The following is a 115,343-nucleotide window of genomic DNA, read 5'->3' on the forward strand; positions in this document are numbered from 1 at the left end:
CGGACCTTGAGTTGCAACGTCAAAAAGTGAGTGAGCAAACTGAAGAGCTTGCCCGTTCCAAACAGACATGGAGTGCCGTTGCGGGAAAACAACTTCTCGCTGTGCGGACCACTCCCCTGTCTGCCGAACAACTCGCCTGGAGCTTCTTGACTGCGACAGGCCATCGATTTCGGCAATCGGCCATTGAAGCCGCTCGCATCGATGAAGAACTTCGTAAAGCGAAGGAAGCAAAGTCGAAAGCCGGTGACGAAAAATCTGGAGACTCAGAAGAAGGAATGAAAGAAGTCCAGATCGATCCTCAGGTACGTCAAAAGAAAATCGAACAGGCGACTCAAGCGGCACTCACGAAAGATGTTGCCACAATCGCAAAATTCTTTGCCTCTGAGGCGGGCCAGTCTCAATACGATTTCTTCGCAACTCCCGATCAAGCTCTGTTCTTGTCGAACGGGAACGAATTGCGGCACTGGTTGACTCCCGGAAATGGAAACCTCACCGATCGGTTGAACCGTTCGAAGACTTCAGAGGAAATCGCGACCGAGCTTTATCTTTCCGTCTTCTGTCGTCCTCCGACCTCAGAGGAACAGCAAGCGGTGGTGGAATACATTCAAGACCGTGCTGAAGATCGTCCGTCTGCGGTTCAGGAACTTGCCTGGGCGTTTTTGACATCAGCCGAGTTCCGTTTTCGTTATTAGGTACCAGGTGGGAGGTCGTTCGCGATGGCGCCAGCGAACGAAGCCAAATCCTGAAAGTGAACCAGTCGATGCAGATCGACGTTGAACTTGCCGTGATGGTCACAACTTGATTGATCGTAATGACGTGGTTCGGCCAAGAGTGAGAGAGAAGGAAACGTTCTAATGAAGTGTCGATACTTCTGTGACAGCGAAGCACATTCACTTGGTCGCCGCAGTTTCATGCAGGCTTTTGGGGCAGGACTGGCAGTCGGCGGATGGGGACTTGCGTCTCAGGCACAAGCTCTGGCTCAGCTCAAGAGTGACCAGAAGCGAATGCTCGTTGTGTTTCTTGCCGGGGGCGTGAGCCAGCTGGAAACCTGGGATCCCAAACCGAAGACAGATACCGGGGGCCCCTTTCGAGCGATTCCGACATCCGTTCCCGGAATTCACATCTCTGAGCTTCTTCCTGAGACGGCGAAAGTTTTCAACAGGTTGTCACTGATCCGAAGCATCAACTCACACAATGACGATCATGGAAAGGGAAGCTATCAAATGGGCTACGGTCGGAACCGGATGCCCGGAGTCGCATATCCTCATCTCGGATCGGTCTGTGCCAAAGCATTGGAGCGTCCCAATTCACCGCTGCCGGGATTTCTGAAGATCCCTGGCGGGGGACGCGGTCGCGATGCTGCGTATCTTGGCCCTGCGTATAACAGCGTGGGAGTGAACGGCAATCCACTGGCGAATTCGGCCCGGCATGGTTCTCTTTCCGATGAGATCGATCAGAAGCGTCACGACTTTCGGCGCCAGTTAAACGATCGCTTTCTTCTCTCGCGTCGGTCGGCAGAGACTGAAGTCTATACGGAAAGTTTCGAACAGGCACTCGGACTGATGGAGAGGCGGGACGTCTTTGATGTCTCGAAAGAATCGGACGTCGATCAGGAACGTTATGGCAAACACGACTTCGGAAGACATTGTCTCATGGCTCGTCGTCTTCTGGAGCAGGATGTTTCGTTCGTTCAGGTTTCCCATTCCAATTACGATACTCACAACGAAAACTTCAATTTTCATCTCGAGCAAATGGCCGAGTTTGACACTCCGTTTTCGAACCTCATTCGTGACCTGGAAGATCGCGGGATGATGGAGTCCACACTCGTTGTCGTGATGTCAGAGTTCGGACGAACGCCACGAATTAACGCCCGCTATGGACGAGACCACTGGGGGAAAGCGTGGTCGATCTGTCTCGGTGGAGCAGACATTCAACCGGGAGCAGTCATCGGCAAGACGAACGACAACGGGACAGAAGTCATCGACAGAGAAGTCGCTCCGGGAGATCTTTTCCACACGTATCTCTCCGCTGTTGGAATCGATTCCTCAGGGACATTCGACATTGATGGCCGCGAACTTCCCGTGGCAGATCCCGCTCATGGCCCGATTAGCGAATTGATTTCTTAAGGGTTAATTCGAAGCTTTTAAGAAACCTGCCTCGGTAAATCGCTGACTACATCGCAGATGGAAACCAACTTCACCATGCTCCGAATTTCAAAATGCTTCTTATCGTTGTCGCCAACGATGCTGTGCGGTTTGCTCACGATGTTGACCTTGAGTCTATTCGCACAGGCGGCGAATGCAGCATTAAGAGTCGGCGCCGTTGCGACGGAGATCACGCCTGTTGAGCTTCCTGTTCTCGTCAATGGAAGCATGGTGTCACGAACCGTTAGCGAGGTCACTTCGAAACTTCATGCACGGACAGTCGTAGTTGATGACGGAGAAGAACGTCTGGCCATTTGCGTGGTCGATAGTTGTATGCTTCCGAAATCACTCATCGATGATGTCAAAGCACTCGCTGCGACGAAAACGAAATTGAAGCCGGATCATATTCTCATTTCGGCGACTCACACACACTCAGCTCCATCGTCAATGGGAGCTCTCGGGACGAGCCCGGATGAACAGTATGTCGCTTACCTTCGCGACCGGCTGGTGAATAGTCTGGTGAATGCCGAGAAGCAACTCGAACCTGCCGTGGTCGGCTGGGGGCAGGAATACGCAGAAGAATACACCGCACTGCGACGCTGGATTTATCGAACGGACAAGCCTCAACTCGATCCTTTCGGAAATCCGACCGTCAAAGCCAACATGCACGCTGCTCGTAGTCCCGACGATGTCACCGGAGAATCCGGCCCGGAAGATCCGGTGCTTTCACTGTTGTCGTTTCAATCTCCTGACGGACGTCCGATTGCGTTGATTGCCAACTTTTCCATGCACTACTTCGGAGACAAAGGGCTCAGCTCCGATTACTTCGGATTGTTTTCGAATGGCCTTCAGGAACAACTCTCTCAACAGGGAGAGGACTCGCCACCGTTCGTCGCGATGATGTCTCACGGTTGCAGTGGAGATATCTGGAGACGCGACTATCGACAAATCATCGAAACCGGCGAATCGTCTGAGCATCAGTCGATTTCGGAATTCGCCGATGGCCTCATCGCTGTGGCAAAGACTGCGTACGATGAAATCGAGTATCAGCCTGCAGCGACGATTGATATGGCGGAGGCTCGGTTTACTCTCGACTATCGAACTCCCGATCAGCAGAGGCTGAAATGGGCGGAAAAGATTGTTCAGGAAATGGATGGTCGATTGCCTAAAACGAGACCGGAAATCTATGCGAGAGAACAGGTCCTTCTCGACGAAATGCAATCGACTGAGGTGGTCGTTCAAGCTCTTCGAATCGGTGACTTCGCAATCGCCACGACACCGAATGAAACGTATGCGTTGTCCGGGCTTAAAATTAAGCGAAGCAGCCCTTTCGAGAAGACGATGGTCATTGAACTGGCCAATGGAGGAGACGGTTATATTCCTCCCCCGGAACAACATTACTTAGGGGGATATAACACGTGGGCTGCCCGATCTGCCGGATTGGAAGTTCAGGCAGAACCGAAGATCGTTGCCGCTGCGAAGTCATTATTAGAAACAGTGGCTGGCCGCCCGGGAAGAAGTCCCGAGTTGGCGGTGACGGATTCAGCGCAAAGCATGCTTGAGCGACAACCTGCCGCCTATTATCGATTGAGTGAGATGAGCGGGCCAATTGCGATGGATGCGACAAGCCACGGGCACCACGGTTTCTATGAACCGGGGATTGCTTACTTTCTTGAAGGTCCGACGATCGACGAAACGACCTGGGAAGAAACCAACCGCTGTTCACACTTCGCCGGAGGCAGACTCGCCACCGTCTTGAAAGATATCGGCGATGAATACACGATTTCGCTTTGGGTTTGGAATGGGCTTCCGGATCAAGCTCGCGATCCAGCTCCCTGTTTTTTCTCACGAGCAGAGAACGATACGCCACCGGATCGTGGAACGCATCTCGGATTGAAAGGCAATGGGGTTCTGTGTGTCAGTGCCGAAGGGAACACAGCCGAAGGCGTCAACGCTGTTTCGCGTTGGAAATGGGCACACGTCGTATTCGTCGTGAAAGACAAGACGCTGACAGCGTATCTCGATCAGAAGACAGAGCCGGAGTTTCAGCTCAAACTCGAAAGTGCCCCGCGGGCGAGTGCGAGCTTGTTTTTCGGAGGGAGAGCGGACGGAGAGTTTCCGTGGCAAGGGCGACTCGACGAAATTGTCGTCTTTGATCGCGCGCTTTCACGTCAGGAAATTCGATCCATTCAGGAAGAGAACTCCTTTTTCGATTCCAGTCGATCGGTCAGTCTTCGGAAGGAAGCAGACTGATGACGAAATCGCTGCTCGTCCGCTTTGTATTGTCGGATGATTGTTGTCGTGCACTGTCGGTTGTCACTGAAAGCTTCCCGTCCGAAGCAAGCGATTTGTGAATAAGGATTTCATCGTGGACATCACCAAGACTCACATTCAGTCAGACTGGGAAGTCAGTAAGCCACTTCTTTCCTGTGTCTATCATCCAGAAGGCGAGTTCGTTTTCACCGGTTGTGAAGACTATTGCGTCTGGCGAGTCAAGGTGTCCGACGGGACTAAAGAGCAACTCGATTGTGATGCCTGGGTCAGAGCGATCGGGATCGCAGACTCCGGAAACATGTTGATCACAGGGGGCTACGACGGCCGGCTTATCTTCTGGGAAGGAATTCTTTCGACTCCCAAAATTCGCAAGTCAATCGAGGCACACGATGGCTGGATTCGAGCCATCGCAGTCAGTCCGGATCAGTCGTTGGTGGCGAGCGTGGGAAACGATCTCGTCGTGCGAGTCTGGAACACTTCAGACGGAGCCTTGCAGCACGAATTTCGGGGCCATGAGTCGCATATCTACAACGTCTGTTTTCATCCAATTGAGCCGCATCTGGTGTCGGGTGATTTGATGGGGCAACTCATTGCGTGGAACATTGAGAAGGGAGCACAGGAGAGGTCCTGGAAGGCAGAGTCGCTGTCAAAATATGACAATGGGTTCAGAGCGCAAATCGGCGGGTTCCGAGGTTTGACGTTTCGTTCCGATGGGCAATCTCTCGCCGGTTCCGGGATTACAAAAGTCTCCAATGCTTTCGCCGGGATCGGAAATCCCTCCGTCGTAGTCTTCGACTATCCCGACGTAGAAAAGGTGGCGGAATACCTGACGAAAGAACCGCTGCGGGGAGTCGCCTGGAATGTGCGTCTTCACCCTGAGGGAACAATTATCAGCGGATGCGGTGGAAGCGGGGGACGCTTGCTGTTTTGGAAACCGGGGCAAACTGAACAGGTCCACCAGCTGAAGCTTCCTTCCGATATGCGGGACCTGGATCTCTCTGCAGACGGGAAGCGTGTCGCTGTTGCGCTGGCAAATGGTCATCTTGCGATTTGCCTGATGGATGAAAAATCGCCATCATAAGCTTGAACTCGTCCCGAATCTGTGTGTGCTCAACGGACGCCTTGAAGTCTCGGTTGAGTCACACAGTTTCGTCGCACTTACGAGATGATTCGAACTTCGTGCGACCGAGTCACTGAACGGTTGAGTCCTGTTCCTCGCCGTCGATAATTCCAAGCATCACCAACCAGTCAGATTCAATTGCGCACTCTTGAATTGGTCTTCGCGAATTCGTCAGAGCAGGCGGGGCGAAAACCATCTCAAGCAATCCAGGCGAAGGCACAGGCACGAGCAACTTGCTTTGGTTTGTCTTCGCTTTTACGAAATTGATCGAGAAGAAAGTTCCCTCCATGTTGCGTGGTTATGGCTTCGTCGTTGTGTCTTCATTGGCGTTCATGTTTGCTTGGTCCGGTGAGCAAGCTTCATTTGCCGACGAGAGCAAACGTCCGAATATCGTGTTCATTCTGGCGGATGATCTGGGAATCGGAGACTTAGGATTCTATGGACAAGAGCGAATTCAAACTCCGCATATCGATCAGATGTTTTCTGAGGGGATGGAGTTTACACAGCATTACTCCGGGTCGACGGTGTGTGCTCCTTCCAGAAGTTGTCTGATGACAGGTCTTCACACCGGTCATACTTACATGAGAGGAAACGGTGCCGAAGTTGTTCTGAGAGACGATCCAGAAGATCGGACAGTCGCTTCGGCGCTTCAGGAAGCTGGCTATGCGACCGCGATGATCGGTAAGTCCTGTGTGTCGGGAGGAATGTCGGAACTCGACTTGCCGAACCGAAAAGGATTTGATCACTTCTTTGGAGTGTTGAGTCACACCGAAGCTCATCATTACTTCCCGAAAGTCGTTTACCGAAACGGTCAGACGATCCCGCTGCCTGGAAATTCGGAGCACGAAGGAGATCAGTATTGCCACGACTTGTATCTCGAAGAAGCGAAGAACTGGATTCGTGAGCATTCCGATGAGTCATTCTTTCTTCTGTATTCGGCCCACATCCCGCATGTCAGCCTCTATGCTCCTGAGGAATGGAAAGAGAAGTATCGCGGAAAATTTGAAGAGACTCCTGTGACCAACCAGAAGCACTACCGAAACGAACCGGAACCGCTGACGACATGGGCGGCTATGGTCAGTCGTTTGGATTGGGAAGTCGGACAGATCTTAAAAACACTGAACGATTTGAACATCGCGGAGAATACCCTCGTCATCTTCACCAGCGACAATGGAGCAACCGAAGCGGGTGGGCATTCGGAGAAGTCGTTTGAGTCTTCCGGTCTGTTGCGAGGTGCCAAGCGAGATTTGTACGAAGGGGGAATTCGGACTCCCATGGTGGCATGGTGGCCGGGAACGATTCCTGCCGGTTCGGACAGCGATCACATCTCAGCATTCTGGGACTTTTTCCCCACAGCGTGTGAGCTGGCCGGTGCGGATGTTCCATCAGGTCTTGATGGAATTTCCTACGCTCCAACATTGCTTGGAAACAATCAAGACCAGCAGCAGCATCCCTGGCTCTATTGGGAGTTCTTCGAAAAGGGCGGAAAACGTGCCGTTCGCATGGGCAACTGGAAAGCTGTGCAACTCGATATGCTCAAGAAACGTCCGAGTCCGATCGAACTCTATCATCTTGGAATCGATCCGCGCGAATCGAACGATGTCGCTGAGGATTATCCGAACATCGTTGAAGTGGCCAAGCAGATCTTCGAAGAAGCGAGAACGGAGTCACCGATCAGCCGGTTCAACTGGTCGTCCGACGAGTAAACCGTTTCCGTGGTTGTTGAGTGCTTGTGATCATCGGTGAGTGCAGTGCCTGCTAATGCGAGGCACTGCCAACCCAAAAAGAAAGTGCTCTAATCGAGGAAGGCCAGCCATCCGGAAGTGCCATCGCGGGCATCGGTTCGATCTTGAAGTGATGCAATTAGAGAAGCACACGTGACTCGTGGCTTGGTGACGACTTGCTCACCTTCTTCGAGACCGCTGATGATTTCGATTTGAGAATCGTCGTTGATTCCGACTTCGACAATTCTCTCTTCGACATAGTCTCCGCTTTTGACGAAGGAGTAGTAATCCCCTCCGATTTCGACGACAGATTGATGGGGAACGCGGAGGGCATTTTCTCGCTGTTCGGAGATGATCGTGACATCCGCTGACAGCCCGGGAGCGATGGTCCGAGCGAGTTCCGGATCGATGTCGAGAGCGACGGTCACTTTGTATTCTCGAAGATGGTAGTTCGGGTAACGACCATTCGTCGGAATTTTGGAAACGTGACTCACTGTGCCGCGGAAAGGCGTCTCCTGAAGTGCGTCGATCGTGACGATTGCATCAGAGTCATGATTGATCAACCGGATATTGGACTCGTGCACTCGAAGTTCCACTTTGAGATTGTCTCGGTCGGGGATGTGTGCGATCTGCTGGAGGTACCGAACTCGGCTTCCTTCTTCGATCCCTTGGGCGGAACTCGAATTCTCTCGAGCATGAATGACTTCGCCGGCGTTCCTGGCGATGATCTTGCACGCCTCGATATTGGACTTCAGGCGTTCCTGATAAGCCTTATAGATGTTGTAGGATCGTTCTCTGGAACTGAGAGTGATCTGCCGGCTGAGTTCTGCTGATCGGGCGGCGATTTTGACTCGTTCCAGATTTCGCTCTGCTTCCTGGCTCTGAGCGACATACTGAGTCATGTTCCGGACGTAAGTGTGGTCGGTGTAGATGTTGAGTGCGTCTGTCGCTTGCGCGTACTTGTTCTCTTCGCGGATCACTTTCAGCCGTTCCGCTTCGCAATCATCGTGCGCTCGGTATCCACGTTTGAACATGGAAAGCGTGAACTCGTAAGACTTTTGAGCCCTCGCCATTGTTTCTTCAGCAAGGACTTTCGCACTCTCCAGCTGATGCAGTTTCTGCGGATGTTCCGCGTTCACATATGCATCCAGCTTGAGCTTGGCGAGTTCGAGTTTGAGTTCGGCGGCGGCAATTTTGCTCTCGTTGGTGAGAACCTGGATGTTGAGATTTTCTCGTGCCTGTTCGAGAGCGGCAATCGAGTTGATGTAGCGGACTTCGCGTTCCTGAAGCCGTTCGCGCAAGTCTGCGTCGTCGAGGACAGCGATCACGTCACCCGGCTGGACATACGTTCCCTCGGGGACGATTTCGACGATGGTCGTCGACCATTCGCAGTTGCTGGTGAGAGTGTTTCGTTCAGCGCTTTGGAGTTCACCCTGCTGAGTGACGACTTGATCGATGTGACCTCTCGTCACGACAGCAAATCCGTCCTCGGCAACAACAAGCGGTTTCTCCGCAACACCCCAACTGGCGATGGGGACGCTCATTACCATGAGCGTGAGGATGACGACCAGAGAAAGCAGAATTTTTCCGCTGCGCTGGGAACCAACGTGTGTGGTAGGTTTCATGGTGGCCAAACCTTCAGATGCGTGTTTTCATCGCGATGGTGGGATGACAGCCGGGAGCTGTCTGTGCGATGAAAGGTGGGTGTGGGGAGCATTTCAGATTGCCCCCGCTGAGGAATCAATTGTACGACAGAGCGGGTCGAATGTCCAATCGACTCTATCGCCACAGCTTCCCAATCGGAAGAGTTCCTCGACCGGGCAGTTCATAATCGGCCGAAACCGGATCTCCCGGTCTGTTTTCGGGGGACCGCGACGGTTTGCCCAAATGCAATTTTTATTCTGGAAATCTCTGTTGATTCCCAACTATGGATTTGAGCGGGGAGGACGACGTTTTCGCGAAGATGATTTGGAACAGTTTTGACACCGATGTTGCTTATCCAGAGGGTGACCGCATTGGTTGCACAGCGGGATCGGTCGTTCGGCTCGTTCGAGTTGCGTTGTCGACTTGAGCTTCGGTGGCGCCTTCTTTCGACTTGATCGTGACGTCTTTGGTGTCGATGTCTTGACGGCCGAGGCAGCGGCTTTCTTTTCGACAGCGCTTTTCATCGGGACCGAAGAATGGGCTAACTCGTCCGCACTGGAAGATCCTTGCATCGGTGCGGAGCGTTCCCGTTCAAGCGACGGTGCGGAAACGGGTGGTTGGGATTGTTCCGGCTCCTGATCCAGTTCGGTGTCGAGATCCATTTCGAAGTCATCATTCAACACCTGATCATCGACCGGAGCTTCGGGTGGGGCAGTTTCGGTTTCCCCGGGACGAACGATCGTGGCGCGTGCTTCTCGACCACTTGTCGTTTCAATGGCCGAGACGCGCAGCCGACCCTGTTCGTTGTAACCGATCGTGACCGAAATCGGTGATTTCATGGGAAGGTTCGGGGGAAGATCATCGATCAGGCAGTCGCCGAGTTCAACGAATTCTTCGCCCTGGCTGGCTCCGCTTTCGACGATATGAAGATGAACACGCTTCTGGTTTTCCCGAACTGTTCCAAAGTCTTGCTTGTAGATACAAGGCAGCTGTGTGTTCGATGGAATCAAATAGTGCGGGCGGAGAAGATCGGTTTCGGGGTCACGGATCAGAATCCCGAGGCCTCGCCCGGTCACGCTTCTCTGCTGAAAGTTTTGAAGTCGCGCGGATGCCGTATCGTCCAGCGACGACTGCTGAAGTCGTTGCCCACTGAGGAGCATTCCTGCGTAATACGCTGCACCGTTGGCAATGGACTGGTCGGGGGAAAGAGTCGTGTTGAGAGTTGTTCCGCTGATGTTTTGAAGCATCTCCCGGACCATGGGCATTCGGGAAGCTCCGCCGGTGACGAGTACTGAGTCGACATGTGCCCAACCAAGTTTGTGGTCTTTGAGCATCTGTCGCGTGATTTCTTCGGTTCGATCGACCAGGCCCTTGGAAAGCATTTCAAAGGTCTCTCGAGAAATGGCGAAGGTCTTTCTGCGACCATCATGTTGCACGAGAATCGATGCTCGCGGCCGAACACTTAAGCTTCGTTTCACTTGCTCGATTTCAGTGGCGAGCGCCTGCATACTCTCACGGTCGATCCTTGGATCACTAATAGAATCTTCGACGTATCGGTCACAGGCGAATTCTTCGAGAACCTTGTTCCAGTCGAGTCCCCCCAGACGCAAGTCTCCTCCGGAGGCGATGACGGTGACTTCGTTCTGGTTGTAGCGGACAAGGGAGAGGTCAAAGGTTCCGCCGCCGAGATCGAACACCATGACGGTCTGTTCGTTGGCCAATTCGGCGAACCACATTCCATCGCTCAGAACATGGCACATTGCCGTCGCGACCGGCTCGTTAATGATGTCTACTCGATCGAGACCAGCTTCGAGTCCGGCCTCAACGGTCAGTTGTCTCTGGACATCACTGAACTGGGCAGGCACCGTGATCACCGCGCAATGGATTCGGCCGAGTCGTTCTTCTGCAGACTCGAGAAGTTTCTTCAGGATGAAGGCGGAAATGTCCTTGGGACGGTAGACCTTGTGGTCCATGATCCATGTCTTGTTCGGATCGCCCATGAATCGTTTCGCGTGTCGAACGACGCGGTCAGGCATCATCACTGCGTTGCGAAGAGCTTCGGTTCCGACGACAACTTCATCACCGTCGAAAAGAACGACCGACGGAGTTGAGAGTTCCCCTTCAGAGTTGGGGATCGGGACCGGTTGACCGCTCGGCGTTAAATGGGAAATGCACGAGTATGTGGTCCCAAGGTCAATGCCGATCGGATGGACGCGCTTCTTTGTGCGATTCAATGACATGAGCAGCTTTTCGAATTTCGAGTCCAATACCGGAGTTTGAATAATTCAAATGATAACACCCGTGAATCAATTGAACCAAGTCACCGGTTGAGAACCTGTCTGGCGAATGCGATCAATGAAACGGGATTAATCACCCGGAAGTGCATTCGTCGAACCCTTGATCCGGGTTACGCGAATGCGCTCCAATGACCTGGCTGAGACAGCGAGTGTGCCCTATTCAAGAAACGGCGATCAGCGGACCGATTTAACACCCCTCATGTGGCCGATTCTCAGAAGTACAGAATAGCGAAGCGGACAACACGTTGCGAAGCGGTCTTCCCGGATTTGCAAGAACACGCGGAGGACACGAAGAATGTAAATTTCATCGCGTGCAGGGAAATCATCTCAGGATGGTCTAAAACTCGTCGATGTTTTGACCGTCAGCCCGGTCGAGAAGATTGCGATAGACAAGAGAGGTAATATTTTCGCTTAGAAATCGCACAGAGCCATCACAGAGAAGAAATTGAGCTCCGCCTGGATGGTGGCTTCCGAACCCGCCGGGATCGAACGCATACGAAGCTGGCAATTCAGGTTCCGGAGGACGAACAGGGGCTTCTGCTTCTTCTGCACCCATCGAGCCTTCGTCCTCAGCCTCGTCTGTGCCGTATCCACCATATCCGGAATAGCCAGCACCGTATCCTCCTCCATAACCGCCGTTGCCGAAGTCCTTCTGTGTGTTCCAATCAACCGAATCACGTGACTTCTGACCGGTCGCAATCGCGGTCAGGTCATTGTAGTAGCGGCTTCCTTCGGGAGTTTCATTGATCGCAGCTCCGCCATTGCGAAGACTCGATCTGGTCCCCGATGCCCATCCGAGATCTTGCGGATTCCGGATCGCTTCTCCGGCGAGAATCGTTGAAGCTGTTCCGTCATAAATGTCGTTGTACGCAGTCCGACTATTCAGAAAGAGAACTCCGTGATTATTGACGTCAATCGGAGCAGCCACAGGATGGTGATTTCCTGCATAGCTACTGAGGGCCACACCATGATTCTCTGGGACAGCGTTTCGTGCAGTTGATTGAGAAGGGCAAAGATACGTCGAAATGACAGTCTTACGAGCAGTCAGATTTTTCTCTGCGTAGATGCTGAGAGTCGGATCAATTGCTGAGAAGAGATTGGGTGCTTCAATGTACGGAAGAATCGAAATCAGCCAGCCGTGGTGATACCCCTCGGGAAACTGCTCAATCGGGCCAGTCAAGTTGACGACTCCGGGAGGAAAAACCTCATGGGAGGCTTGATAGCTGTGAACGGCGAAACCGATTTGTAGCAAGTTGTTCTTGCACTGCATTCTGTGGGCTGCTTCACGTGCCTGCTGAACAGCGGGCAGCAGCAGTGCAACGAGGATCGCCATAATGGCAATGACAACGAGCAATTCGATGAGTGTGAATCCGGTCCGTCTGGACACGTTCTCTCCAATCAAAATCCCCGGGACAGTTCAATGAACGACAGTTTAACGAACGTCAGCCTCGGCATTACGATCGAGACATGAAAGTCATGATCTTTGACGAGGTTAGACGAATCACTCCAGGAACTTCCGGATGTCTGGTCGTCGGCTGAGCTGGATCGTTCAGCTTATGACTACGGCGAAAGCTCCTTGTCTGTTGGTCTAATTTCGCGAGTTTGATGGAATTGTGCAATTCGCAAACGCAAGGTCAGACTGAGCTTTGAAGCCGGGACTCGTTTCGGAAGTGATATCGCTTCCGTAAGAGGGGAAGAGTTCGCACACCAGAATGCTCTTGCAAGGTCGCGGGACAGATTCACTCGCGACAAAAAAAGAACCCCGATGGCCGAAGCCACCGGGGCTGCTACTGCACCAACACAGTGCAGTCGCGCGGGCGAAGAATTTTCGAACCTGATTTCGAGCGAAGGATCAGGCAAAGAGCTCAGAGACGGCTTCTCCGCCATCGACAACTTTCATTGGACGACCGAGCGGGCTGATGTTTTCGTGGTTGGCATCCACGTTGAGACTCTGGCAGATCGACTGAAACAAATCGTGGACTCCAACAGGACGGTCGACAATTTCGTTGCCGTCTCGGGAAGTCGCTCCGATTGTTTGTCCTCCCCTGACTCCACATCCAGACAGCCAGACGTTGAACGCCCGGGGGAAGTGGTCGCGGCCGCCACGAGGATTCACGCGTGGTGTTCTTCCGAATTCTCCGGCAAATACCACGAGTGTGTTTTCGAGCATGCCTCGCTGTTTGAGGTCCTTGATCAGAGTTGCAGACGCAGGATCGACTTCCCGAGCTTTCTCAGAGATCGTCGAAAAGTTGTCCTGATGTGTGTCCCAGCCATTCGATCGGACTTCCACAAAACTAACTCCGGACTCGACCAGCCTGCGTGCCAGTAAGCAGCCGCGTCCGAAGTCCGAGTCCCCGTATTCTGACGTCAATTGCTCTGACTCTCCGGAGAGGTCGAAGACCTGTGATTGCGGGCTGAGGACCAGCTTTGAGGCTTTCGTGTAGAGTTGACGATGGTTCTGAACCGGCTGTTCTCCACCGCGAGCAGCGAATTCTTCTTCAAGTTCGCCAAGGAGTCCCAAACGACGCTGATAGCGCGACGCAGACTTTTGCAACGCCAGATTTTGAGGCAGGGATCCCGGACGAGTCACGTTAAAGGGTTCGTAATCGACACCCAGAAAGCCCGCGCCGATGGTCTGGCCAATCGAGACGAAACTCGGAAGATCGTTTTCGTGGTCCGCAAGTTGTTGAGCGATGCAACTTCCCAGACTTGGGTGCTTGACGCTTCCGGAAGGGACATATCCGGTGTGCATCTGATAGGTCGCCCGTTGATGGGCTCCTTCTTTATTCTGCATGCTGCGAATAATCGCGAGGTCATCCATGACGCTCGCCAGTTTTGGCCAGTCCTGAGCGATTCGAATTCCCGGAACAGATGTCGAGATGGCTTCCGTCCCTCCCCCGTTCTCGTGATTGGGTTTAGGGTCAAATGTCTCCAACTGGCTGGGACCTCCGGCGAGCCAAATGAGGATCATCGATTTCCCTTGCTGACGCAGTTCGTCAGCGTGTAACGACATGACATCCCGAAGCGGAAGAAACCCGGAAGCAAGGGCTCCTGCAGAGAGATTTCTCAGAAATCGACGTCGATTCAACCGCCCGGAATTCAGGCTGACGGATTCATGAACGAATGCGGACATGTTTGTTTCCTTCGGGTCTCTGCAGTGAATGACAGAGCGAATTCTTTCGAGCACTCCAGTAACGCGGCAGTATTGACGAGGCAACATTGCGAAACGGAACTGCCAAACAATGGAATCGAGTGTGCAGCACCAACTTCTCTAACGACGAGTAATAAACTCTGTCGAATTGAGAAGGCTCCAGTAGATGTCTTCGAACGCCTCGTTTCGATTGTCGATTTCGGAGAGAAACCGTTTGTTAATGGATACTTCTCGATCCGTGGGTTCGCGGCTGAGGACACGCAGATACAACTCTGACAGAGCATCCGAGTCGTCGGGATACTCGCGGAGTAGCCTTGAGAGCATCGTGTTGCCGGTTCCTCGAATGTTCTGCTCGATGATTGGTGAGTTCATCACGAACAGCGCTTGCGGAATGTTTCCGATGATGTCTTCGGGAGGTGTTGAGGGATCGACGCCAAAGAGTTGCACGAATTGACTTCGTTGGGGATCAATTCCATAGCGTTGTTGAATGGCATTGCCGCGATTACGGCCGGAAATACGACCCATCGATTCGATTTGCAGCACTTCCTGAAGCGACTGATAAATCTGGTCGGCACTCAGTCGAGCTGGAACAGCTGATGCGAACGGAGGTTGATATTCCCCGGAAGGGTTCGCCGTGAGCCGACGTTGATACGCTTGTGTGTTGGCGATCGTGCGATAGACCCATTTGATGTCGTAGTCGTGATCGACGAATCCTTGTGCGAGCATATCGAGAACAGATTCATACATCGCAAATCGTTCGGGGCCCATGTCGTCAACCGGCATGTAAAAGCCTTTTCCGAGCATCTCTGCCCAAACACGATTCACAAAAGCACGAGCAAACCACGCGTTCGTCGGAGAGGTGACGTAATCGGCGAGTGCGTGCCGACGTGTCTGGTCGGACGAACCGGGGTTAACCTCTGGTCCTCGAACTTCAGGAATAAAGAATACGGGTTCCGTGAGCGTTCCCTGAGAAGCGGGGTTGCTCAGATTGGGCATGTAATATTCCAGTTCTCCCCGTCCAGGCTGAGCCATGTTGGCCATCTCCCGGATGCTTTCGAACTCTTTCAGTGACAGCTTGCCATTCTTGTCGGAATCTGAAGCTGCGAGGATCTGATCGAATCGCGTGGCAAATGGGCCTCTTGCTTCAGCCTTCACCAGAAACCCGTCACGATTCCGATCCAGTGCACGGAAGATCTGATCGACGTTTTCAGTGTAACGGCCGCGGCGATTGGATTGTTCCAGCGAGCGGACTGCAAAACTGCGGGGATCGTCTCGATCTTCTCGGCGAACGGTGACTCGTGGGAGAAAGGCCGCCAGCCCATGAAATGAGTCCCGAGTCCAGGAGTCCGTCGGGTGATCATGGCAATTCGCACAACTCAGTTGAATCCCGAGAAAGATGCGGGAGATTTCAGCCGCGACTTCCTGCGGTTCACCAGTATGAGAGAAAATGAGACCTGTCGCTCCGGTATCCATGACAGATCCGGTTGCGGTGATCAGCTCGCGTGTAATTTGGTCCCATGATCGATCTTGTTCAATTTGATCGATGAACCAGGTTTCGAATGCTGGTTCCACAAGACGGATTCGTTGTTCGGTGGCGCGAGATGTTACAACTCGCTTGAAGTAACGTCCCCAGAAGTTCGCGAACTCGTCAGATTCAATCAGTCGGTCGATCACTTTCGCTCGCTTATCGACGTCAGGATCGAGACCGAAGACAGTGATTTCGCTGGATGAGGGAACGCGACCAATCAGGTCGAGATAGACTCGGCGAAGAAAATCCTCGTCCGACGTGGCCGGTGCCACAACGACATTTTCTTCCAGAAGGAGCCGCTGTAATTCCTGATCGATTTTCGCTGCAAAATCCTGCTCTGATCCATGACAGGCACCGTTCCAGATCGAAATCGATCCAGCCAACGCAATGATCATCAAGTGTTTCATATTCGAGCCTGAAGGTAAGTCGTCGATATTTCTGCTTCAGCGAACTCAAAAAGCAGTCAGGTCTTGGATTGAACACCGCTCTGTGCGAACAGTTTCGAATGAGTTCGGTCTTTTCTCGGGCGAACTCGAAGCCAGCATGATCACGAAGCCAACGTCATCACGGTTTGAGAAGCGCAACTTCAATGGGAAGCATGAATCATGAATGGGACGTTCGCTTAGAATGTTGGTTCAAGGCGAAGGTTCAGTTTCAGCGCGAGGTCCTGCAGCTTTTCGATCGCGTTCATCTGAAGTTGGCGAACGCGTTCTTTGCTCAGCCCGACTTTCTTGGCGACCGACTTGAGCGTCTCGGACGACTGCTCTTCATTCAATCCGAAGCGTTCGCGGATGATGACCATTTCGCGCTCATCAAGACATTGTTCAAAGTGATCAATGAGTGCGTCCGCGATCTTATGATCGAGTGGGGCATCGAGATCGCGAGACGGGACGACGTCTCCCAGGATCTCTGATGAAGTATTGACCTCACGGTTCTGACGCCGTTGTTGTCGCTGCATGACTCGATAGTAATGACGCTGGATGGCATGCGTCGCATAGGTGCTGAAGCGAAAGCCTCGAGAGTAATCGAATTTGTCCACAGCGTTGACGAGTATCATGTTTCCTTCGCTGACAAGGTCTTCGAAATCGTTTCGTGTTCGCGCAAACTTCTGAGCAATGGAAGCCACTAGGCGAAGGTTGGCTTCGACAATCGCCGAGCGGGCTTTTTTCGACTCTTCCAGAAAACGTTCATAACGTGCCTTTGCTGAAGGATTCGGTCCTCCGTCGTTTCGATCGAACTGAACGCGAGACGCTTTGAACTTCATGAAGTTCATCTTCTTGAACAGGAAGGCTTCACCTGTCGGAGTGAGAAGCTGGTGAATCATCCGGTTCGTTGTCGGGCTCTGTTCATTGAGCTGTGCCGGTGGTTGAGTCGCATCATACAGGCTCTCAGGGCATTCCCCTTGCAGTTTCGACTCAGTGAGCTTCTCAAAGTCCGGGTGGTCGATGAATGAAATCGGGTTCGTCGGTGTACTGGGTGATTTGCGAGAACGAGGGGCAACGGAAGTCGCTGACTGAGAAATGGCCATGAATCTGCTCCGGGGTTAAAACGTTCAATACGTTCACTGTACTCTCTTTTTGATTCGTGAAAATATCAAAAAACGTTCAAGGCGTTCATTTCGTTCAAGTTTGTGGAGCGGCGGTTGTTTCGAGTCGTCATATGTCCAGATCGGATTTTCCGGGACGAGTTGAAAATGAGACGTACGAACGGAATAATTGGTGCTTTCCGATGACAGACTCCTCACGAGAAGGAAGTTTTGATGCTGAACAAGAAAGACTTGGAGCTGTTCAAAGAGCTTTTGAGTGTTCAGGAGGCCAGAATTCGCGGAGATGTACAAACGCTGACGTCAGGTGCGTTGGGAAGTGGCAACGAGTCGCGAACACCCACACACATGGCAGAACTCGGAACCGAAACCTATGAGCAGGACTTTTCGCTTCGCGTCATGGAGAGCGATCAGGAAGTACTCAAAGAAATTCGTGCTGCTCAGAAGCGTATGGAAGAAGGAACCTACGGGATTTGCGAGGGATGCGAAGACGCCGGTCGACCCCCATCCAAGCGATGGATTCCCAAGACTCGGTTGAAAGTGATTCCTCACGCAAGATATTGCGTTTCCTGTGCGGAAAAACTTGAACGTCAATTCAGCTATTAGAGCCAGTCATTTTGACTGGCTATGTTTGGATTGAGTGATCATGAGAGCAGATTCTTCTGTTTCTTAGATTGATCGTTCGCGTTCTTTCCACGCAGGTACGCATTGATTCAACGGGAAGCACAGCTTCAGACTGCTGTTTGAGACGATTCCGGTCCATTCACCGGAGCAAACGGTGAACTCTGGGTTTCTTCCCGTATTGTTGGAGTGATTCACACGATCGCTTCAATTGATTTAAGAACACTTCGAAACGGTCGAGAACATCGTGTCTCGACCGTTTCTTTTTTGTATGGTTGACTGTTTCATCGCTGAACCGTTTTATTGAATATGCGCCAATTTATGCATCCTTGGTCGAGGATGCCTGAAGGCGTTGTGATCCTTTGACTTGATACGGTGAAGTTCATGTCGGAATTCGGCGACTTGTTCGAACAGTTTCAGCACGATGCGCAATTGCGTCATGATCGTGAAGAACAGCTTCGGCATTCAATGACGGCACCGAGCATTCGTCAGAAAGAACTCCAGGATCAACTGGTTGCTTTACGAGAAGAGTATCAGGCGAAACAGGGCGAACTGGAATCGACACGGGACTCTTCAGCCTCTGAGTTAACAGAGACCTTCCAACAGAAACTCGCTGAAATACAAAGTCTTCACGATTCGATTGTGAAGAACATTCAGACCGAGACAGATCGTGCTTCGAAATCGGTCGAACGGCAACGTGAAGACAGCGAATGGGTTGTCGAGTCCGTACTCGATGACGGCAGCGAAGGCAGTCCACAGCGAGAATTGGAGAAAGAGACCCAGTCGATCGACCGGACACTTGTCGAACAAGATGCGGTTCTTTCCTCGAAGAGACAACGCTTTGACGAAATTCTTCAGGCCATCCGAAAAGAAGCGCCTCCCGCAGACTTACCAGAACGCGACGTCAAGGATCGATCCGAGGCAACTGACCGGTTTCAGGAAGAAGTTCAGCGGACGGATCAGCTGATACGACGGTTCAAAAAACTGGTTCTTGCCAAAATCTTCACCGGCTTTCCCGCGCTGATCTCGCTGATTGGACTCATCGCCCTCTTTGCAGGTCTCGTGTTCCAGTTCGCTGATCCGATGATTGCCGATATCTCCGGCCCGCGCATGCAATCGAATTGGATCGGTGTCTCGACTGCTGTCGGTGCAATCGCCGGGCTCGTGGTCTTCGGTCTGTTTTTCCTCATCGCGACAACTCAACGATCGAACTTGATCGCCCTCATCAGTGAATCGATCGAACACGCGGGTTTCTATCGATCGAGGTTCGACATTTACTCGCAAAAGGACCTCGCAAAGCTCTCAAAAAGAACAGCAGCTCTTCAAAGAAAAATCGAAAGCGAGCGTCAGGCTGCGCTCGAACGCTATGAGGAGGCGCATCGCAAACGACTCCTTGAGATTGAGCAATCGAACCAGGAACGTCTTGCAGACGAAGAACGGAGATTCGAGGCCGAAGAGGCTGAGATCACCACCGAACACGAAGCAAAATTACAAGCGATTCAGGAAAACTTTGACCTTCAGCTTCGAGAACTCAATGAGAGTTCACTCTCGAAAATTGAACAGAAGGAAGCCGAACTCAAGGCACTTCAGAAAGAACAGGTACGTTCTCAGACGGAACAATGGGTGAAACTCAAAACGGATTGGAAGGAGTCGGCCAAACTCTTTCAAACCGCAATCGCAGCCGTTGCCTCTGAAGATCAAGCGACGAATCCCGAATGGACAGAAACGTTCCACTCCGAGCAATGGGCTCCCAGTCAGCAACTTCCTCGAGGCATTCGACTCGGCGGTCTTCAAGTGGATCTTCAAGAGTGGCCTGTCGCCGTTTCCGAGGACATTCGTCTCGCTCCGCGGACCACTCAGTTCGAAGTTCCGGCAATCGTGGAGTTTCCCGGAAACGCGTCGACCCTGTTTCTGTCGTCAACGCCGGAAGCGCGTTTGCAAGCTCTTGGTGCCCTGCAAACGATGATGCTGCGACTGTTGTTGCAGATCCCCCCGGGAAAGTTGCGGTTCACGTTGATCGATCCGATTCGCTTGGGGGAGACCTTCGGCGGGTTCATGCATCTCAGCGACTACGATGAGTTGATGGTGACCAATCGAATCTGGACCGAAAGTGGACAGATCGAACAGCGACTCGCCGATTTGACCGAGCATATGGAGAACGTTTTCCAGACATATTTGCGGAACGAGTTTCAAACGATTGAGGAATACAACCAGTCGGCCGGTGAAGTCGCCGAACCGTATCACTTTCTGGTGATCGCAGATTTTCCGGCGAAGTTCAGCGAGATTGCTGCGAGAAGGCTCGTAAGCATTGTAAACAGCGGGCCGAGATGCGGGGTCTATACGCTTCTCAATCTCGATCCCACGAAGCCGATGCCGAATCAGTTCGAAGTCGAAGACATTCTGCCGCACATGACCTCATTCGAGTGGAAGGACGAACACTTTCATCCAAATGAGCCAATCTTGTCTCGCTGGCCGATTCGCATTCAATCACCCCCTGCTCCCGACGAATTTACATCCATCGTCAAAATGGTGGGGGAAGCGTCAAAAGATGCCCGCAAGGTGGAAGTCTCCTTCAATCGAATCGCTCCTCAACCCAGCGACCTCTGGTCGAGGGATTCCCGCAGGGAACTGGAAATCCCGTTGGGGCGTGCCGGGGCAACGAAGCTCCAAACAATGAAACTCGGACGCGGAACTTCTCAGCACATGCTCGTCGCCGGAAAGACGGGTTCCGGAAAGTCGACCTTCCTTCACATTCTCATCACCAACCTCGCTCTGTATTACGGTCCGGACGAAGTCAACTTCTTCCTGATCGACTTCAAGAAGGGTGTCGAGTTCAAAGACTACGCATCATTTCAGCTTCCGCATGCACGTGTCATCGCCATCGAAAGTGATCGGGAGTTCGGAGTCAGCGCGCTGCAACGTCTCGATGAGATGCTTCAGGAACGCGGAGAATTGTTCCGCCGGGAAGGTGTTCAGGATATCGGAGGCTACCGGGACGCGAATCCGGATAAGCCGTTACCTCGCGTGCTGTTGGTCGTCGATGAGTTCCAGGAGTTCTTCATCGAAGACGACCGCATCAGCCAGTCAGCAGCACTACTTCTGGATCGACTCGTTCGTCAGGGGCGTGCATTCGGGATTCATGTCATCCTCGGATCGCAGACGCTGGGAGGTGCTTACTCGCTGGCAAGGACGACATTGGGGCAGGTGGCTGTCCGAGTGGCTCTGCAGTGTAGTGATGCCGACGCCCATTTGATTCTCAGTGAAGAAAACACAGCTGCCCGGCTCTTAACGCGTCCCGGCGAAGCAATCTACAACGACGCGAATGGAATGATGGAAGGCAACCATCCGTTTCAAATCGCATGGATCTCTGATGAACAACGTTCCGACTGGCTGGCCGATATCGAAAAGAGAGCTTCGCGTTTAGGGATCGAAACCGAGCGGGCAATTGTTTTCGAAGGAAACATTCCATCCGACTTGAAACGAAACAAACAATTGCGGCGATTGGCCGAAGAGTGGCGTGAACGCAGCGATCCATTGAGAGCCCCGAAAATCTGGCTCGGTGATGCTGTCGAAATTAAACCTCCCTCGCTGGTTGCGCTGGATCGACATAGCGGGCGAAATATTCTCGTCGTCGGTCAGGACTCCGAGGCAGCGATGGGAATCCTTCACGCCGCAGCTTTGAGCATCGTTGCATCGACGTCGCCAACCGAAACCGCGTCGAACACTGAGCAGTTTGAGACCGATCGTCCCGGCAGTTCGACTGATGAGAACGACACAGATCAACAAGAAACGCAACGGGACGACGAAGAAGGTTTGGACTCGTTGATCGTGTTGGACGGCAGTTCAGTCGGCAGCGACGATTCCGAGCTGTGGAAGTCATTCCAGTCGACGATCCCTTGTCCGGTGACGTTGGTTTCTCCGCGCGAGGTCAGTCAGCAGATCGGCAAGATCCATGCAACGTTGCAATCGAGAATGCAAGCGGACACCGATCACCATGATCCGGTTGTTGTCGTGATCAGCGATCTATCGAAATTCCGCGACTTGAAGAAAGCCGACGATGACTTTGGCTTGGGAAGCTTCGGGAGTTCTTCAGAACCGACGACATTGACCGCTGCCCAGATGTTCGCTGAACTCCTGGCGGAAGGACCGCTGCACGCGATTCACTTGATCATCTGGTGTGATTCTCGAAATAACGTTGACCGGTGGTTCAGTCGTCAGAATTTGAAGGAGCTTGAACAACGGATCGTCCTTCAGATGAATGCGGCGGACTCGAGCCACTTGATCGATAGTCCAGCTGCGTCCCGACTCGGAACTCACCGTGCCCTGCTCTATCGCGAAGAAACCGGCGAGGCAGAAAAGTTTCGTCCCTACGGAGTTCCAGGAATGGAGTTTCTCAACGAGTTCGGAAATCTCATGCGGTCCGGAGGAGAAGCTGGGTTTGCCACCGATCTGGAAGAATTCACCATTTCGTAAGAGTCTCTGACCGAAACGAGCTTCCTTCGTTATGGCAACTTCTAGTGATTCAGAATTCCCGGCGCTCCTTGGGGGAACTCCTGTCTGCGAAGGCGGGAATTCGGATTGGCCAATCTGTGATGAATCATTGCAGCTGCGCTTTCGCGAACTGATCGAAACCGGAGCCTGGGGTCGCTATCACGCGGAATATGTAACCGAACTCGAAGAGCGACTGAGGACGTTGTACCAGCTGACAAACGTGCAACTGGTTTCGAGTGGCACCGTGGCGATGGAGTTGGCACTGCGTGGACTGAAAATCGCGCCCGGCGATCGCGTGTTGATGTCTGCCTATGACTTCAAAGCCAACTTTGTCAACGTTGTCCAACTCGGAGCGATCCCGGTTCTAATTGATATTCGTGATGCTGACGGGCAGTTGGATGTCGAAAAAATCGCGGCTGCCGCAACGGACAACACGAAAGCGATCATCGTCTCTCATCTGCACGGCGGGCTTGTCGATTTGTCGCGAGTGACGAGCGTTGCAGAAGATCTCGGAATTGCAGTGATCGAAGATTGTTGTCAGTTGTCGAGTTGTGCTCGCGATGGCAATTCCGTCGTCGGTTCACAAGCGGATGTTTCGATCCTCAGTTTCGGAGGAAGCAAACTGCTCACTTCCGGACGGGGCGGTGCGGTTTTGACCCATCGCGACGATATTGCACAGCGAATCAAAACGTATTGCCAGCGAGGGAACCTCGCGTATCCGCTTTCCGAGATGCAAGCTGCTGTTCTCGTCCCGCAATACGAATCGCTTCCGCAGCGACATTGCCAGCGTCAGGAGTGTGTTGACGCAATTCGTCGCGAGTTAATGGATAGTCATTTATTGCGACCATTCTCCTGTCGAGAGAACTCAATCGCTGACTACTACAAACTCGGGTTCTGGTATGAGACGCAACAGTTTGAAGGCATGACGCGGGAGCGGTTCTGTGAAGCCATGAAAGCAGAAGGGATTCCGATCAACGTCGGCTTCCCTGCTTTGCACCGAATTCACTCGAAGCGGCGATTTGAATGTGTCGAGGAATTGACCGTCGCTGATCGCGCGCATGAGCAAATCGTCGTGTTGCACCATCCATTCCTGTTAGGCGGAGAGCCCGCAGCTCGGCAGTTCTTTCTCGCACTTGACAAGTTGACGCGACACGCGAGGATACTAACTCAACCCTGATCTAGAGCATTTTCTGATTTGGTGTGCACTCACTCGCACGAGCAAACTCAGCCTGTTACCTGATGAAAAAGTTCAAGCGAGTGCACAGGAAAGAGCAAATTGCTCTCGGGGCTCTTCATCTCAGGTTTGTCGCGATTCGCGCGAGCGAACGCAGCATTTATCGAACAAAAACGAGTGCAGAGGAATCATGAAAATGACCTCGATCCGTGTGCTCGTCGATCTATCTTTTGCACAACAGCAACTGACTTTAGAGAGTTTCTCGCGTCATGGATTACAATCAGTTCTTTGAAGAAGCACTTCCGTACTCACAATTTCTTGAGCGGTACGCAACTCCCGATCAGAACCATCGATGGAGTGAATTTCGCAAGTCGGTCAAACTCACAGCTGCACAAGTTGAGTTGCTCAAGTCATTCACTCGCGAGATGAAAGTCCTCGTGATGGCGGGTGCGTGGTGTGGAGACTGCGTTAACCAGTGTCCGATTTTCGATCGCTTCACAGAAGTGAATCCGAAGATTCGTGTTCACTTCGCTGACCGCGACGACACACCTGATCTCAGTGAGAATTTGAAAACTTGCGGCGGAGCACGAGTTCCAGCATTGGTCTTTCTCAGCGAGGATGGACACTTCTGCGGGCGAGCCGGTGATCGGACTCTGTCGAAATGTCGATCAGTGGTTGCTTCACAAGCGGGCGCAGCTTGTCCCACAGGAATCGTTTCAGGCGATGGACTGACAGCGGCGGTTGTTCAAGACTGGCTGGACGAATTCGAGCGGATTCAGTGGATGCTGCGAACGTCGACACGTCTGCGAAATCTTCACGGCGACTGATCACTCGACATGAGAGTTTCGTCGTTCGAGGCGTTTGTCGGTTACGGCTTTCTTCACTGTGGAAATATCTTCAACTCCCGAGCCCGCTTTACGTGGGCGAAGGATGACTTGTTGCTGTCGCGGCCTCTGATGATTTCGGCAGCGGCAGCACAATTTCCCGATAGCTCGTCTTCACGTGTCTGAACCCAATGGACCGGTAGAGTTCAACGGCCGGTTCATTCTCAGCCGAAACATCGAGATAAACTCGCTGCATTCCAAACGATCGAAAACAGTGAAGGTTCTTCAAAACAAGTGCGCGACCGAGACCTAAACCTCGGTGTTCCGGAATGATTCCGATGTTCTGAATTGCACCCAATTTGCTGCTTTGTGTGAGCCCCTGAATGGTTCCGCAAGGAAATTCCGGACGAAAGTCATTCTGAGCAGCACGAATCAGCCAGGTGGATTGCGGAAGAAACGCTTTGTGGTTGGCGATCGATCGCATTAAATCACGACAACCGGCAACGGTTCGAAGGGCCGGAAAGATCTGGCTATCCAGTTCATTGTGAAAGCTGAGAAATTTGGCCAGTGCATGCTCATGCAACAATGACGGATGCCATTCGGACCAAGTGTAACCGTCAGGCAGATCGGGCCGAGGCAAGCTGACTTCCAGAAAATCGATTTCCATACGAAATCGTTTCAGGAATTTTGGTTGTAACGATGTCACTGTGCTCATAATTCTCGAGAGCATTGGGCGAACTGGTTTTTGCAATCTCGCACGAATAACAATCTCAGAGAGCAAAGTCGATCGGGCGAGAGTGCTGGGACGAGCGACTCTCTCTCAGTGTAATCCGGGGCGCTCCTGAGTCAAAATGTGTTCGCCTTGGTCGCGACACTTCTTTCGGATCCAGTTCTGTCTTCCGGGCTGATTGACAGACCTGTGTCATGCTGCAATGACTGATCGTTTGGCAGAACCGATTCCTTTCAGACAGAATCAGCACATTGGTTTTGGTGGCCCGACACATCCTCATGATTGGATATGCACCGATTTTGAATTGAACGTTTCATGAAAACTTTCCGGTGTTTGGAATTGCCAAGGCCGGTGAATGACAAGAATGTGTGAACCATTGGGATTGAGTTTCAATAAGCGATCGACGTAAACTCAGCCACTCCTTAAAGATCGAAGTTGCCAACGAGATTGCCCATGAAATTCCCTGCCAGGCTGATCGCACGGACCATTCTGATTGTGCTGATCATTTGCCCCGTGTTGTATTCTCAAGAAGGGCCACAGATCGAGGCCGAAACTGAAACCCCTCCGTTGCCAACGGTCGCTCCGATTGTCGACGACCCACCACCTCCGACGGGGTTCGAACGAGTCGATTCGATTTTCAAGAGTGCTGTCACAGCAATTGAAACCGTGCTGTTTTACCGGCTCGGGAAGACGGAAAAGGAATACCTCGTTTTTGAGGATGACGCTGTTTACTGGCGAGTTCGGGGCACGGACACTCCCTTTCTTCCGCTCTCAGAAGACAACGGGTTCAATGCGAGTGAACTCGATGCGTCACAGGTTGAGATCCTCGCTGCTCAGGGGAAACTGGTTGTGGGGGACGTGATCGAGGGGAAGGAAAAATACTATCGAAACGGTCTCATGAATGGAGAACCGATCGAATACGTGACGGTCAAGCTCGATGGGCCCGAGGGGAATTTCAAGTACGGAAGCCGGTTTCGGTTTGACCCGACCATTGATGCTTATCGAATCGTTCAGAAGAAACGGAATCTTCCCGGCGAGCAAATCATCTCTCCCACCGAAGCGGAAGACTGGAATGCTCTTGGCTTTCTCAAACAGAATCCCGATCCGTTTTCGTCGGACAAACCCTACTTGTTCAATGAATCGGTCGGGGGGATTCCGATTGTCGTTGCCTGGCTGGCCGCAGGGGCGGTCTTCTTCACGCTCTATATGAGAGGCTTCAACATTTGGGGATTTCGGCATGCTGTCGACATTGTTCGAGGCAAGTACGACAACCCGGAAGAAGACGGAGAAGTGACTCACTTCCAGGCGCTGGCGTCTGCGCTCTCGGCAACCATCGGGCTGGGGAATATCGCCGGGGTCACAATTGCGATGACACTCGGAGGACCGGGAGCTTTCTTCTGGATGCTTCTCTGTGGAATCTTCGGAATGTGTACCAAGTTCACCGAATGTACCCTCGGGCAAAAGTATCGAAGCGTGAAGCCCGACGGGACTGTTCTCGGCGGACCGATGCGATACTTGAAGGTCGGGCTTCAGGAAAAGGGAATGGGGCCGCTCGGGACCGTTCTTGCCATTGTCTTCACAGTGATGTGTATTCTCGCCAGCTTTGGCGGGGGGAACATGCTTCAGGCGAATCAGTCAGGAAGTGCCATGCTGCAAATGTTTCAGCAGAACGATTTGCAGCAGCTCTCAACTCTCAACGACCAAATCAAGGTCGCCGCCGTTGCGGGAGAAGAGGGGGAAATGAAGTCGCTTCAAGCCCGCAAACAAGATCTTCAAAACCAGTTGGCTGCCTTCGAGCAGCAGTTCAAGGTGATTTTCGGACTTGTGCTGGCGTTCTTTGTCGGAGCGGTGATTCTCGGTGGGATCAAGAGAATCGCAGCAGCTGCGTCGAAGATCGTCCCGACAATGTGCATCGTTTATTCGGCCGCGTGCTTGTACATCATCATTATGCACATTGACCGCGTTCCCGGATTGATTGCTACCATCTTCACTGAAGCCTTCACCGGTGCAGCGATGGGAGGCGGAATCGTCGGAGTGCTGGTCGTTGGAGTTCAGCGAGCGGCATTTAGTAACGAAGCCGGTGCAGGAAGTGCAGCCATCGCTCACAGTGCTGCGAAAACGGAAGAACCGGTTCGAGAAGGCTGCGTCGCTCTTCTGGGACCATTCATCGATACCGTCATCGTTTGCTCAATGACCGCGCTCGTGATTCTGATTACCGGAGCATGGGACAATAACGAATGGATCGTCGAGCAAGGTCTGGAAGGTGCAGCGTTGACGTCACGAGCCTTCAAAGAAGAGATTTCGTGGTTTCCGATGGTGTTGAGTATTGCTGTGACGTTGTTCGCTTACTCAACGATCATTTCGTGGAGTTACTATGGCGAGAAGGCGTGGGAAACAATCTTTGGTGCAAGAAGCACGATTATCTACAAGTTCCTCGCTGTCATTTGTGTCTTCATTGGGACCATTGTGAATCTGGGAAGTGTGCTCGATTTTTCGGACATGATGATCCTCGGAATGGCGTTCCCGAACATTCTCGGGGTCGTTTTGCTGTCGCCATCTGTGCGAAGTGATCTGCTCAAATACTGGAAACGTTATCAAGCAGGTGACTTCAAAACCTACCGCTGACAGGTTCAAATGATTGAGAGCATGTTTTGTTTTGGTTTGCACTCACTCGCACGAGTAGACTCAGCCTTTTTCCCTGATGAAACAGTGCAAGCGAGTGCACAGGAAAGAGCAACTTGCTCTAGTACTGGTTTATCAGTCGCATCTACACGGACGATCGACTTATGTCTCAGCTCAACTACGATGTGATCGTTGTTCCTGTTGATTTCTCGGAAGAGTCACAGAACGCGCTTCAGACTTCCCTCGCTCTCGCCGGAGACGTTTCCAAACTCCGCGTGATTCATGTGCTCCCGCCACTGGAAGCCATTTCACCGGCCGTTGTCTGGGGAGACTTGTCAGACGAACATCGAATCGAAACGGTCACGAAGTTCGCCGAGAAGTTCCTGCAGACTCATGGAGCAACAGGTGCATCGCTCGATATTCGAGTTGGTGGTCCTGCCAATGAAATCACCGAGTTCGCCACTGAAGTCAACGCCGATTTGATCGTCGTCTCTTCTCACGGATATCACGGGATGAAGCGATTTCTGCTGGGATCCGTTGCGGAATCTGTCATTCGTCATGCCGAATGTGCGGTGCTCGTCCTGCGTCGCCAGGATGCCGAATAAGATCGGCTGCATTCCCTGATCCCGTCAAAAAGAGTCGGAATGCTGGTCAACGAGCACAAATTCCTGGAGGTCATTTGCGGTCGGCAATCAGGAGTCGCTCCCGCGCTGTTGCGCGGTCTGCTCTCTCTTCTGGAACCGTTTTATCTTGCTGGAGCCCAGTCGAAGAACTTTCTCTTCGACACTGGGTTGAAGAAACCTCAACGCGTCTCGAGTCGAGTCATCTCGATTGGAAACGTCACCACTGGAGGGACCGGAAAGACGCCTACCGTCGCTTGGATGTGCGACTTCTTCGAAAGACATCGTCTTCGTCCCGGAATCGTCAGTCGCGGTTATCGGAGTCTCGATGATGAAGGAAACGATGAACACCGTTTGCTTCAGAAGTTGTGCCCCAATGTCCCCCACTTTCAGAATCGTGATCGAGTGGCAGCGGCTCGACAATTGATCGATTCACATCACCCGAACGTCATCATCCTTGATGATGGATTTCAACATCGACGTTTGCACCGTGACCTCGATGTTGTGCTTATCGATTGTTTGAATCCATGGGGATACGGTCATGTTCTGCCTCGCGGGCTGTTGCGCGAGTCAGCGAGAGGGCTTTCACGGGCAAGCATTGTGCTTCTGACACGGGCGGATCAGGTGACCGAAGCGGAGAAAGAAATCATCCGCCAACAAGTGCGCAGCTACACAGACTGTCCGGTGGTGTCGAGTCGTTTTGTCCCCACCGGATTGCGGAACTCCGGCGGGGAGATTGCGAGCTTTTCTGAACTGCAGGATCAGAAGGTGTTCGCATTTTCGGCGATCGGTCATCCTGAAGCTTTCCGAAGAACGTTGAACAGCGTTGGATTCGAACTCGATGATGATCGCTTCCTTCAGTTTCCCGATCATCATCACTACTCGGCTGAGGACTTGTCGAAAATCCTGAAGACAGCGAGTGCCAAAGATTCGGTTTCACTGATGACGACAGCGAAAGACCTCGTGAAAATTGGTGACGATCGAATCGGAGATCTTCCGGTTTGGGCGATCGAAATTTCACTGGAGATACTGGATTCTCAGGCAGTCTGGGAAGAAACTCTGTTGAACGCGGCAAGTGACGAGCGGCTCCCCGAGTCTTAATTCATCAATTCGATCGCTTGCACTTGAGTGAATGAAACAACTGAACGGATTTGAACTGTTGATGGAAGGGATTCCCTCAATTGGTCAGAAACTCGACCGAAGATCAAATGTTGCAAGTCTGCAGTGAGGATCTTGAAGCATATTCAAATGTGAATCGGTCGCATTCAATTCGTCCCTTTGTCATTGCCTGAAAACCATGATTCTCTCAAACGTCGCTATTCAACAATGTCTCGATGAAGGGAGTCTGGTGATCGAACCGGAACCGTCTCCCCGTCGACCTGGATCCGGGCAGGCGTGTCCTTATCAAACTTCGTCCGTCGACCTTCAATTGGGGGAAGAGATCGCCTTTTTTCGTGACGAGCAACAGGCTGTGATTGACCTTCGCAATGGCGACTTTTTATCGCGAGTCGGTTTTCAGTTCGAAACAACTCTTCTCAAAGACGATGAACCGTTTATTCTGAAACCCGGACGACTCGTTCTGGGACGTACTTTCGAACGTGTCGAACTCCCAATTCGCGAAGAGAAAACGTGTCTCGCAGCCCGTGTCGAAGGGCGAAGTTCGCACGCACGATGCGGATTGCTGGTGCACTTCACTGCTCCGACGATCCATGCTGGGTTCGCAGGATCGATCGCCCTCGAACTGATCAATCTCGGCCCTTACAGCCTCGCCCTCTATCCGAAGACTCCAATCTGTCAGTTGATTGTGGAAACCGTTGAAGGAGTCCCGTTTCGGAACGACAGTCAGTTTCAAGCTCAAACTCGTCCGGGCGGACTCAGTTGATTCTGCGATTCGTCTTTCAGCACTTGCGGTCTCATTGAAGGAATTCTGCATTCCTTCAAGAGTCACGGAGTGGACCATTGTGAGATTGGAGTTTCGCTCAGCGGACAAAAAAACAGGCCGTTGACAAAAACTGCCAACGGCCTGTTGAAGGAATCAGTTTCGATCTCTCGATCGCATTTTCACTATGTGTTCTCTGTCTCTCGCACTAGAAAACGCAGCATTCAATGAATGAAGCAATTTCCGGTGCGGACAGAGAAACCGCGAAAACGTCTTAGCTGCCTGGAGCTGCAAAGACGTCGGTCACTCCTGGAACTGGAACGGGGTAGCGTCCTTCGGAATCTGGAACTGTTGGCGGTGCAACGTCCCATCCGAGATCGGCCAGTGCCGGAACGATTTGTGGACCTTCGTTCAATGCTTTCTCCATGGTGATTTCGTCACCGGAGTAGGTCGCCATTCGTCCGAGGATGGAAGACATTGTGCTCATCGCACCGTATTCCGCTTCGCTGTAGGACTCGCCGTTGCGGATCGCTGCGAAGAGATCATCGTGCTCCACCTGATACGGGTTCGGGTTTTCGCCTTTGAAGCGTTCCGAGTTTCCGTCAAACCAGTCGATGCTGCAGTTACGTGGTTTGCTTCCGTTCAGGTTGACGATTCCTTTGGTCCCGTGAATGTGCTCACTGACGCTGTTCCACACGTTGCGGATATGGCGACATTCACTGAACATGACCGAACCGTCATCGTAGGTGAACTGAACCGCGAAGTGGTCGAAGATTTCGCCGTACTTCGGATCTGTTCGCACTTCACGACCGCCCATTCCGATCGCGGAGACAGGGTACTTCTGCATGACCCAGTTTCCGATGTCGATGTTGTGAATGTGCTGTTCGTTGATGTGATCACCGCAGAGCCAGTTGTAGTAGTACCAGTTGCGCATCTGGTATTCCATTTCTGACTTCACTTGATCACGTGTACGTCGAGGATCCCAAACGCCTCCGCCGTTCCAGTAAACACGAAGAGCACGAACATCGCCGATGTCACCATCGTGAATTCGGTTGATGAAGTCGCGGTAGACGGTCTGGTGGTGTCTCTGGAGTCCGACACCAACTTTCAGGTCCTTCTCTTTCGCGATTTTGGCTGCCGCAAGAACCTGTCGGACGCCAGCTGCGTCGGTGGCCACAGGTTTTTCCATGAAGACATGGAGACCTTTGTTGACAGCATATTCGAACATCATCGGTCGGAAACCGGGAGGAGTCGCGAGGATGACGACATCGACTCCGCTGTCCATGACTTTCTGAAACGAATCGAAACCGACGAACTTGTTTTCTTCCGGAACGTCGATGATTGCCGTTTCGTCTTTGGCAACTGATCGTTCGATGTTATCGAGTGCTCCGTCCAACTGATCTCGAAACGCATCGCCCATCGCGACAAGTTTGACATTTCCCGGAGATTGAAGTGCTTGCGAGGCTGCTCCTTTTCCGCGTCCTCCACATCCAACCAGTCCGATTTTGACGACATCATCGCCACTTGCGAACGCTTTCGCCGAAACACTGCTCAGAACTCCCGTTCCCAGTGCGGCAGCAGCTGAGGTCGTTTTAAGAAAGTCTCTTCGAGTTGGTTCAGTCATGAATACTCCACATCTCGTTTAAGAATATCTGAATCGTTGCAAAGGAGCCGATTGAGTCGACTGCGCTCATTGAGCACATCGACCGATGCAGGACTCCTTGAAATCCGAGATTCTATGATTGCAGAATCGCTGCGAAAATACAGCCATCAGCGGATATTGACTCGTTGATGCTCGCCGGAATGCGTTTCGAATTGGGGATCGAAAACCGCTGAAGAACGGTGTTTCGCGGCCTGATTTGCAACCCTGACAAAAATCGGAACGAAAACCGGCACCGGCAGTTTACGTGGACACATCGCCCTGCCGAATTGAAACGAAGCGCACGAGCACTCGCTTGCGCTGTTTCATCAGGGAAAAAGCTGAGTATGCTCGTGCGAGTGAGTGCAAACCCAATCAAAAACCGCCCTAAGCCAAGATCGATTCAACTTCGGCGTTTGACAGAATGTTCATCACCAACGGCTGCGAGCCGTCATCCTGGCTCTGTTGCCATGTCGCGATCAGGCCGCGGCTTGTCGGGAAAACGTCGACATATCGGCTGCAACCCGTTCCGTACGGGCTGATGAAGCTCGGAAAGTGGCGTGAAATTCGATGGATCTGCGAAAGGTCTCCATCACTGAAAAATGCCAATCCGCCCAGCTCCTCACAGGAGTACCCTCGAGGGCGCGTCACAGCTTCTTTGTGTTGATCGAGGTCGCGAACACATTCGCCGCCATCGTAGAAAACGAGTGTTGCGTCGATCTCTTCGAATGCACCCACCATCGGGACGTCCAACAGGGCTGTTCCGCGAGTCATGGCAACGTCCCAGGACATGCCTCTCGGGAAGAAGTCGGAAACGAGAGTCCCTTCGGGATCGACGAAAGCTGTGTTCGAACTCGCCCAGTTAAACGGGTGAGTGCAACAGAACACAGTCGATCCGGATTGTGGGTTGGAATAGACGAAGGGATCTTTCACGTGCAACCAGTTCGGTTCCTGACTCGAAAGAAACGGCGTCACGGAAGCGTTCTTGAGCCTCTCGACGGAATCGGCCTTGATGGAATCGATCGTCCAAACTCCGGTTCCGGGCTTCAGGAATCCTTCGACTTCTTGCGGGTAGCCGATGTTGTCTTTCTCGGTAGAGACCAGAAGTTCCACTCCTTGATCAGTCCATCTCAGGGCACTGCCTTCAATCGACAGGACGGGTGTCTCTCCGACGTTGAGGTCAGCCTTGGACCACTTCAGAATCTTTTCGAACGAGTCTCCCTGATCGGACGATTGAAAGATCGACAGCTCGAGTCCGCGTTCTCCCGCTCCGATTCCGGTTCGCGAATCTCCGAAGTTGCGATACCGGCCGACGAGGTAAAGATCCCCTTCTGCGGACTCGATCATGTTCCCGCCGCCGAACCAGAAACCTGTCGACTGATCTTGAGCAGGAACGATCACTCGGGCCTTCTTTTGATCGATCAGTGCGTGGGCGAGGTTGTTGAGTTTCTCTTGGAGTTCGAGAGGCAGCGTCATGTCACATTTCCTTTGCGGGTTCTGTCGATTCATTTGTTGAGATTGAAGAAGCCGAATCGGTCGGCCGTTCAGTGGTGTTCAGCGAGTCTTCAGTCTCTGCGGTTCGATTGCGGAGAAACTGGGCGAGGAGTGTTCCGGTCGTCATGCATCCAAAGGCAAACAGCCCGCACGGAAGTGCAACTCGGGGATTATCAGGGAAGAGCCCTTTCGCCAGACTCGCTCCCACGCCGGCGTTTTGCATCCCGATTTCCAGCATCAAGGCGCGTCGCATTCCGGAATCGAGACGAAGCAGTCGTCCTCCCAGTTGCCCTGCGAGAAAGCCGCCGAGATTAATCAGCAACAGGCCCGCGATCAGCACGACAGGAAACTCTTGAATGGCCTGTCTGTTGGCCGCCACGACAATCGCAATCACCCAGAGGATACTGACGTTCGCGACGTTTCCGGAAATACGATCAGCGATCTGCTTGAGGAGTGAGAGTCGCTGACTGAAGAGTCCCAAAAGGACGGGGATCACAACTTGAATCACGAGAGAGACTGCTGATTTCGTCAGAAATTCTGCGTCCGCTTGCGCACCGAGTGTCAGTCGAAGTGCGACGGGAACAATCAGCGGAGAGAGAAGCGTGGCCGAAGTCGTCAGCCCGACGGAGTAGCTGACGTTTCCTCTGGCGACCATCGTCAATACGTTCGAAGCCATCGCACCCGGAACGCATCCGACCATGATCGTTCCCACGCAAAGATCGCCCGTCATTCCGAAAGCCGTGGCGACTGCCCAGGCAAGAAACGGCATCGAGATGTATTGAACGGCCGTTCCACCCACAATGAGTGGCCACCGGTTCAGGACGTTGCGAACTTCGTCTGTTGGCAACAGAGTTCCGACGCAAAACATCACAGCCGCGACGATCCAACCAATATGTGATGCACTGGCAAGAAACGGATCGAATGCGGAAGCTCCAAACAGGTTCGGCCAGAAGCCGGCCAGCATGGAACTGAGTGTGAGCCAGAGGAGAAGGTGTTTTTGCAGCATCGCTGAGTTTCGTGGTCGAATCGGAATTCGGCAGAGTAAGCGACGCAGACAAGCAGGTCCAGTATCTCCCCGGTCAAATCGCAGTCAGGTTCAACTGAACCAAAAACACCACCTCAGAGAAAACTCCGAGGTGGTGCGTATGACACTTCAATTGATGTCAGCCAAGCTTAGTTGCTCGACAGATTCATTTGGAATGGTTGAGTGTTGATGGAAGGTGTCGTGGAAGGAATCGCTTGATGATTCGCTTCCGAATGACCATCTCGGCAAGACGCAGCTTGTTGTGCCAGTTGGAATGGGATTCCCTGGCTGATTTGTGCCAAGGCGGCGTTGATGTCCGTGTCTTGACTCGTTCCAGCAACTCCGGTTGAGGTCGATTCGGGAACGTAAACGTCCGGGGTGACACCTGCTCCAGCCATTTCGCGTCCTTTTGGGGAGTAGAACTTGGCTGTTGTCAGTTTCAACTGAGCAGAAACCGTTTCCAGTGGGAAGTGAGTCTGAACAGTTCCTTTTCCGTACGATTGTCGTCCGACGATCAAACCACGGCCGTTTTCCTGAATAGCTGCAGCGAAGATCTCACTGGCACTTGCTGAGTTTTTGTCGACGAGAACCACCAAAGGTGTGTTCCAGGTTTGCTGGTAAGTTGCCTCTTCCTGGATGTTGTCTGAAACATTTCGGCCTTTCGTTGAAACGATGGTTCCACAAGGAACGAACAGGTTGGAAACGTCGATGGCTTGGTCCAACAATCCTCCGGGATTGCCTCGCAGGTCCATGACCAGCGATTTCATTCCCTGATTGTGAAGCGACCACAAGGCGGCTTCGAGATCTTTTCTGGAGGATGCTGAGAACTGTTTCAGGCGAACGTATCCGACTTGGTTTTGCGTATCGATCATCTTCGTGCCGGTCACACTGCTCACGTAGATGGAGCGACGAGTGACGTTTCCGCGGTACAGTTGTCCGTTGCGGTCAATGTCGAGGGTGATCACAGTTCCGATCGATCCGCCAAGTTTTCCAGCGACAGCATTCAGGTCGAGACCGTTCATCGACTCACGGTTCACGGCGACGATGATGTCTCCTTCCTGAAGTCCGAGTTCGCTGGCTGGGCTGTTGTCAATGACTCCCACAAGAATTGCTCCTCGTGGATGTGATTCGAGTTCAACACCAATTCCCACGATGTTCTCTTCGAGGCTCACGGTTCGAATCGGTTCAGCTGTGGCTCCCGGAGCGTAGGCACTGGCTAAAGGCATGAAGGCTGAGTACTGATCGAGTGAGTCGATGGTTCCGTTGATGAACTCCAAAGCAACTGCTTCACGACGAATTCCGAGTTGACGGTTCACGAGTTCGGCAGTCCACTGCATCACCCCGACTGCTTCAGTTGCGGATCGGGCAGGCTGGCTGCGGGTGATCTGCAACAGTTCCGATTGAGTCTGTTGAATAGTGTTCTGGTTTGCAGAGGCTCCAGTGGCTCGCAGGAATGTTGGATTGCTCAAAGCAGCGACGAGGTATTCCACCGATGAAGAGACTCGAACTTCGTAAGACACAGGATTCACGTGTCGTGCATCAATCATTCGAGAGACTTCGTGGTACAAGCTGGTCAGTTGCTGCATCGAAGCATTGGAAAGGAATCCAAGCATCTTGGGGTCAGAGAAACGTGCCGTGATTTCAGCTTGCTTCTTATCCGGTGTTGGAGCAGTCGAAGGATTCTGCGTTGGAGTGTACGGGTTCTGTGTTGGGATATTTTGATTTGGGAAATTGATCGGTGTCGAAGGGGCACCGGTTCCTGGAACAACGTATTGAGGTTGTGAAGGGAACTGCTGTTGGACAGGATTCGAGTATCCTGGAGCAGCTGGGGTGTAGGACGGGTAGGCAGGTGTTGACTGGCCCCGCCCTGGCACCACCGCCGTTCTGATCGGGGCGACGTCCTCACGGGCGAGCGGCATTCCGCGATCGTCATGAGAAATGTCGAAGCGACCTTCAGCGGCTGCGACGTTGTTCCGTTCATTATTGTTTGAAGAGAATGACGAGTGGCTTGTTGCAACGTTCTGAGTCGTCATTTCAGAGTGGGCGAACCCACCGCCGAGGAGAACGAGGAAAGCAAGCGTTGCGACGAAAGTGCTGGTCAGGTTGTTTTTGATTGAGTGGCTCATAGTGAACACGTTCCTTGGTTCAAGAGTTGGAAGGATTCGAAGACTTTGAAGGAGGGTCAAACTTTGATGGTCGGGTCAGTTGAGGTCACATTTGTGTTTCGAAGGGTCGTGTCGAGCTCCCCTCGCAAAACTCGGACATGGGCAGGAGCATCGATTCCGATCTTCACTTTGCCGCGTCCTGTTGATATCACTTTGATGACGATGTCGTCACCGATTTGAATCGTTTCATTCTTTTTGCGTGTGAGAACGAGCATTTTTTCATCCTTTTCCTTGGAAATAATGTCAAGTTTCGGCTCTTCATGACCTGCGATTGGTCTTGACTTCCATCGTGGCCAAGTGAAAGAAACCTAATGCACGGGGCGTGCCAAACTCTTTGGAGGAGTTTGTTCTTGTGTTGCAACATGTTTGTTTTCAAGGGGTTCAAAAGAATTGGAAAGCTCTTTGGGAATTGGGGTTGACTCAATCCAGAAGAATTGTTTGTAAGGAATGCATCGCCGAGTGAAGCAAACTGACGACCTTACAACCGGACGTGTGTCACTTTGTTGACAATTGGCAAGTCTTGCCGGTTGGATGCTCTGAGAGTTGTGTCGAATTATGGACACTTTCGCGAAGTGCGAATTTGGTGTCCGTCGCAAATCGGAGTTTCCGACTCTGCGAATGTTGACATCCAGCCCGGCCTTTCAGGAGAGTGTCGCGGCCCGACTTTCAGGGACAAAGCCCGGACAGGCGATGGGAAGTAATGCAAAGGAACAGAAGCGATGGGAGAGTCTGCGGAGTGGCGAGTTGGTCTGGGGCACGATACCCATCGACTGGAAGAAGGTCGGCGACTCGTCATCGGAGGTGTCGAGATCGATCATCATCTCGGGGCTGTTGCTCACAGTGACGGAGACGTTTTGCTTCACGCCCTGACTGACGCCATTCTCGGGGCGCTGGGATGGGGAGATATTGGAGAATGGTTTCCTGATACCGCTGCCGAGCATGAGGGAGCCGACTCAGCTGAGCTACTCTCAAAGGTTCTCAATCGTGCGTTTGCTGCCGGATGGCACATCAACAACGTCGACGGAATCGTTTTCGCGCAGAAGCCAAAGCTGTCGCCCTACAAGGAACAGATTGCCAATCGAGTTGCGGAGCTGCTTCAGGTTTCGGCGGAGCGCGTGAACGTTAAAGCGAAGACCGGCGAGAAAGTCGGCCCGGTCGGACGCGAGGAAGCCCTCTGCGCTGAAGTGGTCATTATGCTCGTGAAGAAACCCGAAGCTGAGTGACTCTCGCGATGTTCTTCGTGAGAGGAGCCGTGAAGAGTTTTCGATTTAGTTGGGAGGAGTCTTTCCCATCAGGTGTTCGACGAAGAAGTCGATACGCCTTCGCTTCATGTACGGAATTTCTCCGACACCGTGGCCATGCCCGGGGACGACGAGCATGTCGAACTTCTTGTTCGCTTTGATCAGGGCATTGACAACCTGCATCGTTGAAGCGGGATCGACGTTCGTGTCTTTCTCTCCGACGGTCAGAAAGAGCTTGCCCTGCAACTTGTCCGCATTCGTGACATTCGACTGTTCTTCGTAATGCGGACCGATGGGCCAGCCCATCCAAAGTTCATTCCACCAGATTTTGTCCATGCGGTTATCGTGGCAACCGCAGTCGGAAACAGCGACCGTGTAAAAGTCTCCGTGAGCAAGCAGCGCGCGGGTCGAACTTTGTCCTCCGGCGGAACCACCGTAAATTCCGACGCCCGGAGTCAGGTCGAATTCCGGATAGGTCTCGGCAGCTGTTTTGATCCATTTGATTCGGTCGGGAAATCCGGAGTCGCCAAGGTTTTGCCAGCAGACGTCGTGAAAGGCTTTCGAGCGATTTGAGGTTCCCATCCCATCGATCTGAACGACGATGAATCCGATCTCGGCGACTTCCTGAGAGGAGTGGAATTCCTGAAATTTTTTCGGGACGAAAGAACCATGCGGCCCAGCATAGATCTTCTCGATCATAGGATACTTCGTCCCAGGTTGAAATTTGGTCGGGCGAAAGATGACACCGTAGATCGGAGTTTGATCGTCTCGCCCGGTGGTGACGAATCGTTCCGGCGCGATCCAGCCAGCATCTCGCAATTCTGTATCGTCTGCCTGTTCAAGTTTGCAGATCAACTCACCGGTTTGTGCATCGCGCAGTTCTGTTTGAGGCGGCAAGTCGACTCGCGACCACTGGTCAATGAGGTAGCGTTCGTTCGGAGACGTCTGAACCGAGTGAGTCCCATCTCCTTCGGTTAACAACGTGAAGTCGCTTCCGTCAAAGTTCACGCGAGCGAAGTGGACGTAGTAAGGATCTTGCTCGGGATAAACGCCTGAGCACTCAAACCAGATGACTCTCGACTGAGGATCGACACGCACAACTTTCCTGACGACCCAGTCTCCAGACGTGATTTGATTTTTGACATCCCCAGTGTTGAGGTCGTAAAGATAGAGGTGATTCCATCCATCACGTTCCGACATCCAGATCAGCTCGCCAGACTCCGGAAGAATTTCGAGGAACTGCTTGTAGGCGTAGTCGACAAATGTGTCGCTTTGCTCGTCGACGATCGTGCGGGCTTTCCCTGTTTCCGCGTCGACAGAAATGACTCGCAGAACCTGGTGGCCGCGCTGGTTGTAGACGAACAGGAACTGGCTCGAATCCGGAAGCCAGTGAATTCGCGGAGTCGACATCCATGGATTCGGAAACAATTCACTGTCGATTTCAATGATCGACCGCTTGGCGATGTTGAACAGGACCGGTTCATGCTGCGGAATATCATCGCCCGGCTTGAGGTATTGATGGCTGTGAACTTTGGGTTGCAGTTGGTCTTTCGGAGAAGACTCGACGTAGTGGACGAGGTGAGATTGCCCATCGGTGCGGCGAAATCCGACGAGCTTCTTCGAGTCGGGTGACCACGACGCTCCAGACTCTGTGAACTTTGACTCTTCCGACGCAGCCCCGCGCAGGATTTCCTGAGCGTCGTCTTCATCGCCTTGCAGAATGATCAAGTCTCCATCATCAAGCTGAACACGGAACCTTCCATCGGGCGATTGTGTCCGCCTTCGGGATCGACGTCCTCGCTCTCTTTGACGATCGGAGGAGTCTTGATTTTCATCGGGGGCTGATTCTTGAGTTGGTTCTTCGTTCTCTTCGAGAATGTGAACCGTTCCGTCCATTAAGTTCGACCGGACTTGCAGTTCATCGATCGAAATTGTGAGTTCGGTGCTGTCGTTGTTCCATTCGATGGACTCAACATTCAAACGGTCGGCGTCAAAGCTCTTTCCGGTCTTTTCAGAAAGTTGTTTGGCGAGAGCTTCGTGATTGAAAGCGGGTTGTCGAGTTCCTGATGGTGCGTTAACGACGACATATTGATGCTGGTTCTTGCCCGTCCGAACGCGGTACCAGAAGTCGTTTCCTGACTCACTCCAGTGAGGCTCCACGCGGTCTCGATAGACTGTTCCGGTCCATTTCTTGCGAAGCGATTCGGAGCGAGCGTAGTCGTCGGCCGTTCCTTGAGCCCACACTGAGGACTCGCAGAAGAATTGACTACTGATTGCGGAGGCAAGAAGTAAGCAAGTGGCCATTCTGGAGAAAGTGAGTCTCATGCGAGCGTTTCCTTCCGTGATGATTCTGACCGGTAGTAAGTCGATCAACTGTTTTCGTCGCTTGGGAGACTCTCTGGTTGGATCGTCTCTTTTTTCGTTCCCAGCCGTTCCAGCATTAGAACCGCGATCGCTGACACGACGGCGACTGCGATTGTGAGCAGCAGTTGTCCATTGAGCGGGACGTCCGTTAGCGGAACGGGTTCAAAGTGTTTGTACTTGAACTCACGAATTTCAGGAGTCGTGTCGATCTGAAACGGCCAGATTTTGTAGAGCGAACCAATCATGAAGCCGCAAAGCACCGACATTGTCTGGGGGGTTTTGTGAGCAAGGAGCCATCGCAAGAGCTTTGAAAAGGAGATCAACCCAATCAGGCAGCCGGACGCGAAGACGATGACTGTCATGACCGACGATACGGACAGCTTCAGTTTGAGGACTTCTTTGATGATCCCGGTGATCTCGTGATACTTCCCGAGCACGAGCAGGATGAAGGCTCCACTGATTCCGGGAAGAATCATCGCACAGATGGCGACAGCTCCACAGAGAAAGACATACCAGAGAGCGTCCGGAGGCGTTTTGAGTCCGGGAAGTGTGACGATTCCGTACGCGATGACGACTCCCCCCGCCAGCAACGCGAGATTGCCTCCCGTCGGCTTTCCGATCAATCGAAACACGAGATAACAGCTCGCGCTGATCATTCCGAAGAAGGCTGCAAAAGTCAGTTGCCGATGATCTTCAAGAAGCGTGTGCATCACACTTCCCAGAGCGATCACTCCGGAAAGAATTCCGATTCCCAACGGGATCAACAGTCTGAGGTCGATGCGATCTGCCGCGTCTCGAATCTTCCGTTGAGCCACCAGCGAGACGAGCTTCGCATCGACGTGGCTGATCGCGGTGACGAGGCGTTCGTAAATCCCCAGAATGAGAGCCACCGTCCCCCCTGAAACTCCGGGGATGATGTCGGCACCGCCCATCAACAGCCCGCGACCAAGATTGGCGAAGTCCGCCTGAGAAGGAATGGGTTCACGTCGATTGTGGTCGGGCTGGTCAGTCATGGAATTCAGTGATTTGCGCTTATTGATGTGATCGTTCGCACCCAATCGGGGTGGTCAGCGTAGCCTACCGTCATTCTGACAAACAAGTGATGAACATTTCTTGAACTGACGTGAACTTCGCAAGGAAGAGAGGTGTCCAAATCACTGAACTGGTACAAATCCCCCTGTCCGCAGGCGACAACTGTGGTAATATGACAACTCTTCAAGGCGCCCTCCAAGCTGCCCCCTGCAGATAGAGACTTCTCCCCATGACAGATCCACACGCCCAGACACCGGAACACGGTGATCATTCTGCGCAAAGGATCTATACGCGACGTTTCTGGATCGCGTTTGCCGCCAACGTCATGATGGTGACCGCCAACACGATGACGTTTCGGTTTGCCGAGTTCGTGAAGTTTCTCGGAGGGACGGAAGAAACGACCGGCTTCATCGTCAGTGTCGGGTTGCTCGGCTCGCTCTTCTTTCGAGCCTTTCTCGGTCAGGCGCTTGATACGTTCGGAATTCGCCGCATCTGGCTGATATGTGCAACCATTAATATGACTGGCGGGTTGCTGATGATGACGTCATCAGCGATCGGACTTCAGCTCTACCTGGCACGAATCATTTTCGTGGTCGGGCTGTCAGGGATGTTTGCGTCGTCAGTGTCATACATTCAAAGCCTCGCTCCAGTAGATCGACGGACGGAGATCATCGGGACTTTCGGGGCAAGCGGCTTTGTCGGGATGATTCTCGGAGCACAACTAGGTGATCTCGTCTTTCTGAAATTTCCCAACAACAGCGAGTTATATTATGTGCTGTTCGGGCTCGTCTTCCTGTTCGGATTTCTTCACACAGCTCTCGCATTCTGGTTGACGTCGAAAGATGTTCACCGGCGCCCTGAGGTCAGTCCGCCAATTCATAAGCTTCTCGTTCGTTACTGGCCTTCCAGTGTTCTGATCGTGACGGTGATGATGGGGATCGGCTTTGCTGTGACGATGACATTCCTCACGCGATATTCGACGGAGCTCGGGCTGAGCGGGATTCGGACGTTTTTCACTGCGTATGCGATTACAGCATTCACGTTGAGGATCATTGCGCGTCAGTGGAGTCAGTCCGTCGGGCGACATCGACTGATCGCGATGGGATTACTTTCGCATTCGCTGGGACATTTCCTCATGACGTTTGTGACCCAGGACTTTCACTTCATTATGCCGGCGATGTGTCTCGGGTTCGGCCACGCACTTCTCTTCCCTTGTGTAGTATCAATGGGAGCTGGAGCGTTTCCCGAACAATATCGCGGGACGGGAACATCGGTCACGCTGGCGGCAATCGATCTCGGGACGATCCTCACAGCTCCGTTTTTGGGCTGGATCATCGACCATTACGGCTTCCATTCAATGTTCTTCGTCGTCAGTGGGACACTCGGAGTCGTCGGGGTTTCGTACGGTCTGCTGACTTCAAAGCTCGTTGATGCAGACGTCTTGATGCATCGGAAGCGAATGGAGAGAGAAGCAAAACTGCGTCACAGCCACAGCGTCTCTCCTGCGGACTCTCGTCCGTCTTTAGGGTCTGTCATTCAGAATGACCCGAAAACGAGTGAGGCTTGTCTACGGCAGTAGACAAAGCAACTCAGGCAAGCGCACGGGAATCGAGAACGTCGTTGTGTGGATTAAAGGGCCACTTCTGCGATTTCCGACTCCGGAGAGTAGAGCGGAGGCAGCGCAAGGAAATCGTCTGAATTGATCACCTGATTTTCCGGCAACAGCACGCAACTGAGGCTCCCTTCTCTTCCCCCAGTTGTGTCGAGCAAGATTCGTTTCTTCGCGAAGATGACTTGCGACACATGAGCATGGCCGGAAACAACGATCTGAAGGCATTCGCTCGGCGGGCTGTGAAACGGAAGTGTCTTTGAGCAGAGCCATTCCGGCCGACGAAGCTGAAAGTCCCGCGATCGAAGTGTCTGAAGTTGAGATTGCAGACCTTCCTCGGGATCAAGTCCGGAGTGCACGAAGAGGTAATCGGGGTGCTCAACGATCCAGTTCGCGTGCATCAGGACTTGAAGATGCGTTTCCGGTGCGACGAGTCGAAGTTCCGGAAGATTGCCCGGTGAGACTCCGTAGCTTGCGAAGGTCTGCTCGGATCCGTAGTGGTCAATCCAACGGTTCCCCCACTCATTCGCCTCTGCTTCCTCGAACAGACCTAACGAGCCAGCCATGGCGAGTTCGTGATTCCCGGAGACAATCGTCGTCTTCGGATGGTCGCGAATGAGATCGATGAACAATTCAATGGCACCGCATGGGTCGGGACCACGGTCGACAAGATCGCCAATGAAGACAATCCATCGATCCTGGTAGTCGGGCATCTCACGCAGTTGCTCGATGACCCGTATCAGTTTGTCAACCTGTCCGTGAATGTCGCCGATGACCGCAACGGGGCCGTCAATCTTTCTAGGAAAAACCACTGAGAACCTTCTTTGATGATCGCAGTTCCCTCAAGCGCAAGTCAGAATGACTCTTTGCTTTCGGTGATAAGAACTATCGAGAGATGTTTCCGCTCAATTTAATTTTGAGTTTGCCGATGCACTTGGCAAGTGGAGGAGTATTCACTTTGAGGAGTAGAGTTCCCGACTCTTCCGGGACAAACTCTTTTCGCTCTCCGATCAGAAACGGCTCGAGTTCGGGGCTCTTTTTCTTCCCACCTTTCGGAGATGGAATCGGAGCAATCACCGCCATTAAAGCCCCCGTGGGAACGCCGTGAACGAGATCACGAGCGGCACTGTTACTGTCGTAACCCTCGGGGCCAAGGTCTGCGTTAACGATAAATTTGTAACTACCAGTCGCTTCAATACGAATGGGTTTGCCTTTGGTAACGCGAATCCCGGACTGTGTCCATCCCAAAGAGGTGTCAAGGTCGAAAGTGCGAACCTGATCCTCGAAAACCGCGTTGTCATACTCTTCAAGCTTCTTCTTGACAGCTTCCGCGTCGGGCATCACGGTCAGAATGGCATTGAGCATTTGTTTCGATTTATCGATCGCACCGATGTCTTCATAGTTCTTCGAAAGTTCAAACAGCGAATTCAGATACTCTTGTTGAGCACGGTCCGCTTTCACGTCGAGATTCCGCGTCTCCGTTGGAAGAGCCCGGGAACCTTGAGCGCTCAGCGGAATAACGAAGATGAGATGAAGAAGTACAAGGATTCCGTTGTAACTCGTCGACCGGACCATATCCTGCCTCTCTGCTGAAATAGTGACGCATCTATCGAATTGGACGTCGCGAATGGACACCAGCAAACGTGGTCAGAACCGTGTCGGCTCGCCCTGGCGACAGTCCAAGTGAGTGCAATGGAAAGAAATTGCTCAAAGTGTCTCTTGTATCATACGCTCTGGATGCGATCTCAGAGCATGAGATTTATATTGTCTTTCGAAACCCCGATTGATGCGAGACGAGTTTTCGAGGTGTTTTCAGGCTGTCGTAAAGAGTTGAACGGTCGCTGAGGCTGTGGAGTAGTAAATAACGACTCCCAGCATGTCGCTCAGGGCAGCGATGAGCGGATTGGACATAAACGCGGGGTCCATTCCGAGTCTTTTGAGTCCGAGCGGAAGCATCGCTCCGGACAGTGTTCCAACCGTGACGACCAGAAAAACCGTTAGAGTCACAACCATCGACGCTTGAATGCCAATCATCAGGTATGCGACGATGAACGAGATCAGCGCCAGAATTGCCCCGAGCAAGGCACCGATGCGAATTTCTCTCCACGCAATCCAGGAAACGCGCCCGTCGGTTTCGTGAAGCGCGAGTGCACGAATCACGAGTGTTGCCGATTGAGAACCCGCGTTTCCTCCACTCGCGAGCACCATCGGCAAAAAGAGAACCATCCAGGTTCCCCCATCTCCGGGATCGAAGTATTGAAGAACCTTCGCTGTCATCGAAGCAGCGAAAAGGAGAATGACCAGCCAGACTCCGCGTTTCCATGCCAATTCGAAAAACGGTGTTGCGACGTACCCATCTTCAAGCGGCTGGACCGCCCCGAGCAGATGGGCGTCTTCCGTCGCTTCTTCCTGCATGACGTCGGCGGCATCATCGTGAGTCACAATCCCGACGAGCCGGTTTTGATTGTCGACAACGGGAATCGCGATAAAGTCGTATCGGGCAATTTCGTTCGCGACGTGTTCCTGATCATCGTCGACCCGCACGCAAATCACGTCGCGCTGCATGATCTCTTCGAGTCGCGTTGTCGGTTTGGCGAGAATCAGTTTTCGAAGCGACAAAAATCCCAGCAAATGCCGACCTTCGTCGGTGATGTAGATGTAGTAAATCGTTTCCCGACTCGGTGCCTGAACGCGCAGCCGCTCCAGAGCTTCCTTGACCGAGATATCAGCTGGCAATGACGCGTACTCGGTCGTCATGATCGAGCCAGCACTGTACTCCGGATAGGAGAGCAGCTTGCGAATGTCACTTCGCTCCGCTTGCGCCACCAGTCTCAGAACAGTTTCGACATGATCGGGATCCATCCGCTCAAGCAGATCGACCCGGTCGTCCCCAGACATTTCTTCGATGATCCGGGAAAGGGGCTTGTCTCCGACAAGTTCGACAAGTTTGACCTGAAAGCTGATGTCGAAGAACGGAAAGATTTCCCCTTGTGTCGAGGCCGGAGCGTGCTTCAGAACCTTCCATGCTTCTTCCGGTTCCATGTCTTCAAGGATCTCTGCAACGACACCCGGATAGAGCGCCGTGCAAAACTCGCGCAGGCCGAGTTCATCGTTTCCTTGAATCATCTGAACGATGTCTGGCTCAAGAAGCGAATGGAAAATTGAAGAGGTCATGGAGAAAGGTCCGCGAGAAAATCACGCAATCGAGAGAGGAGCATCATAGCACGCGTTGAGCCGATCGGCGACAACCCCAGTCGTGCGAATTCCTGTCATCAGTAAGTGTTGAAGCTTGCCAGTTCAAATGCCTCTTCGTACAAAGTTGAGATACCATCCGTACTCAGGAGAGAATGAATGTCGATTGCAGAAGGCCCCGCGACCAACGGCTCGAAAACCGTCAGACATCATGATCGCGAGTATCAGGTGATCGGAACGCGTCCCGTCCGCCACGATGGAGCGGACAAAGTGACAGGACGCGCCAAATACGGGGCAGATGTCCGACTCTCCGGGATGCTGCATGGATACGTGCTTCGCAGCCCCGTCGCTCATGCAAAAATCATCGCAATTGATACTTCGCGTGCAGAAGCATTGCCCGGAGTGCGAGCGATCGTGACCGGCGCTGATCTCCCCGAAGTAGGCGATCGAGTCGCTGAACTCGGAGAAGGCGCGGTTAACCTGCGACACCTGAGTGCGAATATCCTCGCCAAAGACAAAGTTCTCTATCAGGGACACCCAATTGCTGCCGTCGCTGCGGATAATATTCACATCGCTGAAGAAGCAGCCCGGTTGATCGAAGTCCAATACGAAGAGCTGCCCGTTGTCATTGATGTGATCGGAGCGATGAAGCCTGATGCGGCCGTCTTAAACGACGACGTGCGAACGGTCGAATTCGGGGAAGTCGTTTCCGATGAACCTACGAATGTCGCAGAGAAGTTTCTCTACGAGCAAGGAGATCCCGACGCCGCGTTTTCTTCCGCAGATGTTGTCGTTGAGCGGGAATTCCGAACCGCGACCGTACATCAAGGGTACATCGAGCCACACACATCCACTGCACTCTGGCATGGAGACGGGCGATGCACGATCTGGACGAGTACACAGGGAGCATTCACCGTCCGTCAGCAGGTTGCTGAGCTTTTGGAAATTCCGCTCACCTGGATCAAAGTCGTTCCGCAGGAAATTGGCGGAGGCTTCGGCGGGAAAATCTCCGTCTACGAGCAACCTGTCGCCGTTCTGTTGTCCCAAAAATCGGGGCGACCGGTCAAAGTGACGATGTCCCGGACAGACGTCTTTCAATCGACCGGGCCGACACCAGGTTCGTATATTCGCGTCAAGATCGGAGCGAACCGTGACGGGAAGATCGTTGCGGGCGAAGCCTATCTGGCCTACGAAGCGGGGGCGTATCCCGGATCACCAATCAACCCGGGCTGCATGTGTATCCTCGCTTGTTATGACATTCCCAACGCACGTGTCGAAGGTTACGACGTCTGCGTCAACAAGCCTCGAACCAACGCCTATCGTGCCCCCGGATCGACGAATGCGGCATTCGCGATTGAAGCTGTGATCGACGAAGTTGCCGATCAACTCAACGTCGACAAATTAACGTTCCGCATCGACAATGCCGCTCGGGAAGGAACCCGCCGGCCGGATGGAGTGGTCTTTCCGCGAGTCGGTCTCGTCGAGTGCCTGAATGTGATTCGCGAAAGCGAGCACTACAATTCTCCGCTCGAAGGTCCAAATCGCGGACGTGGAATCGCATCGGGATTCTGGTTCAATGCCGGACTCAAATCGAGCGTCACAGTCAACGTCAATACCGATGGAAAAGTGACTCTCGTCGAAGGCTCGACAGACATCGGCGGAACGAGAACGTCACTGGCGATGCAACTCGCCGAGACACTCGGAATCACAGCAGAAGACGTTCAACCAATCGTTGCCGACACCGATTCCGTGGGTTACACAGACGTCACGGGCGGAAGCCGAGTGACGCTGGCAACCGGAATGGCTGTCTATGAAGCGGGGATTAAGATTCGAGAACTGATGTGTGCCCGGGCTGCGAAAATCTGGGAGTGCGACACGACCGACGTGCGGTACGAGGACGACGGAACAATCTCAGGACCGGGGAATCAGTCCATCAGCTTCAAAGATCTCGCTGGGAAGATCATCGCGACCGGCGAGTCAATCACAGCCTCGGCGAGTATCAGTGCACCAGCTTCCAGCAACGCTTTCGGAGTCCACTGTGTTGATCTCGAAGTCGATCCGGACACGGGGAAAGTTCGAATCTTGCGATACACAGCCGCTCAGGACGCAGGCACCGCCATTCATCCGGCATACGTCGAAGGACAAATGCAGGGAGGCGCTGTTCAAGGAATCGGGTGGGCCTTGAACGAAGAGTATATCTACAACCAGGACGGACTGCTGACCAACGCAAACTTCCTCGACTATCGAATGCCGACCTGCTTCGATATCCCGAGCATCGAAACAATCATCGTTGAAGTTCCGAATCCTGATCATCCCTACGGAGTGCGTGGCGTTGGGGAAGTCCCAATCTGTCCGCCACCCGCTGCATTGAATTCCGCATTGCATGACGCCATCGGGGTCCGCATGCAAGAACTACCCATGTCGCCACCACGAGTTCTTCACGAGATTCTCAAGAAGTAACCTGTAAGGCGGTTTCTTCGCACCCGTCCGAACTCGCTCCTCTTCACGAAGGGGAGCGTTGGTTCGGACAATTCAAAGAGAGCCCGATAAATCAAGCTTCAGGGTTGCTCGTGCGATCAGCAGACACACCCCTTCAGCATCGCAGTTCGAAGTTCTCACCTTGAATGACGCCCTATTAGGTGATGTGGGACGCAGATCTCTCAAGTGAGTCAACCCGGATTTTGAGATAGCACAGCTTCAAGTGATGACGAAAGCTCATGGTCACGAAGACACGAGGACTGGTTAACGTCCGCCGAGATTCTTCATCGCGCGAGCACGATTGACTGCTTCGTCCTTGGCGGCGAATCCCGCTTCGTCAGTTGGGACAAGTGCCAACGCTGCCTGCAGTTCTTCGTCAGCTTTTGCGGGATCAACTTTCCCTGCTGGCAAGGCACGATTCGTCAGGAGAGTGACGACTGATCCTTTGATCTGAGCGAAGCCGCCTTCGATGTAGAACGTTTCAGAGCCCGAAGTCGTTTCGACTCGCAGTGCACCAGACCCCAATCGACCAACGAGAGGGGCGCGTCCTGGGAGCACACCGATCTGTCCGTCAAAAAGCGGAAATCGTAGTGTTTTGACTGGCTGATCAAGCAGCGTCTTTTCTGGAGTCACCAGCACAAGTCGAAGTTCGGTGCCTGCAATCATTTTCGATGGGCCAGAATATGTTTTTAACGGAACTTCGCCACGAGCGAATGACTCGTGGCGAAGTGTGTTTGTTGACGAAAACCTCTGTCGCAGGAGCGACCTTATCCTTCTTGAGCCATCCGTTCGGCTTGTTCAGCAGCTTCTTGAACGCCACCGACGTACATGAAGGCCGATTCCGGCAGGTGGTCCCACTTACCGGCACAGATTTCTTCGAAGGACTGGATGGTATCTTCGAGTGAGGTGAAGTTCCCCGATTTTCCGGTGAAGACCTCGGCGACGTAGAACGGCTGCGACAGGAAACGCTCAATTCGTCGAGCACGTGCCACGACCTGCTTGTCGTCTTCTGAAAGCTCTTCCACACCGAGAATCGCGATGATGTCCTGAAGTTCGCGATAACGCTGCAGGATTTGTTGAACCTGACGAGCGACGGCGTAGTGGCGTTCCCCGACCACTTGTGGATCGAGAATTCGAGATGACGAAGCCAATGGGTCGATCGCGGGGTAAATCCCCTTTTCTGCAATCTTTCGTTCCAGGTAGATGAACGCATCCAGGTGGCTGAAAGCCGTCGCTGGTGCTGGATCTGTTGGATCGTCGGCAGGAACGTAAACAGCCTGCACGGATGTGATCGCACCCTTCTTGGTCGACGTAATTCGTTCTTGCAGCTGACCGAGTTCGGTTCCCAGAGTTGGCTGGTATCCCACGGCAGATGGCATACGACCGAGAAGAGCCGACACTTCTGAACCCGCTTGCGAGAAACGGAAGATGTTGTCGACGAACAACAGAGTGTCTGCACCTGTTTGGTCACGGAACCATTCCGCCATTGTCAAACCGGTCAAAGCGACACGGAGACGGGCTCCAGGCGGTTCGTTCATCTGTCCGAAGACCATACACGTTTGCGAAAGAACCGATCGGCCGGTGTCTCCGATTTGTGCTTCCGCCATTTCGAGCAGAAGGTCGTTTCCTTCTCGAGTTCGCTCACCCACACCTGCGAACACCGAGTATCCCCCGTGTTCACGTGCGATACGAGCGATCAACTCAGTCAGAATCACGGTCTTGCCAAGTCCCGCACCACCGAACAGTCCCGCTTTACCACCACGGACGAACGGAGTCAGGAGGTCGACCACTTTGATCCCGGTTTCAAAGACTTCTGTCTTTGAGGAGAGTTCGTCGAGCTTTGGAGCTTCCCGGTGGATCGGCCAACGTTCGGTGGCGCCACATTCGCCTTCACCGTCGATGGTTTCGCCGATCACGTTGAAAACGCGGCCCAGCGTCTCTTTGCCCACGGGAACAGTCACAGGAGCTTGAGTGTCGAGAACGTCCATTCCTCGAACCAGACCGTCCGTCGAACCGAGTGCCACGCAGCGAACACGACCACTTCCGAGGTGCTGTTGGACTTCCCCGGTCAAGTTGATCTTGATCCCTTTGACCTCTTGTTCGATTTTGACAGCATTGTAGATCTCCGGCATGCTGTCTGCCGCAAACTCAGCATCAAAAGTTGAGCCGATGATCTGCGTAATTTTTCCGGTATGTTGGGCAGTATCTGTAGACATGTTCGGTTCTCAATCTGGCTGTTACTCAAGTGCAGCGGCACCGCCGATAATTTCGGACAGCTCGCTGGTAATCTGTGTTTGACGGGCGCGGTTGTACTCTTGCGAAATACTGCGAATCATATCATCGGCGTTCTCGGTCGCCGCTTTCATCGCCACCATTCGAGCGATCTGCTCACCCACTGCAGCGTCGAGGAAGCACTTGAAAAAGCGTGCTCGAAATGCTGCTGGAACGATCTCTTCGAGAATTTGTTCCGGGCTGGGGAGGAATTCGTAATCAACGCCCGTCGACTCTTCAGTTTCAGTCGCGAGATCTCCAAACGGCAGGAGTGTCTCGACGACAGGGGACTGGCGGGCAGCACTCTGAAAACTTTGATAAGCGACATCGAGTCGATGCAACTTCCCGCTGATGAAGTCTGCCAGGTAACGGTTGGCGATTTCGTTAACATCGTCGAAAGAGGGTTTGTCTTCAAACTGTTGATAGGAAGCAGCAATCTCGACTCCTTCGAACTTCATCGCTGAGATTCCGCGTTTTCCGGAGACCTCTACGGTGACGTTCTTGCCTTCGCCTTTCAACTCACGAATGCGGCTGTTGGCCTTACGCAAGATTCCGCCGTTGTAGCCGCCGCAAAGCCCTCGATTCGAAGTGAGAATCAGCAACGTCACGTTCTTCGTTTCTGCAGGCTGTTTGAGCAGGGGATGACTGAAAGTCAAATCCGCCTGAGACAGGTCAGAAACGATTTCGTTGATTTTGCGGGTGTAAGCAGCCGCTTCCGCCGCCCGGTCCATCGCTTTCTTGAATCGCGAGGTGGCGATGAGTTCCATCGTCCTCGTGATTTTGCGAATGTTCCGGATCGACTTCCGGCGCTTCACTAAAACTCGTGCGTTACCCATTGCTATGCAATACTCTTCAATCTAAGGGCGATCGATTCAGGCAGTGGCCCCAGCTGGGGATTCTGCGACTTCGGCTTTGAAACGGCTCTGGAATTCTGTGAGAGCCGCTTTCAACTTCTCTTCAAGATCGCTGCTGAGTTCTTTGGTCTTGATGAGTTCATCACGCACTTCGCTCTTCTCTTCACTGATGAATTGAAGCAGCTCTTTTTCGGCTCGGGCAACCTGCTCAACAGGCACTTTGTCGAAGTACCCTTTGGTTCCCGCGTAGATCGAAATGACCTGATCTGCGAAGTGAAGCGGTTGGTACTGCGGCTGCTTGAGCAATTCGACCATTCGGTATCCGCGGTCGAGTTGTTTCTGCGTGGCAGCGTCGAGCTCGGTTCCCATCTGGGCAAACGCTTCCAGTTCACGGAAGGCTGCGAGGTCGAGTCGAAGTGATCCGGAGATCTTCTTCATCGCTTTCGTCTGAGCGTTACCACCCACACGAGACACAGAAATACCCACGTTAATCGCCGGTCGAACCCCAGCGAAGAAGAGATCTGGTTCGAGGTAAATCTGACCGTCGGTGATCGAAATCACGTTCGTCGGAATATACGCCGAAACTTCCCCTTCGAGAGTTTCAATGATCGGCAGTGCGGTCATCGAACCGCCACCGAGTTCGTTGTTCAGCTTCGCAGCACGTTCCAGAAGACGACTGTGACAGTAGAAAACGTCACCGGGATAAGCTTCACGGCCCGGAGGACGTCGCATCAACAGGGACAATTGTCGGTAAGCCTGAGCCTGTTTGGTCAAGTCATCATAGACGCAGAGCGTGTGCTTGCCCTGGTACATGAAGTGTTCGGCAATCGCGGCTCCGGAGTACGGTGCGATGTACTGCAGCGGAGCAGGATCTGCTGCGGATGCTGCAATGACGATGGAGTAGTCCATTGCCCCGTTGGCTTCGAGTGCTTCAACCACCTGAGCAACGTTCGAGGAACGCTGACCACAAGCGACATAGATGCAGATCACATCCCCGCCTTTCTGGGCGAGAATAGTATCGATGGCGACAGCAGTCTTACCTGTTTTTCGGTCGCCGATGATCAATTCACGCTGTCCACGTCCAATAGGAGTCATGGAGTCGACAGCTTTGATCCCTGTCTGGAGTGGCTGCTTCACCGGTTGCCGCTCAGCAACACCTGGAGCCGGGTATTCGACCGGGCGTGACTCAGTGGTCACGATGGGGCCTTTTCCGTCCAGAGGATTTCCGAGTGGATCGATGACGCGACCAATCATCGCATCTCCGACCGGAACGGAAAGAAGCTCTCCGGTCGTTTTGACTTCGTCGCCTTCCTGAATTTTCAGGTAGTCACCGAGAATAATAATCCCGACGGAATTTTCTTCGAGGTTGAAGCAGAGACCACGAGTGCCTCCCTCAAATTCAACCATCTCTCCCGCCATTGCAGACGAGAGTCCGACGACACGGGCGATCCCGTCGCCAACCTCGATCACTTTTCCGACTTCGGCAGTTTGAACCTGCCCTTGAAAGTCTTCAATTTCCTTCTGGAGAACTGAAGCGATCTCGTCCGCTTTGAATTTCATTGAGGTACCTCTCGCGAAGTCGCTGTCGAAGTTCACGCAACCGCGTGCGCAGCGAACCATCATAAACTGTGTCGCCGACCTGAATCACCAGCCCACCCAAGAGCTCCTGATCCAATGACGGAATGAGAATCGGCTCGAATGACAAAGCGTCATGCAGCCGTTGTTTAATACGCTCCAGCTGATCGCTGGTAAGTTCAACTGCCGATCGAAGCTTGACTCGGATCTGTCCCTGTTGTTCTTCGTGAGATTGCCAGGCTTCGTTCAAGATTAAGGGGAGAAGTTCAAGTCGATCGTGTTTCGCAAGTGTCAGAAGAAAGTTTGTGAATTTCTCAGACGCATACGGTTTGACGGTTCGTTCGATGACACCGCGTTTCTGCTCGGAGCCAGTTGCTTCCGTTGTCAGCAATCGTTCGAAGTCAGGGTTCGCTTGCAGGACGTCATCATGAAATGAAGTGAACTCTTCGAGGAGTTCAGCCTGTTTGTCTTGACCGGCGGCGTTTAGGAATGCCGTGGCGTAGACCCGTGCAACAGCTTTTGCACTGGGATCTTCCAAGACATGTGATGGCCGAGTTGTTTGTGAGTCGGACATGAAACCTGGGAGTCCTTGAACGTCTTCTAGTTACCAGCCATTTGGTTCAGGGTTTCGTCGATGAGACGGTCCTGGTCCGAATCGTTAAAACTGCTTCGCACACGCTGTTCGGAAACCTCAGCAACTCGAGCGGCGAGATGTTCGAACAGTTGATGCAGAGATTGATCACGTGCTCGGTCGATATCGACCTCGGCTCGTTTGACCATTAAACCTGCTTCATGATTGGCGAATTCAACAATCTCGTCGCGAGTGTGATCGGCGTCTCGTTTCGCTTCCGCGAGCGTTTCTGCAACCGTTTCGTCCATGGCTTCGAGTTGCCCGCGATACTTGTTGAGAGTTTCACGTGCCGTCGAAAGGTGACGTTCCGCAACGGAAATGGTTTCCTGCTCCTGAGCTTCCCGGTCTGACATGCTGGTGAGCATCCAGTCCCAGATTCCCAGTTTTCCGATGGCGACGCAGAATCCTGCAAACGCAATAATCGACCAGAACGACAGGTCTTCCCAGATGGACGGAGCAGCATGTTCATCGCCATGCCCGGTTCCGTGTCCGGCACCGTGATCATCGTGTCCGTGGCCTGCTTCATCATGGCCAAGGTCACCGTCGGCATGATCGCCTTCGGAGTGTGCATCGTGGCTGTCATGGGCGGCTTCTGAATGAGCCTCCTCAGACGCAGCGTCCTGGCAGTAGGCCGAATTCACAGGGCCAGCAGTCAAAGCACAGGTCAGTGCCAAAATCCACGCCAAACGAAGTGACTGGACGAACAAATTGTGATTCTCACGGACGTTCAAAAGACGACCTCACACCTGATTCCAGTCTTCCGAAGAAGAACCGGTTTCCACTCGATGATTGAATGATTGATGGGCTGCAATCGATTAGAGTCGACGACCGACAACATGTTCTGTTGCTAGTCCGACCTGTTCGTCAACCCGTTCGTCCAGAGTCTGCAGTGCAGAGTCCTGGGCTTCACGGATCGCCTGCAGCGCTTCCTCTCGAATTCGCTTCGATTCCTGTTCTGCTTGTGCGAGAATCTCTTGTTTCTGCGTTTCTGCTTCAGACCTCGCGGATGCGATGACTGATTTGACTTGCTCCTGAACTTGTGCGAGTCGGGCTTCCGACTCAGCTCGCAACCGCTCAACTTCAAGCAAAGCGGCTTTGGCTTCGCGTTCAGCGTTGACGACTCGACCTTCTCTCGCGTTCAGGCCCTGAATCAACGGATTCCAGGCAACTGCTCGCATGATGAAGATGAACCCGCCAAACACGACAAGTGTCCACAGGAAGATGTCGAGCTTCGGCTGCACAGGGGGAAGGTTGTAATTCGGCTCTTTCGGGAAGAGCAGCGACGTAATCGGATCTTCTTCTGCTCCGGAACTCGCATGCTCTGTGGAAGTTCCACTCGAAGCATGATCTCCATGATCGGGAGAGTCCGCAGCAAATCCAATCGGCGCCCCAACTCCCAGAACGAGAGTCAGGCACATTACAAACTTCAGGCAGTCACACACGTCGACACCCAGAAACAGGAAACGGTTTCGAAAACACTCGCTGAGCGTGCAGGACTAGGCAAGGACGATTCCGAGAATACAAACGATCAGGGCGAAGAATGTCGCACCTTCGATCAGAGCAGCTGCGAGAAGCATCCCGCCACTGATGTCTTTGGCAGCTTCTGGCTGGCGAGCCATGCTCTCAACAGCAGCAGCACCGATCTTTGCGATTCCGAATCCCGCACCGATCATGACCAGACCGGCACCGAATGCTGGAGTCAGATCGATGAGTGGCTGAGCGACAGCTTCTTGAGCCATTGCAGGAACCGCGAAGAACAAGACAGCAACAGCTGCACACCAAACGACTTGAAAAACGCGAGACACTTGACATCTCCTCATAGGGGTGAATTCGAAACTGAATTCAGTTGAACAGAAACTAACTCATAATGCCGACAAGCGATTAGTGCTCGTGCAGCGACAGTGCGATGAAAATCGTCGACAGGAATGTGAAGACGTAGGCCTGAATAAACGCGACCAGTAACTCCAGCAGTCCCACACCAATCTGTCCGAGAAGACTTCCCGGTGTGACGATAAACCAGGCCCCACTCGTCGCCGCATCGGCGATGAAGGCCAAAATTACGGCAATCACTGTGTGACCGCCCATGATGTTTGCAAAGAGTCGCACGGCAAGAACGCCATGTTTAATAAAGAGCCCACCAGCTTCGATGGCAAAAATCATCGGAACAAGCAGGACTTTGACAGCACCCGGTGCGTCAACATGCGGGACCATGTGAGTCCAGAATCCGACGGGCCCGTGCATTTGGGCTCCGTAGATGAATGTCGCGATGAACGCAGTCAGTGCCAGTGCACCGGTCACGTTAATGCTTGCAGTCGCTGATCCGAACCAAGGGAAAGCCCCGAGGAGGTTGCAGAACAGGATGAAGAAGAAGCAGGACCACAAGAATGGAAGATACTTGTCGGCGGGATGTGTCACTCCGTCAGGCTCGGCGTGATCGCCGTGCGAATCAGTCGGATAAGTCCCGACATGAGAGTGATCGTCGCCTTCATGGTGATGGGGATCACCGATCACCGGGCGAACGACGTTGTCCCGGATGTATAAAGCCAACATTTCCCAGAAGTTCCAGAACCATCCAGTGACGGGATGTCCGTCTTTGGCTCGGTTCGCGACTCCTCGAAAGATAATAATGGCCAGTCCTGCAGCGACTAACTGCAAGACCATATACTTCGTCAACTGGACTCCCATGATCTCCGGCAACGGAATATGGATTCCGAACGGGAGATGGAACTCCGTGAAGTCGTATACGTGATGGAATGTCCCGTGACTGGCTAGCATGTCCGCGAGTCTTCAAGGTTTGATCAGGAGTCCGATTCTGTGGGAACAGATTCCTGAAGAGTTTTCCAAGCGAGCCACGTTTCTACAAAGAGGCCTGCCAGATAAACAACCGTCACTGTCAAAAAAAAACTGAGAGTTTTCAAACTGGGAATCTTCCAGGCGACTAACCCCGCCAGTGTCATTGTCATCCCAACCCTGATCAGTGTGAGGGTGAGGATGGCTCCTGCACCGGAGCCGTGTCGAAACAAGATCCACAACGCAAACAGTCCCGCGGGCATTGCCACGAGTGTTGCGACAATTGTGTCGCTGAAGTTCGATCCCTCGTGTACGCCGAGCAATACCAGTCCCTGAGTGATGAGCCCACAAACTGTGCCGGCGAGGATCATGACTCCGAGGAGCAGCAATTCATTTCGCAGAAAGTCTTTGAATGATTGCTGTGGTGCCTCCAAGGTTTCACAACCTTCGTTCGTTTCTTTTGTTCACCTCGTCGTTTTGCGAGTCAGTTTTTCGACTCGGAACGTGAGGTTGATTCTGTTTTGGGAGTTCGCTGAGACTTACCTGCAAGAACCCCTTGCATCCCGGAGCGGACCAGTCGGAAGAGTTGCCAGCCAACGGCCAGTAACCCAAGTCCGCATCCACCGAGAAGGAAGCCGGGGCTTGTTCCGTACTTCAGGTCCAGCCAGTAACCGACACCGATCAGAAGCCCCATTTCGAGGGACATGGTTGTGATCTGTGACGACCAGTAGAGGAACTTGACGGGAACAATAGATTTGGTTGGCCTCACGATGGAAACACCTTTCCCGAAATGGGTTAATGGGGTTGCCACCTCGCGAAATCATCGCGCGGAGTCTACTTCCGCTGACAACTCAAGTCAAAGCGTTCACGTCGACCGGTGGCAGAATCCCCATTTCTGGTGATATCATAAACGGTGAATGAATATTTCGAGCATTGCCGTTTGACTGTTTTTTCGCCGGATTCGGGGTGTTGTTCATGCCGCAACACGTCGCGTGATCGCTTTTGCTGACGGAATTCGAATTCCTGCTGCTGAGAATCCATGCGGAGAGCTTCTGGGAGGACCCTTCATGCCACACCGTGTATCATCAGGTTCCGGGCCGTATCAGGCTGCGGAATTGCAGAAGATGACGATGGCCGAGTTGCGAGATCTCGCCCGGGGGTTGGAACTCAGTGGGCACTCTCGTCTGAAAAAGTCGGAGCTGGTCGAGCAGGTCAAGAATGCATCGCAGGAGTTGGGCGCACAGGCGGAGAGTTGCGAGGACGAGGATTCTCTCGAAGTAGTTCAGGTCGCGCCTTTCTGGTTGTCCGCAACGTGGTCGGTTTCCGTCAAAACATTGAAACGTGCTGCGGCAGCAATGAAGGAGGACTGGCATCGTTCCGTGTTAGTGTTGCGTCTCTTTCGAGTGCAGCACGAAGATTCCGGCCCTCGGTCTCGCGAACTCGTGAAAGATATTCCTCTCCCGGACGGAACGCGAAAGTGGTTCGTCGAGTTGGATGACCAGACCTTCGCTTGGAAGCTTGAGCTGGGATATCGAGCAGGGGATCGGAAATTCTTCTCGCTCCTGCAGTCGTCGGAAGTCGATGTTCCCGAAAATCAGAAGGATCTGACCCCGCTGGGGGGAGGAGTGTCGGCCGGAACTCAGGTTGAACTGGTCGCTGCCGAACGAAATGGCGACGTGCGGCTGAGGATCTTGGGGGAGTTGTCTCTGAAAGGGGATGTCGGAACGCCCTGCTCGGCCGTTGTGGATGGGGAATATGTTCAGGTTCACGCTGATGAGGGAGTCTTTTACTGGAGTCGACCGCTCGAAAACGGCCGGATGGTGATTCCCGTCGTCGTCGAGTGCGGAAATCAGCGGCAGCGAGCAGTCGTCGCTGTCGATTCCAACGTTCATTATCTGGAAGTGGAACACATTTCCCCGGGTTCGCGAAAATCGACAAAAGACTGAGCGGTGCCGCAACATTCGACATTTGTCTGTCTACAATGTTGCACCACGAATCCACGAATCTTGCAGGTGTCTATCCGTGTCGAAGTCTGAAGCCGAATCAAGCTCTGAAGAAACTCCGTCGTTTTCTGTTGATCATGCCCGTATTGAATCCGCTGTTCGCGAAATTCTGGCAGCTGTCGGGGAAAATCCCGATCGCGAAGGGCTTCTCGAGACCCCTTCCCGCGTCGCAAAGATGTACGCGGAGTTGTTCAGCGGGCTGCATGTCGATCCGGGCCGCCATCTGAAGAAGGTGTTTCAGGAGACGTATGACGAACTGGTGCTTGTGCGCGACATCAGTTTCAATAGCATGTGCGAACATCACCTGCTGCCGTTTCTCGGAGTCGCCCACGTTGGCTACATTCCGCGAGGAAGTGTGGTTGGCTTAAGCAAGCTCGCACGGATTGTCGAGGAAGTGTCGCGGCGCCCGCAGGTTCAGGAGCGCATGACAGAGACGATTGCGAATCTCCTCGAAGAACAGCTTGCACCCAAAGGGGTGATTGTTGTGCTTGAGGCGGAGCATTCGTGCATGTCCATTCGTGGGATTCGTAAACCCGGTTCGTTGACGATCACAAGTGCAGTTCGCGGGTTGTTTCGCAAGAATGAATCGAGTCGTGCAGAAGCCATGGCGTTGATCAACGGCAAGAAATGATTCCCGAATTCTCTCTGAAACTTATTTGTGGGCTCTCGCTGGTCTGGTGTCTGGCGCCTCAGTCTCTCATCACTTCTGGATTCTTTCGTATTCAGATGTTGATCGCATTGGGACTCAGTGTGCTGGCGTTCTTGACCGCTGGCCAGATGCCTGCTGCAGATGTCGGTGAAAATGCAGCTGCGAGAAACATGGCCATCTTCGGGGTTGTGTCCGGAATCCTGTCGTTCTTCGGATCGTTCTACTGGACGCTGGAGCGAAGACGCGTCGGGGCGATCTTCGGCGGGTTGATTGCGGTCTGTTCGTGGCTGTTCCTGATTTCCGTCGTTGTCGGCAGGAGTGCATCTTCAAGTCCGGTCGAGTGGGTTGCCCCGGTGCTCGATGCGGCAAGTTCGGCGATGCTTTTTGGATCGACGACTGCGGCCATGCTTCTCGGGCACTGGTACCTGACAGCGACCGGAATGTCGTTGGCTCCGTTGATACGATTCAATCAGTTCTTTCTCGCGAGCGTCCTGTTTCGGATCGTTGTGGTGGCTACGGTCTCAACTTCGTCTTCCGGAAGCTTTTCCATGAGCGATTCGGGATTGCTCGTCCTTCGGTGGGTTGGGTTGGTGGGACCATTGATCCTTGGGGTTCTCACGCAAAAGATTCTGAAGTACCGCAACACCCAGTCTGCGACAGGAGTTTTGTATGCCGCGACAATCCTTGTGTTCATGGGGGAAATGGCAGCGAGGTTGCTTTCCTCTTCCGTGGAGCATGTCGCTCTCTCCGGTCCTGTTTCTGGCGTGATGTGAAGCAGGCCGCCGGTCCTGTTTTCCTTTTGAATCTCTTCCGCGTGCCTCAGTGTCTCGTCTGATTGTTTTCCCAATTGGACGAATGTCTCGTGAAGTCGACGCTGCGCTGCTTTTCATTAGCATTTCATCCACGTAACATGTTCGGTCTCATGTATTTGACCTACCACTGCCCCAACTGTGATTCACTCAATCAGTCGCCGGAATTGTCCGAAGCGGCCACGCTTGAGTGTGGCCATTGCGACTGGGTTCGCAAAGTGCCGGTTTCTGTCCCTCAGAACAATTCTCCGCCGGACCAATGTCTCCGCTGCGGCAACGAGGACCTGTGGAGGCAGAAAAATTTCTCTCAGGCTCTTGGCCTCGGGTTTGTGGCATTGGCAGCAGTGATCAGCAGCATCGCATGGATGTACTATCGGCCGATTCTCGCGATTTCGATTCTGATGGCATTCGCAGTACTGGATATGATTCTGTATGTCGTCATGCCCGACGTTCTCGTGTGCTATCGGTGTCAAACAAAGCATCACGGAATTGACGTCTCCGGTCACAAGACTTTTGATCATGAACTCGCTGAAAAGTATCGACAGGAAGAAATTCGCTTGAAAGCCTCCCAGTAATTCCGGCGTGAACACTTCGACCCCGGCGTGAACACCTCTCTCTTGGTGATGGACTCCGCGAACAACACAACTTTTGCCAACTGGGGACTCATCTTGAACACTTCTGAGCCAAGCAGACCGGAAACCGGGCAGACCGTCGGAAGAGAGTGACGACTGAATTTTCTGGCGACCCTTCACGAAGTCCTGTTTCCGTTCGAATGCTTCGAATTGACCCACTTTGGACGAACAACAACAACGAATCCTGGATGACTTGAAGAGCGAGTTCAGTGGGGAACTTCGCTTCAACGCAGCTGCGCGCGAAATCTATTCCAGCGATGCCAGCATCTATCAGATCCTTCCGTTGGGGGTGGCTCTCCCTCATTCGACCGAAGATGTCGTTCTGCTCTGTCAGTATGCTTCGGAAAACGATGTCCCGCTGATTCCAAGAGGCGCCGGAAGCGGACTCGCCGGCGGGTGTTTAGGTCGGGGGCTGATCGTTGATTTTTCACGGCATATGAATCGGATTCTTGCTGTTGATGAAGCGACGGTTCGTGTTCAGACCGGAGTCGTCCGCGATCAATTGAATGAGGCTCTTCGCGACCGGGGCATGTATTTCCCTCCGGATCCATCCAACACCGCGGTCACTACGATCGGGGGCATGCTGGCTGTTGATGCGGCCGGTTCGCATGCTGTGCGAGTTGGCTCAATGCGGGACCACGTTCAGAGCATTCAAACGGTTCTAGCCAACGGAACGGTTTTCGAAGCTCGCCGATATCAGGATGTCCTCGCGATTCCGGAACCGGGAGTCGAGGACGAACTCGTCCATCAACTGGGGCTGCTGCTTCAAACCCATGAAGGTCTGATTCGCGAACGGCAACCGCAGCTGATTCGCAACTGTTCCGGTTTTCAGTTGCGCGGAGTTCTGGAAGAGAACGAACTCGATCTTCCCCGACTCCTCGTCGGATCGGAAGGAGCATTGGGGATTTTCACCGAAGCGACGCTTCACATTTCTCCCCGTCCGGAACAGCGTGGAGTTGCACTCTTACTGTTCGAAGACATTGAGTCCTCTGTTCGTGCGATTCAGAAGATTATTCCTCTGCAGCCCAGCGCGTGCGACTTAATGGATCGGCGATTACTGTCGCTGGCCAGAGAATTCGACGAAGACCTCTCTCGATTGATCCCCGAACAGGCGGAAGCAGCGGTTCTCGTCGAGCAGACAGGTTATAGCGAACGGCAGGTCCGTGACCGTCTGCGTGACGTAATGAGTGCCGCGCGGGCGATTGATTCACAGGTCTACGTTGCCAAGGAGTGCTATGACGATCGGGAAGTCGATGCACTCTGGTCGCTTCCGTATCGAGTTGTTCCGTTGTTGACTCGACTTCGTGGGTTAACACGTCCCCTTCCCCTGATCGAAGATATTGCGGTTCCCCCGGATTGTCTGCATGAGTTTCTGACGAAGGCTCAACGGATCTTTCAGAAGTATCGGGTCACGGCAAGCTTGTACGCGCACGCTGCCTCCGGACAGATTCACTTCCGTCCCTTTCTTCCGATTCCGAATAACGAAAACAGTCAGGTTCTCGAATCACTCTCGCGCGATCTTTACGAAACGGTGTTTCAGTTCGGCGGGACAGTCAGCGGTGAGCATGGTAATGGACTGGCACGGACGGCATTCGTTCGCAGCCAGTACGGTCCGCTCTATCGAGTTTTTCAGGAAGTGAAAGATCTTTTCGATCCACATAACCTGATGAATCCGGGGAAGATTCTGAACGACGATCCGCATCTGACAATCCGGGATCTCCGCATCAATCCCGATCCCAAGCAGCAACCGTCTTCACTGGTCAACCTGCAGCTGAACTGGCGGAATGAAGAAATCGTCGATGAACTGTTGCGATGCAACGGATGCGGAAGCTGCAAGGTTGTCAACGACTCAACACGAATGTGTCCATTCTTCGCCGTTGATCCGATGGAAGCGAATTCCCCGCGTGCGAAGGCCAATCTTGTTCGTTCGCTGGTGACGAATTCGCTCGATCCCAAGGCGTTCTCCACTGACGAGGCGAAAGAACTCGCGGACAGCTGTTTCAATTGCAAGCAGTGCCATTTGGAGTGCCCTTCCAATGTCAACATTCCCGCACTTGCCATCGAAGCCAAGGCGCAGTGCGTCAATGCGAATGGACTCTCGCGGGCTGACTGGTATCTGTCGCGTGCTCATTCGTTCGGTCGTTTAGGAGTGGCGATTTCTCCGATCGCGAACTGGTCGCTCGGAAATTCCATGATGAGATGGCTCATCGAAAAACTGCTTGGGATCTCGCGAGCACGCCGATTGCCGCGATTTGCCCGACGTCAGTTTCTGAAGACGTCTTCGTCGTCAAAGCGACAGAATCAGGACCAACTCAACAAGAAAGCGAACATCGTTTACTTCGTCGACTACTTCGCGAACTTTCATGATACGGAACTTGCTGAAGCATTTGTCCGGATTCTGGATCACAATTGCATCCCGGTCCTTGTTCCCAAGGAACAGGTCGCCAGTGGCATGGCGATGATCTGTGCAGGTGATCTCGATGCTGCCCGAGAACTGGCGGAAATCAATGTGAAGGTTTTGTCAGAGGCAGCCCGTGAAGGAAAACAAATCGTCTGCACGGAACCGACGGCGGCTGTCTGCCTGAAAGAGGAGTACCCGCGACTGCTCGATCATCCCGATGCGCTGGTCGTCGCCGAACAAACAATTGATGCCGGGACTTTTCTTCAACAGCTTCATCATCGTGGGGAACTCAAGCAGGATTTTTCGCCGTTTCCTCATCGTGTTGTTCATCACACACCGTGTCATCAACGATACCTGAATCCGACGAATCCGCTCGTCGAGCTTTTAAGGCTGATCCCTGAACTGACCGTTGAAGAGATCGAAAAAGGGTGTTCGGGAATGGCGGGAACTTTCGGGATGACCGCGACGAACTTCGAGAAGTCCCTCGAGTTCGGAAGCGAATTGATTCTGGAGATGCAGCGAAGCGATCTCGAATTTGGCGCGACCGAATGCAGCAGCTGTCAGTTTCAAATGTTGCAGGAGTCTTCGGTTCCCACTCTTCACCCATTAAAATTGATGGCACTTGCGTACGGATTGATGCCTTCGCTTAAGAACAAACTGACTCCCTCTCGCAACAAACGGTTGTTGACAACATGAGTGTTTCCGTCCTTCTATTTGCTCGCGCATCGGACCTTGCCGGGACGTCGTCAACCGAGTTGGAATTTGATGAGAACCCGACAGTGGCCGAGTTCAAGCTTGCGCTGACGCAGCAATTTCCTCAATTGGAAGTGTTGTCGAAACAACTTCTTGTGGCGGTGAACAACAATTATGTGCAGGACGGAGATGCCATTCCCGACAATGCGGAGGTTGCTTGCTTTCCTCCAGTGAGCGGAGGTTAGAGCAAGTTGCTCTAACCTGTGCACTCGCTTGAGCTTTTTCATCAGGTAAAAGGCCGAGTTTGCTCGTGCGAGTGAGTGCACACCAAAACTGAAAATGCTCTAGTGGCTGTGAGTCTTCAATTCATCGACAGGGTTTGGTGAGATGTCATTCAATGAAAGCGATTGCTGGATCGAACTGGTCGATCAACCGATTGACGTGAGTGTCGTTCAAGAGTTCGTCACGACACGTTCTGCGGGGGCCGTCGTGTTGTTTCTGGGAACGGTTCGTGAAATGACCGGAGAACGGCAGACCGTCGCTCTCGACTATCAGGCGTACCCGGAGATGGCAGTCGCGAAGATGCAAGAGATCGCGTCAGAAGCCAAAGAGAAATGGCCCATTCAAAAGGTTGCGCTGATTCATCGAACTGGACGGCTTGAGCTTGCGGAAGCAAGTGTCGTGGTCGGAGTCAGTACGCCTCACCGAGGTGACTCTTTCGCTGCGGGGCAGTTTTTGATTGACGAGCTGAAGGTGCGGGTTCCCGTTTGGAAACGCGAAAACTGGGTTGACGGAACGACCGAATGGGTGCATCCCGGCGCTGACTCCGGTCTTCCCGCCAGCGAATCTCCCGAATCGTAGGAGCGATGATACTGGTCTTCGCGAATTCGCAACAGCGATTCACACGAAGACCATGCTGAGCAATCAATTCAATCGCACGGGGAAATTCGAACTGCCCTATTCGGCAGCTTCTCGACCCAGGTATTTGCCGGTTTCGGCATCGATTCGTACTCGCTCACCTTCGCTGATGAAGGCCGGAACCTGAATCTCGGCACCGGTTTCGACTTTCGCCGGCTTCGTGACGTTGGTCGCTGTGTTCCCTTTGGCGGCGGGTTCAGTGTAGGTCACTTCCAGAATGACGTGCTTCGGAGGAGTGACGCTGATGAGTTGTTCATTCCAATACAACAGGCCGCACGGTTCCCCTTCTTTGACGAACCGGAGTTGTTCTTCACCGACCTCTTTGGCCAGGCTGACCTGCTCGAAGCTTTCGTTGTCCATGAAGATGTAGCTGGAACCGTCGAAGTAGGAGTACAAGCCGTCTGCGTTTTTGATATCGGCTGCTTCGAGGCTGTCGCCACTGCGATAGGTGATGTCGAGCAAGCTGCCGGTCAGAAGATTTCGGAGCTTTGTTTTGTAAAGCGCCTGGCCCTTACCTGGCTTGACGAACTTGTAGTCGATCATTTCGTAAGGAGACCCTTCGACAATGACTTTTACTCCCTTCTTGAAATCACCGGCATTAATCTGTGGCATTGGAGTTTTTCCATTCAATCGCTAACTTGACTTCGGCAGGCCAGTTGGAACCATTTCTCAGGGAAGAATCTCACTTCCTGAATGCAACGTCACCGAGCCTAATTTTGCGGAGGAGAATAGCACATGCCAGTCACTGGGGAAACGTTGACACCCCTCAATCCCAAAGTGCATGTTTCCTCAATCGGCCAATCTCAATCGAAAGCTGAAGTTTCGACCTGGCAACAAGAACTGGCCAGCGCCGTCCGCACTCCCGAAGATCTCTGTTCCCGGCTCGGTTTGTCCATCGAAAGTGTTTCCTCCAAAGCTTCCGAGACGTTCCCGGTCGTCGTGACGGAGAGTTTTCTGAAGCGAATGGAGGTCGGCAACCCCCGCGATCCGCTCTTGCTGCAAGTCTTGCCCGTTGCAGAGGAAGAACAATCGGCCACGGGATTTGTCAGTGATCCAACGGGTGATCTGCAAGCTCAGTCAACCGAAGGCCTCCTGAGGAAATACACAGGGCGAGCGCTCCTCGTCTTGACCGGAACTTGCGCGATTCACTGTCGATATTGCTTCCGTCGGGAGTTTCCCTATGACCTTGCTCCCAAGAGTCTCGCTGCCTGGGAACTCGCCTTCGAAGAAATCGCAGCGGATGAAACATTGAGTGAGGTCATTTTAAGCGGAGGAGACCCTCTCGTTTGGAATGACCACAAATTGCAACAACTGGTCGATCGCATCGAACAGATCCCGCACGTGCAGCGGCTAAGAATTCATTCGCGAATTCCGATCGTTCTTCCCAACCGAATCACAGAGGAATTGATTCAAACTCTTCACAACACCCGATTGCAGGTGGTGATGGTCATCCATTCGAATCATCGGAATGAGCTTCAGGGAGACTGTCTGGATCAGATCACGCGTCTTCAGCAACAGGGAATTCCGCTGCTGAATCAAGCGGTTTTGCTCAGAGGAATCAATGATTCGGTCGAAGCACTGGTTGATTTATGCGAGCACTGTGCCAACTTCGGCGTCATGCCGTACTATCTGCATCAACTCGATCGGGTTTCCGGGGCCAGCCATTTCGAAGTCCCGATGGAAGAAGGTAAGCAGCTTGTTGACGAATTGAGAAAACGACTCCCGGGATATGCTGTTCCCAGATATGTGCAGGAAGTTCCCGGTGCCCTTTCGAAACAACCCATCGAATAAAGCAGCGATCCATTGTCCACTTTGGAAACCCTTCTTCGCGAATTCGCACGAGCGTGCAGGACGAAAACTCTGTTCAATCGCTGAGACGCATTCAACGGCAAACGCAGCCTGTTTTCAGATCGCAGCCATGTGACAACAATGTGTTGATGGCAATTTGATGGATCAAGAGTAAAGTTCCCTCCTCCTTGCCTTCCTGATTTTCGGATTCGATTCCCCCATGACAACTTCTGAGACCGCCGAGGACTCTTCAGTCAGAAGTCCGAGCGATTTGCGGGCGGACCATCAACCGATGGGGCCGGTTTCAGTCTTTCTCGCACTGATGACGATCACTCTTTGGGGCGGAACAGCTGTTGCGAACCAAGTCGCAATCGATGTCTTTCCTCCACTGTTCGTGGGCGTTTTGCGGTTTGGCCTCGCTGCAATTTTCATGGTGTTCTGGTGTCGAATCGACGGAACACCAGTTTTTCTGACAGGTCGACAGTTGTGGCTCTCATCACTCGTCGGAGTGTTGATGTTCGTTCAAATCGCCACGTTCAATTATGGGACGGCGATTTCGAATGCGTCGCACGCGACGGTTCTCGTCAACAGCTACATCTTCTGGGTGGCAATCTACGAAGGCTGGGTCCGTCGATCCGTTCGATTTCGATGGTGGCAAGTCTTCGGATTGTTTCTGGCTGGCTCCGGGGTGTTGCTGCTTGTCGGAAATGCGAACAACGAGTCTCTTTCCGAAATGGATCAGCCGACGCTTTGGGGAGATCTGATTCTCGCCTCAAGCGGTTTTGTGCTGGCGATCAAAATTCTGCTCGTGAAGAAGGCTGTTCAGGAAGTCCCGCCGACGTCGATGATTCTCTGGCACGACATCGTTGGGACAGCACTCCTCTTCGTGCTGAGTGTGTTTACTGAAACTCCGACTGGGAAACCAATTACGACCGATGCGGTGATCGCGATTCTCTATGGGGGCATTGCAGTTTCCGGGGCCTGTTTTGCAATCAATGCGATGTTGCTGCAAAAACATGGTGCCTCGCAAGTCTCTGTGTTTAGTTTTGGAACACCACTTGTTGGAATCTTGCTGGCGTACTTTATACGAGGTGATCATTTGTCCCGGTGGTTGGTCACTTCAGGTCTCTTCGTTGCAGCGGGAATCTATCTCGTGAATCGAAATCGTCCCTTCAAAAAGTGATCGATGTTGCATTTTGCCAACGTCAAATCGCTGCAATTGATGCATCAGGTCAACACAATTCGCGAGCTGCGGACTCGGTCAAAGAGTTCAAATTCTCTGTAACACGCATCACTGAATAGCTTTGTGTTCAATTCCCTTGACGAATTCTGGCCTCGGTTTTCGATGTGGCCCCTTCCTTGCGTTATTCGGCAAACACCACCTGATTGCCAACGACACAAGTTTAGACCAGGCAGCATCGAGACCTATGGCGGAACGCAAGTACACACACGGCCTGACGATCACCGAGAATGATGATGTGACCATCATCGGAATCGGGAAAATGGAAATCTGGGATGGTGCCGACCTTTCCCTGCTGCGTGATTCCATCGTGCAACTGGTCAACGAAGACCACATCGGCCAGATCGGGGTCGATATGAAATTCGTACAGCATGTGCCCAGCGGCTTCTTTGGAATGCTGTTCGACTGGCACGAACGCGGAATACGGGTCACTCTTCATCGCCCTCGCGCCCGTGTCTGCCAAATGTTGTGGTTTCGGAAGTTCTTCCTCCCGGATGGAGACGGCAAGTTCGTACTTCATGACGGCGAAGGTGTGAATGAGGTCGTCGACGAAGATCTCTGGTCGCAAAACGACACTTTTCATCGTGAAAGTTTTTCACTTTTAGAATCCAGCCGCTGATTTCCCCTGAGTTTCGCCGATAAAGTCGAATGGCATTATTAGGAAGAAGTCTCTAACCTATCCCAGTGAGACACTTCTAAATTCAAGTCACGACGACAAGTAGACGATGTCGACGAATACTCCATACCCCCCATTTCGCCCACACCCACTCGTGGTTGGTGGTCATCTCCAAACGATCTTCGGCGCGTGGATTAGCGGGACGCAAAAGTCTCGTGAAATCTCCATTCGACGCCATATCGAATTGGACGACGGTGACCAATTGGTCTTGATGGATGACTTCCCTGCCAGTCGCTGGAAGGACGGGGATCCCGTTGCAGTGCTGCTGCACGGTTTGGGAGGGTCTGCTGAATCCCCTCATATTCGAAGAATCGCACAGAAGCTTCGCGAACAGGGCGTCAGAACATTCCGACTCAATTTGCGAGGATGCGGAGCTGGCGAAGGGCTTTCAAAGAATCTCTACCACGCTGGTCGGTCGGAAGACCTGCAATCGGCAATGGAGGTCATCTCTCAACTCTGTCCAGGTTCTCAAGTCTTTCTCGCTGGGTTCTCGCTCGGTGGAAATATCGTCCTGAAATGGTTGGGAGAACATTCCGAGACAGCTGATTCGCTCGTGGACCGGGCCATTGCGGTCAACCCACCAGTCGACCTCGGAGCCTGCACAGCTGCAGTTCAACGTCGGGCTTTCGGATTTTACGATCGCTATTTCGCAAAGATGATGTTTCGACAGCTTTGCAATTCGTTCGATAAATCCCTCATCGCCAACGCGATCGACGCGCCTCGACGGATCATCTGCTTCGACGAAGCCTTCACGGCTCCGCGATCAGGATTCCGGAGTGCCGCACATTACTATGATGCCTGTAGTGCCGCTCCGTATATTTCACGCATCAATGTTCCGACAATGATCCTTTCGGCTGAGGATGATCCGCTCATCCCGGTCAAGATTCTTCACGACCTGACTCGCCCTTCAGCAGTTGAACTGCACATCGCCGAGTCCGGTGGCCATCTCGGATACTTCGGTTGCACGGGTGATGATCCTGACCGATGGTGGGCCGACTGGCGCGTTATCGATTGGTTCACGAGAGAATCAAGCGAAACGCGGCTGAAGTTCGCTGCCTGAAGAGTCTGAATTGCCGATTGGCTCAGCTCCGGGTTCCATTCCTTCGCCAGCTACCAGCGTTCAACCGGTCCGTTGGGAACCTTCAAGAGTGCGGTCGGAACGGTTGCAACTCGTTCTCCATGACGCTCGGCGACCTGTTCGACAATCTCATTGAATTCTTCAATTGATTCGAAGCGGCGCAGTCGATCTTCAAGATCTTCCGGGATGCCGAGCCGCTGTCCGTACCAGCCGACGAACTTGCGAAACAGGATGCAGCTATAGTCTTCGTGCTGTTCACACATCAGTGTGAAATGTCGCTTCAAAAACTCGATCTGATCATTCCGCGACGGTTCAAACGGCTCAAGACCGCGTGCCTGATCGGCCAGTTTCCGGAAAATCCACGGGTCGAGAATGGCGCCGCGTCCGATCGCAACCGCAGCACAACCGGTTTGTTGTCGCATTGCAATCGCATCTTCCGGGGTACGAACGTCACCGTTTCCAACGATCGGGATCGACTGAACCGCTTCGACCGTCTTTCGAATTCCGTCGAGGTCGACGCTTCCGTGAAACCCCTGTTGCCGTGTTCGACCATGAATGGTGATGGCCTTGAGCCCACACTGCTCGAACTCGCGTGCGAGTGCCGGTGCGGTCAGGTGATCGCGGTCCCAGCCCAGCCGCATTTTGACAGTGACAGGAACGGACACCGCTTCGACGACCTGAGAGACTGCTGTGCATGCTCCGTCGACATCACACATCAATCGGGCTCCCCCGCCGGAGCTGTTGATCTTCGCCATCGGACAGCCCATGTTGATATCAATTCCCTGATATCCACGATCTTCCAGCCACTTCGCAGCCTTCACCAGTTCGGCAGTGATCCCGGAGAAGATCTGTACCGAAAGCGGCTGATCGCTCTCACACGTGGCCACCAGTTGTTGTGACTTTCGACTCTTCGCCACAAGCTGTGATGCGAGGACAAGGTCCGTTGTCGCAAGGCCCAACCCGCCCAATTCACGGATAACTCGACGAAATGCCAGGTGTGTATAGCCAGCGAGCGGCGCCAGAAAATAGCGGGAAGGAATACGCCGATTTCCGATATCAATCGGCGATTCGTCAGTTTCTGAGGAGGCGGCAAGTGACACGAGCGAGACTAATTTCTGCAACGAAATGTGGGAACCAGCCCGCACACTATGTCACAGAACCGGGTGAGATCAACTCGTCGGCCAATCGCTGGCGAATTTCATCCCGGACGCGGCGAAACTCTTGCATCTTTCCTTCGTCGCTTCCTGTCGCATAAGCAGGGTCATCGAAGGGCCAGTGCCAGCGTTCAACGTCGCCCGGAAAGAGTGGGCATTCCTTCTCCGCAGCGGAACAAACACTGATGATCAAATCGGGAGGCGTTCCTTCGGGAGGAAGGAATTCGTTGATGTGCTTGCTTGACTGTTGCGAGATGTCGACGCCTAGCTCATTCATCGCTTCGACCGCCATGGGATGAACGTATCCCGCTGGCTTCGCACCCGCTGAAAGAGAATCAAACCGGTCGGAAGCGAGTTCGCGGAGGATTCCCTCTGCCATTTGGCTGCGACAGGAATTTCCGGTGCACAAAAAAAGAACCCGTTGGCGTTTCATTTCGATCCTTCAATCGAAGTTCGGTCCAATCTGATGTCGCACCGAAGTCTAAACTGCTATTTCTCGCTCGGCGATCTGCCTGGAACACCACAATGATGCGGTTCGGTGATTTTTCTGTCAAAAGCAGATGAGAGAATGGGGAAGATCCGGAAGTGGGGACATCACGGGGCGGTCTTTGGGGACTGTTTGACGAGTTCGACCATCTCGACCCCGAGTGCCTGACCGATGCGGGTAAGAATCTTTGCACTCCCGAGATAGTGGTAACCGCGATCTGATCCAACGTTGTAGTACTCAGTCCATTGCGGAGTCTTCCAGACTTCACGTTCTGCCAGCTCGGCCGTTTCCGAGTCCCAGAATTCGACGGTGGGGACAAAGGCGACATTGTCGAGTGACTCTGCGGCCGCTCTTTGAGCAGCTTGAAAATCGCCTCGTTTTCCATTCGCTCCAAGTTCTCCAATGACGACCGGCAGGTCCGGAGCTGACAGGTCTCTTCGAAGATCCTCGATCATCGTCGCGAGTCGGACTGTGTACTGCTGGTACTTTTCCTCGCGCTGTTCACGATCGACCATGTCGTTCCAGCCTTGAAACCACACGAATCCGGACAACTCGTAAGTTCTCGATTTCCCAGCGTCCGGAAACAATTGGTCCGCGGAATCAAGGACCTCGGAGACGTGCTCAAGCATGAGACGATAATCTTTCCCGTAGGACTGCTGGACCTCTTCCAGTGTCGCCATTGGATTTCGACGCTGCGCTCGTTCGAGATCCGCTTGAAGTTGTTCAGCGTCGGGTTGTTTGGAACTCGGTGAGAGAAAATCTCTTCGAACGCTTCGTCCTCCCCAGCAAGTCTTAATGAGAAGAACCTGCTCATCGAACGCTTCGCCGACGACCCATCCGAAGCCAAGCTCCGGTCCGATTTTGAACTCGCGTGCTCCGAATCCCGGTTTCAGGCTTCCGGATCGGGGGCCGTCAGTCGTCCAGACCCAGACATCATTGCGTTGCGTCCAGAGACCGTCTTTGTCTTTCCAGTGTTGATATTCTTTGGCTGTCTCCGAATTGTAGATGAGGTACTCGAGAGTGCGCAGCGATGCGTGTCCCTGCATGTTTGACTGTCCGGCCAGAATGAAGACTTTGACGGGACCTTCTTTCGAAGCTGGCCACGGATCTTTGTTAAACGCTGACTCAGGGGTTTGAGCCAATATCAATGGAGACCACAGACAGCCCAAAATGAAGACGATCAAACCGATGTGCAATCGGGATCTGGAGAAGCTCAGAGCATCGAGTTGGAACATTGATGCATTCCCTGGTTGATCAGAGGAGAGGATGCGGTCCTGAGATGAAACATTCGCGAACTCAGCATAACATCGAAGAGATCCGATGACGATCAATGCCTTCGAAATGCAGACACAGATGACTTCCAATCGATTCTATCTTCTGATGCGCATTTCTCTGTTCCTGATTGGTCTCTTCGCAATCGCTGTCATCTCGGTTGTCATGTTCACGCGAACTTATTCACTCGATCGCGCTCAGCAAGCCTTTCGAAACAAGGACTTCCCCAAGGCCCAGCGACTGACCGAACAGCTTCTCAAAGCGTCTCCTGAAAATCAAATTGCTCAGGCACTGTTGGCTGCTTCGCTCTTCGAACAGGGACGCAGCCAAGCAGCGCTGACGCAGCTTTCTCCTGGAAGCGAATCGCAGACCTTGCCGTATCTTGATGTTGTCAGAAGCGAGGTGTTGGTCAAGCTTGGCCGACTCGACGAAGCTCAAGAGATTCTGGAATCGCTCCTCGAACGACAACAGCTGAATCAATCGGGTGGGTTTCTCCTTCTTCAAATCTATCAACGGCAAAGTCGGTCCTTCGAAGCGTTTCAGCTCGCTCGACGACTCCATCAGGGAAGATTCATCAATTCCAAGACGTTGGTCTCGGCAGTTGGGCTTGGCGAGATGACCGAGGATACGAGGCTCGTTTCGATGTCAATCGAGAGCCAACCGGACGGGCAATTGGTCAACCGGTTGAGTCTCGCGCACGATGCACTTCAACGAAGTCTTCCCGAGAGCGCATTGGACCTGTTTCGAAACGTTGCTGCAGATCATCCAGAACTGGGAGATGCACAAGGAAGAATTGGCCAACTGGTGCTGGAACTGCGTCCTCATGAGTTCCCCACGTGGCATGCGGCACTTCCTGTCGCATGTGCAGACCATCCGGAAGTTTGGATGGCCAGAGGGCTTGGATGCGAGGCAGTCGGTGAGATCGAACAATCGAGGTATTGCTACACGCGGGTCTTGAGTCGTCAGCCTCGCCACCTGCGAGCGACGGAACGACTCGCTGAACTGCTCGGCAATTACCCGAATCCAGGCCTCGTTTCAGAAGCGGAAGAACGAGCTCGAATTCTCCGCCAACTATCCGGGCTGTTGAGCGAGTTCCAATCTCGTTTCGATCAACAAACAGTGAAAGCCATTCAGCAGTCATTGCGGCAACTCGGCGATCCGCTATTGGCGATTCTCTGGGAACGAGCAAAGCCCTGGTCAGACGAAGCGGTCGATTGGATTTCACTTAATCCCTCTGTACTGCTTCTGAAAATCTCCAGTGATCCTAAAGGGCCATTCGTGGAGAGTCTTCGCAATTCGTTCGTATTACAGAACGAAATCGACTGGTTGAAGACTTTTGCTCCATTGGCGGATCTCCAAGGGGATCAGCCGCAGAGACCGGTTGAGATTCGGTTCGAAAACGTCGCTGAGGAAGCTGGCATCAATCTCACATACGACAACGGTTCCCGATCGCCCAATCCCTTAAGTCATCTCGTGGAGACGACGGGCGGCGGAGTCGCGGTGATTGATCTCGATGCTGACGGGTGGCCGGACTTGGCGTTAGCTCAAGGAAACGATTGGCGGAATTCCGATCTTGAAACTCAGCGCGTGGATCGGCTCTTTCGTAATCTCGGAAACGGAAGATTTGCCGACGTGACGTCTCAGACCGGTCTCGCTTCGGCGGGTTACACTCAAGGGATCACAGCTGCCGATTTCAACTGTGATGGATTGATGGATTTGTACATCTGCACGTTGCGAGGAAATCATCTGTTCGAAAACCTTGGCGATGGCACATTTGCCGACGTTACCGAACTGTCTCAAACAGCGGGGGATGACTGGTCGATCAGCGCTGGGTTCGGAGATCTCAGCGGAGACGGTCTCCCGGATCTTTATGTCGTGAATTATCTGGACCGTGATTCTGTGCTTAGGGGCTCATGTGTTTCTCAAGGGAGCCCGCGTGCCTGTCCTCCGACTGCTTTTGCGGCGGCTGGGGATGTCTTCTATTTGAATCTCGGCGACGGCCGATTCAGAGATGTGACCAATCTGGCTGGGTTCGACGGTCAGGATGGAAAGGGGATGGGGCTAATCATTGCGGACATTGACGAGAGTCAATCGCTCGACTTGTTTGTCGCCAACGACACGACCCCCAACTTCTTCTATGAACGTGCTGAAATCACCGATTCTGGGATTCCGAAGTATCAGGAAAACGGAGTTCTGGCAGGTGTGGCGACGGACGGAGCGGGACGGACGCAATCTTCGATGGGCATTGCGACAGGTGACGTGAACGGCGACGAGCAGCTTGATTTGTTCGTGACGAACTTTTACGGAGAGTCAAACACGCTCTATTCGCAGTCGAGCGAGTCGGGGTTTGCCGATGAGACCTCAGCATTCGGATTACGAGAGCAAAGCCTGCCGGTACTTGGGTTCGGAACGCAATTCCTCGACGCCGATCTTGATGGCGACCTCGATCTCTTCATCGCCAACGGGCATATCGACTGGTCATTCGCAACCGGCGAACCCGACCGAATGACAGCTCAGTTCTTTGAGAATACCGGTGGAGGTGTTTTTCATCGGCTTTCTTCCGAAACTCTTGGGGCGTATTTTCAGAAGCCGGGTTTCGCGAGAGCGGTTGCAACTGTTGACTTCAACCGTGATGGGCTTCGCGACGTCGCGGTCACGCATATCGACGACCCATTCGCGCTCCTGGAGAATCGTTCGACGAAGCTGGGAAACTGGTTTCGCATTCGATTGATTGGAACTCGAAGTGATCGGAACGCTGTTGGAACGACGATCAAGGCGCACTTCGATGAGCAGACACTGACAGCGTGTGTGACTTCGGGAGATGGATATGCCTGCTCGAACGAAAAGACGATTCAGTTGGGATTGAGTGATGCGGAGCGGATCGAACGGCTCGTCGTTCGCTGGCCCGGCGGACTCGTTCAGGAGTTCGCAGATGTCTCCGGGAATCAGGAATGGATCTGTGTCGAGGGGCAACCGGTCCTGCTGTCGAGTGATTCGGGAACGACGGAACGCCCAGTTGAATAGACGGCAACGGCCAATCGCTCTTTCTGCTCAGCATTAGTTTCGTGTAATTGTCTCGTTCAAATTCAAGATTGCCCGAGCGACTGTCGTCCAGGCGGCGAGTTCCGCCTTGTTTGAGACCTCTTCGACCGGTGCGAGGCCCACTTCAAGAAGTTGATCGGCAGCAGAAACGTCTTGCTGGTAGACCTTGCGGCTTCGCTCCAGAAGATCAATCAGGATTTCCTGTTCAACGGGATCCGGGTTTCGTGAGAGACATTCGTTAAAGGCAAATTGAATGCGATCAGATTCTTCCGGTTCAGCTTCGGTGAGAATGCGCTCAGCGAATGCCCGGCCTGCTTCGACGAACGTCGGATCATTCATCAAGACAAGTGCGGCCAATGGTGTGTTGGAACGAGGGCGTTGAGCAGTGCACTCTTCACGGCTCGGTGCGTCGAAGGCTTTCAACATGGGGTGGAGAAACTGGCGTTGCCAGTGCATGTAAACTCCCCGCCGATACTGATTGCGGTCCTTGTCGAACTCGTACTCGCGTGTAGGAAAGTTGAGATGACGATAGTATCCACTGGGCTGATAGGGCTTGGCGCTGCTGCCGCCGAATTCGTCATTCAGAAGTCCGCTCACGACGAGGGCATTGTCCCGAACCATTTCGGCAGGCAGACGAAAAGAACCTTGCCGGGCGAACAGTTGATTTTCGGGATCTTTGGATCGAAGCGTTTCCGAAGCGACGGAGGATTGTCGATACGTTTGACTCATAACGATCTGTTTCATGAGTTTCTTGATGCTCCAGTCGGAGTCGATGAACTGGAGCGCGAGGTAATCCAGAAGTTCCGGATGGCTGGGTGGTTCGCCCTGCCCCCCAAAATCGTCGAGAGACCTTGAAAGACCCGTCCCGAATAACAGGTACCAGATCCGGTTGGCTTGAACCCGGGCTGTCAGGCCGCCAACTCCCTCAGTCGGATCCGTCAGCCAGTTTGCCAGATCGAGACGCGTGGCCCGTTCCCCTTCGTGATCGACTTGACCGAGAAAACGTGGAATGGCAGGTTGCACCACAGGGCCGGAATCATCGAGCCAGTTTCCACGGGGCAGCACACGCATGGTGCGGGGCTCGATGGACTTCGTGATCATTGTCCATCGGGCACTCTTCTCAATGGATTTCTTTTCACTTTCAAGTTGTGATCGCTCTTCGGAATCTTCTTCCGTCAACTTGCTGAGGGAGTCGTCGATTTCCTGCAAACGTTCTTTCTGCTCGGGAGAAAAGATTGGAATTTCTGGGGGGCGCCGCGTTGGAAGAGCGTTGCTTCCGAGTTTGAAGTGTTGGGCTTCGTCGACGTCGGCAAAGAAAGCAGCAAGCGAGTAAAAGTCTTCGATCGTATAGGGATCGTATTTGTGATTGTGACATTGAGCGCAACCCACCGTGGCTCCCATCCAGACGGCCGACAGGTTGCGAACCCGATCAGCTGCGTAAATTGCGAGATACTCTTTAGGCTGCAAACCTCCTTCATGAGATGTCTGAAGCAATCGGTTGTACCCTGATGCGATTAACTGGTTGAGGTCCTCGTCGTTGATCAAATCGCCAGCCAACTGTGACTTTGTAAATTCATCGAACGGCATATCCGAGTTGAAGGCGGAAATGACCCAGTCGCGATACGGGGAGATGTTGTGATCCTGATCCCCGTGATAGCCGACGGTGTCTGCAAAGCGAACCAGATCGAGCCAGTACGCTGCCATTCGTTCCCCGAAATGTCGGGAAGCGAGGAGTTCGTCCACCAGCTTCTCGTAAGATTCTTCACTGGGAGACTCGGCGAATTGTTCGATGGTTTCGGAAGTCGGAGGAAGTCCGATCAAATCGAAGTAGAGGCGACGGACGAGCGTCACAGAATCCGCAGGGGGAGACGGCGACAAGGATTCTTTTGCGAGACGGGCTGAGATAAACCGATCGATTTCCGTGGTCGCCCAATCCGTGTGTGACTCGGAATCGGGAGCGGGGACATCACGAGGAGCAACATAGGCCCAGTAAGGTTCGTATTCGGCGCCAGACTGAATCCATTCCGAAAGCAATTGGATTTCACTCTCCGAGAGTTCCTTCCCGGAATCGGGTGGCGGCATCTTCTCGAATTCATCGTCACTCAAAATTCGTTGAATGAGCAGACTCTCTTCGAGACTCCCGGGCGTGATGGCGATTTGCTTCGCCGCAGCTTCGTCGTCCAGCCTCAAATCGGCCTGTCGATCCTCTTCATCCGGACCGTGGCAGTAAAAACATTTGTCGGACAGAATCGGCCTGATGTCGCGATTGTAACTCGGAGAGTCCGCCAGGAGGGCGTTCGTCAAAACGCTTCCACAGAAGCAGACGCTGAGACAAACCAGAATTTTCGCGAAGGAAGATTTTGAGGATTGCATGTGAACCGAAAGGACTCCGTAGCAAGATCCAATGATGGATCGATTCTCGAATAAAATTTTCCTTTTATGGTACGCTTCTGATCGTTGTTTTGACTACCGTTTAAGGCGTTCTATGTCTTGGACGTGGACCGACGTGCACACTTTTCAGGTGCAAAGAGCTGTGTCGGCCCCAATCTCTGAATCGTTCTGAAGCTTTTCTGTTCCGTCTTGAGGATCAATCGATGAAGAAAGTGCTATCTGTTGAAGAGATCTTGAGGGTCGGTCGATGACACAAAGTTCGTCGTCGCGGGTGGTTGCGATTGGAGACATCCACGGATGTGTTCATGCTCTCGACACACTGGTCAAAATCGCGGATCTCCAACCGGACGACACGCTTGTCTGTCTCGGAGATCTGATCGATCAGGGCTGGGAGTCAAAAGAAGTTCTGGACCTGCTGATCGAACTCTCGGAGCGATGCAATCTCGTAGCCATCCGAGGAAACCATGAAGAAATGTTTCTCGCAGCTTTGGAAAGCGAACGAGCGAAAGAGTCATGGATGCTCTTCGGAGGGACGACGACGGTCAACTCTTATCACTTTGGAGGCGACATCGACGCGGTGCCTGCTGAGCATATCGAGTTCATCCGCAGCACGGTCGACTTCTACGAGACCGACACGCACATTTTCACGCACGCTCTGTATCTCCCGGACGTTCCTCCTGAGGAATGGCCGCCGCACATCTTGCGTTGGACACTGATTGAGAAGCCCTATCCCGAACCGCATGTGTCCGGAAAGACTGTTGTCGTGGGACACACGGAGCAACGGTCCGGGGAAATTCTCGACCTCGGCCACCTCATCTGCCTCGACACGGCCTGCTACAACTACGGGTGGCTCACTGCACTCGATTTGACGAGCGGGGAAGTTTGGCAGGCAAGCAAATGGGGACAACTCAAAGAGCGTCCGAGCGAGCCGATGCCAATTCCCGTGCCCAAGCCGCCTGTCAGTGATTGACAAGGCGCTGTTTGATCATGCGCCGTTTGATACGACGAAGACAAGTACGGCGCCGTTTGTGACGGCGCAGCGCGTCGTTCGAAAGTGGTCAGTTGCGAAAGTGAAGGAAGTCAGCGGGGGAGCTTACTTCAATCGCCAATACCAAGCTTGCGTTCCACAGCCTGGCTGAGCGTCTCGCGAACGAGTTCGACTGGAATGCGGTCGTAGACTTCAGCAAAGAATCCTTCGACGATGACGTGCATCGCTTCGTATCGAGAGAGTCCGCGACACATGGCGTAGAAGACCTGCTCTTCGTCAACCTGACCGGCCGTCGCACCGTGTGTGCAGCGCACATCATCAGCTTCGATTTCAAGTCCAGGAATGGCGTCAGCTCGAGCATTAGGACTGAGCATCAAAGCGTCGTTTCGCTGGTAGCCGTCTGTTTTCTGTGCGATGTCATCAACTTTGATCATCCCTCTCCAGACACAACGAGATTGATCCCGACAGACCTGCTTGTAGAGCAGATCGGATGATGTGTCCGGTTGATGATGAGTCTGCTGGGTGTAGTAAGAGAGCAACTGTTTGTCGGTTGCGAAAGTGACGCCGTTGACCTGAGCATGGGCTCCGCGGCCATCGAGGTGAACGTCCTGATGGATGTGCATCAGCTTGCCACCGAGTCCGCCAACAGTCCACTGCAACATGGCATCACGAGCCACGCGGCCTGACTGGTGGGCGAAGTGACGGACTTTTTCGTTCCAGTTTTGAAGCTGCACATACCGCAATCGAGAGCCTTGACCAACGATCAGTTCGACGGCTCCCACATGAAGTCCGTCGGCGTTTTCGTCGGTACAGGAAGTCTCTTCAAGAAGTGTGGCAGAGGCTCCATCTTCAAGAATGATCAATGTGTGGCTGAGATCGGCAGCCTTGTCTCCTTGCAGTCCAATCAAGCTGTAAAGCGGAACGTCGATCTCGACATTTCGCGGAACGTATAAAACGGCTCCGCCTGTCCAGAAAGAGGCATGCCATGCGGAGAATCGATCCTGTCCTGCCTTCACAGCCTTCTTGAGAAAGTACGGTTCGAGAAGTTCTCGATGTTCGATGAGCAATTCGGACAGATTCCCGAACAGAACTCCCTGACTTTTCAGTTCGTCACTCAGAGACGAACTGACGCATTCTCCGTCGACCTGAACAATCGCTCCGCCGAACTCTCCACGATCCTGCATGAGAGTTTCAAACGAAGTCTCTCCGGAGGACGAAGTGTTCAGCGAGTACCGCTCAGGGCGGAAGGTTCGCAAATCCAGTCGCTTGAACTCTTCGGGATCGAGAGGTTCTGAACTCAGTTGCTGATACTGCTCGAAAGCGTCGCGACGCGATTTCTGAAGCCACTCGGGTTCATTACGTGTGCTCAGGAACGACTCGAAACCTGCGGAATCGAATGCAATTCGGTTTTCGGCTGTTGTGGCTGCCATGGTGTTACGTTCTCAATCAGTTGAAAGCTGTTGTGTCAGATGACGACGAACGGGCAAAGGAGGTCTGTAGAAGGACCCCGGCACAGCTTCATTATAGAGCTGCGCGCTCCAATCATAGTCCTGAATGTTCGATTCCCCGGATCAAGAGGACAACAGGCCGTATTTCTCAAGCGTCGTACGAAGACTCTCAACGCCCGATTCACTCAGCTGAGTGAGTGGCAAGCGAACGTCTCCCGTATCTTGTCCGAGGAGACTCATCGCTGCTTTGAGTGGGATCGGATTTGTTGCCAATCCGAGCATGTCTCGACACAACGGGAAGAGTTTGTGGTGAAGGCGTTGGGCTTCCGCGACGTCCCCGGATTTCCACGCTGTGATCATTGCCTTCACATCCGTCGGCACAATGTTTCCCGCGACGGAGACAACACCGGAAGCGCCCAGTGCCAGAAGTGGCAGGGTCAGGCTGTCGTCTCCGGAGAGGACGGTCAAGTTGCTGCCGTTGAGGATCTGGGAAGCCTGATCCATCGACCCTGTCGATTCTTTGACAGCGACGATGTTTTCCAACTCACCCAACCGGCAAATGGTTTCCGGTTCGATGTTCTTCGCGGACCGACCGGGGATGTTGTAAACGACCTGCGGGATGTCGACGGATTCGGCGATGGCCCGGTAGTGTTCGTAGAAGCCTTCCTGCATCGGCTTGTTGTAATAAGGAGCGACAAGCAAGGCTCCATCGGCTCCGAACTCTTTGGCGCGTGAAGTGAGGCGAATCGCTTCCGCTGTGCTGTTGGACCCTGTTCCCGCCATCACCTTGATGCGGCCGGAAGCCTGTTCGCACACAATTGCGATCACACGCTCGTGCTCGTCATGGCTGAGCGTCGGGCTTTCTCCGGTTGTTCCACACGGGCTGACAGCATCTGTTCCCGCCTCGACGTGGCGATCTACAAGACCTCGCAGCGCTTTCTCATCGACGGCACCATCTCGAAATGGTGTCACGAGCGCAACCGTCAGTCCTGCAAACATCTCCCCCTTGCGGGCCATTTTGAACTCCCGATCTCTCTGTCTTAAACGACCGCCGAATTTCACTCATTCTTCGAAACCTGCGAATCGACTGGAATTTCAACCCAGCATCGATTTAACAACGGCTTCAAGAATCACTCGGAATCGGCGGCTCTGTTGAATTTGCCTGCAGTGTCTCGATTGAGGTCTCAGTCACGGATCTCCAGAACTTGCCACTTCACACACGAAACGGAGTGATACAAGTATCTGAGCGGTCTTTCTGAGAACCAGCTCTTTCGTAGAATGTCGCTGCAGAAGCTGGATCAATCTCACACTTGATCCAAGTCTCTTAGTGACGCATCTTAGAGAGATCGCCCTTCAATCGAAAGCGTCACAGTCTCCGTCCGAGAGAGTGTTTGAGAAGAGAATTCTCTCGCCCGTACGGATTTCCCACCTCAACCCAGCTAACGGAGGTTGAGCCTGACTTTGTGCCGACGTGATTGGATCAAGCAGCCCTAGCGATAAGCGGGAATCGTCTCGTCTCGGAAATTGTCCGAGGTTTGAACGCCTTGCGGGAACGGAGCTGGGGAATCGCCATCGTCGCTGATCGTTGCAAATCCCGCTTTGGTAACAGGTTGCTCTGAATCAGGAAACGGATCAAGGACGTCGATCGCTGTGGGCGGTTGCTGAGGATCGGTCGTATCCGTCGGCGGCTGCTTCGGATCACTGACCCCATTGGGGGAAAGTGGGGGATTCGCCGGCTTTTGTGGTGTTGAAATCAGATCCGGAGACTGGCGGACCGTGGCCAGAAACTTGGGGGGATCGACCTTGATCGTGTGCGACGTCCGAAATTCACGTCCGTCCGGAGCTTTCAACTTCACGTGCAGCAGAACTTCATCTCCGGCAGGAGGAGATTGCCAGGGGAATTCAAACTTGAATCCGGAAGAGAGAAATCCATTGTGCCAGTACTCGAGAGCTTCCTGACTGTTCATCTCCCATCGACCGACGGTCCTCTCGTTTTCAGGGAGCGAGAGATCGATGGCTTCGAAAGTGATCTGACCAACGAGTTTGACCAGATCGCCATCGCCGTCGTGAGGGTACACCATCGCGTGAAGTCGCTCATCACCCGGTTCTGAATCGAGATCCTGAGCACCGGTCAGGAGCGTGTTGAATCGAATTCCTTCAATCGCCGCAATTTGCTCAGTGACCTCCGCAGACACCAGTTGCGAGCCTGTTCCGGCGAGTTGTTCTTCCAGCATCGCTGTCCGTCGCTGGGCGGTGATCAATTGTTCGCGAACAGCTTCGACTTCGCGTTCGTAGCGGTCAACCACGACTTCCTGTTCGCGGAGTCTGGCTTCGAGCAGATCGATATGACTCGTCGATGCGCAGCCCAACACGCTCAGGAACAAACCTCCGGCCCAACCGAAACAAATTGTCCGGCCCCACATCCATGTGTTGGTCTGGTGCATCATGCTGACTCAGGTTTATGGAATTTTCTACTCGAACTTCATGAATGAGGGTGAAATCATTCATTCAACGCAATCGGTTGCGGGGTCCGACGTGTTGATTGTTGTCCTCGCTCATGAAGTCCGATTCGAAAAACGATTATCCTTCCAGTCCGTGTGGAAGTCGGTCGAGGACGCTATCAATCAGTCCGTATTCTTGTGCAGTTTCCGGGTCCATGAAATTATCTCGGTCAGTGTCTTGTTCGATTTGCTCGAGAGATTGACCGGTATGTTTGATGAGGATCTCGTTGAGCTTCCTCTTCATCTTGATCACTTCTTTGGCATGAATATCCAGGTCAGTCGCTGTCCCTTCCATTCCTGCCAGTGGCTGGTGAATCATGATTCGAGAGTTGGGAAGCGAATACCGTTTGCCGGCAGAACCAGCTGTTAACAGGAGTGCTCCCATACTCGCAGCCTGTCCCATGCAATACGTGGCGACATCACACGTGATGTACTGCATCGTGTCATAAATCGCCATTCCTGCAGTGACGGAGCCACCCGGGGAGTTGATGTAGAGATGGATGTCTGACTTGGGATCTTCAAACTGCAAGTAAAGCAATTGAGCGACAAGCAGGTTTGCGACCTGATCGTTGACTTGAGAGCCGAGAAAGACAATTCGGTCTTTCAGCAGTCGGCTGTAAATGTCCATGGCCCGTTCTTCACGACCGGACTTTTCGACAACAAATGGGACAAGATTTGACATGTGAATGCTTTCGTGATTCCGTTGGTTTCGAAGTTGATCACCCGAGTGGATATTGCGAAATGAGTCTCTGAATCCTTCAGTCAATTTGACGCTGGTCAGGATGCTGAGGAATCAGATTTCGCCTTCGACTTCTTCATCACGACTTCGTCGATCAGGCCATATTCTTTGGCTGCCGCTGGTGAGAGGTAGCGATCTCGTTCTGTGTCTTTCGCCACGACTTCTTCTGGCTGTCCGGTATGCTCGGAAAGGATTTTGTTCAGGGTCGTGCGAGTTTCGAGAATCTCTTGAGCCTGGATCTCGATGTCGGAAACCTGTCCGCCGACCTGACCGTATGGCTGATGAATCATCATCTTTGCGTGCGGAAGGATGTAGCGTTTCCCTTTTTCCCCACCCGCGACGAGAATCGCTGCTCCACTGGCAGCCAGACCCACACAGTATGTGGCGACTTTACATTCGAGGAACTGCATGGTGTCGTAAATGGCGAGCGTAGCTGTGACCGATCCGCCCGGCGAATTGATGTACATGTGCACGTCCTGATGCCGATTCTCGGATTGCAGGTACAACAACTTCATCACGATCATATTGGCATTGCCGTCGTGAATCGGACCGTCCAGAAAGATGATCCGATTCTCCAGCAGGAGGTCACCGACAGTCATCTGCCGGGTACGTTGGTAGTCTGAGTTGTATGGTTGAACTGGCGAAGGCCGTTCAAGGTTCAAATCGAACATCTGTCTTCCTGTCAGTCGAGGCTTTGTTAATGGGAGATTGTTCGCGTTTCGTGTAACCGCGTCAATGTCGATCCCGCCCCTGGAACCGGTTGAATGTCAGAAGTTGCAATACTGGATCAGCAATCTCACGGTCAAGCGGTCAGGCAGGCAATTTTCAAATCGGCGGTCGCTGATTCAATCAACGGAAGCGACGAAAGCACCAATGGTAAAGGTCTCGTCACAGGACGAAAGAGCGTGCGCTGGCTGTCTGAAAGAGATGGGAAATCCGACCGTTCAATCACAAAAACAGCTGGCCAGCGAAGAAAATCTTCACTGGCCAGCTGCAGTAATGGGCGATTTGAGAGATTCGGGCGAATTGTGGTCCCTTCAGCGACTTCAACGGTTTCGGTGTCAAGTCCCTGACTTTAGTGCCGGACTCGGATCACGACGGTCTGCGATGACTGGCAGGGTGTCTTGTAGACGGCGGCCTGCTTCTTGCTCTCATCATTCTTTGGAGGCATCAGGACTGCGTCGACCACATGGATGACGCCATTAGCTGCGTCGATGTCTGTGGCGACAAGGTTGGCGTCGTTCACTTTCGCGTGTCCACCTTCAACTCCGATTTCAACCGAAGCACCTTGCAGTGTTTTCGCTTTCCCCGCCTCAAGAGCACCTTCTGAGAAGATTCGGCCAGGAATGACGTGGTATTTCAGGATCGAAGCGAGTTTCGATTTGTTTTCAGGCTTCAGAAGAGATTCGACTGTGCCAGCTGGAAGTTTCGCGAATGCTTCGTCTGTCGGAGCAAACACTGTGAAGGGACCTTGTTGATCGAGAACTCCTGCCAAGCCCGCTGCCTGTGCCGCGGCGATCAGAGTTTCGAATGTTTTGGCTTCTTTCGCGACTCCAACGATCGATCGGCTTTCTGGAAGAAGGACAGCATCGATGACATGAATGATTCCGTTCGAGCACTGAATGTCCGTTGTGACGACTTTCGCCTGATCAACAGTCACTCCATCCTTCGTGGCAATGTCGACCCGTTGGCCGTTGACAGTCGTGGCTCCTGAGAGCGTGACAACTGTTGAAGCTGGAACTTCGCTAGCGACAACATGATAGGTGAGAATTCCGGTCAGAGTCTCTTTGCTTTCCGGTTTCAGAAGCTCTTCGATCGTTCCTGCAGGCAGCTTGGCGAATGCAGCATCGGTAGGAGCGAAGACCGTGAACGGTCCATCTCCTTGAAGTGTCTCAACAAGATTAGCTGCTCCGAGGGCAGCTGCGAGAGTTTTGAAAGAGCCCGCTTCGACGGCGGTCTCAACGATGTTTTTGTCGGCAGCGAAACCAACGGAAGACAACGCAGCAATCAACGCAAGGGGAAGGACATTCTTCAACATGGTCGTTCTCACACTCATTCAGTTCAGGGAAAACTGAACGATTCAAAACGTTCAAATCGTTCACGCCTGCTTTGTAGAATGAGAGCCGGATCTGACCACGAAGTTTCTCAGTATTTTCCGACGTATTCCAAGCGACCGTCTTGGAGACCGATCTTCTCAATTTGTCCGAGATTACGCAGAGTCCCCGGACGCCCTTCACGGAGTCTCTCTTTCTCAGGAGCTGTCTCAATGAAAAACGTCTCGCTCAGACGAGTACTGAGAGAACACAAGAACCGACGGCGAAAGAATCCCAAATTCAGTGATCAGGATCGGCGAAGTTTATTCCGAGGAAACATCCGCCGGTCGAATGATGAAGCTGAGAAAGAATGTCGCGAAGACTGCGACGAGGCAACTCGCTGCAAACCAGTCACCGAAGCGGACATAGAAGCTCTCGCGTGGATCGAGCGGAACGTCAGCGATCAAAGCCAGATTCCGTTGCCGATGGTATCGACCCGTTTCCGGATCTTTCATCGATTCGGTCGGGGGACGTTCTTCCCGCTTTGCATCGAGATCGACAAAGTCATTCGGCTCTCGAACAACACCATCTCCGTCAATGACTGCTGAAATGCCCGTGTTCACTGCTCGAACCATTGGAGTCCGCGTTTCGACAGTTCGAAATTTTGCGGTGATGAGGTGCTGGTCCAATTCACTCGACCCGTGAAACCATCCGTCATTCGTCAGATTGACGAGAACGTCAATTGGCAGGCTGTCTCGATGTTGTGCCTGAGACACCAGCTGTCGGACAAGTTGGGGAACGGTGTCCTCGAAGCAAATGATCGGAAGCAATCGCCAGTCTTTGTACGTGAAGACTTCGAGGTTCGTTCCCGCCTGAATCCCGAAGTCACCGCGAAACGGAGTCAACGACTGGATCAGCGGAAGTTGTTCGCGAAGAGGAATGTACTCTCCGAACGGGACTCGGTGAATTTTGTGATAGCGGCCCTGAACACCGGATTGAGGGGCAGCAAAGACGGCGGAGTTATAGATGTCGACCCCGTCGTCTCCCGCTTCGAAAGCACTTGCTCCGACAATCAGTCCGGCATCGGTCATGTCTGCCATCGATGAAAGACGCTGCTGGCTGTCTCCGGAATTCCAATAGTCCGAAGTCAGCCCGATTTCCGGAAATTCCTCTGCGAGAATTTCGTCAAGTTGCTCGTCGCTCAATCCCTTCTGAGTCTCGTAGACCGGATATCGAAACATCCCTTCCGGCCAGATAATCAAGTCCGGTTGGAACCGCACAGAAAGGCCGGTCAGGTGATAATGCACCTGAAAGATCTCGCCCCATTGATCTCGATCCGACTTCAGCGAAGCGACAAAATTTCCTTGCACAAGCGAGACTCGAGGGCCAACCGGAAACGCTTCTGATCCACGACGAAGCTGGCCGTAAATCATCGCTCCGATGACCAGACCAACAGAGAGTGCAACCATCCCCAGTCGCTGAAGAAGCGGACGATCTTCCGCCCGGAGATGGGTCGACGATTTCGCGTCCGACGCTTGGGATTCGTCTGTCGGGGTGTGACTTTTGATTCCAAGTCCGCGCCAAATCCATCTCAATGGAAGACATTCCGTGATCACCGCGTTCGACATCACGATGAGAAACGAAATGCCGTATGCGCCGACGAGATCACTGATCTGAATCAGATCGACCCAATTGTGTTGGGTGTGTCCGAGGTAATACCACGAAAAACCTGTGAACAAAAACGACCGCAGGTATTCGAGCCCGGTCCAGAGGATCGGTGCGGAAACAAACAAGGGGATTCGAAATCGATGGAAACTGGTCCGAGTCAACCAGACGAAAATCGGCCAGTAGAAAGCCAGATAGAATGCCATCGCTGCGAGAGCGATATACATCGACGGATCACCGTAACGCATCCATTGAAGCGTAATCAGCCAGTAGAGGAATCCGCTCAAGTACAACAGTCGATAGGTCCATCCGAGCCGATCGGGAATGCGCGCGATCGACAAAAGGGGAACGAGGCTGATCCATGCCAGCCATCCCCAGTCGAGCGGAGTGAACGCAGCCCAAAGCATGGCTGCTGTCGCGAATGCAGCACGCAGGACAACCCTTCGTCCCGAGACTTGTTTCTTCTGAGGGCGTTCGACGATCTTCTGAATTCTGGCTGCATCGGCAGCGTTCAGTGATGGCTCAGATCCAGTCGCAGGCATGTCATCCATGGCATGTCCAGTTTCATCGTTTTGATCGAACGTCGATCGTCTGTGTTGGAAGAAGGGAGCCAAACTCAGGCTATCAAATCGGTTTCACCCGACTTCTCGAGCAAGTTGCTCTTTCCTGGGCACTCGCATGAACTTTTTCATCCGGGAAATGGCTGAGTATGCTCGTGCGAGTGAGTGCAAACCAAAACAGAAAATGCTCTAGGTTGCAAATAACGGTCTGGACCACACGAGGACGTTGACGAGTTCTCCTGCCTGGTACAGATTGTCTCCAGCATCGAAAACGGCACTGCAATTGGCCAGAAGAGTGGAACGCAAATCGGATGATCCTTTCCAGTCGACGGGATTGACGACGGCTTTCCCCCCTTCAAACTCTAATGTCGATGGAAACCACACCTGACGATCTCCCCTCTGCTGAAAATCTCGCTTCAGGTGAGCGTTTTGCAGAGGGACGTCAGTTTGAGTATCCCCGCAAAACTTCCGCAGAGCTGTTCTGACGAACAGTTCAAAACAGACCATACTGCTCACCGGATTTCCCGGCAAGCCGAACACATAACACGGTCCGTTGGCCGCGTCATTTCGCGATCCAAACCAGATCGGTTTTCCCGGTTTCATGGCCAATTTGTGAAAAACGGGTTCCACGCCAGCTTCAGCCAGAACAGATGGAACGAGATCCAGAGTGCCGGCAGAAACCCCACCTGAGAGGCATAACATGGCGCATTCGAGCCCCGCTTGAACTTTGTCTCGAAGGTCATCGCGGTTGTCCCGGGCAATTCCAAGAACCACTGGAATCGCACCGCACGACTCAACTTGCGCAGCGAGCATCAATGCATTCGAGTTTCGGATTTGTCCCGGTCCGGGATCTTCGCCGACGTCGACGAGTTCGTTTCCCGTGGCAAGTACCGCAACGCGTGGTCGATGATGAACGCGAAGGTTGGCTTTCCCGATTTCTCCCAGCAAAGCGATTTCCTGCGGTCGAATTGACGACCCGGTGCTCAGGACTTCGATTCCCTGCTGCATGTTTGATCCGCGAGGAATGATGTTCCATCCGGAGCGAAGTTGCGCAGGATCAACATTCAGGTGGACGACTCCGTTTTCCACCGATGACAGTTCGACAGGAACGACAGCGTCCACGTTTGGCGGGATGGGTGCTCCCGTCATGATTTGAACGGTTTCCCCGGACTGCAAAGGAGAATCCGACGACTCGCCGGCGGTGATTTGTCCGACGAGCGAAAGGGGAATCGCTCCCTGAGCGAAGTCTTCCGTGCGGATGGCGAATCCGTCCATCATCGATTTGTCGAATGGAGGAGAGTCGATTGGGCTGAGAATCGACTCGGCGACAGTGTGGCCTAACGTCTCACTCAAGGGTTTGACTGAAGTTTCCCCGGGAAGGACTCGATCACGGATCAGATCGAGCGCTTCGATCACGCTCAGCATGGTCGGACACTCTTTCATTTCAGCTTACAGCCCGAGACGCTTATGAGCAGGGTCGATCAACCACAGCCAGTCGTCGAAGAGGAATTCGAAACGAATCGCGAGCAAGGCGATTCGGCCCATCACCGTATAACCGAATGCAGCTCCGAATGTGACCATCAACACCCACACACCGATCCGAGAGACCTGACCGACAACGCCGGTGTGTTCCACGGAGAAGAAGAAGTAAACGATGGCCGACAGGACGGAGATGACGAGCAGAATGTTTTGGACGCTCTCCCAGAATTGAAATTCGGAATCCGTCACGACCACAACGGGCACGATTGTGTTGTGAATCTGGCTGATGAAATCCGCTTGCAGAAAGCCAACGAGCCGAATTCCGGCTGTCGACCCGATAATAAACGCCAACGGCCATCGGGCAATCCACGCCCCTCTGGGAGAGAGTCTCCAAAGGAGCATTCCCCCCAACACTAGCGGGATCAGGAACATCCACCACGAGTCATCGCGAATGGGAGACAAGCCAGGCATGGCCCAGGATTGGATCCAGGCAGGCCAGATCTTGCCCACAAGATTAGGGATCACCACGGTCCAGAAAGCGATCACCATCCAGTAGGCAGCAGAGACACCAACGAAGACGGCTTCGGCGAATTTGTAGAACGGGTTGTCCCGATACAAGAATGAGAAAATGCAGAGCGTTAGGAATGCCGCAATCCAGATTCCCACTGTGCGGGCCGGGCTGTAGACGGCTGTTCCCACAAGAAAGTCATTGTACGTGGCTGATTGATACTGTCCGTTGACCTCTGCGACGTAGGCGGAACCTGCACCAATAATGACAGCCCGGTAAATGAGCCACCCGGCGAAGAGAAGGCCGAGGATCGCCCAAACCTGGCGTTCTGATCGGGTCGACTTGGGATCTGCAATCTCTGCAGTCAATGGTCACTCCGTGGCAACAACGGCAGTCGATTGAACGTAACAAACTGACGGCGCGAGCAATCGCTTTTGTCAACGACGAAAATCGACTTCAAAAATTGGAGAATAACGCAAAGTACCGGCAGCCTGTCAACTCTTGCAAGTCGATCAACCTATGTTGAGGTGGAATGACTGAATCAGAACGTCAGAATTGAGATGGCCAAACTGAAAGACCGACCCCGTTTCGACATTGTGGAACACCACTTCACCGGGGCTGAATAAGTGAGGATCGATCTGATAAAAGTCTCGACCCGCCGCTTCGAATATTTCGACAAACGGGCGTCCATACATTTCCGAAGCAGACGCCGGAACTTTCGGACCGAGTTCACAAATCATCTCGTCATCACCGTGAACCCAAAGCGTCACGCTTCCCCCGTAAAGAATCGCATCGTTCGTGCGACCGATCCCGGTGAGATCGTCTGCCGCGACGGGAGAAATCGGCGCGCTGCCGCATGCTGACTCAACCCGGCTTACATCGAAACCCAACTCGAACAGCTTGTGCATCGCCGTTTCGACTGAACGACCAACGACCTGAAAATTCCCGGCGATACTGGATGTTGGTGCGACGAGAACTGCGACTCCATCGACCGGGACATTGCACTCTTCCGCGATCTTTTGAATGACTTCGTCGGTCGGAAGTTCGGCGGCTTCGAGGACTCCGACCACACAGTCAGAAACTTCCTGATACCGCAGTGTTTCAAAGAGCGGTTCCGAACCGCGAGCTGTTCGCATCGGACCACTCGCCATTGCAAAGTAGTCGTCAGCCTGAAGTTGCCAACCTGCATATTGACTCAGCAAACACGATTCGACCGGATCATCCGTCTGAACGAATATGTGTGGCCAGCGAATTCCTGCCAGCTCACCGGAGATCATCGAGAAATCCGAGAGACCTGAACAGCTAATCTCCGCGAGTGTCAGTCCTGCAGAAAGGCTTCCCGGAACGTTCACACCAAAGTCGAGCACAATCCCGCTTTCAGAGGAAAGGGCCGGCTCAACGCGAAGTTCGTCGAGATTGTACAGGACCTGCTGAATGAGATCCCAAGCTTGATGATTCAACGACGGTTCATCCTCAAAGAGGTCGCCATCCCAGTCGTCTTCATCGTGATTCATCGAAAAACCTCTCCGCAGATGTGTTGTGAACACGAGTTGTAACAAGTGCTGCCGGTTCCGAGTACCAAGCTGAAACAGGCTTTGAACAGAGAGAGCCGATTTCGAGAGGATTTCGAACACTCCGTGCTCGCTCGGAGATTTCTCTCATTCGCCTTCGTCGATTTGAGTGCGTTCGAGTGGCGGAAGCATCCGAATCACGGGAATCGCGACAAGAGAAATGAGGCACATCGCCAGCATGGCAGCGGGATAGCCGTGTGAAGCTGTGATTCTCCCGCTGACATAGCTGGACCAGGACTCGCATCCGTTGGTTGCTCCCATCATCGCGCTGAATTGTGTCGCGGCGATTTCCGGGCGCGTCAGGTTCATGAACAAGGTGTACGAGGAAGCTGTGAAAGCTCCGATTCCAACTGCAGTCGCAGCCAGAAGCACGAGGAGCCATGCGTTTCGACCGGACTGGCCCCAGTACGCAACTCCTGCGAGCAATGTCACGGTGACTGCAATGGAGATGAGAAACCATTGTACGCATACTTTCGACCCGTGGCGGGCTGTCAGCCAACCTCCAAGAAGCGCACCGGCGACCATGAACCCGATCATCGGCCCGAAGGAGAACCAGCCGATTGTCAATTCTGAGTAGCCGCGGTCCACGAGAAATGGACCGTAAATAACTTCCAGCGACTTGAAGGCAGCCCCTCCGGTGAACGCGAAGATCAATCCGAGCCACGTTCGAAAATCAGTGACCGCCAGTTTCAGAGAGCGCATCATCTCGCGAGTTGCGGAATTTCGATCCGACCGTGAGCGACTGTTGGGAACTGCCGAGATGAGAAACATCGAGAATGTCGTCGATAAGATAAGCAGAGCGATCACCCATTCCCGGCTGAGGTACTGTCCGATGATCAGTGCTCCGCCACCCATCGACGCACGGCCCAGCAACATTCCAACCTGCATCCAGGCGTTGTACGCTGCCCGCTCTTCCGGCTCGGTCATGGAGATGCACATGGCATCGATCGCGACATCTTGCGTCGCAGCAGCACAGGCATGCACGAGTAAAAGCGCCGCTAAGATGCCAAACTGATCAACGGGATTGATCCAGAACAGCGGGATGAGAGTCGATCCCATCACACTCTGGGCTGCGATGATCCACTGTCGATGCGTCCAGGAAGAAGTTTGAACGGCATCAATGACAGGAGCCCAGGCAAACTTGAAGGTCCACGGGAGAACCAGAATCGCTGCCAGCCACGTAATCTGCTCAACCGGCACACCTGCTGATCGCAGCTGTGTGGGAAGTGCGAGCCAAATGAATCCGATCGGGGCACCTTCGCTGAAGTAAAGTGATCCGAAGAGCACCTTTCGTCCGGTGACTGTCTCGAACAATTTCATGTCACTCACAGTCGGTTGTCAAAATTGGATTCCTCCAAAGAGTCCGCGGCGTTCAGCAAATCCATGCTAGCGAGAACTGTTTTCTAGCCGTTGCAAATCTTGAGGATTTCATCCCGCAGAGCTGGAGTCGTTGAGATTCCGTTTCCTCCAGTTGCAGTCGATTCTCCCGCCCAGGTCATAAAGACTCCGCCCGCTTCCTCGACAATCGGGATCAGGGCAGCAGCGTCCCATTCGGCGAGAAGTGGATCGACCATGAAGTCGGCTCGACCGGTTGCGACGAGCATGTGTCCGTAACAGTCACCCCAGCTGCGCGAGAGCCCACTGGCGGATGAGAATTTTTCAAGAGCGTCCATTCGGTCGATTTCCTGAAAACCTTCGACAGCAGTGAAGAGAAACAGGGAGTTCTCCATTGAGTCTTGTGAACGGACTTGGGCACGCACAGGCGAATCGTCTCCTCGCTGCCACCACGCTCCGCCACCTCGCCGCGCATAGACGACTTCGTTCAATGCCGGGATTCGACAAATCCCCGCCACGCAAGTCTCTTCGAATTGCAATCCGATCAACATTCCAAAGAGCGGAACGCCATGAATGAAAGACTTGGTGCCGTCGATCGGATCGAGAATCCATCGGTAGCCGCTTGTTCCCGGTTGTTCGCCGAACTCTTCTCCGAGAATGGCGTCGTCCGGAAATTCCTGAGCGATTTTCCCTCGCAGAAACTCTTCTGCCCCGCGATCTGCGACCGTGACTGGAGAACGATCCCCTTTCAGCTGGACCTGAAGTTTCGCGTCGAGGAAGTACTTCATCACGATGGCTTCCGCTCGTTCGGAGGCATCAAGAGTAAACTCAAGTCTGTGCTGAATGTCGTTCGAATCCATTGCCTTCTCGTCCCCAAAAACTTTCATCAATCTTGATGGTGCGCTGCATTCTCTCGCCTTCGATTCTTCCGATGAAGGCGGCGGGTTGTGCGAATCGCTGCAAACCAGCGATGAAGTTGCTCTAATCCCCAAAGTCACTGGTGTGACGCATTGTTGATAAATACGAGTACGAACTCAATTCGTGGCCCGGTCGCGCTTATGGATTCCAATCTTCTTCATCGCATTCGTCTGAAAGGTCCGTGGGAAATTCTCCCTCCGGAAGAAAATCTCGATGACGTTCCGAGTTCAAAGCAAGATCAGACCTGGCAACGACACGCGATGCCGATGGACTGGCGAGCGTTGTTTGGGGAGAGCGCCGGGAAAGCCTGGTTTCGACGTCGGTTTCATCGTCCGTCCGGTTTGACTTCTGACGAGTGCGTTCAGATTTATCTTCCCGAAGGTGTGGGAGACGTCTCAGACTTTCATATCAATCAGAAGCCGTTACAGCCCGCGAGTGAAGAGCCGATTCGGTTCGATGTCACGGCGGAGCTGGAAGACTTCAACGAATTGCTGTTCGCGATTACCTTCGATCCGACTGCAAATCGCTCGCTTCCCGGAGGATTGTGGGAAACGGTCTTTGTCGAAATTCATTCGAAATCAAGCTGACGCGAACATCACTTCGAAGGTGATTCGTCCGAGCGTTTGATCTTGTAGAGGTGTCCGAACGTTCTCAGGAAAATTGCTCCATTGGCAATCGCGGGTGAGGCTCGCATCCCCTCATCGAGCGTGTTCCTCGAGAGAATTTCAAATTCCCGGCCCGCTTTGATGACGATTGTTTCCCCTTCTTCATTGCAGAAGTAGATGTTTCCGTTTGCAATGATCGGAGACGCGACAAACGTTCCTCCGACACGATCGGTCCAGACTTCTTCTCCCGTTTCCGCATCGATGCAAATCGCGACTCCGTTGTCTGTCACCATATAAATGAGTCCATCGTGGAGAAGCGGAGTCGCCAGTCGTGAGTTTCCACGAGGTCGATCCCACAGAACATGCGAGTCATCGACATTTCCCTGTGTTGTACCATCGAGTCGAACACACAGCAGGTTCGCGTTTCGGGAACCCGTATTGATAATGGCGTTGCCTTGGAAGAACGACGGACGCGCAGCTGCGTTGTAGTCGTCGTGGGTGATGGTCCAGATTTCCTCACCTGTTTCGGCGTCGTATCCGAATGCAGCTCTTGACCCAGCGGACACGAGATGAACTCGGTCTCCAACTTCGATTAACCCCGGTGTGCTGTAGGCTTTTCTCAGATCACCTTCCCGTTTCGGAAGTCCGTTTTCGTCGAGGTCGTCGTAGTCGGTCGTTCTTTCGGTGAGCCAGAGAGTTTCTCCGGTCTCTTTATCGAGTGAAACGAGGAACTGTCGATCGATGCAGTCGAACGTCAGAATGAGTGAATTCTTGAAGAGAACAGGAGACGACCCCGGCCCACGGAAATGGCGGCCTTCGATGTCTCGTCTTGTCCAAATGACGTCTCCAGAGGTCGAGTTCAACTTTGCCGTGCCGTAGCTTCCGAAATGAACGTAGGCAGCTCCCTCCTCGAGCACGCAACTGGGAGAGGCATAGGTGTTAATGTTGTTGCCAAGCGGCTCGGGGTCTGCATTCTCAAACAACAGCTTGTGAATCAGGATTTCTCCCGATTCTTCATCGATGGCATAGACGAACTGCTTCGTTCCGTCCGGAGTTGCAGCTGTCAACCAGATACGTCCCTCTCCGATCACTGGAGTCGAATGTCCCTGGTCTTCCAGGGGAATCTTCCAGGCAACGTTCTCGGTTTCGCTCCATTTGATCGGCAGGTTCGCTGCGTCTTTCGCGGAGGCGGACCCATTAAACTGAGGCCCATTCCGATCCGGCCACGGCAGGGACTCTTCTCCGTGAACCTCTTTTCCGTGAAGAATGGCCAGAGAGAGGACGCCGACGAAGAAAAGACAGGCGAAGTGTCGACAACGATCTGTAAGCATGATTCGCCTCGATATAGACAACAATTCAGGAGGAATCAGGGGCAGACGCGGATCAATGGTTCAGCGGATCAATCGTTGAGCTGAACGCACTCGGAAATTGCGTGCATTCCATTGAGTCTGTTGTGCTTGGGGATCAATTGGCAGGAACGTAGTTCGGCAAGTCCGAAATAAAGCTGTCACTGGTCTAATTCGGGACGGGGATGGTGTCAATCATCTGTTGGATAATGATGCGGGCTCGGTTTCGCTGGCTTTCACGAATGACACCGCTGCAAATGACGCGGTGTGCGAATACCGGGCTTGCGAGGCGTTTCACATCATCAGGGATGGCAAAATCCCGGCCTTCGACAAGTGCGAGGCTTTGGACAGCCCGGTACATCGTTAAGGCACCGCGAGTACTGACACCCAGTGAAAGTTCACGACTCTTTCGCGTCGCTTCGATGAGATCCAGAATGTAGTCGGAGATCGATTCATCGACTTTCACCTCACGGACTTGTTGCTGCAAGCCCGAAAGCTGCTCCGTCGACAGGACAGAATTGAGTTTCTCCACAGGTTCGCCAGATCGATGGCTCGTGAAGACTCTGCGTTCAGCCTCCCGTGACGGATATCCAATTTCCGTACACAAGAGAAATCTGTCCAATTGGTTTTCCGGGAGTGGGTATGTTCCTTCAAACTCGAACGGGTTCTGGGTCGCGAGCACAAAAAATGGTTTGCTGAGCGGATAAGTTTTGCCATCAACGGAGACCTGATGCTCCATCATCGCTTCCAGCAACGCACTTTGGGTTCTCGGAGTGGTTCGATTGATTTCGTCTGCGAGAAGAACATTGGTGAAGATGGGGCCAGCGCGAAACTCAAACTCGCCTTTGTTGGGCAGGAAGATACTGGATCCCAGAATGTCGCTGGGAAGCATGTCCGGCGTACATTGCAAACGCGAGAACTGACAGTTGAAGCTATGGGCAATGGCCTTTGCGAGCGACGTTTTACCGACGCCCGGTGCATCCTCAATGAGGACATGGCCTTCGGCGAGCAAGGCCACGACCGCAAGTCGAATGACTTCTTCTTTTCCCAATAAAACCCGTCCGATATTCTCCTCAAGAGACTGGATCAATGCGGCAGAATCGCTTGTCACTAAATACTCCACATCAAATTTTGGAGAGGATGGGATAAGAGAACAGTCAATTTTCGATCGGCATTATAGGAGAAGAATGAAATGGTTCACCTGAGAGGCGTCGATTGGACCAGAATTCATCAATAATTACGAATCTTTCGGAATCAATTCCGGCGAATTCTCTTGAATCTACAGGCTGATCGGAACCCACTTTTCTGATTTGATCACTACAATTCCCGGTATGAATGTGCCCGAAATCCCCTTTCCTCGAATCGCGATCGTCGGTGTCGGACTGATTGGTGGGTCGATCGCTCTGGCATCTCGAGCGAGAAATCTGTGTCGATCCATCATCGGCGTCGGCAGAAATCCGGATCGTTTGAACGAAGCGGTCGCTCGACAAGTGATCGACTCCGCAGTCTTATCGATCGATTCTTTGGAAGATGTCGATCTCGTGATCGTATGCACTCCAGTCGATCGAATCGTTGAGAATGTGGCGGCAATTCTGAAAGCGACTCCGCGCGAGACGTTGATCACCGATGCGGGGAGTGTCAAATCCGGAATTTGTGAGCAAGTGCTGGAACTCGATGGCGGAAAAGAGCGTTTCATCGGATCGCACCCGCTCGCTGGTTCACATCAGTCTGGATTCGAACACGCCACCGCAGATTTGTTCGTCAACCGAAAGTGTGTTGTGACGCCGGTGGGGGAGACTTCGCCGGAACTGACGGAAACATTGACGCAGTTTTGGAAGAGTCTCGGAATGCTCGTTCACACCGCCACTCCTAGAGATCATGACCGAATCCTCGCGATGGTCAGTCACCTCCCTCATCTGGTTGCGTCTGCACTTGCAGGCATTGTCCCGGAGTCGGCACTCGTCTTTGGCGCGACGGGGTTTCGAGACACAACTCGAGTGGCGGCCGGCGATGCTGATCTTTGGACCGCAATCTTCAACGACAACTCCGATCAGATTTGTGCTGCCACCTCTGATATGATTCAGAGACTGTCGGAATTTCGTGCTGCATTGGAAAACGACGACCGGCATGCGATTCAAAGTTTGTTGCAGGCAGGGCGGGAAAACCGCAACGAATTCGAACGGCTGCAACAGAATTCTCTCAAAGATACAAAGCAAAAGTCGTCGCCAAAGAAGGGACCATCATGAGTGTTCTTCGAAAGATCGGGACCACCGATATTGAAGTGACTCCGGTTGCAATGGGATGTTGGCCGATTACCGGGATCACAAGCGTTGATGTGACTCGCGAAGCCAGCTTGCAGACTTTGCAGGCTGCGTTCGATTCCGGAATCAACTTCTTCGACACTGCTTACAGCTACGGATACGAAGGCGAAAGCGAACGGATGATCGCCGAGGTTCTCGGTTCTCATCGAGATGAAATCGTCATCGCGAGTAAATGCGGACTGTCCTGGAATTCGGCCCGAGAGAAAATTCGCGATGCTCGTCCCGAAGTGATTCGCAAGCACTGCGAAGAGAGTCTGAAGCGGCTCAATACTGACCGCATTGATCTCTACTATCTGCACGCCCCCGATCCTCAAACACCCGTTGAGGACTCAGCTGCCGTTCTCCGCGAACTGCTCGATTCCGGAAAAATTCGTGCGGTCGGGGTTTCCAACTTTCACACTGTTGAGTCGTATGAGACTTTCCAGCAGGTGTGTCCGATCGCCGCGGCGCAGCCTCACTACAATATGCTGCAGCGCGAAATTGAAGACGCGATTCTCCCGTGGTGTTTGACCAATCAGGTTTCCGTCATTCCTTATTGGCCGCTCATGAAAGGCTTCCTCGCAGGAAAACTTTCACGAGACCATGAATGGGACCCGAAAGATGGTCGGCAGAAATACGGTGTCTTTCAAGGACGCGAATGGGATAAGACGCACGACTTTCTCGACGAACTTCGTCCTCTCGCCGAGAGCGCAGGCATCACAATGGCGCAACTGGCGATTGCGTGGACGATTCAACGTCCGGGAATCACCGCTGCTTTGTGTGGGGCGAAACGTCCTGAACAGATTCGGGACACTGCGCAGGCGATGAAGATTCAGCTGTCCGAATCCACCATTCAGGCGATTGACGAGGCAATCGTCCGTCGCGGACCGGTTATCTCCCATCCGGCGGTGACATGAGATGAGGCCGACGAGGCAGTTTCTCCCCGACCGCACGAATTCCCTGTGTGGTCTTTTTCAGGTCAGCTAACCGCTTCAGGACACTTCGTTCTGTGTAGTCCGCTGATTCTTCGGGGCTGCTCGCATCGAGACGGGTGGTTTCCTCGTACCACTCCACAAACGAATTCAATTCGTCCTGAAGTCGATTGAGCGCGTCGTCGTGTCGGAATTGCACGGGTTGAACCGGTTCTCCCAATCGTAGCTTTTTCAAGGTCTCTTCGACCCGCCGGATCGGGGCGGAAATCGTGTCCGCTGACCGTGAAATCGCTCGCAGAAGAAGCGGGGTCGTCGCAACGGCCGTCAATGCGAGAGGATAGGCTTGAGTCGCGAAGTGCAGGTAGAATTCCCAGACCCCGAGAGTGGGGGCTGATTGCTGCAAGTAATTGACAATAAATAAGATGTGCCACAGAGCTATGTGATATGCTGCCCAGGCAAATGCACAGTTCGCCAGAAAGTTGGCGGGAAGAACCAGGCGAGACTCCGTGCTCTGTTTGGCCTGCTGTTGGGTTTCCAAAACCATCACAACCTCTATATCTGTAAATCTCCGAATCAACCCGCAACCCTATCTCGGCGACGCTTGCAATCGCCCCCGAAAGCCGAAATTATGGGAAAATCACTTAGCGGAACTGGACGGTATTGAGGGTTATGCTGGACATGCGTGTCAACGAGCGATGCCCATCCACACGTTGACGTTCGCAGTGACTGTCTGGCACGATGTGCATCGTTGCCACGAAAATCGTTCCCGTTCGGTATTGCCGACTCCTCCCTTGTAGCCTCAAAATCCATGGCGATTCAGTTCCACTGTCCATACTGCACCGCAACTGTGCGGGTAAAAGATGACGCTGCAGGCAAAGTTGGAAGCTGCCCGAAGTGTGGTTCGCGTGTGAGGATTCCTTCACCCAAACCGACACCAACTGCTTCGCTGGAAGCTGTCGATCCCAGTCTCGCCGACACTGACGAGTTTGATGTTTACGATCCCAACTCTGCGCCGCCTGTTGAAGCGAAAGAAAAGCCCCCTCAGGAGTCCGGGGACCCAAAGCCGTCCAATCCGTTGTTGCAAACGACTACGGAATTCAATCTGTCAGAAGCAACTTCGGGTTCAACTCCGGAAAACGCCGCCGAGCCGTTTCCGTTGATCTCGCCCGAACCGAGGCCATTAACATCGAGGCCATCTCGTCGACGACGAAAATCTCGCTGGGGAATGCTCTTGCCGCCTTTGTTTTTTGGAGGGCTACTGGTTCTGCTGGGGGTGATTTATTCGTTTCAAACACGTCCCGTGTTCACCGGAACGATTCAGGGAGAGCGGCTTCCGGCGGATCACATTCTTCGTATGGAACTGAAAGCAGAAGACTTCAGTATTCCTGAAGAACGCTTCAACACCGTTCTCGAACAACTTAAAGAAACTCCCACAACGGTCCGCAGCAATCTTGTGGTGTTGGACCTCTCTGCGAACGGAAACAAGTTGCAAATGACGTTGAGTCCGGGGCGTCAGGCGGAATTCGTCAAAGCTCCCCTTCTCAGCCTCAGTGACATCAACACCTTTTACCAAGACCAGTTTCGAGATCTTGAACAGCAGCGGTTTCAGGAGTTGAAATCGGGAATCAACCGAATGTTTGAGGAGTGGTCCGATCCACAAGCGAGTTCTCAGAATGCGTTGCTTCCCGAGTATCGGCAGAGTGTCGTCTACAACACCTTCGTCAGTGGACTTGGAAGAATCTGTCACGCGGTCGAAGAATTGACGGCTTATCCCTGTGTTCACGAAAGTCAGTCCGGGGACTTCTACTTCCTCGTTCCCATCGGCACGGAAACATTCACGATTCATGAACGCAAGGCGGATGGAGCTATTTCGGTTTTCCCCTCCGAGTTTGCGGTGAAGGTAAACGTCGCGCCGCAAACTGCCGAGGACTTGGAAATTGAAGTCGAAACCCATGAGGCTGAGTCCGAAGATCCTACGGACATGGAAAGCGAGACTTCCGATGATTCCACTTCCGATGATTCCACTTCCGGAATGGAATCGCCAATGGAGCTCGATTCAGATTCTGAAACGTCAGAGCAGTGATCACCGAATCGTCAGGGGTGACACGTCAAAGCGTCGCGTCGCTTCGAAGTCCTGAAGCCCTTTCTTAAGATGCTCAATAACTTGTCTCAAACCTCCTGCTGAATCCATGAAGGTTTCGGCGAACCATTCAGTCGCTGAGTTTGGGATTGTCGCGAACAGGAATCACTGTGCGGATTGCGGTTTTAGGTCACATTGGAAGTTGGTATGTGGAACAACTGCTTCAGGCGGGGGAGCGCCGGGGCCACGCATGTGAGGCCATCGACTTCGAGCGGTTGGCGTCGTGTGTTCAGAATTCTTCGACCGAAGTCACAAGCGATGGGAGGACGCTGTCTGACGTCGATTGCATGATCGTTCGAACAATGCCTCCGGGGTCACTTGAGCAAGTTGTCTACCGGATGGATGTTCTCCTGCAAATGCAGGATGCAGGAGTCCGCATCGTGAATCATCCGCGAGGGATCGAATGCGCGGTCGACAAATTTCTCTCGACATCCCGTCTCAGTGGATGCGGAATTCCGATCCCAAGAACAATTGTCACTGAGACGACCGATCAAGCGATGGAAGCCTTTGAGGTGCTCGGTCAGGATGTGGTTGTCAAACCACTCTTCGGAGCGGAAGGACGAGGGATCATTCGGCTTTCTGATCCCGATCTTGCCTTTCGGTCGTTTCGCGCGATCGAACGACTCAACGGCGTGATTTATCAGCAGGAATTCGTCTTTCATGAAGGGTTTGATGTCCGCGTTCTTGTCTTGAACGGACGAGTCTTGGGAGCGATTCGAAGAAGCCATCCCACTGACTTTCGAACGAATGTGGCTCGTCAGGGAAAAGCCAGTCTGCATCGCCTGACGTCTGAAGAAGAAGCCATTGCGGTCGCTGCTGCCGGTGCAGTTCACACGTGCTTTGCGGGTGTTGATTTGCTATACGACCTTTCCGGACGATGTTATGTGATCGAAGTCAATGCTGTGCCGGGCTGGAAAGCGTTTCAGTCCACAACGAAGATTGATGTCGCCCAGGCACTGTTTGAATATCTTGAGGAATAAAAAATGTCACCCGCTCCGAACGATGTTATTGAAGCCCTTCTCAACGATGCCCCTGATCTTCTCCGGTGGTCCGGTGCTGTCGCGCGGAAGCTTCGTTCATTCAACATTGCGCTCGAAGGAAAGTCATCCGGGAATGCCAATACGGATGCGTTGACTCTCGCCGATTTGACGGTTCAGGAACTGGTCGTTGCGGGGCTTCGTGACCGCTCTCCCATTCTGCGGGAATGTCGTATTGAAGCGGAGGAAGAAAATGGTGATCTCGGAGCCTTTCGCGACGAGGGGGAACTGACAATCGCGCTCGATCCGATCGATGGAACAAAACAGTTTCGTGATCGAACCGGCAACGGATATTCCGTCATGCTGCATCTGCGAACACGGGATGATGTGTTGTTCTCACTGGTCTATTGTCCTGAAGATGGACCAACCGGTTCGTGGACAATGGCCTACGGAGACACATTGAAATGTGGGCCCGATGACTTGAGCTTGTCCGCTCAGGAATGTCTTCAGGCGATGCCGAACATTCAATCGTCCGGTCGACCGGATTCCCGGAAGATCTATCTCATCGGATTTCAGAAGAATGACGCAGCCAATGCTGAGAAAGTGACCGCTGCCGGGCTTGAAGGATTTCCGCCTGACGAAACTCCGGGAAGCATCTATCCGCTGTTGGCTACAGGCCAGTTCGGAGGGTCACTCATTCACTCGCCGAATATCTACGACTATCCGGTTTCGATCCAGATCGCTCGAATTCTCGGCGGCGACAGTGTTTGGGTGCACAACGGGGAGCCTGTCCATTTCGAAGAGACATGGATGGACGATCGGGCGTCGATGTTGCGACTTCCAGGAATTGTGGCCACTGCCGATTCTCCCGAGAAGCTCAAGATTCTCGTCGATCTGGCGCGAGACTGGAATCCGGTTCGATACTCAGATTGATGTGTCCCGGGGGGAATTTTATTCTGAAGATCAAGCAGGAGAATGGTCTCGCTCAAGAGTCCTTTGAGGGAGATGGAAGCGGCTGAAGTCGTTTCATGATCCAGAGAATGACCGGGCGAGCGGTGAAACGAACTGAGAACGCGAGCAGATTGTTCATGAAACCGGGCACGACGAGCCGGCGTTTCTTGCGAACGCCGCGATAGCCCGCATCGACAACCGGTTCGACAGGCATTTTCAGCATCTTGAAGATGTTGGCTTGTTCCATATCTGAGTCAGATCCGAATCCGGTGATCGTCGGACCGGGGCACAGACACGTGACAGAAATATTCGTTCCCCACAGTTCGGCTGTCAAAGCTTCTGAGAACGACAAGACATACGCTTTCGTCGCGTAATAGACAGCACAGTTCGGTCCGGGTTGAAATGAAGCTGTTGAACCCAGGTTCAGGATTGATCCTCGGTTTCTTTCGATCATTCGCGGGAGGATCAAACGTGTCAGCTCTGTCAGTGTGACAACGTTGAGCATGCACATGTCGACGTGGCGATCGGCAGGGATCTCTTCAAACTTTCCGTATTGCCCGAAGCCCGCGTTGTTGACGAGAACGTCAATGTCGGGATGTGTTTCGACCACTTTCTTGTGAAGTTCCGAAGCTGCACCCGGATTGGAAAGATCCATCGAAATGATGCGGGTTTTGGTGCCATGATCAGCGTGAAGGCGGTCGGCGAGTTCGCGAAGTTTTTCTTCACGACGCGCGACAAGAATAAGTTCCGCTCCGTCGGAAGCGAATCGTTCCGCGATTTCCCATCCAATTCCGGAGGACGCTCCGGTAATCAATACAACTTCGCTCGCCATGCCTGTGACATCTCCCGATGCTGCCGGTCCCCGGTGCTTCCAAATAAAGTGTGCGGGGCTGAATGTTTGACGTTGTTTTCGTTTCACTCATCGTCGTCAAAATCGTCGTCGATTTCATCCGACATGACGGCGTGAGGGTGCGAGTGCTCGTAAGTTTCGCGCATTCTTCGCGTACTGACGTGTGTATAGATCTGAGTTGTTGTCAGGCTTTTATGTCCCAGAAGTTCCTGAACACTCCTCAGATCGGCGCCCCCGTCGAGGAGATGTGTCGCGAAACTGTGACGAAGCGTGTGAGGCGAAGTGATTCTGTCGAGACCGGTGATTTTGAGGTATTTGTCGATCATACGACCAATGCTGCGGGTCGTGAGCCGTCTTCCGAAGCGATTGAGAAACAGCGCTTCTGTCTCTTCAGGCAGCCCATTGGGATCGGGTTCTCGCACACTCATCCAGTGTTCAAGAGCCCGAACAGCATACGAACCGACTGGCGCAATTCGTTCTTTCTTGCCTTTACCGAAGACACGCAACACATTCGTCCCACGATCCCAGCTGTCGACATCGAGTCCGACGAGTTCCGCGACACGAAGTCCGGCTGAATAAAGAGTTTCGAGAATCGCGCGGTCTCGCAACCCCATTGGATCATTCGCCGGAGGTGCTTCAAGCAGACTGGCGACTTGTTCGCTGGTCAGAAAATGAGGCAGCTTGCGTCCTGTGCGGGGCGTTCGAAGAGCTTTCGCGGGATTGGAAGTCGTGATCCCTTCTCGCATCGTATAGCGAAAGTAGCTTCTCAACGCAGCGAGTCTGCGAGCGATCGTCGTGCGTGCGTACTGACATTCGTGGAGATAGGAGACGTACCCTCGAAGGACCGGAATCGTGATCTCTTCCGGATGAGGAATTGTTCCGACGCGATCCTGCAGGTAGTCGTAGAAGCTCGCAAAATCGTCTCGGTAAGATTTGAGTGTCAGTTCCGACGCGTTGCGCTCGATGTGCAGGTAACGGAGGAAATCGTCAACACTTTTTTGCAACGTCGCTGCTCCCGGTCGAGTCAATTGATGTCCGCAGAGTCATCACTTGCTTCCTGAAAAGAGCCTGAAGCTCTGGCTTTCGCACTTGCTCGGACTCTGAAACAGATTGGTTGTCCTGTTTCCTCGTGCAAATTGACGGAGATCATTTCGAATGATTCTCTATGCGCTCCGCCGGAATTTTGTGGTGGTCTCTTTGGCTTCTGCCTGCAGCTGACGAACTCTCTGGCTGAGAACTGCAGCGTCGTACCAGGTGAAGTTGAGTTCTGGATCGGCTGCATAATGTCCGAAAGTCTGAAGCAATTGAGGGGCGCTTTCGGCATCAAAGAGGAAAACGAAACGTTCTCCATCTTTGACCATTGCGACAACATTGACACTCCGCGACATAATGCGACACCTCGTTTCGCCGACAAACTTCACTGATGTCGTTATCGACGAATCGGGAGTGAACTGTGAGAAGATGCGGACGCGGAATACGAAGAAGTTTCTGGAGCTTGTTGGCGTCTTCTGTAATCGACAATACCCGCTGCCTCACCGGGAATTGCCCAACTTCTCGTTGGGGGCGAAGCACGAATCCATTGGAGCTCGTGAATTCTAAAGAAACTGCCGGGAAAAGTGACTTGCAATTGAGCGCTGAAAATCAGAACAATTCTCGGTGAAAACCTCAATCACGATGTTTTTCGGAATCACTCTTCCGTCACGTTCATCCCTTTCGAAGCTCATTCATCCAACATGACAAGTCAATTTGTGGTTCCCAAGGGCTTTCGAATGAACGGAGTTGCTTGCGGAATTAAAGAATCCGGGAAGCTCGACGTTTCCGTATTTGCCTCGGAGCGTCCAGCCGTTGGAGCCGGTGTCTATACGCAAAATCAGGTCGTCGGCGCTCCTGTTCTTGTGAGCCGGGACCGGACTCCAAGCGACGCAATTTCGGCAATCGTGATTAACTCCGGAAACGCGAATGCGTGTACGGGCGAACGTGGCTTAAACGATGCCGAGATGATGACTTCGATCGTCGCTGAGCAACTCTCGACGGCCAGTGAAAACGTCCTTGTCTGTTCGACGGGAGTGATTGGTCACTTCCTCCCGATGGAGAACGTCAGCCAGGGGATTCGGGCAGCGTGTCAGGGGCTCGGCAGTCAATCGGAACAGTTGACGCTCGCTGCCAAAGGGATCATGACAACCGATACATTTGAGAAAATTGCTTCTCAGACGCTCAACATCGACGGACAAGAGGTTCGAATCACCGGGGTGGCCAAAGGGGCAGCAATGATTGCCCCGAACATGGCGACGATGCTGGCAGTCGTAATGACTGACTATTCACTTCCGAAGGACCTTGCGGGCGGACTTCTTCGAACGGTGGTCGATCAGTCGTTCAATTGCATTTCCGTCGAAGGACACACCAGTACGAGCGATAGTGTGTTGCTTCTTGCAAATGGATCTTCGGGAGTTCAGTCTCCGGCCGGAGGTCCGCACGTGGAATTCATCGAGGGGTTGATCAAGGTCTGTCAGGAATTGGCGCAGTTGATCATTCGCGATGCTGAAGGCGCCCAACACTTTGTGAAGGTCGCTGTCACTGGATTGCCTGAAGTGGAACAGGCTCGTCGTGTTGCCAAAGCAGTCTGTGATAGTCCGCTCGTCAAGACAGCGATCACGGGGAACGATCCGAACTGGGGCCGCATTGTTTCTGCAGCAGGTTATGCCGGCGTTCCTTTTCTGGAGCGAGACTTGTCTTTGGAGATCAATGATGTCGTAGTCTACGACCTCGGACGTCCATTGGACTTCGATGAAGTTTCGCTTTCTCAATCGATGGCCCAAGGGGAAGTCGACATTCAACTCAAATTTCGACTGGGAAATGAATCAGTCACTTATTGGACGTGCGATCTGACTTCAGAGTACATCCGTCTGAATGCGGACTATACGACGTAAATTTCTGGACCTGAACTTTCAACCCCAGGGTTGTCAGTCGTCGGCCGGTCGTTGACAATAGAGAGATGGGTCTGACATCGGACACGAAACGGACATCACAATGGCGAGGATTTTGGTTGTTGATGACAGTCTGGTCGATTTGCGTTTGGCAAGTCGATTGCTGGAAAAGATTCCGGACTGGGAAGTCACAACTGCGCGCAACGGGCGTGAAGGGCTGGAACAGGTTGAACTTGAGATTCCGGATTTGATCGTCACCGATCTGAAGATGCCGGAGATGAACGGGCTGGAACTTGTCGAAGCGATTCGAAATGAATATCCGCTTGTGCCCGTCGTTCTGATGACTGCTGGCGGAAGTGAGACAATTGCTGTGACGGCTCTTGAGAAGGGAGCAGCCAGCTATGTGCCGAAGACCGAGTTGGGAAGCGAATTGATCGACACTGTCGAACGAATTCTCGCATCCTCCAACAAGCGACGGAAACGTCGCCGGCTTTTAAATTACTTATCGTCTGTCAGCTACGTTCTCGATAACGACCTCGATCTGATCTCAGCGTTGGTAGCGGAAATCCGAGAGACCGTTCAAGAGAGATGGATCTTCGACGAGAATGAGAGTCTTCGTTTCGCCTCCGCAGTCGATGAAGCTCTGACGAACGCCTACTTCCATGGAAATCTGGAAGTGAGTTCGGACCTTCGAGAAGAAGATCCCAACGCTTATCACGATCTGGCAAACACGCGGCGAAAGCAGGAGCCGTTTCGGTCGCGTCAGATTCATGTCGAACTGAACATGAGCAAGGAAGAGGTTTCCATCACCATTGTCGATCAGGGATCAGGATTTGATCCGGAAGCCTTGCCGGACCCGACATCTCCGGGCTATCTCGAACGCCCCAGCGGACGCGGCGTTTTGCTGATGCGAGCGTTTACCGATTCGATCGAATTTAATCCGACCGGGAATGCGGTCACGCTTCGCAAGAAAGTGAATCGCCAGCTGAACGGTGATTACATTATCGACGACACTCTTGAGACCAGCGAGTGAGAATCGTTCACTCACTCGTTAACTGGTTCAGCATGACTTCGTCTTCCGTTTTCGATTCTTCTGAAATTCACGATCGCTGCTGTTTCGCTTCTGCGACGCAACGAGATCGGACGAACGCAGAGATCTCAGGCAAACGAATTAGAATCGGAATCCGACACGGCCGATGAATTGTCCGTCGATATCGAAGTCGCGTCCCGGAGAGGTGTATTTAACTTCGCGATTGAAGGCATAACCGCCCTCTGCGAATGTCGTGACCCAACCGGCTTCCCATCGAAATCCACCGACCAGACGATAATCGCTGAACTGAACTTTCGCGTCCGACGTATTTCCGGCGATCGTCAGTTCGGTCTGATAGGACTCGACGTGGTATTCCCCTTCGACGTACATCCATGTCGGGACTCCGTTTGGTGTTCCGAGGAAGACGCTTGCTCTTGTGGTCGGGAACAACAGGCGGAATTCCCAAAGATCGTTCGGTGTCCAAACTGCACCCGCATACGGAATGACAATGTCATCGACGCGATCCCAGTAGGCTGCTCCGATCACCCATTGCCACTGAGGACTGACGGGGACATAAGCAACGACACGGCCATCGAACTGAAAGCTGTCTGAATTGAGAGACGTGTCCAGATCGGTGGCGATGGCTGGAGTGAATCCAAACTCGAAAGTACATCCTCGTGCACCGGTCCGTTGAAGAGCCAGATCGAGTCCGAAGCGGAAGAACGATCCCGGAAGGTCTCGCGTTGGGTCATCGGCGGTCGGACCCTGAAGGCTTCGGTAATTGAACTGAGGTCCGAATGTCCACACGTCACCGGGCATCCCCGGAGTCAGATATTCTTCTTCAATGTCAATCGCCCAGATTTCAACGTCTCCCACATTCGGGCTGCTGGTTCCGCTGCTCGGAAGCCATGTTCCGTCGACGCGAGAGTTCCAACCGAACTGTTGAGGTTGAGGACCAAACACTCCGTATCCGTTCGAAGGAGCGATGGGAGAAATCATCCCCCCTGCCCACGGATCCTGAGTGATCGGCGTTGGATAGCCAGGTGCTCCGGGACTTGTGTACGGCTGCGGCATTCCTCCCTGAACGGCGGCGTTTGGATCGCCGAATGTTTCAGGAGGGTAGAAGGTCGTTGTCCCCGGAGGAGGAACAGTGAGTGGACCCGTGGCATACATTGGCCCTGATGTCGTGACATCCTGGCCGCGAATAATGAAGTCCGCTGGAGCATTCAATGCTTCATCGAACGGGTTCGCAGCGAAGGATGGGACCGCTGTCGTCAAGCTGGTCGCCAGGACGAGAAGAACGGAACTGTTCACAGGGACATCCTTGTCGATGAGTGGTGAGGGAGAGGAATCTTGGGGTGAGAAAGGGCTCACTCAAAATGTGAATGAGGATCGGAAATTTCCAGAAAAACAGACAAGTCGTCAAGATCGCCTCAAGTTTTCAGAAGACCAGTGCGAGGGGAAAGCGGGTTCCGGTTTTGAATCTCCGAATTTGAAATTTGCGTAAGTTGTTGACACATCGAAGACTCGCGCAATTCGTGTGTCCCTTTTGTGTTGGAATTGTCAGTTCTACAATTCAAAATCGTTTGCCCGAGTTTGCTCAAGTTTTGATGAGGGAGCGATTCTTCACCGATTGAGTTGCCATGCAGAAGTTGTCGCTCTTGCTGACGAATACGTACGCAGTCGCGAGAAACAATGCTCTCGTTGCGATCGAAACACCGAACGCGAGCCGGATGCCCTCAGAGAAGTTGTGAGAATGATTCGAACGGGATGGATAAGAGAACTGACGCAGCCTCTTCTCGACTTTGTCTACCCCCGAACCTGTCTGATTTGTGGGAAGTCAATTCATGATTCGGGGAAATTTGAAGTCTGCCCAAGTTGTTTCGCGGAGGTCAGCGGAGCGAAATTTCCGAGATGTCAGATCTGTTCCGGGACAGTGGGGCCGTATCTGGACACGTCAAACGGCTGTTCAGATTGCAGCAAGTCCTCGTTCGCATTTCAGTCGGTCCAGAGTCTGGGGCCGTACGAAGAGCCGCTGCGAGGGGCAATTCTCAGGGCAAAGACTGGTTCAAACCCTGCTCTCACAGAAACCTTGACTAATCTGTTGTGGGATCAGGAGAAAGACCGTTTGCGGTCGATCGGTGTCGATTTGATTGTTCCGGTCCCGCATCACTGGGTCGATCGAATTCTGTCTCCGCGTCCCCCTGTCGAACTGATTGCTGATCGGTTGGGAGGCTTCTTGATGGTGCCGGTGGAGCATCATATACTTCGCAAGCATCGGCGAACTCCCAGGCAGCGAACGATGGAAAATGTCACCCAGCGGCGACAGAACCTTCGAGCTGCCTTCACCGTGCCCAAACAAGCAACTTTGGATGGGGCGCACATTCTGCTTGTTGATGATGTATTGACGACCGGGACAACCTGCCATCGGGTGTCGTCTGAACTCAAGAAAGCTGGCGCCAGGCGAGTTGACGTTGTTGTCATCGCCCGCCATGTCAGCCAACAGTCCCAAAAATCGGATCGCGTGACTTTGGAATCCTCCGAAGAAGCGATCACAGGTTGAGTGTCTCCATGCAGGATGAAGAAGAGTTTGGGAAATCGAACGACGCGGAAGACTCCGCACCCGTTCGACGACTGACGCCGACGCGAATTTTTCTTCGCGGACTCGCAGTCAGTCTTCCCGCCATTCTTACCGTTTTGATTCTCCTCTGGGTCTTCGAGAAGGTGAACGCCTACTTGATTACGCCAGCGACGTGGGCTGTCAAATACTCCATTGCTTCTCTGGTCGATCAGTCGATCGAGGTTCACGATACACCCGTTCAAGGTGACGTGAAACTCTTCCGAATCGACGGGGCTCCTTCACTGGATCTTTGCGGAAGCGATTATCTTGTGACGGCAGAACTCCAGTCGAAGTATCGTCGATTCATCGAGAACGAACCGCCGATCGAACTCAATTTCGAGTCGGACGAAGAGGTCACTCCGCTCGACGCTTTTGCCGTCAGGCATCAGCGACGAATTCAGTGGCTCCAGTCAAACGCCGATCGGATTCCGAGTGGTGTTTACGTTCAGTTTGGTCCGTTGGCTGTTCCGTATGACGTTTACTCGGAAGTCGCGAGACATCTTCCTCCGGGGCAAATGCCAACATCTGCCCGGGCGGTTTATATGGAATATGTGGCCCGGAAATATCTCGGGAGCGTGTTCCCACTGAGCTTACTGACCGTTGTCATTTTCATCGTTCTCTTCTACTTCGCTGGTCAATTCGTTTCGGCACGGATTGGAAACTGGCTGGTGAGAGGCGTTGAAACACAGGTTCTGGGAAGATTGCCGGTCGTGAGAAACGTTTACGGCTCCGTCAAACAGGTCACAGACTTCGTGTTCACAGAGAACCAACCTGTGGAGTATCGACGCGTCGCTGCGGTGCAATATCCCCGCGACGGAATCTGGACCATTGGATTTGTGACCGGGGAAAGCATGATGCAGATCGCGATGGGTGCGGGAGAACCGTGCGTCGCTGTCCTGATCCCAACGTCGCCGATGCCGATGACCGGATTCACAGTCAACGTTCCCAAAAGCGAAGTTCTTGACCTCGACATTACGGTCGAGCAAGCGATGCAGTTCTGCATTTCCTGCGGCGTGCTTTCTCCTCCTCACCAGAAGTTGACGAAAGCCAAGTTTCGGGAACTTGTCGAAAAGGGTTTGCTCAACGGACCCCGCAACCCCGCATCCTCCTATCCGGGAGGAACTGTCAGCCCTCCCGCATTGAGCCCACTAACTCCTCCGGAGACTCTCAAACCGGATGATGGAGAAAACGATTGAATTCCAGTACATCAGGCCGCACGATCAGAATTGCTACTCGGCAAAGTCAGCTGGCACTCTGGCAGGCGAATCATATTGCCGATCTCCTTCGGCAGGAGACCGATCAGTTCAAGGTTGAGTTGGTTCCGCTTTCCACGATCGGAGACCGCGATCGTTCGGAACCGTTGCGGAATATGGGAGGCCAGGGAGTTTTCACCCGGGAAGTTCAACGAGCTGTCCTCGATCAGTCAGCGGACATCGCGGTTCATTCGCTGAAGGATCTCCCGACGGACACCGTTGACGGACTCGCACTTGCGGGAGTTCCGGAACGCGCGCCGCGATTTGATGCTCTCTTAATGCCTCACGGTGCTGAGGTCACAGGACTGGACGAGCTTCCCGAGAAGGCTCGTGTCGGAACGGGGAGTCCTCGACGGCAGGCACAAATTCTCGCTCAGTATCCGACTTTGGAGTTGTGCGAAATTCGGGGCAATGTCGAAACACGAATCCGCAAGCTGGACGAAGGAGAATTCGATGCTGTCATTCTCGCAGAAGCGGGTCTTCGTCGACTTGGGTTGGAAGATCGAATTGGCGCCATTCTTCGTCCGCCTGTGATGTATCCCGCCGTCGGGCAAGCGGCCCTTGGTCTTGAGTGTCGTGATGATGATGAACAGGTGATTGAACTCCTTCAGTCAGTGACTGACGACAAAGCCCTCGCCGAGGTCACCTGTGAACGTGCTTGCCTCGCAACTCTTCGAGCCGGGTGTCATGCTCCGGTTGGCATTCACTGCGTTGTTGAGAATGATCAGATTGAAGCGACCGCCGTTGTTCTCAGTCCCGATGGACGCGAACGGTTCGAAGCAGCGATCACCGGAACCTCAGACGATGCACTTTCTCTCGGTCAACAGCTTGCAGAAACCTTAATTGCAGGTGGTGCGGAAAAGGTGCTGTGACGGACGGTTGCCTTCGATGAGATTGTGACAAGGACGATTCGAACCCGTTTTCGCGAATTCGCACGGGCGAATTGTGCGAGGGCGATGCCAGCCACTTCCTGCGAGAGTCATCGACTTGGATTCCTGAACAATCGGAGTTCGAGTGCTCTCCCGGTCAGACTGGGGTTGATGGATTCTCTGGCATCGGTTACGACGCGCGGAGGAAATCAACAGTCTGGCGCTGCCGATGCGTTCAGGCGGAATCACAAACATCCGTTGTTCCGTGTCCGCTGCTCCTCGGCAACTCGCCAAAAGTACTCTCACCTTACGAAATTTCCTCAGGGAGGAATCAGGATGTTTCGCTTGACCACATGTTTCACGGCAATGCTTATGCTTGTCGGAATCGCCAACACGACGTTCGGCCAGGATCCGGGACCGGATCTCGAAGCAGTTAAAGAACAAGCTGACGATGCTTACCGACAAAGGAACTTTCCGCAGGCAATTCAATTGTCCAATCAGGTTCTGGCCAAACAGCCTCAGGACCATGTTGCTCTCTATCTTCGCGGGAGTGCACAAGTTGAGATGGGAATTCTGACAGGTGATGCCGACATGCTTCGCCGAGGAATTGCCGATGCTCGCAACGCCATTCGATTCGAAGAAAATGGCAAGCCCGAGTATTATCTTCCGTATATCTACGGAATGAGTCATCTCGCCGATGTCGAAGAGAAAAAGGCTCACGCTCAAACTGCCAAAACTGTGGCAGAGTCGGTGCTTGAGCGCGAGGATCTCACCGCTGAGCAACAGGCAAACTTGCTCTACCAACGGGCACAGGCGAACATGCGTCTTCAAGACAACGCCGCTGCTGAAAGAGATTTGAAACAAGCGATTCAAGTCTCTCCGAAACACACCGCAGCCCATATGGCATTGGCGGAGTTTGCAGCCCGAACGAAAAGCCCCGCAGAAGCGATTGCCGCTTTCTCAAGCGTCGTCCAGTCGTTTCCTGAGAACCCAGTCGCGTGGAACAATCGCGGGATGTTCCTGCAGTCCCAGGGAAAGACTGCTGAAGCCATTCAGGACTTCACTCAGGCGATCAAGCTGAACGGTCGCTTCATTCCTGCGTATATCAATCGTGGATTTGCCCATCTGGAAGCTGGCGATTCCGCAGCTGCCGAAGCGGCTTTAAGTGAAGTCCTCACAATTGATCCATCTCAGGTCGGAGCATTGAGTCTGCGGGCGACAGCGAGACTGAATCAGAACAAGGCAGCAGAAGCACTTCAGGACTATCAACGCGTCGCCGAGATGGCACCTGAGAATCCAATGTCGCATGCGGATCTCGGATTCGCACAGTTCTTCTCCGGAGATTTCGCCGGGGCGTTTGATTCGTTCAACAACGCACTTCGCATTCAACCTGACATGCGTTTCGTGTTGCCATGGAAACTGGCGAGTGCCATTCGAGCGAGCAAGTACCAGCAACAGGACTATCAGGCCATTATTTCGAAACCTGCCGAATCGCGTGACTGGATCGATACTCTCGTGCTGTTCCAACTCGGTCAGGTCGATGCCCAGTCACTCTTGAAGGCTGCCCATCCCGATGACAAAGACGCACGAGCCGCTCAGTTGTGTGAAGCTTACTACTTCATCGGAATGGAACTTCTTCGACGAGATCGACAGAAGGATGCAGTGGCTTACTGGAAGCAGTCGATTCGCTCGGAATTGCCACGGCTTTCAGCCTATCGCGGAGCCGTTTTCGCACTGAAAAACTCCGGAGCGAGCACTCAGTAGTCTCAGTGATTGATTGTGAGGACTGATGAAAGCAGCTAGCGAGTGATCACTCGCACGTTCTCAGTCTTCTGCAATCATCGACGTAAATCAACAGCCCGCTTTTCGACTTCGAAAGGCGGGCTGTTTTCGTTCTCTGAGGAGTCAATGAGGATTCGATCGATCAATCGGAACTGCTGAAAACCTGCACTGAAGGCTTACTAATTCGTGAAGGCTTACTATTCCTGGTAATCGATCTCGATGACTCCGTCGTCGATCATTGACTGCGCATGTTTCATCGCTTGCTTGAGCCTCGCTTGCTGTTTTGCACTCAGCTCGTCTTTCTGACACCGTTCGAGCCTCTTCTTCGCGGCGCTGGGACGGTCTTCGACATAGACGAGAATTTCGGCGACTTCGAGAAGAGCAGAAGAGTGATTCGGGTGGCTGTTGAGAAACCGATTGTAGATTTCCATCGACTTCTTCATCGCACTGGCGCGACGCAATCCACGGGCAAGAAGAAGCAGTTGTTCACTGCTGGGGGACCAATCCGGCAATCGCGATTGAAGGCGCAACAGTTCCATGTAAGCGGCTTGAGCTTTCGAGTTTTCGAGGAGTCTTGCAAACCGCTTCGGCGAGGCTTTGATGAAATTCGATGAAGAGTTCGCTACTTCGGGGCGAACTCTTTTCGCTGTCTTGGTCGATTTCCGACGGCGGTGCGCATCTTGAAACTGCTCGGAAAGATATTCGTCGCTGTTCGGTGTTTGTCCGGAGACGTAGGAAAGCAAATCCCAACCTTCGCAGTCGACGAGTTTCAGTTGAAGGTACGCAAACCCGACGATGGCACCAACCGCTCCGCCCAGCAGGTGCAGCCACTCGCTGTAAGCGAAATCACCAAGCACCAGCGCGAAGAGCAGCGATGTCGCCAACATGAGGAGTGAGTAGGCCACAATCGAAATCTCGAACACGCCGACAAACCGGAAGAAGACCCAGTAGAAGACGGTTAACTCGTTCGCGGGAGCCCAGATCAGAGTGATGACCATCAGCCCGTAGATGATCGCCGAGGCTCCAAATGAAATGAGCTGA

At 53.1% G+C, this 115,343-nt stretch carries 94 protein-coding genes and 1 pseudogene (2 of these 95 cut by a window edge); 41 read left to right on the top strand and 54 right to left on the bottom strand.

The genetic code is table 11. The annotated features are described in order from the left end of the window. From KOR42_RS08145 to KOR42_RS08165, 5 genes are all read left to right on the top strand, one after another. Positions 1-692, top strand: partial view of a DUF1549 domain-containing protein gene (locus KOR42_RS08145; protein ID WP_197440977.1) — the 3' end only. The gene continues 2,254 nt to the left of window position 1, outside the view; the window shows 692 of its 2,946 coding nt (coding positions 2,255-2,946); the start codon falls outside the window, past its left edge; the stop codon is at positions 690-692. A 162-nt stretch (positions 693-854) separates the two neighbouring features. Then, the gene (locus KOR42_RS08150; RefSeq protein ID WP_146508669.1) at positions 855-2,126 is read left to right on the top strand and encodes a DUF1501 domain-containing protein; all 1,272 of its coding nucleotides are present in this window, start codon (positions 855-857) and stop codon (positions 2,124-2,126) included. A gap of 75 nt (positions 2,127-2,201) precedes the next feature. Next, positions 2,202-4,397 (top strand): LamG-like jellyroll fold domain-containing protein, encoded by a 2,196-nt coding sequence (locus KOR42_RS08155; RefSeq protein ID WP_197440978.1) that lies wholly within the window; start codon positions 2,202-2,204, stop codon positions 4,395-4,397. 115 nt (positions 4,398-4,512) lie between these two features. Next, positions 4,513-5,499, top strand: coding sequence for a WD40 repeat domain-containing protein (locus tag KOR42_RS08160; RefSeq protein ID WP_146508673.1), 987 nt, complete (start codon positions 4,513-4,515; stop codon positions 5,497-5,499). A 326-nt stretch (positions 5,500-5,825) separates the two neighbouring features. Continuing rightward, the gene (locus tag KOR42_RS08165) at positions 5,826-7,244 is read left to right on the top strand and encodes an arylsulfatase (protein WP_146508675.1); all 1,419 of its coding nucleotides are present in this window, start codon (positions 5,826-5,828) and stop codon (positions 7,242-7,244) included. Positions 7,245-7,333: 89 nt separating this feature from the next. On the opposite strand, the gene KOR42_RS08170 is transcribed toward KOR42_RS08165, so the two are convergent. From KOR42_RS08170 to KOR42_RS08195, 6 genes are all read right to left on the bottom strand, one after another. Then, positions 7,334-8,887, bottom strand: a complete 1,554-nt coding sequence (locus KOR42_RS08170; RefSeq protein ID WP_146508677.1) for an efflux RND transporter periplasmic adaptor subunit — start codon at positions 8,885-8,887, stop codon at positions 7,334-7,336. Between the two features lie 300 nt (positions 8,888-9,187). Further along, a complete protein-coding gene (locus tag KOR42_RS08175; protein WP_146508679.1) occupies positions 9,188-11,146 on the bottom strand; it encodes an Hsp70 family protein in 1,959 nt (652 codons plus the stop codon). A 394-nt stretch (positions 11,147-11,540) separates the two neighbouring features. Then, on the bottom strand, positions 11,541-12,590 hold the full coding sequence (locus KOR42_RS08180; RefSeq protein WP_146508681.1) for a DUF1559 domain-containing protein: 1,050 nt from the start codon (positions 12,588-12,590) through the stop codon (positions 11,541-11,543). 465 nt (positions 12,591-13,055) lie between these two features. After that, positions 13,056-14,336, bottom strand: coding sequence for a DUF1501 domain-containing protein (locus tag KOR42_RS08185; RefSeq protein WP_146508683.1), 1,281 nt, complete (start codon positions 14,334-14,336; stop codon positions 13,056-13,058). A 138-nt stretch (positions 14,337-14,474) separates the two neighbouring features. Then, positions 14,475-16,277, bottom strand: a complete 1,803-nt coding sequence (locus tag KOR42_RS08190) for a DUF1549 domain-containing protein (protein WP_197440980.1) — start codon at positions 16,275-16,277, stop codon at positions 14,475-14,477. A gap of 227 nt (positions 16,278-16,504) precedes the next feature. Next, a complete protein-coding gene (locus KOR42_RS08195; RefSeq protein WP_146508687.1) occupies positions 16,505-17,410 on the bottom strand; it encodes a sigma-70 family RNA polymerase sigma factor in 906 nt (301 codons plus the stop codon). 231 nt (positions 17,411-17,641) lie between these two features. Between KOR42_RS08195 and KOR42_RS08200 the strand changes: the two genes are divergently transcribed. The 4 genes from KOR42_RS08200 to KOR42_RS08215 all read left to right on the top strand — a co-directional run bounded on the left by KOR42_RS08200 (position 17,642) and on the right by KOR42_RS08215 (position 24,538). Continuing rightward, a complete protein-coding gene (locus KOR42_RS08200) occupies positions 17,642-18,031 on the top strand; it encodes a TraR/DksA family transcriptional regulator (protein WP_146508689.1) in 390 nt (129 codons plus the stop codon). A gap of 399 nt (positions 18,032-18,430) precedes the next feature. Beyond that, positions 18,431-22,519, top strand: a complete 4,089-nt coding sequence (locus tag KOR42_RS08205; RefSeq protein ID WP_146508691.1) for an FtsK/SpoIIIE domain-containing protein — start codon at positions 18,431-18,433, stop codon at positions 22,517-22,519. 31 nt (positions 22,520-22,550) lie between these two features. Beyond that, on the top strand, positions 22,551-23,714 hold the full coding sequence (locus KOR42_RS08210; protein ID WP_146508693.1) for a DegT/DnrJ/EryC1/StrS family aminotransferase: 1,164 nt from the start codon (positions 22,551-22,553) through the stop codon (positions 23,712-23,714). A gap of 266 nt (positions 23,715-23,980) precedes the next feature. Continuing rightward, positions 23,981-24,538, top strand: coding sequence for a thioredoxin family protein (locus KOR42_RS08215; RefSeq protein WP_146508695.1), 558 nt, complete (start codon positions 23,981-23,983; stop codon positions 24,536-24,538). Positions 24,539-24,626: 88 nt separating this feature from the next. Here the strand turns inward: KOR42_RS08215 and KOR42_RS08220 are convergent, their stop codons facing one another. Further along, positions 24,627-25,202: a GNAT family N-acetyltransferase gene (locus KOR42_RS08220; protein ID WP_146510034.1), complete on the bottom strand. Its 576-nt coding sequence runs from the start codon at positions 25,200-25,202 to the stop codon at positions 24,627-24,629. A 516-nt stretch (positions 25,203-25,718) separates the two neighbouring features. Between KOR42_RS08220 and KOR42_RS08225 the strand changes: the two genes are divergently transcribed. The 4 genes from KOR42_RS08225 (at position 25,719) to dcd (ending at position 30,389) form a co-directional block, all read left to right on the top strand. After that, positions 25,719-27,890, top strand: coding sequence for an alanine/glycine:cation symporter family protein (locus tag KOR42_RS08225; protein ID WP_146508697.1), 2,172 nt, complete (start codon positions 25,719-25,721; stop codon positions 27,888-27,890). 161 nt (positions 27,891-28,051) lie between these two features. Then, the gene (locus KOR42_RS08230) at positions 28,052-28,492 is read left to right on the top strand and encodes a universal stress protein (RefSeq protein WP_146508699.1); all 441 of its coding nucleotides are present in this window, start codon (positions 28,052-28,054) and stop codon (positions 28,490-28,492) included. Positions 28,493-28,531: 39 nt separating this feature from the next. Beyond that, complete coding sequence (gene lpxK, locus KOR42_RS08235; protein WP_146508701.1) at positions 28,532-29,608, top strand: tetraacyldisaccharide 4'-kinase; 1,077 nt, start codon at positions 28,532-28,534, stop codon at positions 29,606-29,608. Positions 29,609-29,804: 196 nt separating this feature from the next. Further along, positions 29,805-30,389 (top strand): dCTP deaminase, encoded by a 585-nt coding sequence (gene dcd / locus KOR42_RS08240; protein WP_146508703.1) that lies wholly within the window; start codon positions 29,805-29,807, stop codon positions 30,387-30,389. A gap of 271 nt (positions 30,390-30,660) precedes the next feature. Here the strand turns inward: dcd and KOR42_RS08245 are convergent, their stop codons facing one another. From KOR42_RS08245 to csrA, 5 genes are all read right to left on the bottom strand, one after another. After that, positions 30,661-32,010: a Gfo/Idh/MocA family oxidoreductase gene (locus KOR42_RS08245; RefSeq protein WP_146508705.1), complete on the bottom strand. Its 1,350-nt coding sequence runs from the start codon at positions 32,008-32,010 to the stop codon at positions 30,661-30,663. A 402-nt stretch (positions 32,011-32,412) separates the two neighbouring features. Beyond that, positions 32,413-33,501, bottom strand: a complete 1,089-nt coding sequence (locus KOR42_RS08250) for an exo-alpha-sialidase (protein ID WP_146508707.1) — start codon at positions 33,499-33,501, stop codon at positions 32,413-32,415. A 1-nt stretch (position 33,502) separates the two neighbouring features. Next, positions 33,503-34,525, bottom strand: coding sequence for a bile acid:sodium symporter family protein (locus KOR42_RS08255; protein ID WP_146508708.1), 1,023 nt, complete (start codon positions 34,523-34,525; stop codon positions 33,503-33,505). A gap of 167 nt (positions 34,526-34,692) precedes the next feature. After that, positions 34,693-36,669 (bottom strand): S41 family peptidase, encoded by a 1,977-nt coding sequence (locus KOR42_RS08260; protein WP_146508710.1) that lies wholly within the window; start codon positions 36,667-36,669, stop codon positions 34,693-34,695. Positions 36,670-36,725: 56 nt separating this feature from the next. After that, positions 36,726-36,923, bottom strand: coding sequence for a carbon storage regulator CsrA (csrA, locus tag KOR42_RS08265; protein ID WP_146508712.1), 198 nt, complete (start codon positions 36,921-36,923; stop codon positions 36,726-36,728). Between the two features lie 504 nt (positions 36,924-37,427). On the opposite strand from csrA, the gene ispF reads away from it, so the two are divergent. Then, the gene (gene ispF, locus KOR42_RS08270) at positions 37,428-37,931 is read left to right on the top strand and encodes a 2-C-methyl-D-erythritol 2,4-cyclodiphosphate synthase (RefSeq protein WP_146508714.1); all 504 of its coding nucleotides are present in this window, start codon (positions 37,428-37,430) and stop codon (positions 37,929-37,931) included. A 45-nt stretch (positions 37,932-37,976) separates the two neighbouring features. Here ispF and KOR42_RS08275 read toward each other — a convergent pair whose 3' ends face one another. Then, complete coding sequence (locus KOR42_RS08275) at positions 37,977-40,274, bottom strand: DPP IV N-terminal domain-containing protein (protein WP_197440981.1); 2,298 nt, start codon at positions 40,272-40,274, stop codon at positions 37,977-37,979. 44 nt (positions 40,275-40,318) lie between these two features. Next, positions 40,319-41,326: a DUF368 domain-containing protein gene (locus tag KOR42_RS08280; protein WP_146508716.1), complete on the bottom strand. Its 1,008-nt coding sequence runs from the start codon at positions 41,324-41,326 to the stop codon at positions 40,319-40,321. Between the two features lie 248 nt (positions 41,327-41,574). Here KOR42_RS08280 and KOR42_RS08285 point away from each other — a divergent pair, with 248 nt between their 5' ends. Next, complete coding sequence (locus tag KOR42_RS08285; protein ID WP_146508718.1) at positions 41,575-42,924, top strand: MFS transporter; 1,350 nt, start codon at positions 41,575-41,577, stop codon at positions 42,922-42,924. Positions 42,925-42,974: 50 nt separating this feature from the next. Here the strand turns inward: KOR42_RS08285 and KOR42_RS08290 are convergent, their stop codons facing one another. From KOR42_RS08290 to mgtE, 3 genes are all read right to left on the bottom strand, one after another. Continuing rightward, positions 42,975-43,766 carry a metallophosphoesterase gene (locus KOR42_RS08290; RefSeq protein ID WP_146508719.1) on the bottom strand — a complete coding sequence of 264 codons (792 nt, stop codon included), beginning with the start codon at positions 43,764-43,766 and terminating at the stop codon, positions 42,975-42,977. 73 nt (positions 43,767-43,839) lie between these two features. Continuing rightward, a complete protein-coding gene (locus KOR42_RS08295; protein WP_146508722.1) occupies positions 43,840-44,529 on the bottom strand; it encodes a hypothetical protein in 690 nt (229 codons plus the stop codon). 237 nt (positions 44,530-44,766) lie between these two features. Then, on the bottom strand, positions 44,767-46,128 hold the full coding sequence (gene mgtE / locus KOR42_RS08300) for a magnesium transporter (RefSeq protein ID WP_231740785.1): 1,362 nt from the start codon (positions 46,126-46,128) through the stop codon (positions 44,767-44,769). Positions 46,129-46,305: 177 nt separating this feature from the next. Between mgtE and KOR42_RS08305 the strand changes: the two genes are divergently transcribed. Continuing rightward, entirely contained in the window at positions 46,306-48,606 is a 2,301-nt protein-coding gene (locus tag KOR42_RS08305) for a xanthine dehydrogenase family protein molybdopterin-binding subunit (protein WP_146508724.1), read from the top strand. 282 nt (positions 48,607-48,888) lie between these two features. On the opposite strand, the gene atpC is transcribed toward KOR42_RS08305, so the two are convergent. The 11 genes from atpC to KOR42_RS08360 form a co-directional block, all read right to left on the bottom strand. Beyond that, the gene (gene atpC, locus KOR42_RS08310) at positions 48,889-49,290 is read right to left on the bottom strand and encodes an ATP synthase F1 subunit epsilon (RefSeq protein WP_146508726.1); all 402 of its coding nucleotides are present in this window, start codon (positions 49,288-49,290) and stop codon (positions 48,889-48,891) included. A 101-nt stretch (positions 49,291-49,391) separates the two neighbouring features. Next, positions 49,392-50,840, bottom strand: coding sequence for a F0F1 ATP synthase subunit beta (gene atpD / locus KOR42_RS08315; protein WP_146508728.1), 1,449 nt, complete (start codon positions 50,838-50,840; stop codon positions 49,392-49,394). 21 nt (positions 50,841-50,861) lie between these two features. Beyond that, positions 50,862-51,731: an ATP synthase F1 subunit gamma gene (atpG, locus tag KOR42_RS08320; protein WP_146508730.1), complete on the bottom strand. Its 870-nt coding sequence runs from the start codon at positions 51,729-51,731 to the stop codon at positions 50,862-50,864. A 36-nt stretch (positions 51,732-51,767) separates the two neighbouring features. After that, complete coding sequence (gene atpA / locus KOR42_RS08325; RefSeq protein WP_146508732.1) at positions 51,768-53,309, bottom strand: F0F1 ATP synthase subunit alpha; 1,542 nt, start codon at positions 53,307-53,309, stop codon at positions 51,768-51,770. Continuing rightward, on the bottom strand, positions 53,260-53,898 hold the full coding sequence (gene atpH, locus KOR42_RS08330) for an ATP synthase F1 subunit delta (protein WP_146508734.1): 639 nt from the start codon (positions 53,896-53,898) through the stop codon (positions 53,260-53,262). The genes atpA and atpH overlap by 50 nt, the downstream gene beginning before the upstream one ends. Positions 53,899-53,924: 26 nt before the next feature. Continuing rightward, positions 53,925-54,611: a F0F1 ATP synthase subunit B family protein gene (locus KOR42_RS08335; RefSeq protein WP_146508736.1), complete on the bottom strand. Its 687-nt coding sequence runs from the start codon at positions 54,609-54,611 to the stop codon at positions 53,925-53,927. A 159-nt stretch (positions 54,612-54,770) separates the two neighbouring features. Beyond that, complete coding sequence (locus tag KOR42_RS08340) at positions 54,771-55,373, bottom strand: ATP synthase F0 subunit B (protein ID WP_146508738.1); 603 nt, start codon at positions 55,371-55,373, stop codon at positions 54,771-54,773. A gap of 78 nt (positions 55,374-55,451) precedes the next feature. Further along, entirely contained in the window at positions 55,452-55,760 is a 309-nt protein-coding gene (locus tag KOR42_RS08345) for an ATP synthase F0 subunit C (protein ID WP_231740787.1), read from the bottom strand. 76 nt (positions 55,761-55,836) lie between these two features. Then, positions 55,837-56,730, bottom strand: a complete 894-nt coding sequence (gene atpB, locus KOR42_RS08350; RefSeq protein WP_146508740.1) for a F0F1 ATP synthase subunit A — start codon at positions 56,728-56,730, stop codon at positions 55,837-55,839. Positions 56,731-56,753: 23 nt separating this feature from the next. Then, a complete protein-coding gene (locus KOR42_RS08355; RefSeq protein WP_146508742.1) occupies positions 56,754-57,179 on the bottom strand; it encodes a hypothetical protein in 426 nt (141 codons plus the stop codon). 50 nt (positions 57,180-57,229) lie between these two features. Beyond that, positions 57,230-57,556 (bottom strand): AtpZ/AtpI family protein, encoded by a 327-nt coding sequence (locus tag KOR42_RS08360; protein ID WP_146508744.1) that lies wholly within the window; start codon positions 57,554-57,556, stop codon positions 57,230-57,232. A gap of 256 nt (positions 57,557-57,812) precedes the next feature. On the opposite strand from KOR42_RS08360, the gene KOR42_RS08365 reads away from it, so the two are divergent. The 7 genes from KOR42_RS08365 to KOR42_RS08395 all read left to right on the top strand — a co-directional run bounded on the left by KOR42_RS08365 (position 57,813) and on the right by KOR42_RS08395 (position 64,793). Continuing rightward, positions 57,813-58,691 (top strand): DUF4912 domain-containing protein, encoded by an 879-nt coding sequence (locus KOR42_RS08365; RefSeq protein WP_146508746.1) that lies wholly within the window; start codon positions 57,813-57,815, stop codon positions 58,689-58,691. A 76-nt stretch (positions 58,692-58,767) separates the two neighbouring features. Beyond that, positions 58,768-59,379 carry a GTP cyclohydrolase I FolE gene (gene folE / locus KOR42_RS08370; protein ID WP_197440983.1) on the top strand — a complete coding sequence of 204 codons (612 nt, stop codon included), beginning with the start codon at positions 58,768-58,770 and terminating at the stop codon, positions 59,377-59,379. After that, on the top strand, positions 59,376-60,170 hold the full coding sequence (locus tag KOR42_RS08375; protein WP_146508750.1) for a hypothetical protein: 795 nt from the start codon (positions 59,376-59,378) through the stop codon (positions 60,168-60,170). The genes folE and KOR42_RS08375 overlap by 4 nt, the downstream gene beginning before the upstream one ends. Positions 60,171-60,259: 89 nt before the next feature. After that, positions 60,260-60,781: a hypothetical protein gene (locus KOR42_RS08380; protein WP_231740788.1), complete on the top strand. Its 522-nt coding sequence runs from the start codon at positions 60,260-60,262 to the stop codon at positions 60,779-60,781. 217 nt (positions 60,782-60,998) lie between these two features. Then, the gene (locus tag KOR42_RS08385) at positions 60,999-63,935 is read left to right on the top strand and encodes an anaerobic glycerol-3-phosphate dehydrogenase subunit C (protein WP_146508754.1); all 2,937 of its coding nucleotides are present in this window, start codon (positions 60,999-61,001) and stop codon (positions 63,933-63,935) included. Continuing rightward, positions 63,932-64,177, top strand: a complete 246-nt coding sequence (locus KOR42_RS08390; RefSeq protein ID WP_146508756.1) for a MoaD/ThiS family protein — start codon at positions 63,932-63,934, stop codon at positions 64,175-64,177. The genes KOR42_RS08385 and KOR42_RS08390 overlap by 4 nt, the downstream gene beginning before the upstream one ends. A gap of 142 nt (positions 64,178-64,319) precedes the next feature. Next, positions 64,320-64,793 (top strand): molybdenum cofactor biosynthesis protein MoaE, encoded by a 474-nt coding sequence (locus KOR42_RS08395; protein ID WP_146508758.1) that lies wholly within the window; start codon positions 64,320-64,322, stop codon positions 64,791-64,793. Positions 64,794-64,889: 96 nt separating this feature from the next. Here the strand turns inward: KOR42_RS08395 and efp are convergent, their stop codons facing one another. Next, positions 64,890-65,462, bottom strand: a complete 573-nt coding sequence (efp, locus tag KOR42_RS08400) for an elongation factor P (RefSeq protein ID WP_146508760.1) — start codon at positions 65,460-65,462, stop codon at positions 64,890-64,892. Between the two features lie 123 nt (positions 65,463-65,585). Between efp and epmB the strand changes: the two genes are divergently transcribed. Further along, positions 65,586-66,641, top strand: a complete 1,056-nt coding sequence (gene epmB / locus KOR42_RS08405) for an EF-P beta-lysylation protein EpmB (RefSeq protein ID WP_146508762.1) — start codon at positions 65,586-65,588, stop codon at positions 66,639-66,641. A gap of 217 nt (positions 66,642-66,858) precedes the next feature. Continuing rightward, positions 66,859-67,821 (top strand): DMT family transporter, encoded by a 963-nt coding sequence (locus KOR42_RS08410; protein WP_146508764.1) that lies wholly within the window; start codon positions 66,859-66,861, stop codon positions 67,819-67,821. Positions 67,822-68,041: 220 nt separating this feature from the next. Here the strand turns inward: KOR42_RS08410 and KOR42_RS08415 are convergent, their stop codons facing one another. Beyond that, positions 68,042-68,461, bottom strand: coding sequence for a hypothetical protein (locus KOR42_RS08415; protein WP_146508766.1), 420 nt, complete (start codon positions 68,459-68,461; stop codon positions 68,042-68,044). A 142-nt stretch (positions 68,462-68,603) separates the two neighbouring features. Here KOR42_RS08415 and KOR42_RS08420 point away from each other — a divergent pair, with 142 nt between their 5' ends. Beyond that, positions 68,604-69,614: a YheT family hydrolase gene (locus tag KOR42_RS08420; RefSeq protein ID WP_146508768.1), complete on the top strand. Its 1,011-nt coding sequence runs from the start codon at positions 68,604-68,606 to the stop codon at positions 69,612-69,614. 50 nt (positions 69,615-69,664) lie between these two features. Here the strand turns inward: KOR42_RS08420 and KOR42_RS08425 are convergent, their stop codons facing one another. The 3 genes from KOR42_RS08425 to KOR42_RS08435 all read right to left on the bottom strand — a co-directional run bounded on the left by KOR42_RS08425 (position 69,665) and on the right by KOR42_RS08435 (position 72,508). Continuing rightward, positions 69,665-70,732: a tRNA dihydrouridine synthase gene (locus tag KOR42_RS08425; RefSeq protein ID WP_146508770.1), complete on the bottom strand. Its 1,068-nt coding sequence runs from the start codon at positions 70,730-70,732 to the stop codon at positions 69,665-69,667. Between the two features lie 46 nt (positions 70,733-70,778). Beyond that, a complete protein-coding gene (locus KOR42_RS08430) occupies positions 70,779-71,219 on the bottom strand; it encodes an arsenate reductase ArsC (protein ID WP_146508772.1) in 441 nt (146 codons plus the stop codon). A 161-nt stretch (positions 71,220-71,380) separates the two neighbouring features. Then, the gene (locus KOR42_RS08435; protein WP_146508774.1) at positions 71,381-72,508 is read right to left on the bottom strand and encodes a sialate O-acetylesterase; all 1,128 of its coding nucleotides are present in this window, start codon (positions 72,506-72,508) and stop codon (positions 71,381-71,383) included. Between the two features lie 85 nt (positions 72,509-72,593). Between KOR42_RS08435 and KOR42_RS08440 the strand changes: the two genes are divergently transcribed. Next, entirely contained in the window at positions 72,594-75,569 is a 2,976-nt protein-coding gene (locus tag KOR42_RS08440; protein WP_146508777.1) for an FG-GAP-like repeat-containing protein, read from the top strand. Positions 75,570-75,602: 33 nt separating this feature from the next. Here KOR42_RS08440 and KOR42_RS08445 read toward each other — a convergent pair whose 3' ends face one another. After that, positions 75,603-77,891: a PSD1 and planctomycete cytochrome C domain-containing protein gene (locus KOR42_RS08445; protein ID WP_231740790.1), complete on the bottom strand. Its 2,289-nt coding sequence runs from the start codon at positions 77,889-77,891 to the stop codon at positions 75,603-75,605. Positions 77,892-78,225: 334 nt separating this feature from the next. Here KOR42_RS08445 and KOR42_RS08450 point away from each other — a divergent pair, with 334 nt between their 5' ends. Then, entirely contained in the window at positions 78,226-78,948 is a 723-nt protein-coding gene (locus KOR42_RS08450) for a metallophosphoesterase family protein (RefSeq protein ID WP_146508780.1), read from the top strand. 128 nt (positions 78,949-79,076) lie between these two features. Here the strand turns inward: KOR42_RS08450 and sufD are convergent, their stop codons facing one another. The 12 genes from sufD to KOR42_RS08510 form a co-directional block, all read right to left on the bottom strand. After that, complete coding sequence (sufD, locus tag KOR42_RS08455) at positions 79,077-80,396, bottom strand: Fe-S cluster assembly protein SufD (RefSeq protein ID WP_146508782.1); 1,320 nt, start codon at positions 80,394-80,396, stop codon at positions 79,077-79,079. A gap of 141 nt (positions 80,397-80,537) precedes the next feature. Next, entirely contained in the window at positions 80,538-81,431 is an 894-nt protein-coding gene (gene dapA / locus KOR42_RS08460) for a 4-hydroxy-tetrahydrodipicolinate synthase (protein WP_146508783.1), read from the bottom strand. Positions 81,432-81,904: 473 nt separating this feature from the next. After that, positions 81,905-82,861: a hypothetical protein gene (locus KOR42_RS08465; RefSeq protein ID WP_146508785.1), complete on the bottom strand. Its 957-nt coding sequence runs from the start codon at positions 82,859-82,861 to the stop codon at positions 81,905-81,907. 133 nt (positions 82,862-82,994) lie between these two features. Next, positions 82,995-83,597 carry an ATP-dependent Clp endopeptidase proteolytic subunit ClpP gene (gene clpP, locus KOR42_RS08470; protein WP_146508787.1) on the bottom strand — a complete coding sequence of 201 codons (603 nt, stop codon included), beginning with the start codon at positions 83,595-83,597 and terminating at the stop codon, positions 82,995-82,997. 95 nt (positions 83,598-83,692) lie between these two features. Continuing rightward, complete coding sequence (locus tag KOR42_RS08475; RefSeq protein WP_146508789.1) at positions 83,693-84,325, bottom strand: ClpP family protease; 633 nt, start codon at positions 84,323-84,325, stop codon at positions 83,693-83,695. A gap of 404 nt (positions 84,326-84,729) precedes the next feature. Further along, positions 84,730-85,692, bottom strand: coding sequence for a fasciclin domain-containing protein (locus tag KOR42_RS08480; protein WP_231740791.1), 963 nt, complete (start codon positions 85,690-85,692; stop codon positions 84,730-84,732). Between the two features lie 318 nt (positions 85,693-86,010). Further along, complete coding sequence (gene lnt / locus KOR42_RS08485) at positions 86,011-87,903, bottom strand: apolipoprotein N-acyltransferase (protein ID WP_146508793.1); 1,893 nt, start codon at positions 87,901-87,903, stop codon at positions 86,011-86,013. A 198-nt stretch (positions 87,904-88,101) separates the two neighbouring features. After that, complete coding sequence (locus KOR42_RS08490) at positions 88,102-89,337, bottom strand: molybdopterin molybdotransferase MoeA (RefSeq protein ID WP_197440985.1); 1,236 nt, start codon at positions 89,335-89,337, stop codon at positions 88,102-88,104. Positions 89,338-89,361: 24 nt separating this feature from the next. Continuing rightward, a complete protein-coding gene (locus KOR42_RS08495; protein WP_231740793.1) occupies positions 89,362-90,267 on the bottom strand; it encodes a hypothetical protein in 906 nt (301 codons plus the stop codon). A gap of 144 nt (positions 90,268-90,411) precedes the next feature. Continuing rightward, positions 90,412-91,413 carry a methenyltetrahydromethanopterin cyclohydrolase gene (mch, locus tag KOR42_RS08500; protein ID WP_146508797.1) on the bottom strand — a complete coding sequence of 334 codons (1,002 nt, stop codon included), beginning with the start codon at positions 91,411-91,413 and terminating at the stop codon, positions 90,412-90,414. 144 nt (positions 91,414-91,557) lie between these two features. Next, positions 91,558-92,790, bottom strand: a complete 1,233-nt coding sequence (locus KOR42_RS08505) for an MFS transporter (protein WP_146508800.1) — start codon at positions 92,788-92,790, stop codon at positions 91,558-91,560. Between the two features lie 83 nt (positions 92,791-92,873). Then, entirely contained in the window at positions 92,874-93,665 is a 792-nt protein-coding gene (locus KOR42_RS08510) for an inositol monophosphatase family protein (RefSeq protein ID WP_146508802.1), read from the bottom strand. Between the two features lie 198 nt (positions 93,666-93,863). Between KOR42_RS08510 and KOR42_RS08515 the strand changes: the two genes are divergently transcribed. Continuing rightward, entirely contained in the window at positions 93,864-94,310 is a 447-nt protein-coding gene (locus KOR42_RS08515) for a hypothetical protein (protein WP_146508804.1), read from the top strand. An 8-nt stretch (positions 94,311-94,318) separates the two neighbouring features. On the opposite strand, the gene KOR42_RS08520 is transcribed toward KOR42_RS08515, so the two are convergent. Further along, positions 94,319-95,659: an outer membrane protein assembly factor BamB family protein gene (locus KOR42_RS08520; RefSeq protein ID WP_146508806.1), complete on the bottom strand. Its 1,341-nt coding sequence runs from the start codon at positions 95,657-95,659 to the stop codon at positions 94,319-94,321. A 184-nt stretch (positions 95,660-95,843) separates the two neighbouring features. After that, complete coding sequence (locus tag KOR42_RS08525) at positions 95,844-96,785, bottom strand: AAA family ATPase (RefSeq protein WP_231740795.1); 942 nt, start codon at positions 96,783-96,785, stop codon at positions 95,844-95,846. A gap of 226 nt (positions 96,786-97,011) precedes the next feature. Between KOR42_RS08525 and KOR42_RS08530 the strand changes: the two genes are divergently transcribed. Then, the gene (locus KOR42_RS08530; RefSeq protein ID WP_197440986.1) at positions 97,012-97,920 is read left to right on the top strand and encodes a prephenate dehydrogenase; all 909 of its coding nucleotides are present in this window, start codon (positions 97,012-97,014) and stop codon (positions 97,918-97,920) included. Next, positions 97,917-98,891 (top strand): aldo/keto reductase, encoded by a 975-nt coding sequence (locus tag KOR42_RS08535; protein ID WP_146508811.1) that lies wholly within the window; start codon positions 97,917-97,919, stop codon positions 98,889-98,891. Before KOR42_RS08530 ends, KOR42_RS08535 begins: the two co-directional genes overlap by 4 nt. Here KOR42_RS08535 and KOR42_RS08540 read toward each other — a convergent pair. Next, positions 98,866-99,450 (bottom strand): hypothetical protein, encoded by a 585-nt coding sequence (locus tag KOR42_RS08540; RefSeq protein WP_146508813.1) that lies wholly within the window; start codon positions 99,448-99,450, stop codon positions 98,866-98,868. The genes KOR42_RS08535 and KOR42_RS08540 overlap by 26 nt on opposite strands. A 363-nt stretch (positions 99,451-99,813) precedes the next feature. On the opposite strand from KOR42_RS08540, the gene KOR42_RS08545 reads away from it, so the two are divergent. From KOR42_RS08545 to KOR42_RS08555, 3 genes are all read left to right on the top strand, one after another. After that, on the top strand, positions 99,814-100,989 hold the full coding sequence (locus KOR42_RS08545) for a hypothetical protein (RefSeq protein WP_146508815.1): 1,176 nt from the start codon (positions 99,814-99,816) through the stop codon (positions 100,987-100,989). A gap of 167 nt (positions 100,990-101,156) precedes the next feature. Beyond that, a complete protein-coding gene (locus KOR42_RS08550) occupies positions 101,157-102,026 on the top strand; it encodes an ATP-grasp domain-containing protein (protein WP_197440987.1) in 870 nt (289 codons plus the stop codon). A 3-nt stretch (positions 102,027-102,029) separates the two neighbouring features. Next, a complete protein-coding gene (locus KOR42_RS08555; RefSeq protein ID WP_146508819.1) occupies positions 102,030-102,956 on the top strand; it encodes an inositol monophosphatase family protein in 927 nt (308 codons plus the stop codon). A 52-nt stretch (positions 102,957-103,008) separates the two neighbouring features. Here KOR42_RS08555 and KOR42_RS08560 read toward each other — a convergent pair whose 3' ends face one another. From KOR42_RS08560 to KOR42_RS08570, 3 genes are all read right to left on the bottom strand, one after another. Then, a complete protein-coding gene (locus tag KOR42_RS08560) occupies positions 103,009-103,893 on the bottom strand; it encodes an SDR family NAD(P)-dependent oxidoreductase (RefSeq protein WP_197440988.1) in 885 nt (294 codons plus the stop codon). Further along, positions 103,890-104,828 carry a tyrosine recombinase XerC gene (gene xerC, locus KOR42_RS08565; RefSeq protein ID WP_146508821.1) on the bottom strand — a complete coding sequence of 313 codons (939 nt, stop codon included), beginning with the start codon at positions 104,826-104,828 and terminating at the stop codon, positions 103,890-103,892. Before xerC ends, KOR42_RS08560 begins: the two co-directional genes overlap by 4 nt. A 159-nt stretch (positions 104,829-104,987) precedes the next feature. Beyond that, on the bottom strand, positions 104,988-105,212 hold the full coding sequence (locus KOR42_RS08570; RefSeq protein WP_146508823.1) for a hypothetical protein: 225 nt from the start codon (positions 105,210-105,212) through the stop codon (positions 104,988-104,990). 345 nt (positions 105,213-105,557) lie between these two features. Between KOR42_RS08570 and argJ the strand changes: the two genes are divergently transcribed. Both argJ and KOR42_RS08585 read left to right on the top strand, forming a co-directional pair. After that, positions 105,558-106,751: a bifunctional glutamate N-acetyltransferase/amino-acid acetyltransferase ArgJ gene (gene argJ / locus KOR42_RS08580; protein ID WP_146508827.1), complete on the top strand. Its 1,194-nt coding sequence runs from the start codon at positions 105,558-105,560 to the stop codon at positions 106,749-106,751. Positions 106,752-106,851: 100 nt separating this feature from the next. Then, positions 106,852-107,781, top strand: a complete 930-nt coding sequence (locus KOR42_RS08585; protein WP_146508829.1) for an ATP-binding response regulator — start codon at positions 106,852-106,854, stop codon at positions 107,779-107,781. 138 nt (positions 107,782-107,919) lie between these two features. Here KOR42_RS08585 and KOR42_RS08590 read toward each other — a convergent pair whose 3' ends face one another. Then, entirely contained in the window at positions 107,920-109,092 is a 1,173-nt protein-coding gene (locus tag KOR42_RS08590; RefSeq protein WP_146508831.1) for a hypothetical protein, read from the bottom strand. Positions 109,093-109,534: 442 nt separating this feature from the next. Between KOR42_RS08590 and KOR42_RS27825 the strand changes: the two are divergent. The 5 genes and pseudogenes from KOR42_RS27825 to KOR42_RS08610 all read left to right on the top strand — a co-directional run. Further along, positions 109,535-109,744: pseudogene (locus KOR42_RS27825) on the top strand (double zinc ribbon domain-containing protein); the annotation flags it as partial. A 126-nt stretch (positions 109,745-109,870) separates the two neighbouring features. Then, positions 109,871-110,341 carry a ComF family protein gene (locus KOR42_RS26515; RefSeq protein ID WP_197440989.1) on the top strand — a complete coding sequence of 157 codons (471 nt, stop codon included), beginning with the start codon at positions 109,871-109,873 and terminating at the stop codon, positions 110,339-110,341. Positions 110,342-110,349: 8 nt separating this feature from the next. Further along, positions 110,350-111,594, top strand: a complete 1,245-nt coding sequence (locus tag KOR42_RS08600) for a DUF502 domain-containing protein (RefSeq protein WP_146508835.1) — start codon at positions 110,350-110,352, stop codon at positions 111,592-111,594. Then, entirely contained in the window at positions 111,591-112,523 is a 933-nt protein-coding gene (gene hemC / locus KOR42_RS08605; protein ID WP_146508836.1) for a hydroxymethylbilane synthase, read from the top strand. Before KOR42_RS08600 ends, hemC begins: the two co-directional genes overlap by 4 nt. A 333-nt stretch (positions 112,524-112,856) precedes the next feature. Beyond that, on the top strand, positions 112,857-114,284 hold the full coding sequence (locus tag KOR42_RS08610) for a tetratricopeptide repeat protein (protein WP_197440990.1): 1,428 nt from the start codon (positions 112,857-112,859) through the stop codon (positions 114,282-114,284). A gap of 215 nt (positions 114,285-114,499) precedes the next feature. Here the strand turns inward: KOR42_RS08610 and KOR42_RS08615 are convergent, their stop codons facing one another. Beyond that, a protein-coding gene (locus KOR42_RS08615) for a rhomboid family intramembrane serine protease (protein WP_146508840.1) crosses the window boundary here: on the bottom strand, positions 114,500-115,343 show its 3' portion. 341 nt of this gene lie beyond the right edge of the window; only the last 844 of its 1,185 coding nucleotides appear in the window; its start codon lies beyond the right edge, outside the window; its stop codon occupies positions 114,500-114,502.

Origin of the sequence: Thalassoglobus neptunius (assembly GCF_007859735.1) — a bacterium.
Taxonomy (GTDB): domain Bacteria; phylum Planctomycetota; class Planctomycetia; order Planctomycetales; family Planctomycetaceae; genus Thalassoglobus; species Thalassoglobus neptunius.

Excerpts from the sequence above, each read along its gene's own strand:
- KOR42_RS08150 (WP_146508669.1), top strand. The coding sequence starts at position 855 with ATGAAGTGTCGATACTTCTGTGACAGCGAAGCACATTCACTTGGTCGC.
- KOR42_RS08155 (WP_197440978.1), top strand. The coding sequence starts at position 2,202 with ATGCTCCGAATTTCAAAATGCTTCTTATCGTTGTCGCCAACGATGCTG.
- KOR42_RS08165 (WP_146508675.1), top strand. The coding sequence starts at position 5,826 with ATGTTGCGTGGTTATGGCTTCGTCGTTGTGTCTTCATTGGCGTTCATG.
- KOR42_RS08170 (WP_146508677.1), bottom strand. The coding sequence starts at position 8,887 with ATGAAACCTACCACACACGTTGGTTCCCAGCGCAGCGGAAAAATTCTG.
- KOR42_RS08175 (WP_146508679.1), bottom strand. The coding sequence starts at position 11,146 with ATGTCATTGAATCGCACAAAGAAGCGCGTCCATCCGATCGGCATTGAC.
- KOR42_RS08185 (WP_146508683.1), bottom strand. The coding sequence starts at position 14,336 with ATGTCCGCATTCGTTCATGAATCCGTCAGCCTGAATTCCGGGCGGTTG.
- KOR42_RS08190 (WP_197440980.1), bottom strand. The coding sequence starts at position 16,277 with ATGATCATTGCGTTGGCTGGATCGATTTCGATCTGGAACGGTGCCTGT.
- KOR42_RS08195 (WP_146508687.1), bottom strand. The coding sequence starts at position 17,410 with ATGGCCATTTCTCAGTCAGCGACTTCCGTTGCCCCTCGTTCTCGCAAA.
- KOR42_RS08200 (WP_146508689.1), top strand. The coding sequence starts at position 17,642 with ATGCTGAACAAGAAAGACTTGGAGCTGTTCAAAGAGCTTTTGAGTGTT.
- KOR42_RS08205 (WP_146508691.1), top strand. The coding sequence starts at position 18,431 with ATGTCGGAATTCGGCGACTTGTTCGAACAGTTTCAGCACGATGCGCAA.
- KOR42_RS08210 (WP_146508693.1), top strand. The coding sequence starts at position 22,551 with ATGGCAACTTCTAGTGATTCAGAATTCCCGGCGCTCCTTGGGGGAACT.
- KOR42_RS08215 (WP_146508695.1), top strand. The coding sequence starts at position 23,981 with ATGGATTACAATCAGTTCTTTGAAGAAGCACTTCCGTACTCACAATTT.
- KOR42_RS08220 (WP_146510034.1), bottom strand. The coding sequence starts at position 25,202 with ATGGAAATCGATTTTCTGGAAGTCAGCTTGCCTCGGCCCGATCTGCCT.
- KOR42_RS08225 (WP_146508697.1), top strand. The coding sequence starts at position 25,719 with ATGAAATTCCCTGCCAGGCTGATCGCACGGACCATTCTGATTGTGCTG.
- KOR42_RS08230 (WP_146508699.1), top strand. The coding sequence starts at position 28,052 with ATGTCTCAGCTCAACTACGATGTGATCGTTGTTCCTGTTGATTTCTCG.
- lpxK (WP_146508701.1), top strand. The coding sequence starts at position 28,532 with ATGCTGGTCAACGAGCACAAATTCCTGGAGGTCATTTGCGGTCGGCAA.
- dcd (WP_146508703.1), top strand. The coding sequence starts at position 29,805 with ATGATTCTCTCAAACGTCGCTATTCAACAATGTCTCGATGAAGGGAGT.
- KOR42_RS08245 (WP_146508705.1), bottom strand. The coding sequence starts at position 32,010 with ATGACTGAACCAACTCGAAGAGACTTTCTTAAAACGACCTCAGCTGCT.
- KOR42_RS08250 (WP_146508707.1), bottom strand. The coding sequence starts at position 33,501 with ATGACGCTGCCTCTCGAACTCCAAGAGAAACTCAACAACCTCGCCCAC.
- KOR42_RS08255 (WP_146508708.1), bottom strand. The coding sequence starts at position 34,525 with ATGCTGCAAAAACACCTTCTCCTCTGGCTCACACTCAGTTCCATGCTG.
- KOR42_RS08260 (WP_146508710.1), bottom strand. The coding sequence starts at position 36,669 with ATGAGCCACTCAATCAAAAACAACCTGACCAGCACTTTCGTCGCAACG.
- csrA (WP_146508712.1), bottom strand. The coding sequence starts at position 36,923 with ATGCTCGTTCTCACACGCAAAAAGAATGAAACGATTCAAATCGGTGAC.
- ispF (WP_146508714.1), top strand. The coding sequence starts at position 37,428 with ATGGGAGAGTCTGCGGAGTGGCGAGTTGGTCTGGGGCACGATACCCAT.
- KOR42_RS08275 (WP_197440981.1), bottom strand. The coding sequence starts at position 40,274 with ATGAGACTCACTTTCTCCAGAATGGCCACTTGCTTACTTCTTGCCTCC.
- KOR42_RS08280 (WP_146508716.1), bottom strand. The coding sequence starts at position 41,326 with ATGACTGACCAGCCCGACCACAATCGACGTGAACCCATTCCTTCTCAG.
- KOR42_RS08285 (WP_146508718.1), top strand. The coding sequence starts at position 41,575 with ATGACAGATCCACACGCCCAGACACCGGAACACGGTGATCATTCTGCG.
- KOR42_RS08295 (WP_146508722.1), bottom strand. The coding sequence starts at position 44,529 with ATGGTCCGGTCGACGAGTTACAACGGAATCCTTGTACTTCTTCATCTC.
- mgtE (WP_231740785.1), bottom strand. The coding sequence starts at position 46,128 with ATGACCTCTTCAATTTTCCATTCGCTTCTTGAGCCAGACATCGTTCAG.
- KOR42_RS08305 (WP_146508724.1), top strand. The coding sequence starts at position 46,306 with ATGTCGATTGCAGAAGGCCCCGCGACCAACGGCTCGAAAACCGTCAGA.
- atpC (WP_146508726.1), bottom strand. The coding sequence starts at position 49,290 with ATGATTGCAGGCACCGAACTTCGACTTGTGCTGGTGACTCCAGAAAAG.
- atpD (WP_146508728.1), bottom strand. The coding sequence starts at position 50,840 with ATGTCTACAGATACTGCCCAACATACCGGAAAAATTACGCAGATCATC.
- atpG (WP_146508730.1), bottom strand. The coding sequence starts at position 51,731 with ATGGGTAACGCACGAGTTTTAGTGAAGCGCCGGAAGTCGATCCGGAAC.
- atpA (WP_146508732.1), bottom strand. The coding sequence starts at position 53,309 with ATGAAATTCAAAGCGGACGAGATCGCTTCAGTTCTCCAGAAGGAAATT.
- atpH (WP_146508734.1), bottom strand. The coding sequence starts at position 53,898 with ATGTCCGACTCACAAACAACTCGGCCATCACATGTCTTGGAAGATCCC.
- KOR42_RS08340 (WP_146508738.1), bottom strand. The coding sequence starts at position 55,373 with ATGTGCCTGACTCTCGTTCTGGGAGTTGGGGCGCCGATTGGATTTGCT.
- atpB (WP_146508740.1), bottom strand. The coding sequence starts at position 56,730 with ATGCTAGCCAGTCACGGGACATTCCATCACGTATACGACTTCACGGAG.
- KOR42_RS08365 (WP_146508746.1), top strand. The coding sequence starts at position 57,813 with ATGCCACACCGTGTATCATCAGGTTCCGGGCCGTATCAGGCTGCGGAA.
- KOR42_RS08375 (WP_146508750.1), top strand. The coding sequence starts at position 59,376 with ATGATTCCCGAATTCTCTCTGAAACTTATTTGTGGGCTCTCGCTGGTC.
- KOR42_RS08390 (WP_146508756.1), top strand. The coding sequence starts at position 63,932 with ATGAGTGTTTCCGTCCTTCTATTTGCTCGCGCATCGGACCTTGCCGGG.
- KOR42_RS08395 (WP_146508758.1), top strand. The coding sequence starts at position 64,320 with ATGTCATTCAATGAAAGCGATTGCTGGATCGAACTGGTCGATCAACCG.
- efp (WP_146508760.1), bottom strand. The coding sequence starts at position 65,462 with ATGCCACAGATTAATGCCGGTGATTTCAAGAAGGGAGTAAAAGTCATT.
- epmB (WP_146508762.1), top strand. The coding sequence starts at position 65,586 with ATGCCAGTCACTGGGGAAACGTTGACACCCCTCAATCCCAAAGTGCAT.
- KOR42_RS08410 (WP_146508764.1), top strand. The coding sequence starts at position 66,859 with ATGACAACTTCTGAGACCGCCGAGGACTCTTCAGTCAGAAGTCCGAGC.
- KOR42_RS08415 (WP_146508766.1), bottom strand. The coding sequence starts at position 68,461 with ATGAAAAGTGTCGTTTTGCGACCAGAGATCTTCGTCGACGACCTCATT.
- KOR42_RS08420 (WP_146508768.1), top strand. The coding sequence starts at position 68,604 with ATGTCGACGAATACTCCATACCCCCCATTTCGCCCACACCCACTCGTG.
- KOR42_RS08430 (WP_146508772.1), bottom strand. The coding sequence starts at position 71,219 with ATGAAACGCCAACGGGTTCTTTTTTTGTGCACCGGAAATTCCTGTCGC.
- KOR42_RS08435 (WP_146508774.1), bottom strand. The coding sequence starts at position 72,508 with ATGTTCCAACTCGATGCTCTGAGCTTCTCCAGATCCCGATTGCACATC.
- KOR42_RS08440 (WP_146508777.1), top strand. The coding sequence starts at position 72,594 with ATGACGATCAATGCCTTCGAAATGCAGACACAGATGACTTCCAATCGA.
- KOR42_RS08450 (WP_146508780.1), top strand. The coding sequence starts at position 78,226 with ATGACACAAAGTTCGTCGTCGCGGGTGGTTGCGATTGGAGACATCCAC.
- sufD (WP_146508782.1), bottom strand. The coding sequence starts at position 80,396 with ATGGCAGCCACAACAGCCGAAAACCGAATTGCATTCGATTCCGCAGGT.
- dapA (WP_146508783.1), bottom strand. The coding sequence starts at position 81,431 with ATGGCCCGCAAGGGGGAGATGTTTGCAGGACTGACGGTTGCGCTCGTG.
- KOR42_RS08465 (WP_146508785.1), bottom strand. The coding sequence starts at position 82,861 with ATGATGCACCAGACCAACACATGGATGTGGGGCCGGACAATTTGTTTC.
- clpP (WP_146508787.1), bottom strand. The coding sequence starts at position 83,597 with ATGTCAAATCTTGTCCCATTTGTTGTCGAAAAGTCCGGTCGTGAAGAA.
- KOR42_RS08475 (WP_146508789.1), bottom strand. The coding sequence starts at position 84,325 with ATGTTCGATTTGAACCTTGAACGGCCTTCGCCAGTTCAACCATACAAC.
- KOR42_RS08480 (WP_231740791.1), bottom strand. The coding sequence starts at position 85,692 with ATGTTGAAGAATGTCCTTCCCCTTGCGTTGATTGCTGCGTTGTCTTCC.
- lnt (WP_146508793.1), bottom strand. The coding sequence starts at position 87,903 with ATGGATGACATGCCTGCGACTGGATCTGAGCCATCACTGAACGCTGCC.
- KOR42_RS08490 (WP_197440985.1), bottom strand. The coding sequence starts at position 89,337 with ATGCTGAGCGTGATCGAAGCGCTCGATCTGATCCGTGATCGAGTCCTT.
- mch (WP_146508797.1), bottom strand. The coding sequence starts at position 91,413 with ATGAATCACGATGAAGACGACTGGGATGGCGACCTCTTTGAGGATGAA.
- KOR42_RS08505 (WP_146508800.1), bottom strand. The coding sequence starts at position 92,790 with ATGAAATTGTTCGAGACAGTCACCGGACGAAAGGTGCTCTTCGGATCA.
- KOR42_RS08510 (WP_146508802.1), bottom strand. The coding sequence starts at position 93,665 with ATGGATTCGAACGACATTCAGCACAGACTTGAGTTTACTCTTGATGCC.
- KOR42_RS08515 (WP_146508804.1), top strand. The coding sequence starts at position 93,864 with ATGGATTCCAATCTTCTTCATCGCATTCGTCTGAAAGGTCCGTGGGAA.
- KOR42_RS08520 (WP_146508806.1), bottom strand. The coding sequence starts at position 95,659 with ATGCTTACAGATCGTTGTCGACACTTCGCCTGTCTTTTCTTCGTCGGC.
- KOR42_RS08535 (WP_146508811.1), top strand. The coding sequence starts at position 97,917 with ATGAGTGTTCTTCGAAAGATCGGGACCACCGATATTGAAGTGACTCCG.
- KOR42_RS08540 (WP_146508813.1), bottom strand. The coding sequence starts at position 99,450 with ATGGTTTTGGAAACCCAACAGCAGGCCAAACAGAGCACGGAGTCTCGC.
- KOR42_RS08555 (WP_146508819.1), top strand. The coding sequence starts at position 102,030 with ATGTCACCCGCTCCGAACGATGTTATTGAAGCCCTTCTCAACGATGCC.
- KOR42_RS08570 (WP_146508823.1), bottom strand. The coding sequence starts at position 105,212 with ATGTCGCGGAGTGTCAATGTTGTCGCAATGGTCAAAGATGGAGAACGT.
- argJ (WP_146508827.1), top strand. The coding sequence starts at position 105,558 with ATGACAAGTCAATTTGTGGTTCCCAAGGGCTTTCGAATGAACGGAGTT.
- KOR42_RS08585 (WP_146508829.1), top strand. The coding sequence starts at position 106,852 with ATGGCGAGGATTTTGGTTGTTGATGACAGTCTGGTCGATTTGCGTTTG.
- KOR42_RS08600 (WP_146508835.1), top strand. The coding sequence starts at position 110,350 with ATGCAGGATGAAGAAGAGTTTGGGAAATCGAACGACGCGGAAGACTCC.
- KOR42_RS08610 (WP_197440990.1), top strand. The coding sequence starts at position 112,857 with ATGTTTCGCTTGACCACATGTTTCACGGCAATGCTTATGCTTGTCGGA.